The sequence below is a fragment of the Pararhizobium sp. genome (assembly GCF_965279435.1).
GTDB lineage: Bacteria > Pseudomonadota > Alphaproteobacteria > Rhizobiales > Rhizobiaceae > Pararhizobium.
This window is the reverse complement of record NZ_CBDIHY010000003.1, coordinates 2,214,423-2,329,422: the sequence shown is the minus strand read 5'-3', so window position 1 is coordinate 2,329,422 and position 115,000 is coordinate 2,214,423. Positions and strand designations below refer to the sequence as shown.

Here is a 115,000-nt window from a genome sequence, read left to right as displayed (position 1 = left end):
ATAGGTCTTGGCACGGACGACCGAGAGAACCGGGCCAAAGATCTCCTGCTTGTAGATGTCCATGTCCGGGGTGACGTTGTCGAACAGGCAGCCGCCGACGAAGTTGCCGTTTTCATAGCCCTGCAGCTTGAAATCGCGGCCATCGACGACGAGGTTTGCACCGTCTTCGACACCCTTGTTGATCAGGCCGAGGATGCGTTCCTTGGCTTCCTTGGTGACGACCGGGCCCATGTCGGCCTTCTCGTCGGTGTAAGGACCGATGCGCAGGCTTTCAATCATCGGGGTCAGCTTTGCGATCAGGCGGTCGGCGGTTTCCTTGCCGACAGGAACGGCAACCGAGATCGCCATGCAGCGTTCGCCAGCCGAGCCGTAACCGGCACCCATCAGGGCGTTGGCGGCCTGGTCGAGATCGGCGTCCGGCATGATGATCATGTGGTTCTTGGCGCCGCCGAAGCACTGGGCGCGCTTGCCGTTCGTTGCAGCCGTGCCGTAGACATAGCGGGCAATCGGGGTGGAGCCGACGAAGGAAACGGCAGAAATGTCCGGGTGCGCCAGGATCGCATCGACTGCGCCCTTGTCGCCGTTGACGACGTTGAGGATGCCGGCTGGCAGGCCAGCCTCGATCATCAGTTCGGCAAGGCGGATCGGAACGGACGGATCGCGCTCGGAAGGCTTGAGGATGAAGGCGTTGCCGCAGGCGATTGCGGGCGCAAACATCCACATCGGGATCATCGCAGGGAAGTTGAACGGTGTGATACCGGCGCCGATGCCGACAGCCTGGCGGATCGAATACATGTCGATGTTCGGACCGGCACCTTCGGTGAATTCGCTCTTGGACAGGTGCGGAATGCCGATGACGAATTCGCAGACTTCGAGGCCGCGAATAACGTCGCCCTTGGCATCGTCGATGGTCTTGCCATGCTCGCGCGACAGCATTTCAGCCAGTTCGTCCATGTTGTCGTTGAGGAGCTGAACAAACTTCATGAAGACGCGGGCGCGGCGCTGCGGGTTGGTGGCTGCCCACTTCGGCTGCGCTGCCTTGGCATTCTGTACCGCTGCATCCATTTCCGCGTCGCTGGCCAGCGCCACGGTTGCCTGAACTTCGCCGGTTGCCGGATTGAAGACATTGCTGGTGCGACCGCTGGTGCCTGCAACGCGCTTGCCGCCAATGAAATGACCGATCTCGTACATGGTGATCCTCCTGATCTTGATTATGCCGGGAGTGTCGCACTACAATATGCACAAATCAACGCGCGATATTCAGGAACCGTTGTGCGAAAATTGAAGCTCATCATCCCTGTGGAGGCTCTCTGGTGAAAACCAGTTCAGAAAAGATCGTCAGAATGGCGGAGCTGGAGATCGATCCCACCCAGCTTGAGGACTATCTCGTCCTTCTGACCGAAGAAATCGAAGCTTCCGTTGAGAAGGAACCGGGCGTGCTGATGCTGCACGCTGTCTCGCTCAAAGACGCGCCTGAAAAGATTCGTATCCTGGAAGTCTATGCCAATAGGCAGTCCTACGAAGCCCATATTCAGACGCCGCATTTCCTCAAATATAAAACGGCGACTACCGGCATGGTCCGGTCGCTCAACCTTGTCGATGCGGATCCCATCGCACTCTCAGCCAAATGAGGAACGCTCGATGAACTGGGATGATGTCCGCATGTTCCTGGCGGTCGCGCGCAGCGGCCAGATCCTGTCTGCCTCCAAGCGGCTGGGGGTCAATCATGCGACGCTCAGCCGGCGCGTCACGGCGCTGGAGGAATCCCTGAAGACCCGGCTTTTGATCCGCCGCACCAATGGCTGCGATCTGACGGCGGAAGGTGAAATCTTTCTGCATGCGGCGGAACGGATGGAAACAGAGATGCTGGCGGCGCAGGCGCAGATCGGCCGCATCGACACGGCGGTTGCCGGCACCGTTCGCGTCGGTGCGCCGGATGGGTTTGGCGTCTCGTTCCTTGCCCCGCGTCTTGGCAAGCTGACTGCTCGGTTTCCTGAACTGCGCATCCAGCTGGTACCGGTGCCGCGCTCGTTTTCACTGTCGCAGCGCGAAGCCGATATTGCCATCACGCTGGAGCGGCCGGAACAAGGGCGGCTGATATCGTCGAAACTGACCGACTATACGCTCGGGCTCTATGCCTCGCAGGACTACCTGTCGTCCTATGGGGCGCCCGAAACCGTCGATGATCTGAAAACCCATCGCCGCATCGGCTATGTCGAGGACCTGATCTTTACAGCCTCGCTGAACTTTACCGGCGAGATCATGCGCAGTTGGGACGCCTCCTTCGAGATTTCCAGCGCGACGGGCCAGACCGAAGCGGTGCGCTCAAGTGCCGGGATCGGCATCCTGCACAATTACATCGCCCGGCAATATCCCGAGCTGATCCGCATCCTGCCGGAGACGACGATCCGGCGGGGCTACTGGACCACCTACCATGAAAGCGCCCGCGAACTCGTCCGCGTCCGCACCGTCGTCGATTTCCTTCAGGAACTGGTGACCGAAGAGCACAGCATCTTCATCTGAGATGCCTATTGCGCCACGGAGGCAACAGTTGCCGGTAGCGGCACGAAGGATGGTTTCATTGCCGCCTTCAAAACGTCCTGCTGCGCGACCGCCGGCACCGTATCCGCTGCGGCTATTGCAGCCGCCTCGCCCGGCATTGGGACTTTCACAGCATTGACGACCGCTTTTTCTGCTTTTGCGGCTGGTTCGACCGCCGCCATGTCCGCCGTTGGATTTTCGGCAACGGCCGGCTGCCTTACCCGTCGCACGGGTGCCGCAACGGCGATCTCAGTTACCGGCCGGACCTCCTGTTGCGTGAACGGGACTGGCGCAAACGCGCCCGGCCCTGTCGCATAGCCCAGCGTCTGGACGTTTTGCGACGAGGCCGGATTGAGGCGCAGCCCCTGCATCAGCGCAACGATGCGGTCAGCCGCGATCGACGGACTGCAATAGCGCATGCGGATCTGCGCTGCTCCGCCTGTCGTCTGCCCGCCATCATAGGATCTTATGTTCTTTGCAAACTGCCATGCGTAAACGCAGCTGCCGCTCTTGCCGATGGAGCCGGTTGCGTAACCGAAAACGCCATAGGCGTTATCAGCAATCACCGGGCTGATCTGCATCTTGACGCCGGACAAGGCGTTGCGCATCTCGGCCTGGACCTGCGGCCGCGACGGCGCGCCGTTGCTGCGCGTGATCTTCGCGGATGGGTCGATCGTCACTTTCAGCATGTTCTCGCCAGCAAGATCGGTCGCATTGGCGTAAACGATCGTCTGCTCGATTTTTCCCTTGGCTCCCGTCTGCCGGACCGCTGTAGCCGGAAGCCCTGGAAGGGCTGCGACTGCGGATTCAGGAGAAACCGTGGTGGCGAGCGACGGCCAGTTGCCCTCGATAGCGCCTGTGCGCAGAAAGGGGTCATCGACCACCGACGTGCACGAGGCAAGCATCGAGACCAGGGCGATTGCTGGAAAAACTCTTTTCATCGGCGCGTATCCGTCTGGCTCGTGGCGACAAGGCCGCGCCTTACGCCTGCATCCGAGAGGTGATCGTTGAGACGCTGGAACACCTGTTTGGCGACCTGCTTGTTGCCGAGATGGTAATAGGCCCAGCCACGCAACTGACTAAGATCGGCAGGCTCCGCCACGAGGCTCGCGCGCGCATTCAGGGCATCGAGCGTCTTTTGATACTGCTTGCGATCGAAGCTTGCCCGCGCGCGCTGGAAGTAGATTTCCGCCCGGATTTCGCGGTCCCGTTCGGCGTTGAGCGGATAGGCCCGGATGGTCGCTTCGGCATCATCAGTCAACCGTCCGCGCAACAGGGTCAGTGCCGTCCCATAGGCCGCATCGGCCCGCACCTGTCCGCCGGCGGCAAGACCGTCCGCGAAGGCGGCGCGTGCCTCGGCGAGACGGCCAAGACCGAGGTAACACCAGCCACCGATCTGCGCCCCATCCGGCGACAACTGGCCCCTGCTGCGCAAATCGGTGAGATCGTTGATGCAGGCGGCATAGCGCTTGGCCTGGAAATTGCGGAAATAGTTGGCCTGGATCAGACCGCGCGGCTTGATGACAGAGGCGGCCACCCTGCCCTTCGGCGGCGATGCGGCACGGATCTCGTCCCAGATATCAGGATAAGCCTGGCCATATTTTTCCTGCAACGCGGCAAATTCCGGTTTTTGTGCCAGCCGCAGGTAAGACAGTGCTAAGCCCTTGACGCGGGCCGGTGCCACCTTCCAGTCGACCGCCTTCCGGAACCAGGCGGAAGACGCTTCGTACTGCTTGGAATTATAGGCGTACCAGGCAAGAATTTCGGCGTGATCGGCGTTCAGCGTCTGCAGGATCGTCGTCGAGTAGGACGCGACGATCTTTTCGTCGATGACTGCCATATCGGGTTTGGCAAAGCGCAGTGACAGCGCGTTCATCAGGAATTCCGGGTCACCGGACAGGTCCTGCAAATAGGTGGCCGCGACCTTATAAGCTTCTTCCTCGAGATTTTGTGCGGCGAGGCTGAGATAAAGTCCCTTGGCATTGGCAGCATCCGCCTGGATCGCCAGCGCCTTCGTAAACCACCCGGCGCTGACGGCCGGTTGCTTGATCTTTAAATAATACCATCCGAGCAACGCCATATCCTCGATCTTCGCGGGATTTGTTGCCTTGAGCGGGGCGAGCTGATCATCCGACAACGGCACCGTCTGTTTTTCATCGGCATTGAAATCGGCGACCGTCTTGCGCATCAGATCGAAGGCGACCGGCTGCAGGCCCGCCTGCATGGCTGGCGTCACGGCCAATTTCTGCATCACGGCCTGGACGTCCGCCGTCGGGAAATCGCGGATGGCCTTCTGCAGCGTCGTCACCAGCACCGCGTCCGGCAGCCGCTTGTCACCTTCACGCAAAAGGATACCGCGATAAACGTCGGCCAGGGGCTGCTTCATGCCGGTCTGCGCATAGGCGTCGATCAGCGTCCAAAGCAGGTCCACCTCTGTTTCGGTCGCGGGATCGATGCTGCCACCGGCCTGGATGATATCCGTCCAGTTGTTGTTCTTCGCCGCTTCCGTCATCAGCACGCGCTGCTTGCGGCGCGCCAGCTTCTCCATGAAATCGGCTGTCGGCTGCCAGTCCGGCGCATCGGTCTTGCGGCGGATGATTTCGGCGTCGATACCGGTGAAATCGCTGCGGTCATAAAGCTGCCAGAGCACGGTTTCATCGGCGCCGCGGGCCGATTGCAGCAGGTAAAGGTCCTGCGGCATTTCGAATTGCGGGAATTTCAGCCGCAAGCGCGCAGCTTCGGCGGCGACGCGCTCATCCTGTTTCTGTTCGGCATAATAATAGAGAGCGGCGATCTCGACCTCATCGGGCTGGTTTACCGCTGCCTGCGATGTCTTTGCGGACTGCGCACCACCCGCAGCCACTGCGGGTTCGATCTGTCCGGCGGCAGCCGAGGTCATCGCCTCGTCGATAATGCGGAAGGAACCGGCCGCCTGTGTCAGCAGCTTTGCCGAATCCTCCGAGAATGCCGTTGCCGGCACAAGCAGGCTCGATGCGGCCAGAAGGGCGATCCAGTGTTTCTTCATGACGATCATTGATCCGACCTCACACCCTTGCGCGGAATGGCAAGACCAAGCCATACGGCGAAGACGCCCATCAACCCGACGATGAGCAAAACGTAGAACTGGAAATTGTCCGAGAACCAGGCAGCCGCCAGGCGGCGGATGTTGCTGGGGCTCTGGTCGGTCATTCCGGCGATGAAGTGCGAACCGGCCGGCACCGTATTGACCGCAAGACTGGTGGTCTCGATCTCGGCCGACCCACCATTCAATCCCTGCCAGACGGCAGGCTCGACAAGCCGGCGAACGCCAAGCGCGATATCGGCGGGCGATCCGGCATGCAACACGGTCCAGACCGCATCGCCGGAAGGCGACGGGGCCTGCGTCAAGGTCAGGAGCGAGCGTCCCGGCTTGAGCATTGCCGTTGTGCCGGAGCCGTCCTGGTAGTTTAGCCATTTGCCGAAGCGCGCGCCCGCTCCAGAAAACCAGTCCTGCAGTTTTGACGTTACCGACAGCGTGTCCTGCGGCCGCGTCGTCGATTTGCGGAACGCATCCAGCAAGGCGGTCGAATCGTCGTCATTGTTTTGCGCCGGGCTGGCTGCGAAAACACCGCCACCGATGGTCGCTGTCCGGATCGGATCGACGTCGGCGATGGAGGCAGCCACCGGCTGACCCGAGTCGACAGGAAATGCGCTCTTGCCAGCACTGCCAAGCTCGGCAAGGGCGTTCTGCGTGGTGATCACCAGTGCATTGCGATCTCCTGACGGATTGGCGGCACCCAGGCGGATTTCGGCATTCAGCGGATTGCGAGCGGCAAGCGCCAGGCGGGACAGCATGGTGAGGGCAGCGCCAGCGGACTGCGCGTCCGGGCGCTCAATGAAGATGTCAAATGGCCTGCCATCGGCATAGGGATAGGCGGTGCCGGCCAGGGCGCCGATATCCGGAAGACGGCCGATCCGGGCAAGCGCCGGAATTTCGATCCTGGTGTCCTGCAGGAGGATGAACCGTGGTGTGGTGTCGTCGCGGGCTTCCGGCGCACAGGTTTCGTCGGCCTCAACTGGCAGCTCGGCCAAAAACTCGACCTTGTTGTTGCCCGGGCGGAATGCCCGCAGCGGCAGTTCGATCAGCTTGCCGTCAAACTGTTCGCCAGCCGAATTGCGGAAGGGGTAGCTGGTGACGACTCGGTCGTTAACCCGCACCAGAAACTGCGCCGTCCGCTTCAGGCCCGGAGACGTGGCGGCACTCAATTTCAGGCCGATCGTTGCATAGTCGGCCGGATAGAAATCCGCTGGCATGACCATGTTGAAACCAGTGCGCGACAGACGCCCGGAAAAGACACGGGTCTCATATCCGGTATCGGCCAGCGTGAAGCTCGTCGAGGCATCGGCGATGATCGTCCCGGACTGGCGGGAAAAAATGCCGCTATCGAGGCTTTCCTTAAGCGGTCCTTGTATGGCCTGAAGCAACTGGCCGCTCATATCGGCGCGGGTGGCACCCCGCAGGCTGACCGCCGCACGGCCACCATTTCCGGCGTCGCGCACGGAAAGGCCGTAAGGTGCTGCCCGTCCATTGGCGTCGCGTGCCTGCGCCCCCGTCTTGTCCGTCGAGACATAGAGATCGATGCCCGGACCTGTGCCCGGCTTTTCGCTGACCGTGACCGCCAGATCGTCCCGGTTCATAAACAGCGCCAGCGTCTGCAGAGCGGGCGCCGCATCGTTCAACATTTCAGCGGTCGCCGCCGGCGGCAGGATCAGGCGGACATCGGTGACGCTGGCATCCTTGCGGGCGACGGTCAGCAGATCGTCGAAGGAGCGGAAGCCATGATGCCTGGCGGCGACAAAACCGCTTACCGAAGGATCGAGCTCGCTCCATAGCTCGTAGGTTGCCTCCAGCGAGCAATCGACCCGATGGAACTGGCGGGCCCGCAGAACCACCTGGTTGCGGCCCGGTTTCAAAAACTCGGCACCAATCGGCAGCGCCTCGTTCTTGAAGCCGTTCGGCGAAGCAATCCGGAATGTTCCGGCCGGTTTGCCATTGACCTCGATATCCATCGCGGACGTGTCAGGTAGAACAGAGACGGCATTGCGATAAGCCAGGGCCAGCTGTCCGCCGCTTGCGGCCTGATCGGCGGCGAGATTGAAACTCAGCCGTGCAACGGCGTCTTCCCCCGACAGGTGATAGGCCGGCAGCGCCTGCTCGAACGGCACCAGGCCGTTGACCTTGGCAGCGGTGGCTTCCGCCTGAACCGGGCGGGTCGACAGGATGCTCTCGCTGTCGCCAGGCAGGATGCGGGCAGCGGACGGGGCTGCATCCAGCAGGCTCTGGGCGGACAAAGGCAGTGTCTGTGCCATGATCAGGGCCAGCGACAGGCCGGCTGCCCGTGTACGAAAAGGCTTAGCCATAGAGCTGCTCTCCCTTGAGAACCGGGGCATGTTCGACAGTTTTGACTGGCACCGGTACCTGGACGATCTTGTTGTCGTTGAGCACCATCGGCGCATCTTCGAAGGACTGGACGACGCTTTCGCGGATCAGGCCGGCACTGTAGCGGATGGCGCGCAGCGATTCCGTCAGGCTCCAGAGCGCAAAGCGGCTGGTGCCCCAGAAGAAGTTCTTCCGCGTCTGGCGGCGCTCCAGGCGATCCTGCAGCACGGACTGGTCGGAATACATCAGCTCGGCAATCGCCATCACCGTTTCCGGCGTGCGCTCGGAATAGGCAAAGCCGCAGATCGCCGTCTGGTCCAGCAAACGCCGCGAGCGATAGACAACATTGAAGTTGATCGTCTGGCCGCCACGGCGCACCTCGACCTTGGCCGTCGTCGGATTGACGAGGTCCAGCTTCGGCTCCTTGTCGACAAATTCGATCGAGACGCCGCCGCTGGAGGCATCCTGAATGATAACGTGGTGGATGATGTCGTCGATATGCATCAGCGCATGACGCTTGACCGGCAGGCGCTGGTTGCGGCGCAGCTCGCGGCGTTCGGCAATCGCACCGAGGGCCGCACCGGCGAGACCGAGATTGATCAGGTTCCACATCGCCACGATCAGCAGCAGTTCACTGGCGACCGGCTCGGTCAGCACGCGATAGCCGGAATAGAGGGCTGCGGCGAGCAGCAGGAAGAAGATGGCAAAATACGGCGTTGCAAGCGGCGACAGCTTGCTCTTGTCCAGCGTTTGGCCCTTGGCAGTGACGTTGAAGGTCGGCTTGCGCGGATTGCGCACGACGCTGACGATGCTGCCGAACAGGAACACGGCCTGGACATATTCATAGAGCTCAGAAATCCACGGCCAGCGGACGCGGCCATAGAGATAGCTCTGCATCGCGAACGAGGAGATCAGATAGGTGACCGCGTAGGAGGCGAACTCGAGAATGTTGGCCTTGTAGATTTCCAGTGAGAAGAAAATGTAGAGCAGCGGCGAGAACATGAAGGCGAGCCGCGACAGCGGAAACAGCCAGAACATGTTGATGCCGGCATAGCAGATGCGCTGCGGGATCGAGAGACCCTTGGCCAGAAACGGCCGTTTCAGGATGAGGATCTGCAGCATGCCCTGACACCAGCGGGCGCGCTGGCCGATGAAGGAAACGAACGTCTCCGGCTGCAGACCGGCAATCAGCGGCTTGTCGACATAGACCGAATGCCAGCCCTGGCAATGCAGCGACAGCGCCGTTTCGCAATCCTCGGTGATCGACTGACCGGAGAAACCATCGGTGGTCACCAGCGCCGAGCGGCGCAAGACGGCGGCCGAACCGCAGAAGAACGAGGCGTTCCATTTGTCGAGCCCGCGCTGCAGGATCGAATAGAACATCTCGTTTTCCGACGGCATACGGGCAAAGGTCTGAAGGTTCTTTTCCAGCGGATCGGGATTGAGAAAATAGTGCGGCGTCTGAACGAGGAAGAGCTTTTCATCCTCCCTGAAGAAGCCGACCGTCTCGCGCAGAAAATCGCGCACCGGGGCATGGTCGGCATCGAACACCACGACCAGTTCGCCTTTGGAAACCTTCAGGCCTTCGTTGAGATTGCCGGCCTTGGCGTGATCGTTCTGCTTGCGGGCATGGTAATGCACGCCCATCGCGGCGCAGAGCGCTTTCAGCTGCTCATGGCGGCGGATGGCGGCGACCGAGACATGCGGGTTCTTGTGGTTGCGCTTGGCATCCGTGCCGCCGTCATCGAGCAGATAGATGTTCAGCTTGTCCTTCGGATAGGCCATCGACTTGGCGGCGGCCAGCGTCACGGCCAGAAGCTCGGCATCTTCATTGTAGCTCGGGATGAACACGTCCACCGTCGGCAGGTCGGCGGCTGCACCCATGTCCGGCGTCTTCCGCTTGATCGGATCGATGACCATGAAGAAGCTGATCGCCAGCATCGCCAGACAGTACATTTCGGCGAGGTAAAGTAGGAAACCGGGGATGAAGTTCAGCGGCTCGGTGATATCCGGCAGCGTCTCGGTGGTGCGCCAGAAACCGTAGCGCAGCGCGATGATACCGGCGAAGACGAGTGTTATGACGCGGAACGTGCTGTTGTCGGGCCGAGTCATGCCAATGAACATGATGCCGAGAACAGCAAAGGAAAGCATGAGCTGCGCCTGAAGGCTCATCGGCAACAGAATCAGAGTCAAGCCGAGAGCGCCGGCCGGAATGGCCAGATATTTTCCGCACGTCATGTGCCACCAACCCCATCGTCATCTTCAGCAGCGCATCATGCGAGCCGGTTCTACATCGAACAGCCGGAACCTAATCGGCGAAGGGTCAACAGAATCCTAATTTAAGGCGCATGAACGGAAACGGCACAGGACTAGGTAAACACAAGGTTTACAGACGGCTCCCAAATCTGAGGAGGGGCGGCCTGGCAGCACATGAAGGAACATGCAGGCCATCATTGCGTTGCTGTTGCGACAACAGGAGACACACGATGACGCTTCCCGCCGATCCCATCCCCGGCCCCATTCCGCCAATCCAGCAACCGGTACCGGTCAAGGAGCCCGAGCCCGACCGGCTGCCGGACGAGGAGCCGTTGCCCAATCCCGATGAAAACCCGGAACCACCGCAGCAGGTGGAGCAACGTTGATCCAGCGCTCCGGAAAGGCGGCGGAAGGCACCGCCTTTCCCAGGCAGACCCAAAGGCTTGGCATGTAGAGCCTTAGGGGTCATCAAGCCTACGCCAACCCTCCCGCCGCCAAAGGCTTCCAGACTTGCTCCCGATCCGCATAGGCAGCCAGATCAATGCTGATCCGTGTGCCATTGCCGATCCGCCGCCGCAAAGCGCTGGCGGCGTCTGGGCCGGTTTGAAGACGACCACCATCGTGCAGAGCCTGCAGCCGGGAGCGCGAGACCTGCAGTTCGCCCGCCAGCAGGCGATCAAGCCGCATGCTGATCGCAAATGGCACGTTCAGCTGGATATCGAGCACCGTCCATCCGCATGTTTGGTTGAGCAGCTCCTTGCCAATGTCAAAGCCGGAAAACTCCTCGATGCGTTGCGATTTCCGCCGGAGCGCCTCGATGTTGAACGTTTCGGCCCTGATCCAATTCGCGTCGTTGGACTGCAGCGCCTCAAGGACGGTGGGATCGATATAGCCAACAGACTTGCGTTCGAAGATCGGCCGGTTCCAGGTCTTGTCGCAGATCAGGCATTTGTAGATCAGCCAGGCATCGAGCTTGCGTCCGTTGGCATTGAGCCGGATTTTGCCGCTGCTCTGAAATGGCCTTTGTAGTCCGCATCCGCTGCAGGCGATCCAGGGTTGGGGCGCCGTTTGCGGGGTGATGGTCCATCGGACCCGAAGTGTATTGCACATATCGTCTTGGTCTTCCGTTCGGAAGTCCACCAAGATGGTGCAGGAGAAACCCGTTGCGGGCGCGGCGTGGCGATGTTCTGGGCGGCTGAAGAGCTGAGACAGCGGAGCTGCACATGGCACATTGTAACAATGCCAGACCGGTCTCTCGCCACCACCCGATGAACACATCTGTACGCCGACGGCATTGCCATCGGACAATACGGGGTGAAACTGGATTGAGACCGGTATTACTTAGGCAAACTGCAACCTCTATGCGCCAACGCTCTTCGATGAAGAAAGTATCAAATGAACAGGCCGGTGTGGAGGCCTTTGGCGTGCAAGGAAGCGGAAAGATGTAGCATTGCGGCTATTCTGCAACTTTTGCGATGGCTGCAGACTTGACTTGGATCAATGAAGAGCCTCGTTAAAGCAGCCCTTTAAGACGCAAAAGCCCGAAAGCCGCCACTGTGGCAGCGTCTTTGATTTCGCCCCGCACAATCAACTCAATGACCGTCTCAATTGCAAAACCACGACTGATCAATCCCTGTTCTTCCGGGTCCAGGTTTGTTGAAAGTGGGCGCAGGCCGCGGGCGAGGAAAATATGGCAGCTCTGCGTCGAATACCCATATGCTTCGAAGAGTTGGCCGACATATGTCATTTCATCGGCAGCAAGACCCGTTTCCTCTCGCAGTTCGCCATGTGCCAGCTCAAGCGGATCAACACCCGCCTGCTCCTCCCAGGAGCCCTGAGGTAGCTCCCAACAGCGTTTTCCTACCGGATAACGAAACTGTTCAACCAGATAGACGGTACCGGTCGCATCGATAGGCACGATCAGAGAAAAGTCATTTTTCTCGACAACGCCGTAGACACCCCGCGAGCCATCCCGGCGCTCAACGATATCCTCCCGGACTGTCATCCAACGGTTCTGGTAAACAGTTTTGGTACTCAGCATCATGATTTCGGGCGCATCGTCAGTCATTTTCTTCCCTCACTTCGCTTGCCGATGGCGTGAATCATTCACGATTCCGAATAACCGATTTATAGAAAACTCTCGATAGAGAGAGACCTTCTGAGAACATCAAAATACAGGGGAATTCTGGGCTGCAAGCCGCAGGCATACGGACTATTGAAAATGAGGGGCACCGCCATGCGTCAAACCACGATTAGCAAAAAACGCCGTACCATCAGATATATGACTTTGGAGAGAATGGTACGGTTGGGTGGAATCGAACCACCGACCTCAGGATCCACAAACCTGCGCTCTAACCAACTGAGCTACAACCGCACAACACAGCGATGCACAGACATTATCATGTGCCGCTGAGGGGTCAAATACGGGCAGTCCGTCTTTTTTGCAAGCCATAACTTGCCCGTAGATGTGAAAAAACCGGGTAAAAAATCACCCGGTTCTGTTTGTCATGTTGCACGGTCAAAAACCGCGCCTGCAGAAATCAGTTCTTCTTGAAGCCGGAGATCGCCTTTTCGGCGGCATCCTTGCCTGGCTTCGTCACGGTTTCAGCAATCTTGCGGGTGGCTTCCTGCATCGACTTTGCCTGCTCCATGGCAAGCTCTGCCTGCTTGCGGATGAAGGCAGTCTGCAGTTCGAACAGTTCCGAAACCGACTTGACGCCGAGCAGCGCTTCCATGTGCGACAGCGAGTTTTCAGCATTGGTGCGCAGGGCATCGATCGCCTTGAGGCCGAGCTCGACGGAGCCGGACTGGGCGCTTTCGATCGTCGCTTCAACGGTCTTCGTTGCGTCTTCGGCGGCAGTCTTCATCTTGGAATAGGCTTCCTTGGACTGGGCAGCACCCTTTTCAGCGAAATCGCGAAAAGTTTCCGTGACCTTTGCCGGATCGAACGAGGCAAGCGAAAAGACGTCGTCGGTTTTCTTGGTAGCCATGATCTGCGCTCCTTGGTTTTGGGCCCTCTCATGAGGCGCCCATTGTGTGATGATGTCTATATAGGCGATTTACTTGTGCGATGCAACATATTTGTGCACTGCAGCATTCGTTAAAATCACCTGTATTAACCTTGCGCTGCGAAAGGCCGGTGCGCCATAGTCTGTAAGCTGGACCCTAGGCCGCCCGGCGTCTATTAATAGACTGTTAACAATCCCGCCCCTGTGGCGGTTGCGCAAACCAGGTCAGCCGATGCCCGCAAAATCGTATCCCTTTATCGACATCGCCGTTCATGAACGGGTGCGGGAGCATTTTGCCAAGGGCGATGCCGCCGTGCTGTTTTCCCCCGACATGAGCCAGGTGCTGTGGTCGAATGGCGAAGGCGCGTTCCTGTTCGGCTTGCCGTCGATCTACGATTTCATCGACAGCGGCGCCAACCGCAACGATGCCGCCTATCGCCAGATGGAGGCCGCCGCCCGGCAGTTGAAGCGCAGCGGCGATAGCCGGACGTTCCTGATGCGTATCGCGTCGGGTTTCCAGCGCGCGTCCGTCAGTGCCTCGGTCGAGATGATCTCCGTGCGGCCGGGTGAAACCGCCATCCTCTTTGCGGCCCCCCGCAGCGGCAAGCCGCTTGCCATTCACGACCGCGCCGCCCGGATGATCTCGGGCTTCGACGACCCCGACACGCATATGGCCGTTCTGGATGGCGACGGCGCCGTGCTTGCCGCCTCGCCCGGTTTTGCAGCACTGGCCATGACGCCGCAGACCTGCCGCTCGCTGGTAACAGCCGTTACCCGCGACAGCGACTGGCTGCTCAAGCGTCCGATCCCGACGGGCAAGGGCCATCTGCCGGCTGCCATTGGCAAGCTGTCGGAACGTCCCGCCCTGCATCTGCTGTTCGCGGTCGAAACCATTTTGGGCAACCTCGATCCCGGAACGGATTTTGAGGAAATTACAGATACCGATGAGACGCCAGCAGCGGCAGAGCCCGTTCTCAGCGAGGCCGCAGCGCCGCTTGCCTCACAGATGACCCTGCCCGCCGATGTCATCGACGAGATCAAGCAGATCGAGGAAATCGCCCCGGAAGACGATAGCTTTGTCGATCCGCATGATGACGCTGCGCCTGTGGCAGAGACCGAACAGCCTGCCGCTGAGGATTTTGTGGCTCCTGTTGAACCCGAGCCCGAAGAGGTAGCACCCCCTCGGGAATTGCCTTCCGATTCACAGTCGGAGCATATCGCCTCAGCAGTGGACGATCAGGACAAGGTTGCCGAAACCGATGCCCCCGAGGAAGCTGCCGTTCTGCCTGTAGCCGATGAAACCGTGACCGAGGAGATCGAGGTCGGCGAAACATTGGCGGCCGAGCCGGTCGAGGTGCTGCAAGAACCAGTCCAAGACAGTGTGGCGCTGGATGAAACGGCTGTGACTGACACCACCGGCGACACACCGATTGTCGAAACCACTGCGGATAGTGTGGCAGACGACGACGCCACAGTTCCAACCGATATCCCGCTTGAAGACACGCCTGCCGAACACGACGCACCAGAGCCCGTGCAGGGTTTCGTCTTCAACCCGAATAGCCGCGCGGTCCGTTTCGTCTGGAAGATCGATGCGGACGGGCGTTTCAGCGAGATTTCCGAGGAGTTTGCGACGGCGGTCGGGCCGAACTCCGCCGATATTACCGGCCAGAGTTTCAGCGATCTGGCGGACCGCTATCACCTAGACCCCGGCAATACGATCAGCGAGCTTTTGAAGCGGCGCGACACGTGGTCGGGAAAGACGATCTACTGGCCGGTCGAAGGCACCAGCCTGCAGGTTCCGGTCGATCTCGCCGCCCTTCCGACCTACTCGCGCAACCGCGAATTCGATGGCTTTCGCGGCTTCGGCATCGTGCGCGTGGCTGACACCGTCGATGACAAACAGGCCATGGGCCTGACGTTTGGCGCACAAGGTGCTGCCGAAGAGGCAGTTGCCGACCAGATTGACGACACGGCGCAGGAACTGTTGCCTGCCGATCCCGAGGTGGTGGCAGAAGACGCAGCCCCGCACGACACGACCGAAGAAGGTCCCACGGCAGCGGAGCCTATCGAAGCTTTAAGCGAACCGGCAGACAACACTGAGTCTGCAGCTGAACTTGAGACGCCTGAGCAAGGCGACGGAGAGCCGCTTGCCGAGGCCGGTGATGCGCTGACGGCGGCCGACGACCAGGAAGACCCTTTCCGTGGCGAGCGTCCGGCACTCAAACTGGTCCAGACTGCTGGGCGCCGCGCATCCGACAAGGTCGTCCAGCTCGACAATCACCGTCCGGGCACCGAACCCTTAAGCCGCAGCGAACAGGCCGCCTTTCGCGAAATCGCCCGTCAACTCGGCGAGAATTTCGGCAAGCGCCCGAATGAAAATGTGGCCGTCACAGATGTGCCTCCGGCTGCAAATCCGTCAGAAGATGATGCCGCACCGAAAATCGAGGCAATCTCCGAGGATGATCGTGCCGTCATCGCCGATGGCGCTGAGCAAACGGCCGAAAACACCGTGCCCGAGGCGCCTGCCTCGATCGTGCCTGCGCGCACCAGCGGCAACAGCAGCCTGACGCCGGAAATCCTCGACAACCTTCCGCTCGCTCTTCTGGTTCACAGCGGCGACGATCTGTTTCACGCCAATTCCGAATTTCTGGCGCTGACGGGCTATGCCGGTCTGGACGAACTGCGCGAGGAAGGCGGGATCGATGCCCTTTTCGCCGGTGACGAGGATGGCCTGTTCGACTTGCCGGATGGCACGATGATGCTGATCCGCAACGATGGCCAGCTCCTACCGGTCTCGGCGCGGCTGCAGTCAATCCGCTGGGAAGACAAGAACGCGCTGATGATGGCGCTTTCGGCAACTCAGACCGCACCAGCGCCTGTGGCTGCGGAAATCCCGCCGGCGGATGCTGTCGAAGAGCCGACTGACGCGCCGGAAATCCAGTCGCTGCGCATGGAAGCCGAAGAACTCCGTTCCATCCTCGAGACGGCAACGGACGGCGTCGTCGTCGTCGGCGGCGAGGGCGAAATCCGCTCGGTCAACCGCTCGGCGAGCGCCCTGTTCAACTATGACGACGGCGAAATCCGTGGCAAACCGTTCGCCATGCTGTTTGCCCATGAGAGCCAGAAGGCTGTTCTCGATTACCTCGCCGGTCTTTCCGGCCATGGTGTCGCCAGCGTGCTCAACGACGGCCGCGAAGTGATCGGCCGCGAAGCGTCCGGCGGTTTCATTCCGCTGTTCATGACCATGGGCCGCCTGTCCTCCTCCAACGGGTTCTGCGCCGTCATCCGTGACATTACTCAGTGGAAGCGGACGGAAGAGGAACTGCGCAACGCCAAGCGGGCCGCTGAAACGGCCAATGCCCATAAGAGCGATTTCCTTGCCCGCGTCAGCCATGAAATCCGCACGCCGCTCAACGCGATCATCGGTTTTTCCGACATGATGGCGAGCGAGCATTTCGGCCCGATCGGCAATCCGCGCTATGTCGAATATGCCGGGGATATTGGCCGCTCCGGCCGCCATGTGCTCGATATCGTCAACGACCTACTCGATATTTCGAAGATCGAAGCCGGCGAGATGGATCTCGAATTCACCGCCGTCGAGATCAACGATGCCGTGTCCGAGGCCGTCGCTCTCGTGCAACCGCAAGCCAACAGCCAGCGCGTCATTATCCGCACCTCGCTGTCCGGTTCGGTGCCAAACGTGGTTGCCGACAATCGGTCGATCAAGCAGATCGCGCTGAACATTCTGTCGAATGCCATCCGCTTCACCCCGTCTGGCGGCCAGATCGTCGTTTCGACCGCCTATGAGGCCAATGGCAGCGTCATCCTGCGCATCCGCGACACCGGCGTCGGCATGACCCGCACCGAGCTTGAACAGGCGATGAAACCGTTCCGACAGGTCACCACCGGCGCACGCAAGCGCGGCGACGGCACCGGCCTTGGCCTGCCGCTGACCAAGGCGATGGCAGAGGCAAACCGGGCCCAGTTCTCGATCAACTCGGCGCCAAACGAGGGCACACTGGTGGAGATTTCCTTCCCGTCGCAGCGGGTTCTGGCCAACTAGTCTAGCGGCCAGTCCGAACTCCCGAAAATTCGGACAAAAAAGAGGCAGCTGGAAAGCTGCCTCGATAAGTTAAATGCTAAAACAGGTGCTCGAGAGGTAATGACATCATGTCTGCGCCGGCATCTCTGCCAAAGCCACCCCACATCGGGTGGCCTCAAGTTGAGATCAACATGCGCTGCCATTCGTAAACAAAACCTTTCCAGCCGACCCGCAAATTTTAAGCATCGGCCCGTAAGACCTAAGCTTTGGTTAATTCGGCGAGCCCCAAATCGTTAACGCGGAGCGTCAGCTTCCAAGCTCGGCCAGGTTGGCATAAAGATCGAGTGCTTCCGGGTTGGCGAGCGCTTCCTTGTTTTTGACCACACGGCCATGCACGACTTCGCGCACCGCAAGCTCGACGATCTTGCCGGATTTGGTGCGTGGTATATCGGTGACGGCGATGATCTTGGCCGGGACGTGGCGCGGTGAGGCGCCGCTGCGGATCCTCGACTTGATCGCCTTCACCAGATCGTCGTTCAAGACGATGCCTGTCGCCAGCCGTACGAACAGGATGACACGAACGTCGTCATCCCAGTCCTGGCCGATGCAGATGGCCTCGGCCACCTCGTCCATCTGTTCGACCTGATTGTAGATTTCCGCCGTGCCGATGCGCACGCCGCCGGGGTTGAGCGTCGCATCCGAGCGGCCGTGAATGACGATGCCGCCATGTTCGGTCCATTCGGCAAAATCGCCATGGCACCAGATATTGTCGAAGCGCTCGAAGTAGGCCGCCTTGTATTTGGCGCCTTCCAGGTCGTTCCAGAACATCACCGGCATGGAGGGAAACGCTCTTGTGCAGACGAGTTCGCCCTTTTCCTGGCGCACCGGCTGGCCTTCGTCGTTCCAGACATCCATAGCAAGACCGAGCCCCGGCCCCTGAATTTCGCCGCGCCACACCGGCTTCAGCGGATTGCCGAGCACGAAGCAGGAGACGATATCGGTTCCACCGGAAATCGACGCCAGCTGAACATCCGGCTTGATGCCTTCATAAACGAAGGAGAAGCCTTCCGGCGACAGCGGCGAGCCGGTCGAGGTCATCAGCCGTAGTGACGAGAGGTCATGCGTCGAGACCGGGGTGAAGCCGCCCTTGCGCACGGCGTCGATATATTTTGCCGACGTGCCGAAGATGGCGAACTGCTCATCGCGGGCATAATCGAACAGGACATTGCCGTCGGGATGGAACGGCGAACCATCGAACAGGCAGAGCGTGGCGCCAAGGGCAAGCCCGGAGACCAGCCAGTTCCACATCATCCAGCCGCAGGTGGTGAAGTAGAACAGCTTTTCGCCCTCCTTCAGCCCGCAATGGAAGCGATGCTCCTTCAGGTGCTGCAGCAAAGTGCCGCCTGCTGAGTGGACAATGCACTTTGGAACGCCGGTGGTGCCGGACGAGAAGAGAATATAGAGCGGATGACCGAAAGGCAGTGCGACGAATTCAAGCGTCCTGGCAGTAAAAGGCTTGATGAAGTCGGAAAGCGTCCTACCATTTTCCAACGAGGCCGCAAGCGCTTCCGCATCGCCGGCATAGGGAATGATCAGCACCGGCACGCCGAGCTTCTGTGCGACAGCCTGCACCTTGGCGGCAACGTCCTGGCGTTTGCCGGCGTACCAGTAGCCGTCACAGGTAATGAACAGCTTGGGTTCGATCTGACCGAAACGGTCGAGCACGCCTTGTTCGCCGAAATCGGGAGAACAGGACGACCAGATGGCACCGATGGAAGCGGCGGCCAGCATCAGCGCGATGGTTTCCGGCATGTTCGGCATCATCGCCGCAACGCGGTCGCCTTTGCCGATGCCCTGCGCTTTCAAGGCCTGCTGCAGTCTTGAAACCAAAGCCCGCAGCTCATCAAAGGACATGCGCGACTGCGCCTTGTCTTCACCCCGGAAAACCAGAGCGTCGCCGCTGCCGGTATGGCGTAGAAGGTTCTCGGCGAAATTGAGCGTGGCGTCAGGGAAAAACCGTGCCTCCAGCATCACATCGCCATGGATCAGGGCACGTTCGCCGCGATTGCCGATGACGCCGCAATGATCCCAGACGCCAGTCCAGAAATCGGCGCGCTCGGTGATCGACCAGTCATGGAACGCGTCATAGTCTGCAAACGTCTTCGAGAAGCGTTGTCCGCACCAGTCGATGAACGCCTTCATCGGCGTCTGTTCGATGAATTCTGCCGACGGTGTCCAAAGGGGCCGATCTGACTGCATTTTTTCCTCCGCTTCCCAAGCCAGCCTCTATATCATGCTGCGACGCAAGATAAACAGGCCGGACAAATGATGGCTGTGGCAGTTGCGACATTTTGCGTGTCAACCGTTTGATTTCTGAGCGGTGAAAGCCTATCCAGAGGCCCTCAAACCGATTGAAAGTGCCCCGGACGCCCATGAGGCCATTCTTCACCATCGCCAGCAGAAAAATCGGATGGCAGGCATTTTTCATGTCGCGTACCGTCGCATGGCTTCTTGTCGGCGTGGTCGTGCTCACCGCTCTGTTCAAAATCGCCTTGCCGCTGTTCGTCTCGACAGCCAGTGTCAAGACGAACATGGAGGACGTGCTATCCTCGTGGACGGGCGCGCGGGCCAATATTGCCGGTGATCCACAGATCAGCTTCTGGCCGCATCCGGTCCTGACGCTGCGCAATGTCACCTTCGAAGGCGGCGATGCGGCAGCACCGGAACTTTTGGCGAAGGCCGACGCGATTGCAGCCGGTTTCGACATCCTCGCCGCCCTGCGTGGCACGCCGGTCTTTTATGATTTCCATCTGGTCAATCCGGTTTTCAATGTGGAGCGCCGGCTCGACGGAACGTTCAACTGGCGCCGCGCCGGCTGGATGGCCGATGCCATCGCCGACGCTGCTGGCAAGACACCGTCCAGCGCCCGCAACACGCCGATCGGCGATGTCGAGATCGTCAACGGTACGCTCGAATTGACCGACCGCGTGACCTCAAGCACGCATCGCATCAGCGCGATCACCGGATCCGTGCAGTGGCGGACCCCGACCACGCGGATGACAGCGGAACTTTCGGCGCTGATGAATGGTGAAAAGGTTCAAGGAACCATCACCTGCAATGAACCATTGATGCTGCTTTCAGGACAGAACAGCACGTTTCAGGCATCGTTCACCTCGCTGCCGCTGACCTTCAGTTTCGACGGCAGTGGCAATGCCTCAAGCCGTCCCTTCGCCATCGGGCAACTTCAGCTGAAAGCAAAATCGGTGGGCGCGCTTCTGGCCTGGGTCAAAGACGAGCCGCAACCGGTTGCGACAACCGGATCGGTCAGCATCGATACCAGCGTGACCATGTCGGCACAGACATTGAAGATGGACAACCTTTCGCTGTCTCTGGATGACGCCAATGCGACCGGCGTTCTCGGCATGGTGTGGTATCCGTCTCGCGGCCCACGTATCGATGGCACGCTGGCCTTTGACCGGCTGGACCTGACGCCGCTTCTTTCATCGGTTTTCCCGCTTCGTCCGGAGGCAGGCGCCGCGGATGGGCCGGAAATGGCTTTGCTCAAGCAGATCAGCCTTGATCTTCGCCTGTCGGCGCAGGAGATCAGTTATGGGCCGGCTGCCCTGACGGATGTCGCCGCCGGTATCATGGTGGAAAACGGCCGGGCATCCATCGATATTGGCGATGGCACCTTCGCCGAGGGCTCGCTCAGCGGCCGCATCGCCCTTGCCAATGACGGCGCCGACGGCGGGCAGGTGCAGCTTGCGCTGAAGAATGCCGATCTCGCGCCCGTTGCGGCAAGTCTCGGCCTCGCAGGACCGTTGCCACTTGGCCGGGGCATGCTGAGCGTTGATCTGTCAACCACCGAACCCCTGTCAAAAATGACGGTGGACGGTGTTTCCGGAAAATTTCTTTACGCAGCGAACAACGGCACCGTGGTGAATTTTGACCTGCCGGAATTCGCGCGGCTTGCCATGCTGGGCCAGGTTTTCAACGTCAGCCACGCCACCAATGGTTCGTTCGCCTTTACCAGGGCGGACATCGTTGGAACCATGCGCAAGGGCGTTGTCGAACTGACTACGGCTGATATCACCGGCGATGGAAAGACGGTGTCACTTGCCGGAACCCTTCCCTTCACGAATGGGAAACTTGCGCTTGCCGGTGCCATCCGGTCAGACGATCCCGCAACACCTGCCATGCGCTTCTTTGCCGATGGTTCCTGGCCGAACCCGGTCATTTCCCCCCTGCCCGCGCGCACCACGCAGCCATAAGCAGGTCCGATCGACTTTACCGCAGGGCGTTCTAAGATAAGCAGGCGAATCAGCTCACAGGAGATGTGTCCGTGCTGCGTTTCCTTGCCGCCCTGCTCAAGATCGCGCTGGCATCGTTGTTGACGGGTGCCGGGCTGTCGATCTTCAACATATCGTCAGCGCAAATCCTCGAGCAGGCCGGACTGACGCCAGATGTGCTGTGGGCACATCTGCTACGCTTTACCAGTTGGGCGCTGCCCAACATCATGCTGGGATCGATGATCGTGCTGCCGATCTGGCTGCTGACCTATGTCTTCCTGCCGCCGCGCGAAAGAGAACGCGAGCGCGACTAACGCGCCCGCCATGTTCGCATCAGTGCGCGAACGCTGCCTGCTCGTCCTTGACGCGCTGGATCTCCCGGCGGCGCGAGACCACAGAGGCGATCAGCACGCCGATTGCGACGATGCCGATCAGGATGGTGCAGACGGCATTGATCTCCGGCGTCACGCCCAATCGGACCTGGCTGTAGATCCGCATCGGCAGCGTTGTGGCGCCGGGGCCGGACGTGAAGCTGGAAATCACCAGATCGTCTAGCGACAGCGTGAACGCAAGCACCCAGCCGGAAAAGACCGCTGGCGCGATGACGGGCAAGGTCACCTGCAGGAAGGTAGCGACCGGCGTGGCGCCGAGGTCCATCGCGGCTTCTTCGATCGAGCGATCGAAACTCAAAAGCCGGGATTGCACGACAACGGCGACGAAGCACATGGTGAAAGTGATATGCGCCAATGTCAGCGTCCAGAAGCCGCGATCGAAACCGATGGCGACGAACAGCAGCAGCATCGACAGGCCGGTGATGACTTCCGGCATGACCAGCGGCGCGTAGATCATCCCGGAGAACAGCATGCGGCCGCGAAACCGCGTGTAGCGGGTCATGGCAAGTGCTGCCAGCGTGCCGAGAACCGTGGCGACGGTCGCCGAGATCAGACCAACGCGGATGGTCACCCACGCGGCATCGAGAAGCGCCTGGTTGTGGAACAGCTGCACATACCATTTGGTCGAGAAGCCCGCCCAGACGGTGACCAGCTTGGACTCGTTGAAGGAGAAGACCACCAGCAACACGATCGGCAGATAGAGAAAGGCAAAACCGATGACAATCGAGGCGATATTGAAACGGGACCAGCGCTGCATGACTATCTCCCCTCCGCGTCGGCTTTGGACTGCGCATGCTGGAAGAACATGATCGGCACCACGAGAATCAGCAGCAGAATGGTCGCCACGGCAGCGGACACCGGCCAGTCACGATTGGCATTGAACTCGTTCCACAAGGTCTTGCCGATCATCAGCGTCTCGGAGCCGCCGAGCAGGTCTGGGATAACGAATTCGCCGACAGCCGGGATGAAGACCAGCATGCAGCCGGCAACTACGCCGGGCAGCGACAGCGGAAATGTGACGCGCCAAAACGCCCGGATCGGTGTGCAGCCAAGATCCTGCGCCGCCTCCGTCAGGCTGTGGTCCATCTTTTCCAGCGACGAATAGATCGGCAGCACCATGAACGGCAGGTAGGAATAGACGATGCCGATATAGATCGCCCAGTTGGTGTTGAGGATGATCAGCGGCTGATCGATCACGCCGAGCGTCAGAAGCAGTTGGTTGAGCAGTCCTTCTGGCTTCAGGATGGCAATCCAGGCGTAGACGCGGATCAGAAAGCTGGTCCAGAACGGCAGGATGACCAGCATCAACAGCGTCGGGCGGATGGTGCTTGGGGCCTGCGCCATGCCATAGGCCACCGGATAGGCGATCAACAGCGTCAGGAATGTCGAGACGCCGGCGATCCAGAGGCTGGAGATATAGGCCTTGGTGTAGAGCGCGTCCTCGGTCAACCAGATATAATTGTCGATCGAGAACTGCTTGATATTGTCGATGAAGCCGCCAAAACCGGAGGCGAGGTCGAACACCGGCAGATAGGGCGGCATCGCGACCGCGGTTTCCGACAGCGAAATCCGGATGACGATGAAAAACGGTATCAGGAAGAAGAACAGCAACCAGGCATAGGGGATGACGATCACCAGCCGGTTGAACAAAGCCGATCCGAATTTTGCCATGGCTTCAATCCTTCAGCACGACGCCGGCATTTTCATCGAAGGAAATCCAGACTTCCTGATCGTAGCCCAGTGGGTCCTCGACGGCGCGCACCGCATTGAGCGACGAGGCCTTGATCACCTTGCCATCCTTCAGCTTGACGTGAAAAACCGTCATGTCGCCGAGATAGCCGATGTCCCAGATTTCACCCTGCGCGGCATTGAGCGGCGCGCAGGCGGGCCGGTCGCGGCCGACGCGGATCTTTTCCGGGCGGACGGCAAAGCCGGCCTTTGCGCCAACAGCAGGCGGTTCGGTCGAGGCGACGCGGACGGTAAAGCCGGTTTGCGTGGCAATCTCGACAGTACCGTTGCCAGCGGACGAGACCGTACCGTCGAAAATATTCACATCGCCAATGAAATCAGCGACGAAACGCGAATTGGGCGCTTCATAGATTTCCGGCGGTGTGGCGACTTGCACGACCTTGCCATGCGCCATGACGGCGATGCGGTCGGCCATGGTCATCGCTTCTTCCTGGTCGTGGGTGACGACGACAAAGGTCAGGCCAAGCTCCTGCTGCAGGTCCATCAGTTCGAATTGGGTTTCCTCGCGCAGCTTCTTGTCGAGCGCGCCAAGCGGCTCGTCCAGCAGAAGCACCTTCGGGCGCTTGGCGAGCGAACGGGCAAGCGCCACGCGCTGACGCTGACCACCGGAGAGTTGGTGCGGTTTGCGTTTGGCGAACTTGTCGAGCTTGACCAGCTTCAGCATTTGCTCGACACGCGCGGCAATATCGGCCTTCGGCATGCCGTCCTGCTTCAGGCCGAAGGCGATGTTGTTTTCGACCGTCATATGCGGAAACAGCGCATAGGACTGGAACATCATGTTGACCGGCCGCTTGTAGGGCGGGATGCCGGCAAGGCTCTGTCCGTCGAGGATGATTTCGCCCGAGGTCGGCTGTTCGAAACCGGCCAGCATGCGCAGCAGCGTTGACTTGCCGCAGCCGGACGCACCGAGCAGCGCGAAGAACTCGCGCGGATAAATGTTCAGCGACAGATCATCGACCGCAACGAAATCACCGAACTTCTTGGTGACGTTCTTGACGGCGATGAACGGTACGGAATTGGGATCTGCCCATGGAGCGAAGGACCGCCGGATACTGCCAAGTGACTTCATCATCTATCCCCGAATGACATGCACAAACGGCGCCGTCCCCAGCGCCACAAAAGAAAATTGCCCGGATTTCAGGTCCGGGCAACTCTTTTCGACTTACTGGCCGGTAACCACCTTGGTCCAGAGCCGCGTCACCAGACGCTGCGATTTGGCGTCATAGGGTGTGACCGTGAAGAGCTTGGCGAGCACCTCCGGCGTCGGATAGATCGCGGTATCGTCAAGGACTTCCTTGTCGATGAACTGCTGCGAAGCCTTATTGCCATTGGCGTAGAACACCACGTTCGATGCCTTGGCGACGACTTCCGGCTTCATCATGTAGTTCAGGAATTCATGGGCCTCGGCGACATGCGGCGCATCGGCCGGGATGGCCATGACGTCAAACCACATCTGCGCGCCGGTCGGCGGGATGACATAGTTGACCGTCACGCCGGCTTTGGCTTCGGCGGCGCGATCGCGTGCCTGGAAGACGTCGCCGGAATAGCCGACAGCAAGGCAAATATCGCCATTGGCGAGCGCGTTGATATATTCCGACGAGTGGAACTTGCGAACGTAGGGACGGATGGAGGTCAGCAACTCCTCCGCCTTCTTCAGGTCGTCCGGGGTGCGGCTATCGGGATCGAGACCCAGATAGGCGAGCGCCGAAGGCAAAACGTCGGAGGCGGAATCAAGGATGTGGATGCCACAATCCTTGAACTTGGCGGCCACTTCCGGCTTGAAGATCACGTCCCAGGTCGGCGCTTCGTCGGTACCGAGGATCTGCTTCACCTTCTCGACATTGTAGCCGATGCCGGTGGTGCCCCACATGTAGTCGACGGCGTATTCGTTGCCGGGGTCGTATTTCTGGATGCGCTCGGAAATCAGGTCCCACATGTTGGACAGGTTCGGCAGCTTCGACTTGTCGAGCTTCTGGAAGACGCCGGCGGCAATCTGGCGCTGCAGGAAGCTCGCCGTCGGCACGACGACGTCATAGCCGGTGCCGCCTGCCAGCAGCTTGGTTTCAAGGATCTCGTTGCTGTCGAAGACGTCATAGACGACCTTGATACCGGTTTCCTTGGTGAAGTCTTCGAGAATGCTGGCATCGATATAATCGGACCAGTTGTAGACATTGACCACGCGCTCCTGCGCGGTGGCAATCGTTGCGGACCCACTGAGGATCAACGCGGCAAAGGCGGTGGCAATCGTACGCGACATAGAATTCCCCTTGGTTTTATCGGGTCAGTCCAGGCACGCCGCCGTCGCCTGCCTGTCTTCCCCTCCGTATGCGCGTTTGGAAGTTAGGCATGTTTTCCAACAACCACAAGCGCTTTTACTGGTCCCGCGCGAACCATCCAGCAACATCCTGGATTTTAGCGGTCCCTGCCAAAAGCCGAATCTTTTCAGTACGCCATGGCCAACCAGTGGCCGGCGAGAGCGGGCAGCCCAAGAGAATTAACCATAAGCTTAGATCGATCCCGAACCACCGCGTTTACGATTGCTTAACCATGCCCGGGATGCGATTTTGCGCCGCAACGGTTGTGCGTTCGGAGTTGGTCATCATGAGTGTGAAGTCGCAGCGGATTGATCCACGGGAACTGAAGCGGCTGTCGGTGCTGCAATCCCATCGGACACTTCTGGCCATCGGCTTCGACTGGGCGTTGATTGCCGGCGCCATCGCCTTCAGCAAATATATGCAACATCCGCTTGCCTATTTCGCCGCTGTCTTGGTCATTGCCGGACGCATGCACGCCTTCGGCTGCCTGATGCACGAGGCGGCCCATTACCGCATCATCAAGAACCGCAAAATCAGCGACTGGATGAGTGACCTGCTTCTGGCATGGCCGATCATGGCGACCGTCGATGGCTACCGGATGAACCACCTTGCCCATCACCAGCACACCAATACCGATGACGATCCGGATTGGGCCGCCAAGCTCGGCATGACGCAATTCACCTTTCCGCAAAAGGTCTGGCGCGGCGTGGTGCAACTGCTCGGCTATCTCGTCGCGGTGAACTCCGTTCGCGACATCCTGCATATGGCAAAACGCATCGCCAAGCATGACCGCTCGACCCGGACCTACAAGCTGCTGCGGATCGGCTTCTACGCCGCTGCCGCCATTATCTTCTCGGTGTTCGGGCTCTGGACGGATGTCACGCTCTACTGGCTGGTGCCGTTCTTCACCTTCTTCTGCCTGTTCCTCTATGTCCGCAGCGTCGCCGAGCATTTCGGCAGCATGGATTATTCCGATGAACTGGGCAGCTCGCGCACGGTCTATCCCTATCTCTGGGAAAAACTGTTCTTTGCGCCCCACAACATCAACTACCATCTGGAGCACCATCTTTATCCTGGCGTGCCGTATTACAACCTGCCGGAACTGCATGGGATCCTGATGAAGAACCCGACTTACGCCGCCAAGGCGCATATCACCCGCGGCTATACGACAGGCCTTGCTTCAGAGTGTTTTGCGCCAAATGCGCCGCTGCTGCCGGCCCATCATCCGGTCAGCTACTGACCTGGCAGCTACTGAAAATCAAAGGCGCTCAAACCGGTCACCATTTCGTCCAGCCCGAGCGGCCGTGTAACCGGCGGCTCGGCCCGGGCGAGACAGCCCTGCCGCTCGCAGAGGCGACAGGCGGTGCCACCGGCAACGGTCGCAAGCGGCGCGCCGCCATAGGCGGTTTCCGGCGCATGGACAGCATCGCAGCCGATCAGGATCGCCGTGCGGCGAACGCGCTCCTGAAAATTTGCCCGCGGTCCCTCGACGGTCCGGGCAACGGTCAAAAATTCGCCGCCCCCAAAAATCTCCACCCGATCGGCCAACACCTGCCCGGCTTGCACAAATGCCGTGTGAACATTGAGCTTGGGACAGCTGCCGCCAAAGCGCGCCTGCGGAAAGCCTGACGCACCGGCCTTGCGCAGCCGGTTGCCGGCATGGTCGATCTCCATCAGGAAGAAGGGCAACCCTGCGGCACCGGGGCGCTGCAGCGTCACCAGCCGGCTGGCCGCCTGTTCGAACGAGACCTGGAACCGGGCGCTCAGCACATCGACATCGTATTTGGCCCGCTGTGCCGCGGCGAGAAACCCGGCGTATGGCATCATGATCGCATGTGCTGCGTACCGCGCCAGCTCGAAGCGCCCAATGCGCCGCGCCTCGCCCGTCGAGAATGCCAGCGACTGAAGATCGGCGGCGATGGCCTCCGGAAAGGCGATCTGCGCCGCTTCCATGGCGATTTCCCGCAGCTGATCCTGCGCCGACAACCGTTCCGACAGAAACAGCCGCATCGAATGGCGGTCGAAGCGGCGACGCAGATCCGGCATGACATGCACCGGTAGTGTCCGGACCGTCAGGCCATGCTCCCTGCGCAGCCAGCCCTTCAGCGCCCCGGCAAGATCGTCGCCGGGGGAAAGCTGCGCATGAAAGGCTTCGGCTGCCTCGTCTATACCGGCAAAATAATGCGGTCGGTTTTCGAAGATGTCGCGCACTTCGTCCATCGGCAGGCGGGCATCCGACAGCGCTGCCATATGTCCCTGATCGGACAGGAGCGCACTCAGGTCCTTCAGCCGCAGGGATTGTTCGCGGTAGGCACGATAGAGCTTAAGCACGCCCATCGCGGCATTGGGTGCAGCCTCCGCCACCTCGATCAGCTCCTGATCGCCCGGCAGCTCGCCCGAGAGCAGCGGATCGGCAAACACTTCGCGCAATTGCGTGACGCTGCCGGTCACCTCGCCCTGCAACTCGTCGAGATCAACCTTGTAGACCGAGGAAAGCTTTAACAGCAGCTGCACCGTCAACGGCCGCTGATTGCGCTCGATTAGGTTGAGATAGGAAGGCGAGATACCGAGCGCCTCGGCCATCGCCGTCTGCGTCAACGACAATCCATTGCGAATGCGCCGTACGCGGGCGCCGGCAAAAATCTTGTTCTCAGCCATTTGTCACGCCTTTTACAAATTTCCAAGCATTCAGAATATTTACACGATTTACAAAATTACAAACGCCCTTTGTAAAACACAACACATGATAACCCTTTTCAAAGCCGCGACAATCCTTTTGTTCTCGCCGTTTTGTGCAGCGAATTGTAAAACTCGTCATACCAAATTTATCGACCCGAGCGTCATTCAACCAAAGTCGAATGAAGCCTCGAAATCTGCAGGAGGATGTTTATGACTGATTTTTACAATCTCGTTCCCGGCGCGCCGCAAGGCCGCTTCGATGGCCTCGATCGCCCCTACACGGCAGAGGACGTCAAGCGGCTGCGCGGCTCTGTCCAGATCCGCCATACCTTGGCCGAGATGGGCGCCAACCGGCTGTGGCAGCTGATCCATGAGGAAGATTTCGTCAATGCGCTGGGTGCGATGACCGGTAATCAGGCAATGCAGCAGGTCCGCGCCGGTTTGAAGGCGATCTACCTGTCCGGCTGGCAGGTCGCCGCTGACAGCAACACTGCATCCTCTATGTACCCCGACCAGTCGCTCTATCCGGCCAATGCCGCACCGGAACTGGCCAAACGCATCAACAGGACATTGCAGCGCGCCGACCAGATCGAGACCTCGGAGGGCAAGGGCCTATCCGTCGATACCTGGTTCGCCCCGATCGTTGCCGATGCGGAGGCCGGTTTCGGCGGACCGCTCAACGCCTTCGAGATCATGAAAGCCTTCATCGAGGCGGGTGCTGCCGGTGTTCACTATGAGGACCAGCTGGCATCGGAAAAGAAGTGCGGTCATCTCGGTGGCAAGGTTCTGATCCCGACGGCGGCCCACATCCGCAACCTCAATGCCGCGCGGCTCGCCGCTGACGTCATGGGCACGCCGACACTGGTTATCGCCCGCACGGACGCGGAAGCCGCCAAGCTCTTGACCTCCGATATTGACGAACGTGACCAGCCCTTCGTCGATTACGATGCTGGCCGCACCACGGAAGGCTTCTACCAGGTCAAGAACGGCATCGACCCCTGCATTGCCCGTGCCATTGCCTATGCGCCCTATTGCGACCTGATCTGGATGGAGACAGGCAAGCCGGATCTCGAACAGGCCCGCAAGTTTGCCGAGGCCGTGCACAAGGTGCATCCGGGCAAGAAGCTCGCCTATAATTGCTCGCCGTCGTTCAACTGGAAGAAAAACCTCGACGACGCGACGATCGCCAAGTTCCAGCGTGAACTCGGCGCCATGGGCTACAAGTTCCAGTTCATCACGCTTGCCGGTTTCCACCAGCTGAATTTCGGCATGTTCGAACTGGCCCGCGGCTACAAGGACCGGCAGATGGCCGCATACTCTGAGCTTCAGGAGGCGGAATTCGCCGCCGAGGTCAACGGCTATACCGCCACCAAGCACCAGCGCGAAGTCGGCACCGGATATTTCGACGCCGTCTCGATGGCGATTACTGGCGGCAAGTCCTCGACCACCGCCATGCATGAATCGACCGAACACGAACAGTTCCGCCCGGCGGCAGAATAGTTACACGGATTGGCGAACGCCACCATCCTCCGTCATCCTCGCCCCTGTGGCGGGGATCCAGCGTGGCGCGTCAGCACCGCAAAAGACTCTTTCACGCGACGTGATGTCGCGTGGCTGGATCCCCGGGACAAGCCCGAGGATGACGGAGAATGAGGTAACGCAATCGCCCAAATGAACTTCGCGCAAGCGACCCGACATCAACCAGGAGGAACCACCATGACAGTCCAGACCACCATCAAGACGCACGTCAAGGAACGGGCAGAGGAACAATCCTCGGGCATGACACCGGAACAGCAGGCGATGATCCGCATGGTCGCCAATGATCTTCACAGGCTCAACCAGGCCGTCATGAAGGCCGTGGATGCAGGTGTTTCCGTCGAACTCGTTCGCTCGGCTCGCCATCATGGCGGCGAAGGCAACTGGGGCGATCTGCTGATCCCCGTCATCGTGACGCAGGGACGTGGCTGAGGCATGGTACCTGTCCACGGAGATCCCGGCGGGACTTTCCCCGCCGGGATTTCGCATTTTATGTAGCGCCTAAAGACTCCGGCTTGGCCGTTTGCCGGCGAACAGATCGGCGTGGCTTTTCAGCAGCCGGAACAACCGGTCGGAGACCGTGCGGATTTCGCGGCGGTGGCGGTCTTCGCTGTTGGTGACGATCCACTGGCCGTGACGCAGCTGTTTCAACTCCTCGCCTGCCCGCTCCAGACCCGGATCGAGATCGCCGACGAAACAGGGCAAAACCGCCTGCCCCGCCCCTGCCCTTGTCAGATCCAGCAGCGACCGCGGGCGGCTGACGATGACAGCGATCGAGGCTGCGGCCTGATCATGCGGAAAGCGCAGATAGGGCGAGATCGCATCCTCCTCCGACACGGCAAGCCAGGCGGATGAAAGTCCTTCCGGCGCATTGCGCTGGCGGTAGGCGGCATAGGCGACGTCGCCGGTATGGCGGCTCGCCAGATGTTGTTCTTCCGGCGCCACCGCGCGCACGCCGACATCGCTTTGCCGGTGCACCAGCGTCGCCCGGCGTTCGGAGACGGACATATCGAGGCGGAACCCGTCCCGATCGCTCCAGATTGCCTGGATGTTTTCGCAGACCAGCCACGTCACCCAGGTGCCGGCCATCAGCCGCACCACCGATGCGCCGTGGGCTTCCTGGCGCCAGCCATCGACCTTGCGAACAACAGCATCCATCGCCTGCAACTGTTCGAAAAGAGCCTGCCCATCGGCCGTCAACCGGTAGCCCGTCTGACTGCGAACAAACAGCTGCCGCCCGATCCCCTGCTCCAGATCAAGGATGCGGCGGCCGACCGTGGCCGGGCTCAAACCATTGGCCTGCGCAGCGCCGGTCAACCCGCCATGGCGCGCGACAGCCAGAAATATCTGATAGGCATCCCAGCTTATGTCTTTCATCAATGAAAAACATACTCCGGTTTCTTGCGTTTATAAACTGATTTTTGAAGCATAGGTTAGAGGCGTAAACGGAGCGCAGCAGAACCGCCGCCCCACCCCAAATTGAAGAAAGTTGGTTGCAGGACACCCGGTCCGGCAATGGCTTTCTGTTGCCGAAGGAGACATGAACGATGCCAGAGATGATGGGAGTGGTTTTATTGGCGGAAATGCTGGCGAAGAACGCCTACAAACCACATGAATTCCAGGACTTGATCAACCGGAACCGCCTGTCCAACAGGATGTCCACCGCGTTGCGCCTGCTTTGCCTGCGCTGGGTACGATAGGACGACAAACAAAGAGCCCGGCGATCTGATGATGCCGGGCTTTCCTTCTTCGAACGGTCCGTTTGATCAGGCGGCGCGGCCGATCTGGCGACCGGTACTGACGGGCTCCAGGCGGAACTGCTCGACCAGCATCATCAGCGTATCGGCCTGATTGGCGAGTTCGCGGCTGGCGCTGGTCGCCTGGTCGACCATGGTCGCGTTCTGCTGGGTCATCTGGTCCATCTGGTTGACGGAGCCATTGACCTCATGCAGGGCGGCGGCCTGGTCGCGGCTGGCGGTGGCGATCATTTCCACATGGCTGCTGACCGAGACGATCTGCTGGCTGATCGACGCCAGAACCGCACCGGTTTCCTGGACCAGTTGCGATCCGGAATTCACTTCATTGGCGGACTTGTTGATCAGGCCTTTGATCTCACGGGCGGCGCCCGCCGAGCGTTGGGCAAGCTCGCGGACTTCCTGCGCCACCACCGCAAACCCCTTGCCTGCATCGCCGGCGCGGGCGGCCTCGATACCGGCATTGAGCGCCAGAAGGTTGGTCTGGAAGGCGATCTCGTCGATCACATCGATGATCTGCTCGATCTGGTGCGAGGCATCCTCGATCCGCCCCATCGCCGCAATCGCGTTGCTGACGACAACTGCCGAGCTGTCGGCACTCTTCTTGGTATGCGTGACAGCGATATTGGCCTCGTGGGCGCGTTCGGCCGATGAACGGACCGTAACGGTGATCTGGTCGACGGCAGCGGCGGTTTCTTCCAGTGACGCTGCCTGCGCCTCGGTGCGCTTCGACAGTGAATCGGCCGACGCGTGCAAGTCGTTGCCGCTGCGCTGGATTGACAGGGCATTGTTGCGGATCTGCAGGAGCGTGTCCTGCAGGCGGATCAGCGAGCCGTTAAAGTCCTTGCGCAGCTGCTCGAGGCGGCCGGTGAACGGCGTATCGATCTGTTGCGACAGGTCACCCTGCGCCAAGCGGCCAAGACCGGCGGCCAGTTGGCTGACGGCAAAATCGATCTGGCTGTCGAGGGCGCGTTTTTCCGTGTCGTTGCGGCTGCGTTCGGCATCAGCCTGCGCGCGCTGCTCCTCGCTTTCGGCTTCGATGCGGACCTTCGACAGGGCATTCTCCTTGAAGATGCCAAGCGCCCGGGCCATGTCGCCGATTTCGTCGCGGCGGGCACCACCGTCGATCGAGGTATCGAGTGCGCCGTCGGCAAGGCGGCGCATGGCGGCGGTGATCTGGCCGATCGGGCCTTTCAGCGTCAGCACCAGCGCGCCGCCGGCGAGAAGCGCTATCAGGATACCGACCACCGTTGCGAAGACCGACACCTGGTTGGCCTTGTCGCGCTCAACCGAAGCCGTGGTTTTCTGGCCTTCGGCAAACGCCGTCAACTGGCCCCAGATGTCATCGATTTCGGCGGCTGCGGTGCTGAACTCTGCTTGGCGGGCGGCACTGCTATCAACGAGCGCGGCGCTGTCTGCCTGCATCTTTTCCGTCACCGGCTTCACGGCAATGACGAGATTGTTGAAGAACGGCAAATCGCCAGCCGACTGGGCCAAGCTCTGGATTTCCTGATTCATCAGGCTGAATTCGCGCATCAGTCGCTCTTTACCGGCGGCATCCGTCTTTTCCAGGAAGCTCGCGGCGGCGATACGGATCGAGTAGACGGAGTTGACGATCGAACGGGTACCGGAAAGGACGGCGTTGGCCCTCACCAGCGCCGCGTCGAGCTTGCCGAAGGTCGCCGTTGCTTCACGCATCTTCAAACCGGCTGCGGTGTTGAGCTGAATGCTCGTCTGGCGGAAGCGAGCCATAAGTCTGCCGACCGAAGCCGCCGTTTCGTCGCTCTTGTCACCGCTGTCGACCAGCGTCTTGATCTCGCCGATGGTCGTCTTGAAGGTTTCTGAAACCGCCTTCTGGTTTTGCGGCAGCCCGGAGCTCATCTTGCGCAGAACCTTGGTCATCGCACCATAGGAATCGGCCGCGACCTTGATCTTGTCTTCGGCACTGGCCGCCTTTGCGAAACTCGTGTTGAAAGCGACGAGCGTGTCACTGGACGAGGTCAGGCGTTCTGCCTCGCGCAACAGCGACTTGGCGGCCTCCTCGTCCTGACGGACGTTCTGTTCCATGGTCGTCGCTTCATCAAGGATTTTCATCTGTGCGGCGAGCAGCAGGCGAAGGCTTCCATTGATGGATTGACGCAGGGTCACTTCCTGTTCGTAGAGCGTCCACAGGCCATCGACCCGCTCACCGATCGTTGCGCTACCAGTCAAAGCCTGCTGAAGCTGATTACGGCCGTTCTCGTCATCGACCTGTTTCAGCGTCCCTTCGAGAACCGCACGCTGGGCTGTAATCTTCTCGAGCACCGCCGCGCGAGACTCTTCGGTCGTGTTCTTCAGGAAAGCGTTCATGCCGGCATAGACGTCCTTGAAGCCGCTCAGCGACTGGAGGACACTGTTGGAAATCTCCATCCGTCCCTGCAGCAATCCGGACGCATAGAACCCGGTGATGCCGACAGCACAGATGCTGATGACGAACGGCAGAATGAACAACAGCACCTTGGTCTGGATTTTGAAGCGGGCAAGAATCTTGTCGATGAACATGAACGCACCTTGGCTCGCAGCCTGCGTCCGCCCTCCTCAAGCCATGACAGGCTTCCCCGGTGCGCCAACAAGCTGGTGATTTAACTGAAAAATCATGCGGCGCATCGCCGCCAGCCTGCCAGGCATTCATTGCATGAACCGCCGCCTCCCGGGGGCTAAGATCACGGCAGGCTCCGTTGAGACACATTCTTCAACGGCAACGATTAATATTTGAATAAATGCGGTCTAAATCGTTTCAGATGGCGGCTACCCGCATATTGGCAGGTATAACGGCCGTACGGAATTTTCGCGAGATTGTGCGCCCAAGCATAGGCACACAGAGACGTCTGCTATTCCAAAGTTGAAACGGGATTGGTCTGCTTAGAAAGACCAGAAAGACGGCAGGGCCACGAGAGCAGCAAGAGCGAACACGGCGATCACTGATACGCGGATCAGCAAAGCCTTGCGCGCCGCGCTCTCGTCGGCTTTCGCAATTGCGATTGCGCGGGCTGTGGAACGACTGCGTGATTGATTCATGGCATCATTTCCTTTCGACCAAAGCAACAGTAGACCCGGATCATCCGGACCGCCAGCCCACCTGACGTTGCAACGGCTCACAAAAGAGCAAAAAATGTCACTTTTCTGAAACAATCCCTGAAAACTGCATTCTCACCACCGCGCAAAGCCGTTGAGCCAGCGTTTCAAGCAGGTTCCGTCAGATGTCTTAACAAGTGCTGAAGCGGCCTACGCTTTGTCCGCTTATGCCGCCTGTCCCGCCGAAAAACCCGAGGCCCAGGCCCACTGGAAATTGTAGCCGCCGAGCCAGCCGGTGACATCGACGCACTCGCCGATGAAATAGAGCCCGGGAACGTCACGTGCCTGCATGGTACGGGAATCGAGCACCCTGGTATCGACGCCGCCCAGCGTTACCTCGGCGGTACGATACCCTTCCGAGCCGGCTGGGGTGATGGCCCAGTCCTTGATGGTCAGGCAAAACGTATCGATGGCCTTGTCGGAGAGATCCGCAAGCGGCCGGTTGCTGAGCCCGGCTGCCTCGGCAAAGAATTGCGCCAGCCTTTTCGGTAGCGGTTCGGCCAATGCGGTCTGCAGTGCCTGACGGCCATTCTCCTTGCGCGCCGCCTTCAACACGGCGGCGATATCGACATGCGGCAACAGGTTGAGGCGGATATCGCCGCCCTCACGCCAGTAGGAGGATATCTGCAGGATGGCCGGGCCGCTTAGTCCCCGATGAGTGATCAGCAGGGCTTCCTCGAACATCGTCTTGCCGGAGCGCGCCTGGGCATCGACAGCAACGCCGGCAAGGGCACTCAGGCTCTCCAGCTGTGTTGGATCAAGCGTCAACGGCACCAGACCCGGGCGGGTCTCGACCAGCGGCAGGCCAAACTGCTCGGCAATCCTATAGGCGAAACCGGTCGCGCCCATTTTCGGGATCGACTTGCCGCCGCTCGCCATGATCAACGAAGAGCAGTCAATCGCCCCATCCCCGGTCACGACCCGGAAGCCGGAAACGGTTTTGTCAACCGTCTGGATCTGCGCACCAAGCCGCAGAACGGCGCGAACCTCCTTCATCTCCGTCAAGAGCATGCGGATGATATCCTTGGCGGTGTCATCGCAAAACAGTTGGCCAAGTGCCTTTTCATGCCAGGCAATATTGTAGCGATCGACCAGCGCAATGAAATCATGCGGCGTATAGCGCGCCAATGCCGACTTGCAGAAATGCGGATTGGCCGAGAGGAAGTTCTTCGGGCTCGCATGGATATTGGTGAAGTTGCAGCGTCCACCACCCGAGATGCGGATTTTCTCGCCCGGCGCCTTGGCATGATCGAGCACGGCGACGCGGCGGCCGCGCTTACCCGCCTCGATCGCCGCCATCATGCCGGCGGCGCCTGCGCCGATTATCACCACGTCGAACTGTTCAGCCAAGACATCCATTCCCGTTTCAGTTTTCTTTCGAAGGCGAGGGCGTCAAAGTCAATCGCTGTTGCTGCGATGAGCGCGAATACAGCCTGTACGGCGGAAAAAGTCCCGGTTTTCACCCTAGCCAATTGCCAAACTGTGGCTATGATGCCCCATCCGAACCCAAAACCGGTGATTTATGCCCGTCAGAAGAAATGCTGCCCAACCAACTGCAAGGACTGTCAAGAGCTCGAAAATACCCGCCGCACTGCAAGCTCCACGCGGAGTGAAAACCTGGAAGGAAGCCGCCGACTGGCTGAAGATCCGCGGCATCGAAGATATCGAATGCATCACACCTGATATCGCCGGCGTTCCGCGCGGCAAGATGATGCCGTCTTCGAAGTTTACCTCCAACACCTCCCTGGCGCTGCCTTCAGCGATCTATCGCCATACCATTTCCGGCGAATATCCCGAAGAGACCGGCAACTTCCGCTATGACAGCCGGGATAGCGACATCAAGCTGGTGCCCGACCTTTCGACCCTTTCGGTCGTTCCCTGGGAAAGTGACCCGACGGCGCAGGTGATCTGCGACATTGCGGGTTCGCAGGGCGAAAAGGTTCCCTATACGCCGCGCAACGTGCTGAAGCATGTGCTCGATCTTTATCACCAGAGGGGCTGGAAGCCGGTCGTCGCACCGGAAATCGAATTCTATCTGGTCGCCAAGAACGAAGACCCGGATTATCCGCTGCATCCGCCGAAAGGCCGCTCGGGACGCGCCATCCAGGGTGGACAGGGCTATTCGATCGCCGGCGTCAACGAATTCGACGAACTGATCGACGACATCTACCACTTCTCGGAAAAGCAGGGTCTCGAGATCGACACGCTGATCCACGAAGAAGGTCCGGCGCAGCTGGAAATCAACCTTCGCCATGGCGATCCGATCGAGCTTGCCGACCAGGTCTTCATGTTCAAGCGGACCATTCGCGAAGCGGCGCTGAAGCACGGCATCTACGCGACCTTCATGGCCAAGCCGATGCAGGCGCAGGCCGGCTCCGCCATGCACATCCACCAGTCCGTCATCGAGGTGAACACCGGCCGGAACCTGTTTTCCAATGCCGATGGCTCACCGTCCAAGGAGTTCTTCTCCTTCATCGGCGGCATGCAGACATTTGTTCCCAAGGCGCTGTCGATGATGGCCCCTTATGTGAACTCGTACCGGCGGCTGACGCCTGATATGTCGGCACCGGTCAACAATGCCTGGGGCTATGACAACCGGACCACGGCGTTCCGTATTCCTGTTTCGGAGCCTGTTGCGCGCCGCGTCGAAAACCGCCTGCCAAGCTCGGATGCCAATCCTTATCTGGCGCTGGCGGCTTCTCTCGGTTGCGGTTATCTCGGTATCATTCAGGGACTGGAGCCGTCGGCACCGGCGGAAGCTTCGGCAGACAAAGGCACGATCGACCTGCCGCGCGGCCTCTTGGAAGCGGTGTCGCTGCTTGAAGCAGAACCAGCCTTTGCCGAGATCTTCAGCCCGGAATTCATTGCTATCTATGGTGGCGTGAAGCGGGGCGAGTTCGAAACCTTCATGCAGGTGATCAGCCCTTGGGAGCGCGAATACCTGCTTCTCAATGTCTGATACGAAAGGCGCAGCCATGCCTTGGCAAAGCCCGATCTCGCCGGGGATTTCCTGGTATGAGTCCAACGTTGTGGAGCGGCCGGAATATCCGGCCCTCTCCGGCTCGGTCGAGACCGATGTCGCCATCGTCGGCGGCGGTTTCACAGGGCTGCAGGCGGCCTACAATCTGGCCCTGAAAGGCGTGCGTGTCACCCTGATCGACGCCTGCCGCTTCGGTGACGGCGCGTCCGGCCGCAATGGCGGACAGCTCGGCACCGGCCAGCGTTGGTCTCCCGAAGAGATGGAAGGCACGCTCGGTTTCGAGCGGTCCAAGGCTCTGTTCGATCTCGCCGAAGATGCCAAGAAACATCTTCTCGAGTTTGCATCCGCGCACGACATCGACATCGAATATGTCGAGGGCCAGCTGAACGTCTGCCACAAGCCACGCCTTGAAAAAGACTATCGCGACAGCGTCGAGATCGCTGCGTCGCGTTATGGCTATGCCCACCAGAGCTTCATGGGCCGCGACGAAACCGTAGCACGGCTCGGCTCCGAACGTTACGTGTTCGGTATCCGCGATACGGGCACCGGTCATATCCAGCCGATGAAACTGCTGGTCGGGCTGGCAAAGCAGGCAGCCTTGGCCGGCGCTTCACTGCATGAACAGACGAAGGCGCTGACGATCAACCAGGCCGGTGGGCGCGTCACCATCGAAACGGACAAGGGCACCATCCGCGCCGACCGCGCCTTGATTGCCTGCAACGGCTATATCGGCAATCTCGAACCGGTGACCGCACGGCATGTCATGCCGATCCGCTCGTTCATCGGCGCCACCAAGGTTCTCAGCGATTTTCCGGATGTGCTGCCGGGCGGCGAAGCGGTTGCCGATTCGCGCTTTGTCGTGCGTTATTTCCGCAAATCGAAGGATGGGCGGCTGCTGTTTGGCGGCCGCGAAGCCTATACGGCGGACAATCCCCGCGAGATTTCCGAGCATATCCGCCGGCAGATCAGCGAAATCTATCCGTCGCTGGCGAATATCGAGATGACCCATGCCTGGGGCGGTTCGGTCGGCATCACCCTGCCGCGCCAACCATTCGTGCGCGAGGTCATGCCCGGCGTTACCTCGATCGGCGGCTATTCCGGCCACGGCGTCATGCTGTCGAACTATTGCGGCAAGCTCTATTCCGACATGGTGACCGGCAACCGCTCGGACCTCGATCTGTTCCGGGAGCTGAACATTCCGGCATTTCCGGGCGGTACGCGGTTCCGCTCCGTGCTTTTGTTCGTCGCACTCAGCTGGTATGCCTTGCGCGACAAGTTTTAAAAGCCGCACCCGAAAGGCCGACGAAACGCATTTTGTTGCGTCGCACCCTAGCGCTTTTAAATCGATTAGATTATACACTCCTCAGACCAGAACGAGATCGAGATTTCTCATGAGCAGCCAGATCATTCCTGTGGAACCCTTTGACTATGTGGTTTTCGGAGGCACCGGCGACCTTGCCGAACGCAAATTGCTTCCTGCCCTTTATCATCGCCAGCTGGATGGCCAACTCACCGATCCGACCCGCATTATCGGTGCATCGCGCAGCGTTCTCAGCCACGAAGAATACCGCAAATTTGCAACCGATGCCCTTAAGGAACATCTGAAGCCCGGCGAGTATGACGAGGCGCAGGTGAAGACCTTCACCGACCGTCTTTTCTACGTGCCTGTCGACGCCAAGTCGGACAATGGCTGGGATCAGCTGAAGGCACTTTTGGACGAAGGCAAGGACCGCGTCCGCGCTTTCTATCTCGCCGTTGCCCCGGCGATCTTCGGCGATATCTCGGAAAAGATCCGTGACCACAAGCTGATCACCAAAATGACACGCATCGTCGTTGAAAAGCCGATCGGCCGCGACCTTGCCTCGGCGCTGGAGCTTAACGACACGATCGGCAAAGTGTTCAAGGAAGAGCAGATCTTCCGTATCGACCACTACCTCGGCAAGGAAACCGTGCAGAACCTGATGGCTCTGCGCTTTGCCAACACGCTGTACGAACCGTTGTGGAACTCGTCCTACATCGACCATATCCAAATCACCGTTGCCGAATCCGTCGGGCTGGAAAGCCGTGCCGGTTATTACGACAAGGCCGGGGCGCTGCGCGACATGGTGCAGAACCATATCCTCCAGCTTCTCTGCCTGGTCGCCATGGAGGTTCCGCCGTCGATGAATGCGGAAGCCGTGCGCGACGAAAAGCTGAAGGTGCTGCGCGCATTGAAGCCGATCAACCCAAGCAATGTCGAGAAAATGACGGTGCGTGGCCAGTACAAGGCAGGCGCTTCGGCCGGCGGTGCGGTCAAGGGCTATCTTGAAGAGCTGGAAGGCGGCGTGTCCAACACCGAGACCTTCGTTGCCATCAAGGCCGAAATCAACAACTGGCGCTGGGCTGGCGTTCCGTTCTACATCCGCACCGGCAAACGCATGGCCGGCCGCATGTCGGAAATCGTCATTACCTTCAAGCCGATCCCGCATTCGATCTTCGACGAGGCCGCAGGTCGGATCGAAGCCAACCAGCTGATCATCCGCCTGCAGCCGGACGAAGGCGTCAAGCAGTCATTGATGATCAAGGACCCGGGTCCGGGCGGCATGCGCCTGCGCAACGTCTCGCTCGACATGACCTTTGCCGAAGCCTTCAACGCCCGCAGCGCCGATGCCTATGAGCGCCTGCTGCTCGACGTGGTTCGCAACAACCAGACCCTGTTCATGCGCCGCGACGAAGTCGAAGCCGCATGGCGCTGGGTCGATCCGATCCTGAAATCCTGGGAAGCCGTCAACCAGCAGGTCCAGGCCTATACGGCCGGCACCTGGGGACCGAGCCAGGCTATCGCGCTCATCGAGCGGGACGGCCGTACCTGGCATGAAGTGATCTGAGGACGAAAGCCATGACGGCTGCGATGCATGTATTCGACAATGGTGCGGCCCTGGCGGATGGCCTTGCCGACGCCGTGGCTGCGGCTTTGTCCGCAGCCGTTGCGGCGCGCGGGCAAGCCTGCATCGCCGTCTCCGGCGGCTCGACCCCGAAGGCTTTCTTCAAGGCTTTATCCGGCAAGACGATCGACTGGACCAAGGTCACCGTGACCCTGGTCGATGAACGCTTCGTGGCGCCCGATACCGACCGATCCAACGAAAAGCTGGTCAAGGACAACCTGCTGATCAATGCAGCCGCCTCGGCACACTTCCAGCCGCTCTATTATCCGGCAGCAACGGCCGAGGAAGCAGCGGCCGCGGCCACCAGGCAGACCGCCGCTCTCGGCTGTCCGTTCGATGCTGCCATCCTCGGCATGGGTGGCGACGGACATACGGCCTCGTTCTTTCCGGGTGGCTCGCGCCTTGCAGAGGCGCTTGATCCGGCCACGCCACGCGGCGTGATGACGATGGAAGCCGACGGTGCGGGAGAACCTCGCCTGACATTCACATTCTCCAGCCTTCAGGATGCCCGACTTCTGGTGCTCCATATCGAGGGAGCGGCCAAGAAGGACGTTCTTGCCAAGGCTGAAGCGCCCGGTGACGAGGCGGAGATGCCGATCCGGGCGATATTGCGCCGGGCCGCCTCCCCGCTTCAGATCTACTGGGCCCCCTGAAGCAGGTCGCGATCTCTGGGGATCGCCTCCTGCACTTAGGACTTTGATTTTACGCATGTCGTCATCGCAGCACTGCTGCACACTTCTACGCGGCATGCTTCAAGCCCGACATCCGGGGTCCCAAGACCCGGATAACCGAAACCATGCCGACCACAGGAGTGCCGAACACTCCGGAACAGGATTGCCATGTCCGCCGACAGCCGTATTGCCGCGATTACCGCCCGCATCGTCGAACGCTCGAAACCCTACCGCGAGCCTTATCTAGCCCGCGTTCGTTCGGCGGCATCCAAGCGCGTCACCCGTTCGGTTCTCGGCTGCGGCAACCTTGCCCATGGCTTTGCCGTCTGTTCCCCCTCGGAAAAGGTGGCGCTTTCTGGCGACGAGGTGCTGAACCTCGGCATCATCACCTCCTACAACGACATGCTGTCGGCGCATCAGCCGTTCGAGACCTATCCGGCGCTGATCCGCCAGGCGGCCCATGACGTGGGCGGCGTGGCGCAGGTGGCGGGCGGTGTTCCGGCCATGTGCGACGGCGTCACGCAAGGACAGCCTGGCATGGAGCTGTCGCTGTTTTCCCGCGACCTGATCGCTATGGCCGCAGGCGTCGGCCTGTCGCACAACATGTTTGACAGTACCGTCTATCTCGGTGTCTGCGACAAGATCGTTCCCGGCCTGATGATTGCCGCCATGACCTTCGGCCATCTGCCGGCGGTGTTCATTCCGGCCGGCCCGATGACCACAGGCCTGCCGAACGACGAAAAGTCGCGCGTCCGCCAGCTGTTTGCCGAAGGCAAGGTTGGCCGCGACGAACTGCTCGAAGCGGAATCGAAGTCGTATCACGGTCCGGGCACCTGCACCTTCTACGGCACCGCCAACTCCAACCAAATGCTGATGGAGATCATGGGCTTCCACCTGCCAGGCGCCTCCTTCATCAATCCGGGCACACCGCTGCGCGACGCTCTGACGCGGGAAGCCACCAAGCGGGCCCTAGCTATCACCGCACTCGGCAACGAATACACCCCTGCCGGTGAAATGATCGACGAACGCTCGATCGTCAACGGCGTCGTCGGCCTGCATGCGACGGGTGGCTCGACCAACCACACAATGCACCTTGTCGCCATGGCCCGTTCGGCCGGTATCGCGCTGACATGGCAGGATATTTCGGAGCTTTCCGACATCATCCCGCTGCTCGCCCGCGTCTATCCGAACGGTCTTGCCGACGTGAACCATTTCCATGCAGCCGGTGGCATGGGCTACCTGATCAGCCAGCTTCTGAAGCACGGCCTGCTGCATAACGACGTCCGTACTGTTTTCGGCCAGGGGCTCGACGCCTATGCGATCGACGTCAAGCTGGGCGTGAACGGCACCGTCGCGCGCGAACCGGCGCCAGACGTCAGCCACGATCCAAAAGTGCTTTCGACCGTTGAACATCCCTTCCAGCATTCGGGCGGCCTGAAGATGCTAACCGGCAATCTCGGCAAGGCCGTCATCAAGATTTCGGCCGTCAAGCCGGAACGCCACGTCATCGAGGCACCGGCGAAGATCTTTCACGATCAATCGGAACTGCAGACGGCCTTCAAGGAGGGCAAGCTTGAGGGTGATTTCATCGCGGTCGTACGCTTCCAGGGCCCGAAAGCCAATGGCATGCCGGAACTGCACAAGCTGACCACTGTGCTCGGCATTCTGCAGGATCGCGGCCAGACGGTTGCGCTGGTGACCGACGGCCGCATGTCCGGCGCCTCCGGCAAGGTGCCGTCGGCGATCCACATGACGCCCGAAGCCAAGGACGGTGGACCGATCTCCAAGATCCGCGAGGGCGACATCATTCGGCTGGATGCCATCCACGGAACGATCAAGGTGCTGGTGGACGCTGCGGAACTCGCCGGCCGGGCTCCGGCCGAAGCCGATCTGTCAGAGAATGAATTCGGCATGGGCCGCGAACTGTTCGCCCCCTTCCGCGCGGCCACAGGTTCCGCCGATCAGGGCGCCAGCGTGTTTTTTCACTGAGAAAGGCTGCTGACGAATCCTAAAACGATTATCTGGCGAGAGCGGTATCCCACTCTCCGTCATCCTCGCCCCTGTGGCGGGGATCCAGTGACCCGACGTCCGTCGGGTCAAAAGACTCTTTCAGCCCAAGGACTTGGGCTGGCTGGATCTCTGTGACAAGCACAGAGATGACGGAAGATTTGGCAACGCATAATTTCCCAAATGGCCTGCCAAACTGTGAGGAAGTGACTTCGCGGCAGTCCGTATCCGTTGATCACAAGTCTTCACATGCCGATGCTTACGGAAGCGGCCCCGGATGCATGTCGGTGCGGCCGTCATAGCGTTCGATGTTCAGCTCGAAGATATCGATGCCCTCGATGCAGCGGGCATTCACGGATACCTTTTCACCCGGATAGCCGCTGCGCATCAGGGCTACGCCGCATGTGGCGCAAAAATGGTGGCCTTCGGTGATGCTGCGCCAGACATAGGTGGAGATGCGGCGCTTTTCGCTGACCAGCGTTATCTTGCTGACCGGAACCTTCCAATGCAGGAAACCCGAGCGGCGGCAGGTCGAGCAATTGCATTCGACCAGCTCGGAAATCTCGTCGTCGATTTCAAAGCAGATATCGCCGCAATGACAGGAAAGGCGATAGGGTCTTTTCATCGGTAATCTCTCGCTTCCGTCGCGCAATCCCTATCAATCCGCCTCTTGCGGGCGGTGTCAAGCGCGAGCGACCATCAATTGCCCCAAAAAGGTCAGCTGTAGATGTCGAGAACGCGGTTGCGATGGTTTGGATGCGTCGAATAGACAAAGATGCGATTGAGGTCGCGCTCGGACATCAATCGCAGGAAGCGCGCCTCGATGATGTTGTTGGCATGCACACGCTTGACGATGCAGCCGACCATGCCGATGCGTGCACTGGGCACATCGAGATAGAAATTCTGCGGTAGCTTGAACTGCGTGGCGATGCCCAGAACCGCGCTGCTTTTCGATATTTTCAGCAGTTCGCAGCGGCGTGAGGTAAGGTTGAGCATGCCGTTTTCGGTATATTCGATCCGGGCATCATTGCGGGTATCCTCCATCGGGAAATTGGCTTCCCGATCGTACATGAAGGATTCTTCCTTGCTGAGATATGTCGGTCTATCGGATGCCTGTCCCCGCATCTTTCTGCTCCATGCCCTTTGTTTTTTTGAAACATTAGCGTCGGAGATTTAACAGAGCGTGAGTCCGTGACCGATTTTGGCACAGCGCCAATAAAAAACCCGCCCGAAAACACCGCCCGGCCGGGTCTTGAACATTCTGCCTGGCTCTACGCCCGGTAGCTCTTTCCGTTCGCGTCGAACAGGTGCAGCTTGGCCTTGTCGGCGGTAAAGCGCACCTTCTCGCCACGCTTGATATCGAGGATACCCGGCACCTTTGCGATGATCGGCTCGTTGGCAACCAGCCCTTCGATATAGAGCAGCGTCACTTCGCCCAGCGCCTCGATGATCGCGACGGTGCCTTCGAACAGGAAGCTGTCGCCGGTCGAGACGCGCAGGTCTTCCGGCCGCACGCCAAAACTTGCCGCCTTGCCGTTTTCGGAGGCCGCCGTCGGAATATCGAGAACGTCCCGCTTGCCGCCCGGCAATTCGACCGATGTCTCGGCACCAGTTCCGACGATCTTCGCCGGAATGATGTTCATCGCCGGCGAACCGATGAAGCGGGCGACGAAGAGATTGGCCGGGCGCTCGTAGAGTTCCAGCGGCGGGCCGACCTGTTCGATGTGACCGGCCGAAAGCACGACGATGCGGTCGGCGAGTGTCATCGCCTCGACCTGATCGTGGGTGACGTAGATCATCGTCGTATCCGGCATGGATTCGTTCAGCTTGGCGATCTCGATACGGGTGGCGACACGCAGGGCTGCATCGAGATTGGACAATGGCTCGTCAAACAGGAACACTTTTGGATCGCGGCAGATCGCCCGGCCGATGGCGACACGCTGGCGCTGGCCGCCGGAAAGCGCCTTGGGCAGACGGTCGAGATATGCGGTCAGTTGCAGGATATCGGCAGCAGCGCGAACGCGGCGGTCGATCTCCTCCTTCGTTTCCTTGGCGATGCGCATGCCGAAGGCCATGTTGTCATAGACGGTCATATGCGGATAAAGCGCATAAGACTGGAAGACCATGGCGATGCCGCGTTGCGATGGCGGCACCTCGTTGACCAGCCGCTCGGCGATGTACATTTCGCCGCCGGAGATTTCCTCCAGGCCGGCGATCATCCGCAACAGCGTCGATTTTCCGCAGCCGGATGGTCCGACGAAGACGACGAACTCGCCCTGCTTGATATCCAGATCGATGCCATGGATGACATCCACCGCGCCATAGGACTTGCGGATATTCTTCAGTTGCAAACCTGCCATGTCATCCTCCCCTTCATTCTCTCGTTTTTGGCCGGCTCATTTGAGCGAACCGGTTTGATCTGGTTATTCGACCCGGGCGAAAAAGCCGCTCCAGGCCGGTAGCGTGATGGTGTCGCCGTTCAATGCCGATGCAAAGCCATGGCCTTCGAGCACATTGAGTTTTTCACTCGGCCGTTCGGCCGCCAGCGTTTCGCCGCTCATGTTGAACAGGCACAGAACAGTCTCGTTGCCGAATTTTCGCTCGAAACCGAGCAGCGGCGCCGGGTAAGGGCGGAACTCGATCTCACCCTTGGCGAACGCCGAGTGCTGCTTGCGGAAGGCGAGAAACCGGCGGTAATGGTTGAGCACCGAATTCGGGTCCGCCTGCTGTTCCGACACGGCACGGCCGAGATGTTCCTTCGGCACCGGCAGCCAGGGCTTGCCCTCACCGAAACCGCCATTGACGGCGTTCTTGTCCCAGACCATTGGCGTACGGCAGCCGTCGCGGCCCTTGAAATCCGGCCAGAACTGGATGCCGTAGGGGTCCTGCAAATCCTCGAAGGCGAGATCGGCTTCCGTCAGGCCGAGCTCTTCGCCCTGATAGATGCAGACCGAGCCACGCAGGGTCATCAGCAGGCTGGCGAGGAATTTCGCATGCGCATCCTGATCGGCAATGCCTTGGCCCCAGCGGCTGACATGGCGCACGACGTCATGATTGGAAAACGCCCAGCAGGCCCAGCCTTCGGGTGCTGCACGGGCGAAATCATGCAGCACCTGCGCGACGCCTGATGGCGTCAGCGGATCGGGCGCCAGGAATTCGAAGGCGTAGCACATGTGCATCTTATCATTACCGGACGTGTATTGCCCGGCGATCTCGAGGCCGATCTGGCTGTCGCCGACTTCACCGACGGCGGCGATTGCCGGAAACTCGTCCATGACGGCGCGAAAACGCTTGAGGAATTCGAGGTTTTCCGGGCGGTTCTTGTCGTAGAGATGTTCCTGGTAATTATACGGATTGACGGCCGGTGCCGTGTTGGCATTACGGCGTTCCGGCGCCAACGCCGGATTGTCGCGCAGTTGCAGATCGTGGAAATAGAAGTTGATCGTATCAAGCCGGAAACCATCGACGCCGCGTTCCAGCCAGAAACGTTCGACGGAGAGCAGCGCGTCCTGAACCTCGGGATTGTGCAGATTGAGGTCGGGCTGCGAAGTCAGGAAGTTGTGCATGTAATATTGCAGCCGCGTCGGATCCCATTGCCAGGCCGAGCCACCGAAGATCGACATCCAGTTGTTCGGCGGCGTGCCGTCCGGCTTGGAATCGGACCAGACGTACCAGTCCGCCTTCGGATTGAAGCGGCTCGAACGGCTTTCGACGAACCAGGGATGCTGGTCAGAGGTATGCGATAGAACCAGATCGATCATCACGCGAATGCCAAGGCGGTGGGCCTCAGCGATCAGCGCGTCGAAATCGGCAAGCAATCCGAAGATCGGATCGACGCCGGTATAATTCGACACGTCATAGCCGAAATCCTTCATCGGCGAGGTGAAGAACGGCGAAATCCAGATCGCATCGACGCCGAGCGAGGCGACATGCGGCAGGCGGGCGGTGATGCCCTTCAGATCGCCGATGCCGTCGCCGTTGCTATCCTGGTAGGAGCGCGGATAGATCTGGTAGATCACCGCGCCACGCCACCAGTCCCGGTCGGCCTGCAATGTCGAACCACTTGCCTGGGTTATGCTCGTATTCATTCCTGTAGACGTCCTTGTGTCTTAAAAAGTCTCAGCCGCCCTTGACCGATCCCGCGAGCAAACCACGCACGAGGTAGCGCTGCAGGGTGAAGAAGACGATCAGGGGCACGATGATGGTGATGAAGGCCGAGGCCGTGAGGATTTCCCAGTTGCCGCCGCGCGAGCCGAGCAGGTTGACCAGACGGCCGGTGAGCACCAGTTCGTCATTGCCGGTTCCGAGGAACACCATGGCGACCAACAGATCGTTCCAGGTCCAGAGGAACTGGAAGATCGAGAAGGATGCCAGTGCCGGGAACGACAGAGGCAGGATGATCTTGATGAAGATGTCGAAATCGCTGGCACCATCGACGCGGGCCGATTCCATGATTTCGCGCGGCAGGCCAGCCATGTAGTTGCGCAGCAGATAGATGGCGAGCGGCAGGCCGAAACCCATATGCGCCAGCCAGATACCGACATAGGTCTTGGCCGGAACGCCGAGAAACGCACCGACGCCGTTGTAGAGTTTCAACAGCGGGATCAGCGACATCTGCAACGGCACGACCAAGAGGCCGACGACAACCGCGATCAGGATTGCCCGGCCGGGAAATTTCATCCAGGCCAGTGCGTAAGCCGCAAAGGCTGCGACAAGGATCGGGATGATCGTGGCGGGAATGGCGACGGTCAGCGAGTTGATGAAGGACGAACCGATACCGGCGGCGCGCATGACTTCGCGGTAATTGTCGAAGGTAAAGCGCGGCGGGATGGCTGCGGTATAGAAGATGCGCTGGCCGCGCGTGCCTTCCATGCGGGCCGGCGAGACGATCTCGTAACTGCCGTCATCCTTGACGGTCAGTGTCTGGCCTTCGCCGATGTCGGCGAGCGCGCCAGCCTCGAATGCGGTGGGCTGCAGCGGCCGGAAACCAAAGGCCGAAACCTTTGAATCGCCGGCCTCCAGCAGATTGCCGGCAATGACGAACTTGCCGTCACGTTCGACCTGCACTTCTGGCGAGGCTGCACGTCCGGTGAGGTTCTGCGACGACGTTGAAAGCGCTGTCCACCAGCCGGAGACGGCCAGTTGGTCCTTGTCACGCAGCGACGAGATCAGCAGGCCGGCAGTTGGCAGGGTCCAGAGGACGACGAGCAGGATGACGGAAATATGGACGGCCCAGACGAGGGGCGAGCGGGAAGAAGCAATCATCTCAGTGGCCCTCCATTTCCTTGGCAGCGTTGCGGATGTTCCAGATCATGATCGGGATCACCAGAACCATGATGATAACGGCGATCGCGGCACCGCGGCCGAAGTCACCGCCACCGCGGAACATCCAGTCAAACATCAGATTGGCGAGAACCTGGCTTTGCCACTGCCCGTTGGTCATGGCGAGCACGATGTCGAAGACCTTGAGCACCAGAATTGTGATGGTGGTCCAGACGACGGCGATCGTGCCCCACATCTGCGGGATCATGATCTTGAAGAAGATCTGCAGACCGTTGGCGCCGTCGATAACGGCGGCCTCGATGGTTTCTTCCGGAATACCGCGCAGAGCGGCAGACAAGATGACCATGGCGAAGCCGGTCTGGATCCAGATGAGGATGACCATCAGGAAGAAATTGTTCCAGAACGGCAGTGTCACCCATGCTTCCGGCGTGCCACCAAAATAGACGACAACCGCGTTCAAAAGGCCGATCTGCGCGGTGCCTTCAGCGCGGTAATCGTAGATGAATTTCCAGATGACCGAAGCGCCGACGAAGGAGATCGCCATCGGCATGAAGATCAGCGTCTTGGCGATGTTGCCCCACCAGATACGGTCGGTGAGCGCTGCAATGATCAAGCCGAAGAACGTCGCTGCCGCCGGCACGACCAGCAGCCAAAGGAAGTTGTTGTAGATCGACTGGCGGAATTCGCCGTCGTTGAACATCCAGATGAAATTGTTCAGGCCGACGAAGTTTTCGCCCGCCCTGTCGTGCAGACTGAGCCAGACGGAGGCGATCACCGGATAGATCAGGTAGATGGTCAGTGACAACAGCGCCGGCCCGAGGAAGAGCCATGGCCGGATGGCATTGGTGATGCGCAGGTTGCGCGAGGCGACCGGACCCGTCAGACCCTTCGACGGAAAGAGCTTGTCGAGGATCCAGTTCGTGCCGAAGAAATAGGCGGCGCAGCCAAGAACCCCGGCAGCCATCGTGGCGATGGCGAATATCAACTGCTGCATGGCAACTTCCTCCCCCAGGAATATAAGGCCGGATACGCGGCCTGCCCGCCCTTGTTGCGCCCGCATCCCGGCTTTTCGGGAGATCAAACGCGACCAAAATAGTCACACCCTCTTTTGTGTCCCAACCGGATATGCGGCTGGCGAGTGTGTTCATTCAAAAGGGCTTCTTGTGTCAGCTTTCCCCGAGCCGCTCCGCCGCGCACGCACCGGGCGGCTTGGCAGGCAGCGTTTCAGGCCTCGCAGTCTTTTGAGTGCGGCTCCGGGGTTTTCACCCGGAGCCGCTAAGTATCAGGCGATCTTACTTGATCGAATCCCAGGCCTTCTGGATGCCGTCTGCAACATCCTTGGCCGACTTGCCGCCGACATAATCGACCATGCCGGTCCAGAATGCGCCTGCGCCGATCTTGCCGGGCATCAGGTCGGAACCGTCAAAGCGGAACGTGGTGGCGTTGAGCAGGATTTCGCCCTGCTTCTTCATCGGGCCGTTGGCATAGGCATCCTTGTTGACGCTCTTCAGCGGCGTCAGGAAGCTGGTCTGTGCCATCCAGACTTCATGCGCGATCGGCGTTTCCAGGAACTCGATGAAGGCGCGAGCCGCCGGCGTGTCCTTGGTGATCATCGCCAGCGTGCCGGCACCGAGAACCGGATTGCCGAGCTCAGGCTTGCTGGCATAAGGCGGCATATAGAAGAAGTCCGCGTCTTCGCCGACCTTGGTGCCTTCCGGGAAGAACGACGGGATGAACGATGCCTGATGGTGCAGATAGCACTTCGGCGGCGAGGCAAACAGGCCCTTCGGGCTGTCGCGGAAGTCGGCGGAGGCAACAGCTGCAGCGCCGCCATCGACATTCTTGTCATTCTTGGCAAACCAGCCGAATTCATCGATGGCGCCGACGACAGCCGGATCGTTGAACGGGATGGCGTTGGTGACCCACTTGTCATAGACGTCTGCCGGCTGCGTGCGCAGCATCATGTCTTCGACCCAGTCGGTGGCCGGCCAGCCGGTCGCACCGCCGGAACCCAGACCAATGCACCACGGCGTGCCGCCATCGGCGACGATCTTTTCGGTCAGGGCCTTCAGCTCTTCCATGGTCTTCGGAACTTCATAGCCCGAATCCTCGAAATTTTCCGGCACGTACCAGACCAGCGACTTCACGTCGATCTTGTAGGGGAATGCGTAGAGTTCCTTTTTGCCGTCCTTGCCGGCATAGGTCGACAGATCGACCCAGGACTGGCCAGCGGCGTAGTTGTCGAGAAGCCACTTCTGGGTCTTTTCGCCGAGCGGCGTCAGGTAACCCTTCGAGGCCAGATCGGCGATCAGGCCCGGCTGCGGCAGGATGGCGACATCCGGAGGGCTGCCAGCCTGGGTATCGATGACGATCTGTTGCTCGTAGTTTTCAGACGACGAGTATTTTACAGTGACGCCGGTCGCATCACGGAAATAGTCGAGCATGGATTCAGCCAGCGCTTCGTCTTCGCCGCGCCAGGGGCCGAAAATGGTCAGCGTTTGACCCTTGAGGTCATGGCTCTTCTTGAACTCTTCGAAGCTTGCCCAATTGAATTTGGAATCTTCGCCCGGCTTGAACTTCAGCTCGGCCGCATGCGTGGCTCCCGCCACCAGCGCAAGCGCCGCCACTCCCAACAAGAATGTTCTCTTCACGTCATTTCCTCCCAAGAAAGACCCGACCCATTGATGCCGGGCGAACACCGCAGCGCCGCCAAAATTCAAAGCGCTTTGAGTTTGCTAACAAACCATTGCGACAGGCACCAAGTCAAGAGCTTTCCCGTTACGGGCGAACAATGGCACCTTTCATGCAGTGCAGCGAAGTTTTGCGCTGCAATGAGGCTGATTTTTCTGGTTGCTGAGCAAAGCCGATGATACAAAATCTGTCGCGCGTGGAGATTGAAAGCAAAAACAAAATAAAAATCAAAGCGCTTTGGGAGTACGCGCTTGTCATGAATGTGAATTTGAAGCAGCTGGCGGAAATGTTGGGCCTGTCGCAAACGACAGTCAGCCGGGCGCTCAACGGCTATCCGGAAGTCAACGCTGAAACACGCCAGCGGGTCTTGAGCGCCGTCCGCGAAACCGGCTACCGGCCGAACCGCGCAGCGCAAAGACTGGCAACAGGCCGGGCTGGATCCATCGGCCTGGTCATGCCGATCGCCCAGGGCATCGATTCCGATGTGCATTTCGGTGAGTTCCTGGCCGGGCTTGGCGAGGAATCCGTCCGGCATGACTTCCATTTCGTTATCAACCCGAGCGCACCCGACGATGAGGAAGCAACATTCAAGCGGCTGGCCGCCAGCGGCAATGTCGATGCACTGTTCCTTGCCTATGTGCGCGCCAACGATCCGCGCATCGCCATGCTGAAATCCCTGTCGATCCCATTCGTCGTGCATGGCCGGGCAATCGGCCAGCCGGCCGACTATCCGTTTCTGGATATCGACAATACCGGCGCCTTCTATGATGCGACCCGCCTGCTCATTCAACTGGGGCACCGGCGGATCGCACTGATCAACGGGCCGGGAAATCTGACCTTTTCCATTCGCCGGATGAAGGGAATGCGGCGCGCGCTTGAGGAAAACGGCCTGCGGTTCGATGAAGGTCTGGTTCAGAATTCACTGATGACCGACGAATATGGCCACCGTGCCATGCAGCAGTTCCTCGAGCAGGATCAGCCTCCAACCGCCGTTCTCTGCTCCAGTACCGTGATTGCGCTCGGCGCGGTCAGGGCGATCAACCGGGCAGGTCTGCATATGGGCGAGGATATTTCGCTGATTGCCCATGATGACGTGCTGCCAATGCTGAAGCCGGAAAACTTCAGCGTGCCGCTGACCACGACACGCTCATCCCTGCGGGCTGCCGGTGCGCGCATCGCCACCCGGCTGATTTCGCGAATCCTCAAGACCGGCGAATATCCGGAACAGGAACTGTGGCGCACAGAGTTGATTGTCAGGGCCTCTACAGGCCCTGCTCCGAAATCGTAGCGCGGTCCGCTTTTATCAGAACTTCGGTGCTGTCTTGCCGGCCTTGCGATAGGCGGCGATCACCGTGTTGGCCATCAGCATGGCGATGGTCATCGGACCGACACCGCCGGGCACCGGCGTAATAACGGCGGCCACCTTGGCGCATTCCTCAAAGGCGACATCGCCGACAAGACGGGACTTGCCCTCGCCCTTTTCAGGCGCCGCGATACGGTTGATACCGACATCGATGACGGTGGCGCCGGGCTTGACCCAATCGGCCTTGACCATTTCCGGACGGCCGACAGCGGCGACCAGGATATCGGCATTGCGGCAGACTGCGGCCAGGTCCTTGGTGCGCGAATGGGCGATGGTGACGGTCGCATTGGCGGCCAGCAGCAGTTGCGCCATCGGCTTGCCGAACAGGTTGGAGCGGCCGATGACAACGGCGTTGAGGCCTGACAGGTCCTCGCCGTGCGTGCGCTTGACGAAGACCATGGCGCCGGCAGGCGTGCAGGACACGAGGCCGCCATCGAGATCGCCGGTCGCCAGCTTGCCGGCATTGACGACATGCAGACCATCGACGTCCTTTTCCGGCAGGATGGACTGGATGATCGCTTCCGAATTGAAGTGTTTAGGTAGCGGCAGCTGGACGAGAATGCCGTGAAGCGTTTCGTCCTTGTTGAGTGCCTGGACCAGAGCGGCCAGCTCTTCCTGCGTGGTTTCCTCCGCCAGCGTGTGCTGAACCGAGGTGAAGCCGCATTCCTTGGCCATCTTGCTCTTGGAAGAAACATAAGCGTGGCTTGCCGGGTCGTTTCCAACGATGACGACGGCGAGACCGGTCTTGACGCCGGTCTGTTCAGTCAATGCGTGCGATGCGGTTTTCACGGCATCGATCACCGACGCTGCAACTTGCTTGCCATCAATCACTGTCGTCACGGTGTTCTCCCAGATTATCGTTTGTTCTGTTCACTCTAGTTTCAGCAAAAAATAGCGGTGGCCTCAATGCGTCCTATGCTGTTCAGTTCGAATAAATTCAAGGCTGATCCGCGAAACCTCCGGCAAACGCCGCCGATGCCCGCATTTTCCATCATTGCTGAGGGGATCGTCTGTGGAGACAGGATGTTATTACCGCCGGCCGGCCGTCCGCAGCTTCGCGTAGTGCTCGACACGAGACCGCAGGGCACGCAGGTTTTCCTGGACTTCCGCCATATCCCGATCGCCCGTGGCATTATCCTGCATCTGGCGCAGATAATCCTGCAGACTTGCCGGTGCAGCATCGGGGCGCTGAGGGAAGGCATTCAGCGCTGCGGCAGATGCTGCCGCGTGATGCGCCGATGGCATCCGTGTCCGATATTCGACGGGCGCAGGCAATAGTTCTTCGATATTCTGTGGCGTTCCCGGGCCATCGGGATGATGATCGTCCCTGCCCGGCGGATCACGCTGCGGAACGATGGCAACCGGCCGGCTCGAGCGTTGCAGCAAGTCCTTCATGCTACGATAGACGCCGAGCGCGATACCCAACCCGACCCCGCCCATGAAGCCGGCCATCATGCCGCCGATGGCAATCAGCTTGCGTGACGGACCGGTCGCCTGCAGCGGCGGCTGCGCCGAGGCGATCACCCGGATATTCTTCGAGGTCAGTTTTTCTTCCTGGCCGGTTTCGCTCGCCCGCTTGAGGAAGGATTCGTAGATTGTCCGTGTCGCGTTGGCCTTGCGCTCCAGTTCACGCAGCTCGATAAAGCCGGTGGACGAATTCATCTGCTGCGCCTTCTGGACCGCCAGCTGCTGGACGAGATCTTTTTCGGTGCGGATCGCACGATCCAACTCGGTCTGCGCCGTCGCCTCGATGCGGCGGATTTCATTGCCGATTTCCGAACGTGCAACCTCAAGTGACTGGACGGCGGCCAGCCGTTGTGGATGACGCGGGCCAAGGCTGGCATCCAGCGCCCCCAACTGCGCGCGAGCCTCGGAATACTGCTTGCGCAGCTCCTGCAGCGTCACCGAACTGACCTCTTCAGGAAATGCGCCGCTGAGCACGTCGTTCAACTGGATCTTGGTGGCGATATCGACCTTTGCCCGGGCATCGGCGATGCGATTGCGGACGGCGCCAACCTGATCGTTGAGAGCCAGCAATTGTTTGTCGAAAATCAGCTCGCCGGCAGCCCCGACGATGTCATGCTCGGCCTTGTATTTCTCGACGGCGTTTTCCGCTGCATCCAGCTCCGTGCGCAACTCGGTCAACCGGCTGTCGAGCGCCAGCGTCGTCCGCTGGAAGAATCCGGATTGGGCTGCCTGCTCCTCGTTGAGAAAGGTGGCGACGAGACGATTGGTAATCAGCGCCGATTTGGCCGGATCCCGGCTCTTGACCTCGATGGTGACGATAAACGTCTTCGGATCACGCGACACGGTGACCGCGTCGCTCAGTTTTTCCAGCGTGCGTGGGTTAACTCCAGAGGCCGGCGCCGGTTGCGCCTTACCGGGTGAAACGATATCGCGGATGACACCGATGCCATCCAGAATCCCACCTTTTCCAGAGGTAACACCGCCGAATTCCGGGTCGCGATCAAGCCCCAGATCGACGGCGACCTTTTCCAGAACAGTCCGCGACCGCAGCACTTCGAGCTGACTGTCGACCAGCGCCAGGATCGCCTCGGTCGCCAGGCTTTCCTTGGACAGATCGGAATCCGTCAACCGCACTTCGCGCGGATCGACGTAGAGCTTGCTTTGCGAAACATAGACACTCGGGGTGGCGATGGCGAGCAACACGCCACCAATCGCGCCGACGGCCGTCAGCACAACGATGGTCTTTCGGAGCTGCCAGACAGATGTCATGATCGTGGCGATGTCGATCAGCGGCCGATCCTGATGCTCTCCATAATAGGCGTCCCGATTGTTAATCGGCAGAGGCACGGCAGCACTGGCCTGTGATGGGCTGCCTTGCTTCGCCGCTTTCTTGTCGCTCTTGAACCAGCGGGACAATCGACCGGCCGCCTTTTCCGGCGCCGCTATGGCTGGCTCCCCGGTGGACTGCTGCTGATTGGCGGACGGTTTCGGCTTGACGGCGGGGCTGCCGAGACGGTCGAGCAACTCGCTGGCAGTGCGCGCAACCGGCGCTCCGGCACGTGCCTGCGCATGGGAACGCGAAGACACCGTCCCATCCGGCCCAAGGCCGATGGGAGAGCGGCGCGCCGCAGTCCGTTTGTTGTCTTCCGGATCGAACATCAATGCCTGCAAACGCCCGCAATCGGGCAAATTGACGAAGTGTGAACGAAGCTTAAGTTTTTGTGGCAAACAAACCGTTAACAGACCGCCAGTTAAGCCCCCGAAAGGCCACGAAAACGCGATATCAAACCGCTCATTAAGCTTTCCCGGCTAGAAACAGGACAGTACATCCGGACGCCGCTCGTGATCGATTTCGCAAAGACCCTCTATGCACGCCATAAAAGCGTCATTCACGCCTATATCTCGATGACAAGCGGGTCGGCGGGCAGACTTGTGCTGTCGCTGGTCTATTTCATCTGCATTGCAAATGGGCTTTCGATTGCTGAGTTCGGGCTGTTTGCCACCGCATCGGCCGCCGGCATCATGATCTCACGTGTACTTGCCTTCGGTTTCATGTCGCCGCTCTACCGGGTGGCAACGGTCAAACCGTTGCTGGTGGGCACCTATAGCGCAGGCTTCGCCGCCGGAGCGCTGCTGTCTCTACCCCTGATCGCGGTCCTCTGCCTGGCGGTCTATTACGCTGTTTTCGCAGGCGATATTGCACTTGTGGCTTTCCTCGCCTTAATGGCCGCTGAAATCATCTGTTGGCGGGGGCTTGAGGTCGCCGTCATCGTCCTCAACGGTCTCGGACGCTTTGGCCGCGCCGCCCTTCTGGTGGTGATCGGCACGGGCATCCGTACCGCCGCCGCACTGGCCTTTTCGCTGTCGCAATCGACCGACCTCGGCACCTGGTCGTTTTTCTATCTTGGCGCCAACTTGGCTGCCCTCGTGATCGCGCTCGTCTGGTTCTTTCCGAAAGTCCGGTTTCGCTGGCACCCGGCCTTGTATATCCGCCGTTGGGCGGATTCGGTAACGGTCGCCGGAGCCGAGGTACTGTTCTACATCCAGTCGGAATTCGACAAGATCGCGGTTCTGGCGATTGGCGGACCGGAGGTTTCAGGCATATACGCGATCATCATGCGGCTTGCAGACCTGACGGCGCTGCCGGTACGTTCGTTCAATACGCTTCTGGTCCAGAAGATCATGCGGACGCCGGGAACGATCTCATCCTGGCGGACCCGGCTGACGATCGAGACATTGGTGGCAGCCATATCCTTCCTGGCGATCGCCGCCATGGCGGGATATCTCTGGATCTTCCCGCGCGGTCTGGGAAACAATGTCGCGCAGGCAGCACCCTATATGATGGCGGTGCTGCTGGTGCCATCCTTCCGAAATCTTGTCGAATACCACTCCGAATTGCTCTATGCGACCGGCCGCACGGTGCGCCGGATGGTCAATCTGGTGCTTGCGGGGATCGTCAAGGTGTCCTTGCTCGCCGTCGTCTTCAAGACCAGCACGGATGTTGCCTATTGGGCGCCGCTGCTCAACGGCGTCTATCTGGCGCTCTACGCCGCATCCTTCACCCTCACCTATTCCGCCCTTCGCCGCGAAACCGGGCGGGTCATCTGACGGATCAGACTGCGCGTTCGATAACGACGTTGCGGATGTCGGTCAGATTGTGGCCGACGAAAGACTGGACGCCGATGCCGATCTGATGCGGTCCCATCTCGCGCATGAAATGCCTGAGCCCGCTGATGTCGCGCGTGTAGCTGTCATCGAACCAGAGCACGTGGCAAAGCCCTTCTGCAGACGCGACATGCCCCTGTCCCATCAGCACTTCATCGACGAAACGGCCATAGATCAAGCATTCCGAAAATTGCCGCGAGCGAAGGATGGCGCGTATCCAGTTGCGGCCGTGAAGGGCTTCGATATGATCGAGCAGAGCCCGGCAGGTGTCGGTGCGCCAGGCAATCAGCGTATTGATGTAATCATTGGCAGGCAGGCTGAAGGGACCGATCCCCAGCAGCCGGTCGGAATGGGCAAGCCATTCGAGATGGTTGGAGCGCATGCGCTCACCGATCGCCCCATCCTTGCGATAGAGCGTCAGGCGGTCGCCTTGCCAGAGATCAGCCGGATCGAAATCACGCAACAGCACCACGTCGGAATCGACGGCGAACATCGTTGCCTCGCCGATATGCCCCGCTAGTGCCAGACGGCGCAGTTGCTGCGCATGCCAGCCGCGCAGCGGTAGGCTGTAAGGGTTGATCCAGAGCTTGCGCCGGCCGGCCGAAAGCGGATCGGGAATGGCACGCAGCCACCATGGCAAAAGATCGCTCTCGCTGACGACCTGCCGCCGCGAACCTTCCAATTGCCGGAACAGTGCGACGTCGAAGGGCGCCACGAGTAGGTAATGGACCCAATCGCCCTTTAGCCGCATGTCCATGCTTTCGCACAGCAACCGGCAGCGCTCGAAATCATTGGCGTAGGAGGCCGTAACGACAGCTGTGCGCATGATGGTTTCCGTCAGAACGATCGCGACCCGGCGCGCTGACCACCGACTTTTGGCGGCGGCTCGCGCCCGCTCAGCTTATGGCGGAGAATATAATATATGAACAACGGGTTTCCGAGCAGATAACGCCGCCACAGACGTCGTGGCTCCTGGACCAGCCGGTGCAGCCATTCCAGGCGCAGGCGCCGGACGGTCGGCGACGCGCGCGGTACCTCTTCGGCCATGAAATCAAACAGCGCGCCAACGCTGATCACCAGCCGCGCATGTCCGGGGCCGACGTGACGGTCGATCCATTTTTCCTGCTTCGGGCTGCCCATGGCAATCAGCAGAATATCCGGCTTCACAGCACGCACCTTGGCCATGATCTCATCGGATTGCGCCGGATCGAAGAAGCCATCGGAAACGGCGATGAACTCGTGCCATGGCGCGTGTTTCTGAAAATTCTCGGCAGCGCGCTTGAGCACGTCCGGACGCGCGCCGACCATGGCGATGCGCCTCGGTGTCGTCATATAGGTCATCAGCGCCGGGACGAAATCGGTGCCATTCAGGTTGGCCGGGAAAGTCTTTCCATGAAACAGCCAGGATGCGAGATCGACGCCGTGCCCATCGGGCAGGACGATGTGCCGGTTGAGCACGGCCCGGTATTCCGGATCATGCATCATCAGGTTGGCATTGTGGGCGTTGAGAAACGATATCACCGTCTGCCCGATCGGCAGCGAGGCGATTTCGTCTGCAAAGGCAAAGGCGTCGGCCCAGCCGAAATCACAGACCGGTATGTCGAGGATCATGCGCTGCGAGGCAACGATCGATGTACCCGGGAAAACGTTCATCGGGATTGTCCCCCCTCATGCACGGCAAGGCCGTAAGATGCGCTGACCGCAGTTGCCCGCTGCCGCGTGTCGTCTCTCGTCAAAACCAGGTCCGAGGCAACGCCGGGCTTGCCGAACCGGGACAGGCCCTCATCCAGCGTCTCAAGCAGCTTGGTTTTCTGCGCCTGATGAAAAATCGATCCCGATAGGCGCTGACGATCACCCGCCCGCACCTGTGCGACCTTCTCGATCAGCAGTTTTGCAAATTCGGCGGGATCGTCGGCAACTGCGCAATTGCCGGGAAGCGCGTCGATGCCGCGCAAGGATGCGCGCGTCGCGACACAGGGCATGCCGAGTTCGAAGGTCTCGATGGTCTTCAGCTGCACGCCCGTGCCGCCTCGGCTGATCAGCGGCAGAACGGCGCCGGATTCGACGAAGGCGCGTGCATCGGGCACCCGGCCAAGCAGGCGCACGCCGGGATGGGAAATGGCGGGCGCGTCCGGCAGTTGGCCGGCAATGCCGATCGACATATCCGCCGGTAGCAGCGGCACGACCTTTGAGAGAAACCAGTCGAGGCCGATCCGGTTTGGCTGCCAGCTCCAGGTCCCGATCAAAGCCAGATCGTATTCCGGCTGTTTTTCCGGGCCGCTCTCGGCAAGGTCCCATCGGGTTACCAGCGGCAGAACGGTTGCCCGGCTGGATACCGCATGGCCAAAGCCGAGACGATCCGCCTCCGCAAAGGTCCAGACCGCCGAGGCGCCCCGCGTCAATGTCCGTTCAAGCTGGTCGAGGTAATGCGCTTCGCGCTTGAACAGCCACCGCTCCAACAGACCGGAGGCGGTGGCGGCGTTTTCACGCGCCGAACCAGCTTCGACATTGTGCGCGATGTAGATCGTCTTGTGTTTCTGGAATGAAGCGGCAAACGCGCCGGGCAATTGCACGGAGTTCAGAACGATGCCGTCAAACGGCTGCAGGCGCTGCAGCAAGGCTTCCATGTGCGCCCGGCTAACCTCGAGCATCTTTGCCGATGACAGCGTGGTACGATGGAGACAGGCCTTTGCCAGCCAGCGCAGCTTGGTAGCAGTGCCGACCTTGGCATTGGTGACTTCCAGCTGGCCCAGCAGATGCACGTCCTTGTCGCAGGCAGCGGTCTGCCCCGGCTGCAGATAGCCGATCACGCTGACCTTGTGGCCAAGGGCGCGAAGACCATCGAAGACGGCCCGGTTGGCGATGTCGAACCCTGACGAAGAGTTTTCCACCGGTACCAGTGAGGAAACGAAAACGAGATGCATGCTGTCACGCGAGCCTAGAGAACAATTGCCCGGACTCTAGCAACACGGCGTGAAGCGAGCTTTAAGCCATTCATTCAAAAGAGAATTCGGAAATTCAGCATCTGTTTAGGAACATTTGCTTTAGTGCTTGCCAGTTTCCCGCCTTCAACAGGTACCCGCCATGCCCCCGCCCGCCCAGGATGTGACCGAATTTTACCGGACGGCGGTCGATAGCCATGAGAGCATCGAGCTCGTCGTGACGCTGCCGACATTCCGGCGGCCGGAGCATCTGCTTAAAACCCTGAGAACCGTTCTTTCACAGGCGCCCGGCAGTCCATTCGCCATCGTGGTGATGGAGAATGACGCGGACGGGCTGGAAGGGGCAAACGCTGCAAAAATGTTCTTTGCCGACCACCGGGTCAACGCTCTGGTGGTGATCGCGCATCAGCGCGGCAATTGCCACGCATACAATGCCGGTTGGTCGATGGCGCTTGCCAATTATCCCAACCTGCAGGCCATCGCCGTCATCGACGACGACGAGCTGGCAGCCCCCGATTGGCTCGACAGTCTCGTTTCGATACATCGTCGGACGCGGGCGGATCTCATTGGAGGGCCGCAACTTCCCGATTTCGAGGACAAGACCCGCAATGACCGCAAGCGGCATCCGGTGTTCATGCCCCACTATGACACGACAGGCCCTGTGCCGATCCTGTACTCTTCAGGCAATGTGCTGATCACGCGCCATGTGCTTGACGCCATGCCGCGACCATTCCTCGATCCACTGTTCAATTTCATCGGTGGGGGCGACAGCGATTTCTATCGCCGGTGCAAGGAAAACGGCTTTTCCTTTGCCTGGGCAGCGGAAGCCTGGGTAGCCGAGACCATTCCGGCGCGGCGGACAGAGCTGTCGTGGATCAGATCGCGCAGTCTGCGAAACGGGGCGATTTCCGCCTTGCTCGAACACCGCGCAGCCCCCGGCTTCGCCGGGCGGGTGAGGACGATCGCCAAGTCTTTGGCCCTTTTGGCGGTCTCACCGTTTCGCGGCATTTCGCTTTGGAGATCATCCGGCCTGCCATCGGCAGGACTCTACCACTTCTATGTGGCGTGCGGACGTTTGATGATGGAGTTCGGCTTCGTCAACGAGCAATATCGCAATCCGGAAAAGAACTAAGCAGCCTCCGGTGGCTCATTTTCCAGCCGCTGCAGCCCGCTTTTCGCTCTCGGGCATCTGATCGTGCGCGGTTTCGCCGTTCTTGTCGACGATCGGCACAGGCTTGCGCTGTTTTTCGTTCGCCGAATTGGCAAGCCGGGCCACATCGGTCTTCGACAGATACTCGAGCTGCTCGACCAAGACTTGAAAAATTACCTCGTCACCCAGCTGTTTGTTGAGCTGGTCCTTGACGATCGTCTTGAAGCTAGCAAGGTCGAAATTGCTGGTATCGGCGACGTTGATCAATTTCTGACCGACCAGAATGTCGAACAGGGCGTTCGTGACCGATTCCTTGAACGGCACTTCCATGTTCTTGGCCTTGGCCTTGTCGACCGAGAACGACAGCTTGGTGAGGAAATAACCCTGCACCGCACCATCGGTGATCACCGGTACGGTGATCAACTCGCCCGGCAGATATTCCTGCAATGCGCGGCGTTCAGCCTCCGCACTCGATTCCACCGGTGCCGACGCATGCTGGATCGAAAAATAGACGGATCCGAGCGATACGGCGCAAATCCACACACCGGTGAAAACAATCTTCAACATCAGAAATCGCCGTAGCGGAACTGCTGTTCAGTGTAGATGCCATCCGCGTCGGCGTCCTGGACGGCAGCCTTCAGCAGGTCGACCACCGAGCGGCAGGCCTCCATATGAGCATTGACCTTCTGCGAATTGGTCATCAGCTTGGTCTGGATGTGGCGCGTCTGCGATACGAATGCCGGCGAGATTTCGTCCGGCGAAGCGTCGCGGTGAAGCATCGTCAGTTCATAGAGGCAACGGCTCTTGCGGGCGTTCGACGTTTTCAGGTCAAAACTCGGATCGACGCCGATCCGGGTATTCTCGTTGTCGAGGATCATTTCGAGACGGCCCAGCACGTTCTGGATACGCACGTCACTCGATGCTGCAACTTCCATTATTTGGCTCCCATTGGCGCTGGCGGCACGCGGGGCCAAGCCCCTGGCGTGATGTATGCGCGAAACTTCTGTGTAGGTCAGTCCGGCCGATGACCGGTCCTGCCTCAGGCTTGATCGTTATTGTCTTGCGTGCCCGTGAAATTGGCGACCGCCTTGCGCTCGTATTCCTGCACCATGCTCAGCGCGACATTGCTGCTGTTGCCGTCGAGCGATGCGCTGACCCGGTTGGGACCTTCGCCGACGATGCGGTCCGTGACCATGCGCTCGGCAATGCCGACACCATCGCCCTGCGCCATGACGTTGCCGATCTGCTCGGCCATCATGCTCTTCCACATATCGCCAGACGTACCCTTGCCGTAAACCTCTTCGCTTTCCGACGGCAGCATCGACTTGACGAAGTTCTGCAGCACCATGGCCTCGAACTTGCGATAGCTTTCCGGGATCTTCTTGGCCTCGGCCCGATTGGTGATATCGCCAAGGCTGTTCGTTGGGCTGTCCTGATTGAGAACGGCGACCGTATTGGCAAAGCCGTTGCCGTTTTCAGCAAGGCTCGTCGCCTGGAATGCGGCGCGATTGGCCTTCAGCCGCGCCTGCGCTTCCTGCACTTGAGCCGGATCTGCAGCGCGCACGACATCCAGCACCAGGTCGCTTGGAGGAGAAATGGCCATGCGGTGTCCTCTCGGTCACGGAGCTTGCTGCGGGCGCCTCTGCAAGAGCCAGCGATCACTCCATAAAATCAGCATTTTAGCGAACGGTTCAGCCCCAATATGCGACCGCTCCTGACCCGTACTATGACCGGCCAACCTTACCGGAAGCTGGTGATGCGCTCATCACTTGCTGATCGACGAGATCGTAGATGGCATCGTCCGCCTCGGTCCGGTCTTCCAGAACGCGGGCTTCCTTCATGTTTTCCTCAAGCCGGTCGCCTTTTGCCCGCTCCTTCAGAACCCGGGCCTCGTGCCCCTGTTGGATATCCAGAAGCATCTGGTCCTTCATGGCAAGGCGGCCAAGCTGCGAGGCATAATGCCCGGAAAACATCGCGTGCAACGGGCTTGCCGACCCCATGGCGTCCACGACCACATCAATGGTTTCACCCAGCTCGCGGCGCTGCCTGGCGGTTTCGGCCAGTTCGTTTTCCGCCATCTGCTCCAGATGCCGCTGGACGACGACGAGGCGCTTGAGCTTTTCGGACCGGCTTTTCATCAGGCTAAATCCCCTGCATCATCGGACCGAAGCCATCGGCAAACAGTTTCAGCATCGCAGCGATGCCGAGATAGAGCAGGAACATGCCGCCCATGATCAGATAGGGCAGCGAGATGAAATAGAGCGGCATCTGCGGCGCCAGCTTGTTGACCATGCCGATCGCGACATTGAACAGCAGGCCGTAGATGATGAAGGGGCTCGCCAGACGCAGCATGATGTAGAAGGTCGTCTCGAGTGCATTGGTGAGCGTGATCAGTACACCCTGCGGATCGAAGCCAACGCCAAGCGGCATCACCTTGTAGGAATCGACGATGCTCGCCAGGATGACATGGTGGAAATCCAGCATGAACAGAACCATCAGACCGGCGAAACTGATCATGTTGGTCAACTGGTTTTCGGCGGTATCTTCCAACACGTCGTTGGCCGGCGGGGCGTTGAAGCCGATCATCATCGTGATCACCGTGCCGGTGAACTGCAGCCCAAGCACGTAGTAACGGGCGATCAGGCCGATGACGCCGCCGATGACAGTTTCAGTGGCGACGATGTAGATATAGGTGTGCCCCTTGCCGGAAATCTGCGGATAGATCTCGTTCCACATGATCGGCAAGATTGCCATCGAGACCGCCACCGCGACGAACAGGCGGATCTGCACCGACACACGTGCGGTGGAAAATCCGGGCATGACCATGATGCAGGCGCCGATCCGGCAGAATGCGGCGAAAAGCGCCAGCACTGTGCCTTCAGGGTCGGTGATCATGAAATCGAGCCAATGATCTTTATCTCGAGGCCCTTGGCGAGCTCGACATGCGAGAGAACCGGCAATGTTGCAAAAAGACGCTCGATGATCATGCGCACATAAGAGCGGGATTCGGGCGAACTTACCAGTACGAACGGCATGCCACGGTCAAGATGTTCACGGATAACCTTGGTCGCCTGTTCGCTAAACTCCTCCAGATGACGCGGGTCGATGTCGAATTCGACGATATCTCCCTTCGCGTCGCGCTTCAGCGCCTGGTGGAAGACCATGTCCCATTTGCTGCCGAGACGCAGGACGCGCAGCGTGCCGTTGTCGGCGAGGTCGCCGCAAAGCTGCTGCGACATGCGCACGCGGACATGCTCGACGATCTGCTCTGTCTTCCTGACGTGCGGCGCAAGTTCGGCGACCGCTTCGAGGATCAGATGCAGGTTGCGAATCGACACGCGCTCGGCGAGCAACAGCTTCAGCACCGCCTGCAGGCCCGAATAGGACATGTGCGACGTGCAGATTTCGTCAGCCAGCTTGCGGTATTCCGGGTCCAGCCGTTCGATCAGGATCTTGACGTCCTTGTAGGACAGAAGCTGAGGCAGGTTGTTGCGGATCACTTCCGACAGATGTGTCAGCACCACCGAAACGTTGTCGATCGGGTGGAAGCCTTCACGCTTCAGGTCTTCGGTAAAGGTTTCGAGGATCGACACGGCCGGCATGCCGAATGCGGGTTCACGGATATCGTCGCCTGGAACGCTCGGCTTGCGGCCACCGCCGGTGACGACGATGACTTCGCCGACGCGCACGGTATTCGAGGCGATCGTCGTGCCGTGGATACGGACATGGTAGGCCTTGTCCGGAATGCTGATATCGTCCGACACCTTGATTTCCGGAACAATGAGACCGTACTGGCCGGCGAACTTGCGGCGCATCTTGCCGACGCGGAAGGCCAGTTCCTGATGGGCTCCCAGAAGGCGCGTGGAGACCTGCTTGCCGAGCAGAAGCTCGATCTCAGCCGTCTTCAGTACCGACTTGACCGAATCCTTTTCACTATCTGTCTTCATCTGGGCCGTCTGCTGGTCCTGATCGCGCTTGAGCTTGTTGGCCGCTTCCAGCTGGCGGGGGATCACCCAGCCAAGGAAAGCCATGCCACCGCCAAGAACAGCGAACGGAAAGAACGGCAGGCCAGGCATGAAGGCAAGCATGATGATCAGGCCCGATGCCACCATCAGCGCGCGGGGATAACCACCGAGCTGATTGATGACGGCCTGATCGGTGGAGCCGGACGTGCCGCCACGCGACACGAGCAAGCCGGCGGCCAGCGATACGATCAAAGCCGGGATCTGGGAAACCAGACCGTCACCGACCGACAGCTTGACGAAGACGTCGGCCGCTTCGCCGATCGACATATCATGGCGGACATAGCCGATGATGATACCGCCGAAGACGTTGATGGCGGTGATGAGAAGGCCGGCGATCGCGTCGCCGCGCACGAATTTCGACGCACCGTCCATCGAACCGTAGAAGGAGCTTTCCTCTTCCAGTTCGCGCCGGCGGCGTTGAGCTTCCTTCTCGTCGATTAGACCGGCCGAAAGGTCGGCGTCGATCGACATCTGCTTGCCGGGAATGGCGTCGAGGGTGAAGCGCGCGCCGACTTCGGCGATACGCGTCGCACCCTTGGTGATGACGATGAAGTTCACCGTGATCAGGATCAGGAAGACGATCAGGCCGATGACGAAATCGCCCCCCATGACCAGCTCGGCAAACCCGGCGATGACACCACCGGCGGCATCATGACCTTCGTGACCATGCGAAAGAATGACGCGCGTCGTCGCAATATTGAGCGCCAGCCGGGTCATGGTGGAGATCAAGAGGATGACTGGAAAGGACGAGAAATCCAGTGGCTTCTGTATCCAGAGCGATACCATCAGGATGAGCACGGAAAACGCGATGGAGAAAGCCAGCCCGATGTCGATCAGAAACGGCGGTATCGGCAGGAAAAGGATCGACAGGATCGCGACGATGCCGAGGGCAAAGCCGACATCGCGGCCTTTCGGCGCGACTTTCGGGATGATCAGAGCAGGAGGTTGTGCCATCGGAAATTCCGTCTCGTCATGAGAGGCGGACAGCATTCATACCTGCTGCCCATACTAAGCAGCAGGCCTAACGCACCAAACTTGCGCGAAGGTGGCATCGATGTCGAAAGGAAGAGGGCGGCGCGCTTTTCTCTGCGCGCCCATGTCAATTTCGCCGGAAAGTCAGAAGCCGGTTTGAATGCGGGAAAAGACAACATCGGTGAAAATGGAGATCTGCGCGCCGACAAACGAGGCGGAAAGCGCGATAGTGATAAGCACGGCAAGGATTTTCGGAACGAAGGTCAGGGTCATTTCCTGAACCTGGGTCAGCGCCTGGATGAAAGCGATGACAACGCCGACAACCATGGCGGCGACGACGGCTGGCCCCGAAGCGACGACCACTGTCCAGATCGCCGCCTGCACGATATCGAGGGCATCCGCCTCATTCATGATCTATCACTTTATGGTAACGCCGGGTCCGATAACCAGTTCTGCCTTGTTATCGAGCACCGCGATGATTCCATCCGAGTATAGCTTCACTTCCTTGACGACACCAGTTGTCTTGCCGTCGGCACTGGTCACCGTCTTGCCGATCACGGCATTGGCTTCGCTGAGTGACGTGCGCTGCAGCAGGCTTTCCAGATTGGTGTTGGTCTTGATCGTCTGCTCGACCTGCGAGAAGGTCGCCAGCTGGGCGATCTGCTGGGTCGAATCCATCGGCTGGGTCGGATCCTGGTTCTTCATCTGGGCCACGAGCAGCTTCAGGAAGCTGTCATAGTTCAGGTTTGCCTTGGCCTTGTCCCCACCAGAATCAACGCCTGACGCTGTGGGCACGTAACTGTTATTAACGCCACTTACCGCCATGGTGCGATCTCCTTGCGAATCTGTTCGATCGTTGCAGGGGTGATTTCCTGGTTGTTCAGGATCTTGTCTTCGAGGGCATAAAGACCGCGGATGGCCTTCAAGGCGTCGAAGGCGCGGCCCTGCGTCACCATTCCGTCGACTTTCTTCAGCTCGGAAACGATCTCGTCGTTCTTGAAGCAATTCAGAAGCATGACGACCGACTTGCGGAACATGTTCGTCGATTGCTCGGCGCCTTCCGGATTGATCAGGATCATCTGAGCGATGAAATAGAGCTGCTTCAGCGGGGTGGTCGCGTCTTCCGGCTGCAGAACATGGTTCTCAAGCAGGAATGTCACGTCATTCAGGAATTCGACGGCGACCTTACGGTCGACACGCAGCACTGCCCCGTTGACAAAAATCCGTTCGCCAGACTTGAGCGAAATACGCAGTGTGCTTTTCATTTGAGTCCATCCCTGATGATGGTTGTGATATCGATAATGCCCTGGAAGTTCGAGGATTCGCGTTTGCGGATCTTCTCTGTCTCACCGAGAATCCAGATGGCTATGGAAATGAGATTGGCGCGCAGTTCGTCGTTCAGCTGATTGTCTGAAGCGCGAAGATCCTCGATGAACCGGATCCAGACCCGCCGTGTGTAGTAGATCGCCTCGATCGCCTCCCGAGAGTAGCCCTTCTGCCGCTTTGCAGCTGCGAGCAGCGCAATGGATCGATCGAGCACCTGCCGTTCGCGATCCTTGGAGTCGGCAACGCCATCCTCCATGATCTCGGCGTATGAAAACTGATACATTCAGACATCCTTCATGTTTGTCCTGGTCCTCACCGCATCAGAGGAAATTAATCAAACTCAACTGCTGAAGCCGCGATGTCAGCGTGTAGGAGGTCTGCAATTGGAGCTCCAAAGACTTCAGCATGGATCCTGCCTGAATGGGATCAATCCCCTCTAGGTCCAGCTGGTGTGCCTTGACGATCTTGGTTTGCGCCTCGAGCGACGTATTGGCTTTCTTGACGCGCTCCTCCGACAGGCCGAGATTGCTCTGCATACTGATCAGTCCGGTAATGGATTCACCCATGTATAGGATGGTTTTGTCGGTGACCGTGCCGCGAACCTCATCGCTCAAATCGGCGCTGAGAAGCTCCTTGGAAATCACACTTGCAAGAGCAAATTTCCGGGAACCCTCCGTGTTGGTGTTTGTCGAACTTTGAATGACTTCGTTGACGCTGATGCGGCTCGTCATGTTCTGGCTGGATGCGCTCGACCAATCCGTCCATTTCGACCCGGCGACGGAAGGGTCAGCGTACATCGGCTCCAAGGTGTTTTCGATGAAATCGGTCATCTGTGCCTTGGTGAACTGGCTGACCGACGTCAGCGGCGGCACCTGAACCGGCTGCGCGCCGATAAACGTCGTCAAAGCCGCATCGTAGGATGCCTTAGCTGCTGACGTATCCGTATAGCCAGTGATAGGCTTGACATCGGTATTGATACCCGAAAACAGATATTCCCCATTCAGGGACGTATTGGCGGCCGATGTGTAGGTCGCCATCGCGGCCGTGTTCTGGTCCTGCGCGATTTTCAAAAGGTTATCGGTTTTGCTGTCCCGGAAAGCCATCAACGACGACAGCGACTTCTGGGCAGCATCCAGCGTTGTCTTCAACGCTTCCTGAGAACCGGAAAGCCTTTGAGTGACGATGGAGTTGGTGCTTTTCAGCGTCGCCAGCCGATCAATCTGAGAGGAAATATTGACTGATCGCGACGTCGAGCCTCCAAGCGCCAGACCATAATCTGAGTGAACCCCGCTCGTTACTTCATTATTCAGCTTTATCATTTCCGACTGACCTCTTTGAATGGTCAGACGCAAGGCATTTTGAACGGCCAGGTTGGAAACGAAAGACGTTTTCATGATTTTATCCTACAGCTTGCAGAAGGGCTGCCATCATGGCATCCACCGTACTGACCAATTTTGCCGATGCCTTATAAGACTGCTCGAGGTCGAGCAATTGTGACAACTCCTCATCGAGACTGACGCCCGTGGCGTTGCTCAAAGCATCTTGCGTGCGCGACAGCATCGCTGACTTGTTGTCATTGGCGGTCGATGCAGTCTTTCGCAGGTCCTCCAGCCAGCCGATCGAGGAAGCCGAAAAATCCAGGATACTGCTTGAACCGTCGAGCCCTGTTGCCGGATCGAACGGTATGTCCGTGCTGAGCGATGTAACAAATTTATCCAGAAGTGCTGTGTAGCCCGAACTTCCCGCCGTATTCGACTTATAGGTCGGGCCATTAAAACCACCATCGCGGACCAGCGTCGGATTGCTTGTCGCCAACGGATTGATTGTCAGAGATGCTGCCATCCCGGGCACAGTCACACCGGGCGCCGGAACTGTGCCGCCTGCCCAGGTGAACAATCCGGGTTTAGGCGTGGTTGCGGGTGTCGTATTTTCCTGAAAGAGCGACACCAAGCCGCGTGCGATTTCATCGAGCTGCGACTGAAACTTTGGTGCTGTTTCGTCGCGCAGTTGAAGCAGGCTGGAAAGCTTGCCTTCACCGGACGTATCGGCACCTTTGCCGGCCTTTAGCGCCACACCATCGACGTAGATCGCGTTGCCGGTCGTGGTCGCGCCGAAACCGGGCGTTGCCTGAAACGTCACCGCTCGTGGGCTGTTTTCAAACAGGACCGTGCCATCGGACGTAAAGATGACCGTATCATTGTTGGCGCGTGTGACCGTCGAGATACCGACGATCTCGGAAATTTGGCGAAGCAGCGTGTCGCGCTGGTCAAGCGCATCGCTTCCGTCCGTGCCGCTGGCTGTCGCGCCCTGTACTGCGTTGTTAGCCGTTTCGAATTCGGCTAGCAGCTTGTTCAACTTTTTAACCGAAGAATCTATTTCCTTATCGGCATCGTAGCGAACGGCCTGGACGGAGGCGGACGTCTTGCTCAACGACTTGGCGAGATCCGAGGCGCTCGACACAGTTGTCGCCGCGATGGATGTATTGCCGGGGGCAGCCGCCAAGGTTTGCAGGCTGTCGCGGAACGATTTGAGATAGTTCGACGGCGAGGTTTCGTACCCATTGCCGCCCAGCGCCGCCTTTACAGCTTCCAAGCCTGTCAGAAGTGCGTCTTGGGCAGAAGCTTGGGAAATGCTGATGGAGTGCTGCTTCATCAGCGCGTCGTTCTGGGCGCGCTGAATGGATACGATCTGCGCGCCGTTGCCACTCGTGCCCAACATTGCCATGCGGCGCGAGTAATCCGCATTGTTCACATTCTGGATATTCTTCGAAACGAGCGCCGTTTGAGCCGCCGTGTTGTTGAATATCGTCTGTGCGGTGTTGATGGCTGATGACAACGACATGACGCAGACCGTACCTTTTCAATTATCGCTTCAGGTTCACAAGAACGTCCAACAGGTCTGCACCTGTCTGGAAGACCTTCGAGTTTGCCGTGTAGCTACGCTGGGACTCGATCATCGCCGTCAGTTCGTTGGCGATATCGACGTTGGAGCCTTCAAGGGCTCCGGACTGGATGCTGCCGAAATCGCCGGAGCCGGCGAACCCGGTGATGATGACACCCGAATCCACGCCCTGCGAATAGACATTGCCTGATTGCGGAACCAGATTGTCAGGGCTCTGAACGCTGGCAAGAGCCACGCGGTAGCGCGGGTCGAGCGTGCCATTCGCGTACTCAACGTACACGACACCGGCCTTGTCAATCTGATAGCCTTTGACCTTGCTCGGCGCACTGCCGTCGATCTTTCCACCATCGCCCTGGAAGGCGGCGCCCAGTTGCTTGGTATTGCTGAGATCGATCGTTAGAGCGCTAAGATTAGCGCCAGTGCCAGGAAGCCCATTTTTCGCAGTCGTGGTGACCGAGGCCGTAGCAGGTGTCAAATTTCCACTGGCGTCGAAATTCAGTGTCTGCGTCCCGAGGAGCCCCACAACCGGTGGGCCGGCGCCGTAGGTGGTGCGGTCACGAACCTCAACCATCCAGGCATTCGGCCCGGTCTTTTCGTAGACGAAGTCGAGGAGCCGCGAATTGCCTTGGCTATCGAAAACGCTGAGCGACGTCGTGGATTCTTTGCCGACGGGATCAGCCGAGTTAAGTGTTGCACCCATGCTGCCTTTGGTGGAGCCTTTTGCCACCAGACCGTCAGAAGCAAGATTGACTTTCGTCAAACCGTCAAAGCCGTTGACGACAACCGTCGGGTCAACACCCTCCTGATACTCATAACCCATCAAGCTGTAACCGGCCGCGTTGACCAAGTTACCATCGCCGTCCGGCGTGAAAGCGCCAGCGCGGGTGAGAAAATTAGAGCCGTCGGCGCCTGAAACGATGAAGAAACCGCCGCCACTGATGGCCATATCGGTTTTGTTCGTGGTGTAGGTCGTCGGGCCTTGTTCCGAAATGCTGTAACGCACCTTGGTTTCGACACCGCCTGAATTGTACGAGCCATTGCTCGTCGGCAGGATCAGCGAGGCGAATTCCGTCGATGCCCGCTTGTAGCCAGTGGTGCTGGAGTTGGCGATGTTTTCAGCGACCGTGCCCAGGCGGTTTGCCTGAGCATTCATGCCGGAACCACCGGTTCTCATCATTCCGTAAAGACTCATGTCCGATCCTCGTTTTCGTCGTTATGAAGAGACTATGGGGTGGGCCTTGCGTGAACCTGTCTTGGGGTGCCGGATGCCGTACATGCGACCCCCATCGTCGATCAGCTCCAGTCGATGCAATAGCCAAGGAAACGCTTGGAATCGATCGGGTCGAAACCGAGCCGCTTGCGCAGCTTCTTGCGAAGCTTGCTAATATGGCTTTCAACGACGTTTTCTTCGACGTCCTCATCGAAAATGCCGTAAATCGCGTTGAAAATCTGAGACTTGGAGACACGGCGTCCGCGATTAGAGACCAGGTATTCAAGAATGCGGCGCTCGCGGCGCGGCAAGGCGAAAACTTCGCCCTGGACTTCCGGATCCCGGCCGTCCGAGAACACCCGGATCGGGCCGATGTCGGTAAAATTCACCAAAGCCTTCAGGCGGCGGCGGATCGCTGCCGCCCGCGCCAGGATTTCGCGGGGGTGAACCGGCTTGCGCACAACGTCATCGACGCCACAGTCGAAAAACGCCAGTGTCGTTTCGAGTGACGGGCTGTCGCTGATGGCAATGACCGGGGCCGTCGAACGGTCCCGGATGGCGCGGGGAAGGCTCATCGCCTTTTCGCCCTGGCCGATCAGGAACGCCTCGACAGCGTCGATATCGCTATCGGCCGCCTTTGAAACCCAATCGCCGAACTCGCTGGGATCGAACCCCTGGGAGGGCACGCCCTCGCGTCCGAACAGTGAAGTATATCCGTCTTTCACGAGCTCACGCTCATCAACCACTACGATCATTCGTCCGCCTCCGAATCAGTATCGCGCATCTATGGTTAAGAGGTACGAATCGAGGGATTCATGAACAACTATGGAATGTTAGTGGCTGAAATTAATAGTAGATTAAGATTTGTGTGCCGATTTGAACTAGATGTAGTGGGCCCATCCAGATATGGCACTAAATTTCATGTGGAAACGTTAACGGCATATTAAGAAATCGCTTGTGGTCATTTTTCTAACTCAATCTTGACGCAATCGTTCGAGGCAATAAAAGCACCCTATAATTCATCTTACGGTTGAGTTATTGACAGAAATTCGAGGCGTTTGCCGTCCATTTTCCATAGCCCGTCGCCACCAGATTGGCGATGACCCGGCAGACATATTTCTTTTGCGCCGGATCATTGTTCGGTCCGGCATGATAGCGGGCCACGGCCATCGTCCAGGTTTCATGCCGAGCGTGAAGCTTGGAGAGAAACTGGGCCGCATATTCGACATTCTTTCGCGGGTCGAGCATCTCGTCCGGCGAGCTGAAATTCTCGCCATGGAAATAGTAATTGATCTGCATGCAACCGAGATCGATCAGCTTGGCACCCTGCGCCCGCGCCGCAGCAAAACGTTGCAAAACCTCACCGGCGCTGTTCTCAAAGTAAGCCTTGCCCTCGATATTCATCGCAAACGGCTGAAGCGATCCTTTCCGGCCGGTCTCCGTCAGACCGACGGAATAGAGGATACCGGCTGGTATCTGATACTTTGCCGCCGCCGCCGTGATCTCGCTTTCGCACACGCCGGCGCTTGCCTGCGCATTACATGTAGACATCACCAGCGCGATTAAGCTCAGCCCCAGAAGACGCATCGCCCGTACCTTCATTGCCCGTCCACCTTTCGCGGCCCTGGTTCTGACCGCCATTTTCATTGCGCTGCCCCCTGGCGCCGTCTCCGGCCGCCTCGCGGCCCTGCTGGCCTGTCTGAGCCTGTGCCTGCTGCTGCGCGTTGTTGTTGCCGGAGGAGTCGGAAGCATTGAAGACGATGTTGACCTGATCAACGGCAAAGCCCTGCGCACGCAAGGCCTTGACCATGGCGCTCTGGTCATCGCTCAGCTGCCGGAAGGCATCGCCGGTCTCTACCTTGATTTCGACCTGCAGCTCGTCGTCCTTGAGCCGCAGCGTCGCCGTGACCATGCCGAGATCGATCGGGTGCATCTGTATCTTCAAGGTATTGAGAACCTTGCCGGTAGATGCCTGTGTCAACGGTGCCTGATCTCCGGCGGTGCCCGGTTGAAGCGCACGCGCCCATTCCGGATTGCTGGCGATCTGACTGGTCACGGCCGCCGCATTGCTGGAAGGCGCCAAGCCGAGATAACGACGCGCCTCTACCACGGTAACGGTTTCGGCCTTGGCTGTGGCTGTGGCTGCGGACGCCTCGTTCTTGGCGACAGCCTTGTCTCCATCCGAAGCCACGCTCATGGATACCGCCTGGCCCTTGCCATCGGCGCGGGCGAAACGGAACACCTGGTCAGCTCCAGCATCAGTTCCGGCCTTGGTGGCATTCTTGACCGCGTTTGCATCGCCAGCCGCCTGCCCTTCGGTCCTCGCCGTATCCTTCGCACCGGGCTTCGCCTTGCCAGCCCGCTCGGCAAGCGCCTGGAACTCGGACATGCCCGGGGTCGTTTCTGCTCCGGTGGGCTGGCTTGCCGCAACCGGTTTCTGTGTTGCATCCAGAAGGCTCAATAATTGACTGACATCACCAGCTGCTACACCCACCGCTTCGTCCTGCGGCTTAGCCGCCGACGCGTCATCAGGCTTTCCGGTTTTGTCGCCACTCTTGGCGGCGCTTGCCTGGGTATTCTTTATCAGTTCGGCAATTTTCTCGCCGGTAGGCCCATCGACGGTTTTGCCCGTATCTTCACCGACCCCGGCGAGGTTGGCCTGCATCAGCGAGAATTTTTCCAAATGGTCGCCTTTTGTAGCGGCCTGCGAACCTTGCAATGATATTGACTTGCCCGTGACGTGAGGGTCTGCGGTGGAGGAGGAACTGAGTGAAGGTTTCATGAAGCTGTCGTTTTCCTTGGCACCATCCTGCAGGGGCGAGAGATCGTTCGCTTCGGTGTCCGGAACCAAGGGACCGATATCGCTCTCCTTGGATGATGCGGTAAGAACCTCGGCCGCAGAGGGTTTGAGGCTCGGTATGACACTGTTCTCAACAGCCGGTTTTCCAGTGATCGAGACCACTGGCTGCTTCTTTTTGCCGGCATCGGCAAAGGCATTTTCGAATGCCGACTTCTGATTGGCGGCGTCCATATCATGCGACTTGCCCGCCGATTTGGCGCCTGATTTGCCTGACCTTACGGGATTTGCTCCCAAGAGGTTGTCGTCTACGAATGTCATTGTTGGTTTTCCCCCTTCAGGAGAGAATCGATCTCATCGAGCTTCGAGCGGCCTGTGCTCAGAAACGCATCGAGAACCGGGTCAGCCGGGCCTTGTCCGGATGAGGCCGCCTGCGGCACCGCGCTGGGTTGCGCCGCCTTCAAAGCCGCGTCCGATGCCGGGGTTGCAAATGGGCTTTCACCGCTGCCGGAGGCAGCTGCGCCTTCCTCCATAGTCACGTCGGATTTGACATTAGAAACAGTTGCTTGTGTCAGGCTTTCCGGATTGGGCGCACGCAGCACCTCCTCCGCGACGACGGTCGCCGCCTGGCGCAACGCGCGGTCGCGGGGCGATAGCTCGGCTTCCGGAATGGCGCTGATATCCTTGACCGCTTCCAGAATACCTTTGGAAGGAATACCGACCAGGCCGGAGTAGAGGCTGGCCAAAGCTTTGGGACCTGCATCCGCAACGTCGGAAAGATCCTGAGCCCGCGCTGACGCCAGCGTTGCCAGCTCCTGCATGCCGCCGATCGCAGCGCGGCGGGCAATGCGCAAATAGACCTCCCGCTGCCGTGGCTTGTCCATGAAGCCGAGAATTTCCTGGATCTTTGGTTCCGTTCTCTCGCTGTAATTGACCACGGCCAATTCGACGAAAACATCGGCAAACTGACTGGCATAAGGAGACGTCAGGAAGCGCCGGGCATAGGAGAGCGAATAGGCAAAGCCCTTCTCCGGCATGGCGCCACGGGTCGCTAGCGATATCGATCGGCGCAGGGCGGCTTCCTCGATGTTGGTTCCCGGCGCCGTCAGCCGCGCCCAATCGTAATATGCTATCGATTTCGCCGGGCTCTGCTGAGCCGTCGCATTGCCGAGGACCAGATAAAGATAAGGTCCGACCCTGGAATTCCGGTATTCCGGAACGGCCTTCGCCAGATTTTCCACCATCAACCCACCCTTGCCGGCCAGATAATGGCTGAGCGCGTCGACGACACGAGTATCGAAATTGCCTTCGATATCCTGATTGGCGAGATAGGACAGGGTCTCCGGGTTGCCGCCGCTCATCGCATAGATGAACGCAGCATCGACATTGCGCGGGTCATCAAAGACGGCGGTATCGGATTCCCGCAGCCGCTTGTCGATCGCCGCCAGCATGAAACGCTGCATTTCGGCAGCCGAATGGTCGCCAAGCACGATGCCGTCCTGGATAGCCTGTAGCGAACGCAGCAATTTGTAGGGCGGCAGATCTTCCGGCCCTTGCGCATACGCTGCCGTCGCCGGGATTGCCCCGGCCGCACATGCACAGAGAAGGAGGGTACGGATCGCCTTCAACATCACCGTCAGCCCTGGTTGGTCTGCAGCAGGATTTCGATGCGCCGGTTGGCCGGAGCCAATGGGTCCTTCGTATCCTGGAGACGCTTGTCGGCGAAGCCGCTGATCTGGCTGACGCGGCTTTCGGCGAGACCGCCACGAATAAGCATGTAATAGGCGCTCTGGGCGCGATCGGACGACAGCCGCCAATTGTCATATGCGCCCTTCTTGAAAGGCCGCCCGTCCGTATGGCCGCGAATAGCGATCGCACCGCTGCGGGCCGAGAGAAGCTTGCCGATTTTTTCCATGGCAATCACCATATCCTTTTCAGGTACGGCCGAGCCGAGCCCGAACATCGGCGTATCCCCCTGCTCGCTGATCGTCACCAGAAGGCCGCCCTCGGTTGGTGTGACCAGCAATCCTTCGGCGAGTTTACCGGCAGAGCCGCCGATTTCCTTTTCGATCTCGGCCTTCAGGGCCTTGGCGGCATCCTCGCCGGATTTGGCCGGTGTAGTGGTATCGGCAGGCTTCTGCATCGCGGTTTCGGCCTGGTCCTTGCCGGCCTCGGTCTTGGCCTTCGTCTCGTCCACCGGGCCGTTGCCAGCCTTGGCTTCGAGGCTGTCGCCGCCCTTTTCCGCGTTCTGCAACTCGACCTGCTTCGTCCAGAAGTCCGGATCGAACGGATCGCGATAAGCTTCGCCGCCATCAGCGCCGGTCGCAGGTCCGGACGTCGATGCGCCGCCATCGCCCTTGGCACTGATATTGGCGTTGCGGCCGACTTCATTGACGATTTCGGACATGACCGAATAGGGGTTCTCGAAGAAGTCGGCGTCGGAATACTGGGTTTCCTCGCCTGACGTCGCGGTCATGTCGTCGCCGTTTTTCGCCGATCCGCCGGTCTTGGTCTCGTTGCCGTCGACCTTCGACTTCATCTGGTCCTCTTCACCCTTGGCATCTTTTGCCGGCTGCTTGACGCCCTTTTCGGACGGCTTGGCATCGGTGAGCTGCACGGGGTTGAAATAGGAGGCGAGCGCTGCCTTGGTCTGCGGATTGGCCGCATTGATCAGCCACATGACGAGAAAGAATGCCATCATCGCCGTCATGAAGTCGGCATAGGCAATCTTCCAGGCGCCACCATGATGTCCATCGTGACCGCCACTGTGACGTTTGATGATGATGATTTCGTTCTTGCCGTGGTGGTGGCCGTCATTCTCGCTCATGCCAGCACCTTGCCAACGGTATCGGCCCAGGCGGCCATGCGCGTCACCAGAATGGAATCGCCGAACTCGACCGAAAGATCGATGTCGCCGGATTCCTGATGGCGGAAGATGAGAGTTTCATCATTAAGATGCCGTTTCAGCGCCTCGAACAACGCTATCGGGCCCTTAACGACAATCTTGGCGCCTTCGCCGGAGCCGATCGACAGGGTAATCATCCGGGCGAGATCGGCGATGGATTTCTGTAACAGCACGCCGTCCATGACCGGTGCGAGTACCCGTGCGGTCTGATCCGAAAGCATGGTCACAAGCTGCGAGCCCATATCCGAAAATCGATCGTAGATCATCGCGGAAATTTCGTTTTCGCAGCGCACGCGCATGGCTTCAAGTTCAGCTGCGTGGCGCGCGTTCAATGCGCTGATTTCGGTTTCGTGAAGTGCAAGCTGTTCACTTTCCGCTTCACGGCGTCCTTGAGCGAACGCATCGCGGCGCGCGGCGTCGATATCGATTTGAGGTTGGGCCTGCGGCTTCATCGCAAAACCACCGTTGGCCGGAAAATCGTCGTCCAGGTCCGGAAAATACCGTGGTGGAACCAGAGACAGATCGACCTCCGGCGCACTGAAATCCTTAAGATAGCGGGAAATGGACGCGCTCATCGGCGGCCTCCCCTCAACCGGGCCACGGTCAAGCCGGCCGCCCGTTCGGTTGCGGGCGGCATTGGGCTAACAAGCCTGAAAACATACGACTGTGACACTTCCGGAATGTCTCCTTCAGGACCTTGCGGAGCGGGAGTGCCGCACGGCCCGAACATTTTCAATCCGTACCAGCCCGATGCCGGGAACCGGCTTGCAGGCAGCATACAACGGCAGCACGACAATCATGTCGGCTGGCAACCCGGATGAGGATGGCTGCGGTTGGAGACTATCCGGTCAAACTTGTGCGAAAATGTAGGTCACAGATATATCCGGTCCCGGTGGGAAGTCTTCTGCTGGGGAGACCAGTAAGAGGTGTTGGACCGCGCTTGGGCAATGAGCGCGGTCCAACCGTTTCCACCTGCCGATGACCGCGGCTTGGCGGAAAAGAGTTCGCAGCCCCGATTAATGGGAGGGCGGCGACAAGGATGCCAGAACCGGTTTCATGCCCGCCGGTCCGGCGCGTGTACGCTTACTGCTGGAACAGGCGCAGGATATTTTCGGAATTGGTATTGGCGATCGACAGCGCCTGGATACCAAGCTGCTGCTGCGTCTGCAGCGCCTTCAACCGGGTCGATTCCTCGTTCATGTCAGCGTCCACCAGGCGGCCGACGCCCTTGTCAATCACATCCATCAGATTGGCGACGAAGTTTTCCTGCATGTCGATACGGCTGGTGATGGCACCCAGTGTCGAGGCAGAATCGGTCAGGTTGCTGAAAATAGCATCGACGGCTTTGATCATGCCTTCGATATCATCATAGCTGGTGCTGGCCGTCAGTTGGATGAGGGTACCTGCAGCCGCAGTACCGCCGGTAAACGCAAGCAGCTTATAGGTTGCGGTCGCGGTCGTCGTGCCATTCGGCTGGGTGACCGTAACGCCCTTGGTCAATTGGCCGAGCGAGGCATTCTTGGTATCGATCAGGATCGACGCGGCCGTGTTGTAGTCCAATGTCGATACCGACACGGTGCCGTTGGTCGACCGGTTGAAGGACGCCACGATGGACTTGGTACCCGCCGGCGTCGTGCTGTCATTGTACAGCCAGTTTTCCCCCGAAAACGAAGCGGATTCGGCTGCGGATGCCAACTGGTTCTTGAGTTCGGTCAGTTCCTTGTTGATCTTGGTTTTGTCCACACCCGGTTCGCGCGCGGCGACCAGTTTGGCCTTGATCTCGGATACGACGTCGATGGCCGAGCTCATACCGGCGTAGGATGTGTCTACCTTCGCCGCGCCCAGCCCGAGCGCGTCCTGAACGGTCGAGAGAGCCGCGTTGTCCGAACGCATGGTGGTCGCAATCGACCAGTACGCAGCGTTGTCGGCTGCGGTTTCGACGCGGTAGCCGGACGAAATGCGGTTCTGCACTTCTTCCATGTTCGAATTGATCGAACGCAATGTCTGGAGAGCCGCCATAGCGGCGGAATTGGTCAAAATGCTGGTCATGGTCATTGCCCCAGTTCGAAATTAAACGGAACATTCCGGATCGATAACCGGTAGCGACGGGACCAGCGTCATGCAAACTGCCCTATGTTTAGCCCAAGGACAGCCTATCGCTCTTAACGAACACTTAACAATCATATGGTTAACAAATCATTAAGCGCGTTAGCAAGTCGGTAATCAAAATGAACGAAAATAAATCTCAATTGCTGGTTCGTTAACGGCGGCATCGCCAAACACGAAAAAGCCGCGCCCTTTACGGGACGCGGCTTGTGGAATATCCGGCGGATCGATGATGAATTTGACCCGCCGGCGCTATCGTCTTGCCTGTTCCGATTAGCGGAAGAGCGAGAGGATGTTTTCCGAGTTGGAGTTGGCGATCGAGAGAGCCTGGATGCCGAGCTGCTGCTGTGTCTGCAGAGCCTTGAGGCGGGTCGACTCTTCGTTCATGTCGGCATCGACGAGGCGGCCGACACCCTTGTCGATCACGTCCATCAGGTCGGCCATGAAGTCGTCCTGCATCGAGATGCGCTTGTTGGTCGCACCGAGTGTTGCAGCAGCGTCCGTGAGGTTCGTCAGCATCTTGTCGACGGCACTGATCATGCCTTCGATGCTGTCATCGCTGGTCGACGCCGTCAGTGCGATTTGCGTACCCGTCGCGCCGCTCGAGCCAGCCGTGGCGATCAAGCGGTAGGTGGCAGTGGTCGTCGTTGCACCGCTCGGCTGGGTGACAGTGATATCCTTGGTCAGCTGGCCGTTCGAGGCAGTCTTGGTGTCGATCAGAACAGAGGTGGCGGCGTCGAATTTCAGGACGCCGACCGCAACGTTGCCGGAAGAGTCACGTGTGAACGAACCGACCATCTCCTTGGTGCCAAGGGCAGTGGCCGAGTCGTTGTAGAGCCAGTTTTCGCCGGAGAAGGAAGCGGACTGCGCTGTCGAAACCAGCTGGTTCTTGAGTTCAGTCAGTTCCTTATCGATCTTCAGCTTGTCAACACCCGGTTCGCGGGAAGCAACCAGCTTGGCCTTGATTTCGGAAACGACGTCGATGGCTGCGTTCAAACCGGTATAGGCAGTGTCTGTCTTGGCAGCGCCGAGACCGAGAGCGTCCTGAACCGTGGAGAGAGCCTTGTTGTCCGACTTCATGGTCGTGGCGATCGACCAGTAAGCGGCGTTATCCGCGGCGGTTTCGACGCGCAGGCCCGAGGAGACGCGGCCTTGCGTCGTTTCCATGCCGGAATTGATCGAACGCAGGGTCGAGAGTGCTGCCATTGCAGCCGAATTGGTGAGAATGCTTGTCATGGTATTACTGCCCCTTTTGAACAGGTGAAATGGAAGGGACATTCCGGTCAGTACCGGGAAACAGCGGCCAGCTTCATGCCTGTTAACGCGTTAATTTTCTTGGTTAACCCGCTGTTTCGATGGCCATAGAAAACACCAACATGGTTAAAGAAAACCTAAAGGCAGAAAACTTTTTTCGCCCGGCAAAGAAAAAACCGCACCTCTTGCGAGATGCGGTTTTCGATAGGTCGCGGAACTGGCCGTTGGGGGGGATGGCCGCCCCGCGCCGTTTTTTTCGATTAACGGAACAGCGACAGGATGTTCTGCGAGTCCGAGTTGGCGATCGAGAGAGCCTGGATGCCGAGCTGCTGCTGTGTCTGCAGAGCCTTGAGGCGGGTCGACTCTTCGTTCATGTCGGCATCGACGAGGCGGCCGACACCCTTGTCGATCACGTCCATCAGGTCGGCCATGAAGTCGTCCTGCATCGAGATGCGCTTGTTGGTCGCACCGAGTGTTGCAGCCGAGTCCGTGAGGTTCGTCAGCATCTTGTCGACGGCACTGATCATGCCTTCGATGCTGTCATCGCTGGTCGACGCCGTCAGTGCGATTTGCGTACCCGTCGCGCCGCTCGAGCCAGCCGTGGCGATCAAGCGGTAGGTGGCAGTGGTCGTCGTTGCACCGCTCGGCTGGGTGACAGTGACGTCCTTGGTCAGCTGGCCGTTCGAGGCAGTCTTGGTGTCGATCAGAACAGAGGTGGCGGCGTCGAATTTCAGGACGCCGACCGCAACGTTGCCAGAAGCGTCACGTGTGAACGAACCGACCATCTCCTTGGTGCCGACCGCAGTCGCCGTATCGTTATAGAGCCAGTTTTCACCGGAGAAGGAAGCCGACTGCGCTGTCGAAACCAGCTGGTTCTTGAGTTCCGTCAGTTCCTTGTCGATCTTCAGCTTGTCAACACCCGGTTCGCGAGCGGCAACCAGCTTGGCCTTGATTTCGGAAACGACGTCGATGGCTGCGTTCAAACCGGTATAGGCAGTGTCTGTCTTGGCAGCGCCGAGACCGAGAGCGTCCTGAACCGTGGAGAGAGCCTTGTTGTCCGACTTCATGGTCGTGGCGATCGACCAGTAAGCAGCGTTGTCGGATGCGCTACCAACCTTGAGACCGGAAGAAATACGACCCTGGGTCGTTTCCATGTCCGAGCTGATGGAGCGCAGAGTTGCGAGCGCTGTCATTGCAGAAGAGTTTGTCAGGATGCTTGTCATTAGGGTTGTCCCTCTAGATACAAAATACAAGATTGGGGACATACCGGACTAAATACTTACCGGTGATAACGGCTCGGCATCATGCCACTCGGCTCCTGTTCGTCAGGAAGTCCAAATCCGTTATGTGAGGGTAATGTCGCAGGCAAACATTTCGATATGTTTAAATGCCCTGCAAACAGGCACGCGTCAGAGCCCGCCCGCACAGGCGGCCGAAATCGCGGCGACTCACGAATTATTATTTAAATTCAATTAGTTGTGGATTTTTTTCCGAGACAGCGTCGCCTCGAAAAGAGACGGAACGTTAACCACGATGGTGGGATCAGTTGAAGGATCGCACCAGACTGCCGACCAGGAGGTTCCAGCCGTCGATGAGAACGAAGAAGAGGATCTTGAACGGCAGCGAAATGGATGTGGGCGGCAGCATCATCATGCCCATTGCCATGGTAATGGTGGCGACGATCAGGTCGATTACCAGGAACGGCAGCATGATCAGGAAGCCGATCTCGAAGCCGCGCCTGATTTCGGAAATCATGAAGGCTGGCACGACAGCACGCAGATCGACCCTGTCGCCGACGACGACGGTCTGGCCCTTTTCCTTCGCGATGTCGATGAACAGCTGTAAATCCTTGTCGCGGGTATTCGCGAGCATGAACTCCCGGAATGGTTCGGCAATGCGCGTCATCGCCTCCGTTTCGTTGATCTGGTTCTGCAGGAGCGGATTGACGCCGTTCTGCCAAGCACGATCGAAGGTCGGCGCCATGACGTAAAAGGTCATGAACAGCGCAAGGCTGACCATGATCATATTGGACGGCGTCGTGGCGAGCCCCATACCGGTTCGCAGGATCGCGAAAGCGATAACGAAGCGCGGAAAGCTCGTCACCATGATGAGAATGCCGGGGGCGACCGACAGGACGGTCAGAAGGCCGAATGTGCGGATGATCCAGGAAGCGACCGAGCCGTCGATAGGCGTGTTGAGTATATCGGCGGGAAAGCCTTGCGCTCCCGCGATACCCGACATCGCCAGCATGGCGGCTATGAATGTGATAGTCCGGATCATGAGCGAATCATTGAATAACAAATGTCCTGAAGATGACATTGGTTACGCGCCCTTCGGAGCGCAGGTCAACCCGTTCCTCGATGTCATCCTTGAGATACTGAAATCCGCGTGGTCCCTGGATCTGTTGCAATGACACCGTTTTGAGGTAGGCAGCGATATCCTGATGGATTTGTTCTGCCATCGCCACATCGGGCGCGCCCTTGAAAAGCAGGGCAACTTCAAGCCGGATCCAGTTTTCAGTGGGATAGGCGAGGTTGGTGGTGATTGCATCAAGCTGCACGACGCCGTTGGCTTCGGTCGCGACTTTTGGCAACCCCTCGTCCTTCTTGCCGGCTTCGCCCTCGGGTTTCTGGCCGGCATTTTTCAAAGCGACTGCGGCCTTGGCGTCCTCGACGATCTTGGCCTCCTCGGTACTGAGTGGTTTGGGCGCGAGCATGCCACCAACCAGCCAGCCGCCACCGCCTGCGATCAATGTCAGGACCGCAAGCGCCGCGATCATGACGACCGGCGATGATTTCTTCGGGCCACCATTGGCGAGATCGGCATCTTCCATCTTCAAAATCCATCAAGAGTGGGCCGCTACAGCGCCGCGCGTCATTCACGACGCGCAAAGGTCGCTTTAGCACTTCTAATTCGCAGCGCTGTCAGTCGTTAGATTGGCGAAACGATGTCCATGATCTGCTGCCCCCATGGCGGCTGCTGGACTTCCGTCAACCGGCCGCGACCGCCGTAGGAGATGCGTGCTTCGGCGATCTTTTCGTAGGAGATCATGTTCTTCGCATCGACGTCGTAAGGCCTGACGATACCAGCGACATTGAGAATGCGGATTTCATGGTTGACCCGGACTTCCTGGGATCCGCTGATCAGCAGGTTGCCGTTTTCAAGCACACCGGTGACGACGGCTGCAACGAGCAGGACAAGCTTTTCGGAGCGCTCCGTCGTGCCCTCGCCCTTGGACTTGGTATTCGAACCATAGTCGAGCCCACCATTCCAGCCAAAGTCGCTCGTCTGGGATTTGCCGTTGGCTCCGATTTTGAAACCACTGCCATTGGTACGGCTGCGATCCGTCTTGTTGTCGAACGATGCCTTGTCGTCGATACGGATATCGACAGTCAGGATATCGCCGACCTTGAGTGCGCGGGCATCCTTGAACAGGGCCGACTGATTGTCGCTCCAGAGCGAATAGCCGTTCATGACCTGGCGCGGCTCCTTCGGATACATCGCCATCTGCGGGGTCTGGGCATATTGCAGCCCGCTGCCGATCGGACTCATGGATGGAGCCCTGCCGATCTCGCTTAGGGCCTGGTTCTGGCATCCCGATAGCAGGCTGGCGGCGAGAAGAACCGAAATCGGATATCTCATGACGGTTCCTTCGATGTGTCCGGGTCTGTGGCGCTGGAGATGACATTGGTGACGACCGCTGCCTTCTCATTGCTCATTTCACTAAGAATCAGGCTCGACTGGCGCGGCGGCAGCTGCATCAGGATCGCCGCTGCGACACCGGGATTGACGAGCTCCAGCTTGGCCGCCGCCGCATCCGCCTTCATCGTCTTATAGATTCCGACCAGGCCGATCTGGGCCTGCTTGAGAAAATCATTACGGCGCTTCAGCCAGTCCTCGTATTCGGAGCGGCGCTTCTCGAGCGTTGCGATGCGTTCGTCAATGTCGAACTGCAGCTTCTCTAGGTCTTTCTTCTGCAGCAGATAACGCTGGTCGCGCGCCGCATCGGCAATATTGGTGCAGAACTGCTGGATTTCGTTGCCATTGGCCGGAATGCCCGCAGCCGGTGCGGCAACCTCCTGTGCAAAAGCGCCGGGTATGGCCAGCATGGTGCAGCCGGTGGCGATCAACATCAGACGGCGGCGCAGGCCGTTGGAAGCGCTGGAAAGACGATGTGTCATCATTGCAAGACGAGCTCCGCCTGGAGGGCACCGGCTGTCTTGATGCCCTGGAGAATGGAAATGATACCGTCAGGTTTCACCCCGATACTATTGAGGCCGGCGACAAGCGAGCGCAGGTTGGAACCATTGAGGATCGCAACCGTACCGCCCTCTTCGGACGCCTGGATTGTCGTATTCGGCTCAATTTCGGTACGGCCGCGCGAAAACGGTTCCGGCTGCACGACGGTCGGCGTTTCGGTGACCTGAACCGTCAATGTGCCATAGCTGACAGCGACCTGATTGATCCGCACATCCTGGCCGATGACAATAGTGCCGGTTCGCTCGTTGATGACAACGCGCGCAGGCACGTCGGTCTCGACGACGAGGTTTTCGATATCGGCCATCAGGCGGGAAAGATCGGCCATCTTCGGCTTGTCGATGACAACGGCCTGGGAATCACGAGCCTCGGCAATACTGCCGCCGAACTGGGCCTTGCCATAGCGGTTGATGGCCGCAGCCATGCCGACCGCAGTCGAAAAGTCCGGGTTTCTCAATTGCAGAACGAGATTGAACCCATCCTTGAACTTGGCCGGCAGTTCACGCTCGATGATAGCACCGTTCGGAACGCGGCCGGATGTGGTGATCCCCTGCGTTATGGAGGCCGCGTCACCCTGCGCACTGAAACCGGTGACGACGACCGATCCCTGCGCGACCGCATAGATCTGACCGTCGGCGCCGGAAAGCGAGGTCATGACCAGCGTGCCGCCACGAAGCGAAGTGGAATCGCCAAGCGACCCGACAGTCACGTCGATACGGCTGCCGGGGCTGGCGAAAGGCGGCAGGTTGGCGGTCACCAGAACCGCTGCAATGTTCTTCGATCGGGATTCGTTGTCCTGCGTTGAAATGCCGAGGTTCTGCAGCATGGCGCGCAGCGATTGCGCGGTAAACGGGGCAGAGCGCAGGCTATCGCCGGTGCCCTGAAGCCCGACCACCAGACCATAACCGATCAGCTGATTTTCGCGGCCCGACTGCAGTGAAGCGATGTCCTTGATGCGCGACGCTGCCTGCGCCGGCGCGATCGTCATCGAAAGAACAGCAGCGATTGCCAGGCACCATTTGCCGAAACGAAAAATCATTTTGCCACCACGTGAATTGTACCGTCATCCATCACCGTTCCGGAGACAATGATGCCGGAATCGGTGTTGCGCACCCGGATCAGATCGCCGACTGCGGCATTCTCCAGCGGCGCGCCGCCGGCTGTGATCGTCAGAGGTCCGTTGGTAAAGACGATGCGAACCGCTTTGCCGCGCTCGACCGTATAGGGTTCGCGCAAGGCCGAGACGAGAATGACGCGTCCCTGAAGCAGGGTCCGGCTGGTCACCTTGCCGGTCACCTGTTCGGTAGAGATGGCATAGTCACCCGTCAAAGCTGGATTGGTCACCTCAACCTCTTCCAGACGATGAGCATCGATGACTTCGCCCGGATAGATTGTCTGGGTCGGAATAACCGCCATGCGCTTTTCAGCCAGAGCAGGGTGCGAGGACAGCAGTCCAGCGCACATCACGCCTGTGACGGCCAGCGCCCGCAGAAGGAAACCCCCGCGGATAGTGGCAGCGTTCACGAGCGGCACATTGGCAGTCCGGCGAAACGTCATGTTTGCCTATCCCTCTTTTATCTCAGGTTCTTGCTGACCGTCGCAGCCATTTCGTCGGCGGCCTGGATGATCTTGGAGTTCATTTCATAGGCGCGCTGGGCAGAGATCAGATCGGTGATTTCCTTGACCGGATCGACGTTCGACGCTTCAAGGTATTTCTGCTTGATCTGTGCGTAGCCCGGATCGGCCGGTGTGCCGAGCACGGCTTCGCCCGACGCTGGCGTCTGCTTGAAAAGGTTGTCGCCCTGCGGCTCAAGGCCTGCCTCGTTGACAAAGTTTGCAATCGTCAGCTGGCCAAGAACGGTCGGGATCGTGTCATTGCCGACACGGACCGAGACTTCTCCCGACGTGCTGACGGTGATCTCGCTGGCATTCGCCGGCACGGTGATCTCAGGCACGACCGTATAACCATCGATGGTCACGAGCTGGCCATCGGCATTGGTGTTGAAGGCACCGGCCCGCGTATAGGCCGTCTCGCCATCCGGCGTCTCGATCTGGAACCAGCCGCGCCCAACCAGCGCCATATCCAGATTGTTGCCGGTGCTGATCAGGCTACCTTGCAGATGCAGGTTACGGACAGCGGAGGTCTGAACGCCGAGACCGATGAGGGCACCTTCAGGAACGATCGCCTGATTGGCGCGGTTCGGTACGCCCTGGGCGCGTTCCGTCTGGTAGAGAAGATCGGAGAACTCCGCCCGCGCGCGCTTGTAGCCGGTGGTATTGATGTTCGCGATATTGTTCGCGATCACTTCCAGGTTCAGCTGCTGGGCGTTCATGCCTGTCGCGGCGATCGAAAGAGCCTTCATTACATTTTTCCTTTAGATCGGCATGCGTGCGATTTCGAGATAGGCACTGACGACCTTGTCCCGGATGGCGATGGCGGTTTGCAGCGACTGCTCGGCATTCATGACGGAATCGATGACTTCGCGGGTATTGGCTTCGCCGCGAATACCCTGGATCGAGTTGACTTCCGACTGTCTCAGGCCGTTGGTCATTTCCGTTGCCATGTTGCCCATGACTTCGGCAAAGCTCTGCGACTTTCCGGCCGTGGCTGCGCCACCGAGAATGCTCTGGGCCGACGATGCGGATGAGGTGGAGCTGACATCCTTGACGGTCGAAATTGCCGCGCTGATTGTTTTGATTGCGTCGATCATTATTGCGATGCCCTGAGAAGGTCGATTGTTGCGGAGATCAGGTCACGTGCCTGCTTCGTGGTCTGGAGATTGGCCTCGTAGGAGCGGTTTGCTTCCCGCATGTCGGCCATCTCGATCAGCACGTTGACATTCGGCATCTTGACCATGCCCTTGTCGTCGGCCGCCGGATTGCCCGGATCGAACTCGACAGAGAAGTCGGAATCGTCCGTTCCAAGCCGCTGAACCTCGACCGTCGATGCGCCGCTGGCGCGGTCGATTTCCGCTGCGAAGCTGACCGTCTTACGGCGATAGGGGTCGGTTCCCGGCGCATCGCCACTGGAGCGTGCGTTGGCAATATTTTCCGAAACGATGCGCAGGCGCGTCGATTCCGCTTCGAGACCGGAGGCCGAAACCTTGAGAGCTGAAACCAGAGGATCCATGGCCGTTATTTCCGTACCGTCATGAGCATCATCCGGTGAAACGCCTTTACCAGCCCGGCATTGAGCTCGTAGTCGCGCTTGATTTCACCGGTCTTCATCAATTCCTTTTCCAGCCGGACGCTGTTGCCCGACTGCTGGACCTCGACGCCGTCCAGTATGCTGGTTTCCGTCACCTGCGCGGCACTGCTGCCATCGGTAAAGTGCGCTGGGTTGGTCGACGCCATCTGGAAGCCGGTTTGCTGCATCACGCTTTCGAACGGCTTGACGTCCTTGGCTGCGTAATGCGGCGTGTTGGCGTTGGCGATGTTCCCGGCGACGACGTTCTGGCGAACTGCCAGCCATTGCGCCTGCCGGGACGCGAGATCGAAAAGCTGTATAGGTTGCATCATGCGACTCCATGCTTGTTGCTGGAGAACCTAGGCAAGCAATCTTGCGTGGGACTGAAGTGGATGGCGTATCGGAAACCCAGCAGATGCGGCCATTGCGAAGTGATGCTTTTGAGCAATGCCATTGGCCTGCGCGGCCGGAAAAGCTGGGTGCAGCGGAGCCATCCGTGAGGACGGGTTTGCCCATTTCCGGCCGGAAGTCCGAAAAACACGGATTATGCCCGACGGTCTAAGACCGCCGGATCAGTCAGCCTGATAGATGTCGCCCTTGGAGGTGATCATCACCCAGCGCCCGTCGCGCTGCTCCAGTGTCGCAAGCCGGCTGTTGTCGGGAAGTGCGGAGCCGATCCGGACGATATACATGCCGCTGCTGTCTTCGATCAGCGCACGGCCGTTGGCGACATGCATCAGCTTGAAGCCGCCGGCGGCGGGAAACGGCTGTTCCAGATCATCCTGAACGCCGGGCTTTCTGGCGCCCTCGGAATTCGGGACCGTGGCGGTCGTCAGCTGGTCGATGGCCGACTGCGTCGCCGCATCGCGCTCCATCATGGCCGTTGGAGATGCGGAACCGCCGGGCCCTTCGCGGCCAGGCATGTCGCGCGTATTGCCCTGCCAAAGCGTCGGCATCGAGAATTTGTCCTGATGCAGGAAGGCATACCAGGGAAAGAATGTGGCAGCTGCGGCGAGCGCAACGCCCGTCACGCCCAACGCCTTGTCGATCAGCGGCGTGCGTTCGCTACGCTTGCGCTGCGGCACGATTTCATCGGCATCGTAATCGATCATGGCTTATCCCCTCCGTATGTTTCCGGCCTGACCAGCGTTGGCTGCCGCCTTCAGCGCATTGGCCAGGTCGGTGAACGCATCGAAGGCCGGGCGTTCGCCGGGTGTCTGTTTCAAAATCTCGTAGATGACGGGAACCTGCTTGATCGCCATGTCCAGATCCGGATCGCTGCCCGGCCGGTAACCGCCGATCAGGCGAAGATCGCGGGTTTCCTCGAACCGGTGGATCAGCGATTTCAGGCGCCCGACAAGCTTCTCCTGATCCGGCGTCCAGGCTTTTCGGGCCAGACGCGAGACGGAAGCCAGCGGATTGACCGGCGGATAGCGGCCTTCTTCGGCAAGGCTACGGTCCATGACGATATGGCCGTCGAGAATACCACGCGTCGAGTCGGCGATCGGATCGTTGTGATTGTCACCATCGACGAGGATGGAGATGATCGCGGTGATCGTCCCTGCCCCTTCGGCACCTGGACCTGCGCGCTCCAGAAGACGTGGCAGTTCGGTAAAGACGGAGGCCGGATAGCCGCGCGCGATCGGCGGCTCGCCCGATGCGGTGGCGACTTCACGGATGGCATGGGCGAAACGGGTGACGCTATCGACGATCAGAAGCACGTTGTCGCCCTGGTCGCGGTAGTGCTCGGCAATGGTCACGGCCGTCAGCGGCGCCATCTTGCGCAGCATCGGGCTTTCATCGCTGGTCGCCACCACGGCAACCGACTTGGACAGGTTTTCGCCGAGCGTATCCTCAATGAATTCGCGCACTTCACGGCCACGTTCGCCAACCAGCGCGATGACAACCTTGTCGAAGGCATCGGCACGCGCCAGCATCGACAGCAATGTCGACTTGCCGACGCCGGAGCCGGCGAAGACGCCGAGACGCTGACCAAGGCAGAGCGGAGAAAAGATATCGATCGCCCGCACACCGGTGCGGAATCCGTGTTCGACCCGTTTGCGGGTCATCGACGGTGGTGCCGTGTTGGAGATCGGCCGGCGGATATCGCCCTGCAGCAGGGGGCCGCGTCCATCGATGGGTTCGCCCAGCGAATTGATCGTGCGGCCGCACCAGCTTTCCGTCGGTGCAATGCGGAAGGCACCTTTGCGGATGACGGTGTCATGAATGCCGATCGGATCACCCGGTTCGATCGGGCAGACCACCACGATTTCCTGCTCGACCTTGACGACTTCGCCAAGGTGAACGCCAGTCGCACTTTTATGCGCCACAAAATCGCCAAGACGGACATGCCGGGAAAGACCGGTCACGGTATAGTATCCTGCCGAAATCGACTGGACGTGACCACCGGGTGCTATCGAGAATTCCGGATTGGAATAGCGCCCGACGAGGCCCCCGAGTGCTGCAAGCGACGTCGATGAGTTGCTGATCTGAAGTTTGTCGTTCTGCATGCCGGTTCCTGCCGTCTGCCCGCAATGCCGGAAAAAACACCGGGGGCGTGGCTTTAGTCCTGTCGAAAATCAAAAGTGCTATTTGCTGCCGCCGAGCGTCTTGATCGCTTCACCCAACGACGTTTCGCTATCGCGCATCAGAGCCGAAATGTTCTCGAAGGCGCGCGACACCATGATCAGCTGCGACATTTCCTGAACCGGATTGACGTTGGATTCCTCGACATACCCCTGCATCACGCCGACATCGAAACGATCGACGACCGGTTCCGGAGCGGAGTTGGGGATGACAGCGCTGTTATCGTGGCGTGAAAAACCGTTGGCGAAATTAGCTTCGTAGAGCCCAAGTGCGGCAACCTGCGTCCCATCCTGGTGGATAGAGCCATCGGCTCCGACCTTGATTTCACTGGCTTGCGAATTGAGCTGGATCGGCGCACCACCAGCGTCGAGAACCGGGTACCCACGCAGCGTGACCAAATCGCCCGTTTCCGTCATGGTAAAGCGGCCGTCACGCGTCAGCGCCTGGCCGCCGCCTGGCGTCTCGATCTGGAACCAGGCATCGCCCTTGATGGCGAAATCCAGCTGGTTGCCGGTCTGGGTCAAACCGCCATTGTTGGTGTTGAGAAATTCCTTGCCCTCGGAAACGAACGAGACCTTTGTCGGCCGCGTGTCACCGAGTATCTGATTGAACTTCACCTCCGTCGCGCGAAAGCCGACGGTGCTGGAATTGGCGACATTGTCAGCCAGCGTGTTCATGCGTTTTTCAAGCGCCATCTGTGAGGAGACGGCGACATAGAGACCGGTCTGCATTTCAGCGTCCCCCGAGTTTCAGTGTGTTGATGGAAAGGAGGAGATCGGAAGAAATGCCATAGCCGCTGGATGAGCCGAACACGGCGAGCGGATCATAAGGATCCGAAGAATTGTTGAGTTCCCAAAGAGCGGTAAACCGTTCGAGCAGTTTCGACAGCTTGGCCGGATCTTTAAAGTCTTTGATGTCGATCACTTTTTCGATCGCCGCCGCCTGCTTGTCGATATCGGCAGCGGCAAACTCGTCCGGCATTTGCAGCAGAGTGCGGGTGACCTGTGCCAAGGCATCGTCGGCCAGCAATCCGAAAGCGTTGGTGATGGTCGGCGCCGTGCGCTCGAAATACAGCGCCAGGCGGACGCCGGCATTGTCCTCGCCTGCCGTCTGCTCCAGCGTCTGGCGCATATACTTATCGGCAACGCCCTTCTGGGCCTTGTCGAACGACGTTGCCGCCGTGCCGTTGCGGGCAAAATTCAACGATTCCACCAGGCTCGAATAGCGGCTGTCGGTCAGCTGCTTGGCAAACGCATCGTCCTTGTCGATGCCCTCGGTCAAAACCTTGCGCATGAACGCCTTGGCATAGCCCATGTCCTCGAGGCCGTGGGCCTTGATCGCGTAATTATAAAGCCGCGTATCGGCAAAGAAGTCGTCGACCGTTTTGACGTTGCCGATATTGGCGAGGTAATATTCGGTTTCGCGCGCCACATCCGGCTGTTCGGACACCCGCTCCAGCGACTTGCTGAGATTGCCTGCTATCATCTGGTAGCTGGTGTAAGTCGTCGTCACGACGTTTCCCCGTTCATCCATTAGAAATGACGCATCGCGCGCCGATTGAACGGAAATCTGACGGCTGTTGCTTGCGCGAACCTGTTTCCCCGCAATGCCTCCAAATGTGGCCGACAGCCAGCCTCACGCAAGGCTGGCGGCCTAACGATACCGTCGAAAATCCACCATTGCGGCAGGTATCGAAATGAACATCATCATCGGGCTCCTTTTGACAATGGGCTGTATCCTCGGCGGCTTTATTGCCATGGGCGGCCATATGGAGGTCCTCAACCAGCCCTTCGAGCTTGTCATCATCGGCGGCGCCGGCATCGGCGGCTACATCATGGCTAACTCGATGAAAGTGTTGAAAGATACCGGCAAGGCACTCGGCGAGGCCTTCACCCACAAGGTTCCGAAGGAGCGCAATTATCTCGACACGCTGGGCGTTCTCTACAGCCTGATGCGCGACCTGCGCACCAAGTCGCGCAACGAGATCGAAAGCCACATCGACAACCCGGATGAATCCTCGATCTTCCAGTCGGCCCCGACGGTGCTGAAGAACAAGGAACTGACGGCCTTCATCTGTGACTACGTCCGCCTCATCATCATCGGCAACGCCCGCTCCCACGAGATCGAGGCGCTGATGGACGAAGAAATCAACACGATCACCCACGACAAGATGAAGCCCTATCACGCACTGACGACCATGAGCGACGCCTTCCCGGCCATCGGCATCGTCGCCGCCGTTCTCGGCGTCATCAAGGCGATGGGCGCCATCTCCGAATCTCCGGAAGTGCTTGGTGGCAAGATTGCCGCGGCCCTCGTCGGCACCATGCTCGGCATCTTCCTGTCCTACTGTATCGCCAGCCCTGTCATCGCCAACATCAAGGCCGTCCGCGACAAGCAGAACCGGCTCTACATCATCGTCAAGCAGACGCTGCTTGCCTACATGAACGGCTCGGTTCCCCAGGTTGCGCTCGAATATGGCCGCAAGACCATTTCGGCCTACGAGCGTCCGTCGATCGACGCCGTCGAGCAGGAAATGATGAACCCCGGTGGTGGCAGCGAAAGCAAGGCGGCCTGATCCGATGACCTCACTGACCCCAAACAACGTCTACACCTTCGACCGCAAGCTGCTCGCCCGGATGACCGGCGCGCTCGGCGATACCAAGACGATCAGCAAGCTTTGCAGCGATCTCGGCCATGTCTTTGCCGAGTTCCTGCCCGACATTTTCCAGAACGAGACCGGTCTCGACATCGAGATCGGTTATGCCGGCTTCGATACCGGCCTGAAAAGCGAACTGATCGCCAATCTTGGCAACGGCGTTGCGCTCAGCGATACATCGCTGCGCAACTGGTGCCCGGATTTCGTCATCAGCTGCGACAGCCCGGTGATCATCACGCTGATGGAAATCCTGCTCGGCGCGCCTGCAAACGGCATCGAAGAACCCAAGCCACGGTCGCTCTCCAACATCGAGCTCGATGTTGCGACGATGATCTTCGAAAAGGTCGCCGACGTGCTGAAATCGGCAGTCAGCGTTGCCGGAAGCTTCGAGCCGGTGGTTGGACGCCCGTATAATGCAAGTCAACGGCCGCCGGCTGATCCAGAGGTCGCTGATGTCTACGCCGCCTGTATCAACGTGACGATGGGCCTTGGCCCCGTTCTTTCGACCTTCTCGATCATCGTGCCGCAGCAGACCCTTTTGAAAACGGCTGTCGTTTTCCCCAAAGGCATCGGCCAGGGCCGCAAGGCCAAGGGCGCCTGGGGCGAACAGCTCGAACAGCAGGTCCGCCGTTCGACGGTGAGCCTGGAAGCGCGCATCAAGCTTCAGAGCCTGACGCTGGACAGCATCAGCCGCCTTCAACCCGGCGATGTCATTCCGTTCCAGGACGCCAAGGATGTGCGCGTCGAGATCAACGCCAACGGCCGCGATCTCTATATCTGCGAATTCGGGCGATCCGGCACGAAATACACGGTGCGGATCAAGGATACCCACGGTTCGGAGAGTGACATTCTCCACCACCTGATGAGTTAAAAAACCCCTCCCTTACCCGGCAACATGGTTGGGGCAAGTTTCAACTGGAATAGTTTGCACATGGCACCGAAGAAAGCACCACTAGAAGACCAGGCGATCCAGAGCGGCGGCGATGCCGAGCTCGATCAGGCCATCGACGATCTGCGTGGCGTCCTGCAAAGCGATGCCACCGGGACCGGGCTGGACAACGATTTCGGCATCGATTTTGCGGCTGCACCCGCCACTGGCGAAACATCCGATTTCGGCAGCACATTCTCAGCCGAAACCGATCTCGGCAGCTTCGGCGGCGATTTCGGCGCTAGCAACAGCTTCGCCGATCTGACGCAGGCTTCGGCTGCACCAGCCTTCGACGCCGGTTCGTTCGGTGGAAAAGCATTCGGTGGCGACACGTTCGAAGACCAGCCAGCCAGCGAACCCGGCAGTGGCATGACGGCCAATCTCGACCTGATCATGGATATCCCGATCGACGTCCAGATTGTTCTTGGCACCAGCCGCATGCAGGTCTCCGGCCTGATGAACCTGACGGAAGGTGCGACGATCGCGCTCGACCGCAGGATCGGCGAACCGGTGGAAATCGTCGTCAATGGCCGGGTTATCGGCCGCGGCGAAATCACCGTCCTCGACGAAGACGAAACGCGTTTCGGTGTAAAACTCATCGAAATCAAGGGTACCAGTAAAGTTTGAACCCGGTTAGGGTCATGAGGATCAATCCATGATGGATTTCGACAATTTCGAGGCTTCGGCGCCCACAAGGCCACTCACCCAAATGGACAAGGCCGCTGCGGTTCTCCTTGCAATGGGCAAGCCTATTGCCGGCAAGTTGTTGAAATTCTTCACGCAGAGCGAATTGCAGGGCATCATCGCTTCCGCGCAGTCGCTCCGCTCGATCCCGCCCCACGAACTGGAAATTCTGGTGAACGAGTTCGAGGACCTGTTCACCGAAGGTGCCGGCCTGATGGACAATGCCAAGGCCATCGAAGGCATTCTCGAAGAAGGCCTGACGCCGGATGAAGTTGACGGCCTGCTCGGCCGCCGCACCGCCTTTGCCGCCTATGAAGCCAATATCTGGGATCGCCTGCAGGATTCCGACCCGGCTTTCGTCGCCCAGAGCCTAGGCAAGGAACATCCGCAGACGATCGCTTATGTGTTGTCGATGATGCCGTCGACCTTCGGTGCGAAGGTCCTGCTGCAGCTGCCGGAAAGCAGCCGCGCCGACATTATCAACCGCGCCGTCAACATGAAGACCGTCAGCCCCAAGGCCGCCCAGATCATCGAGGCCCGCGTGGTCGAAATGATGCGCGAGATGGACGCTGAAAAGAACTCGATCGGGTCGATCAAGATTGCCGAAGTGATGAACGAGCTGGAGAAGAGCCAGGTCGATACCTTGCTGGCATCGCTAGAAACCCTCAGCACCGAATCGGTCAAGAAGGTTCGCCCGAAGATCTTCCTCTTCGACGACGTCCTCTACATGCCGCAGCGCAGCCGCGTTCAGCTGTTCAACGACGTATCGGGCGACATCATCACCATGGCACTGCGCGGATCCGGTATGGAACTGCGCGAATCGGTCCTCGCCTCGATCGGCGCGCGCCAGCGCCGCATGATCGAATCGGATCTTGCAGCCGGCGACGTCGGCATCAATCCGCGCGATATCGCCATTGCCCGCCGCTCGATCACGCAGGAAGCCATTCGCTTGGCTGCCAGCGGCCAGATCGAGCTGAAGGAAAAGGAAGCCGTCGCTGCCTGACCGGGCACTCACACAGCTTTAGCCCTGCCCTGATACCAGAAGCCCTTCCACCGATCCGGTTGGAGGGCTTTTTACTGGGTGCTTGCCTGCGGCCGTCTACTTTCTGTGAAGCGTTGGTTTCCCGCGCATATCTTCCTTGCATGCCCTCCTGCCCCGGCTCACAACGGGTTTGACAGCAATCACTGCTGCAGCAACATGCAAGAGGTCTTCATCCGATGTCGGACGATCAGGACAAAGACAGTAAAACAGAATCGCCGACCGAGAAAAAAATCACTGACGCCATGGAGAAGGGCAACACACCCTTCTCGCGCGAAGTCACGATGTTCGCCTCGGTTGTCGCCATCTATATCTTTGTCGTTTTCTTCCTGCCGGAGGGCTTCGCCACTGTGGCGGAATCGCTGAAGGATATTTTCGAGCAGCCGGAGGCTTGGCGTCTCAATACATCGAACGATGTGGTGGCGCTGATCATGCATCTCTTCGCGAAAGCCGGCACGCTGCTCATTCCCTTTTTCGTGCTTTTGATCGTGTTCGGGATCGGCTCCTCCATTCTGCAGAACCTGCCGAGCCCGGTGCTTGATCGTGTCGCACCGAAGATGAACCGGATTTCGCCCATCGGCGGGTTCAAGAGGATCTACGGAATTCAGGGCATCGTCGAATTCGCCAAGGCCTTTGCCAAGGTGGCAGTCGTCTCGCTGATTATCGTGCTCGTACTCTGGAACGACTATTACGCCACGCTCGATTCGATGTTCTCGGATCCGTTGACAATCTTTTCGACGATGTCGAAGGATTTCAACAAGATCATGATTGTCATCCTGATCTCGACCGCCGTCATCGCCATCGCCGATTTCTTCTGGACACGGCACCACTGGTACACCGAACTGATGATGACAAAGCAGGAGGTCAAGGAAGAACTCAAACAATCCCAGGGCGACCCGATCATCCGCGCGCGGCTGCGCTCGATTGCCCGCGATAGGGCCCGCAGGCGTATGATTACCTCGGTTCCGCGCGCCACGCTGGTGATCGCAAACCCGACGCACTATGCCGTTGCGCTGCGTTATGTCCGCGAGGAAGGCGATGCGCCGGTCGTCGTTGCCAAGGGGCAAGACCTTGTCGCGCTGAAGATTCGCGAGATCGCCGAGCAAAACGGCATACCTGTTTTCGAAGACCCGCCGCTTGCACGCTCAATGTTTGCGCAAGTCTCGGTGGATAGTGTGATTCCACCGGTGTTTTATAAGGCAGTCGCTGAACTGATTCACCGGATCTATGCAACGCAGCCGAAACGGATGACGTGATCCCAATGAAAAAATGCGAATATTCGGAACAACGCGAGAAAATAGTAGCCGACGCGATCCGTCCTGTTGCGACGGAATTGCGCTTGATCGATGCCGCCGACTTTATCGCGATGCTGCGTTTTGAATCGCATGGGAGCCTGTCGGACCTGGTGTCATCGGCCGCAGAACTCTATTTTCTTCCCGGTACCGTCAATTTCGGTATCGGCGGCAACTATTCCCTGGATTGGGGCACGGAGCCGGAGATCACCCTTGATCTCGAATTGAAGCCGGATGGCGTCACTGTCTATGCGCAGCTGGCTCTGGGCAAGAACTCTGCCGGTCTCGAGATCAACCATATCGCGTTTCAAAGCCCGTCCAGCGATCCGGACGAGAATACGGCGTTCCTGGCGCAAAGCCTGAACGCGGCGAAATTCGTCAAATCCTATCCGACCGCTCTGGCGAGCTGAGTTCCGGATATCGGATACGAGGCCATGACGGCCTGAAAATCACAATCAGCTGATGTAACCGAGACGAATGGCCTTGGCGATCGCCTGGATTCTGTTGACCGAATCCAGCTTGGTGGTCGCAGCGCCAAGATACGCGTTGACGGTATGCACTGACAGTCCCATCTTCTCGGCGATTTCTTCGCTGATGTAACCGTCACCAGCCATCTGCAGGCAGCCGATCTCGCGGTCGCTCAGCGATTCCGAGGGAAGCATGCGCCGTTCGTCGGCGGCCAGAAGATCGGTCATGATCTGGCAGCTGCGTCCGTGCAGATCGATGATCACCTCGCTCGACAGGTCGATATAGCTGCCCATGAAGAGAACATAGCCGTTGCCCTGCGCGCCGAGCCTGACCGGCAGGGCAATCCCGGAATAGGGCAGGACGCGGGCGAGAAGGCGCTGAGTGAAACGGGCAAAATCCGGCGTCTCCGCCGCCTGATGCTCGCCCATGCCATTCCACAGCAATGGCAGCAGCGACGCATCCAGATGGGCCAGCATCTCGATGCCATAGGCGGACACCAATTCGTGCGCCATCGCTTCGCTCTCAACGCCCCAATTGTCGAGGACGCAGCTCAGCTTGCGGGTTGCCGGAAGGCCGTTTCCGTTCAGCCGCAGAACGGCGAAATTCTTGGCGTTGATTTGCTTCTGCATCGCCTGCAGCCGCGCCACGAGCGTTGCCGCCTTGGACGCCCGCGCCTGTAACCTGCCGGCCTTGGCGTCATCGCCTGCCCGCGCATGTGGGAGGAAATAGGTCATGACCGTCCTCCTAGACGAGATTGTTGCGAACGGCGTAGGCGATGGCCTCGGAGCGGGTCTTCGTTGCCGTCTTGCGCATCACGCTGGTGATGTAATTGTTGATCGTGTTGCGCGAGATGCCGAGGATGACCGCGATCTCGTCGCTGGTCTTGCCTTCCGCAATCCAGAACAGGCATTCAAGTTCGCGTTCCGTCAGTTCGAAATCACGGTCGGTGCGAACACCGCGCTCGGTGGTGAAGCTGGCGAAATAACCGGTCAGCAGACCGACATCTCTCAAACTTTCCTGCGAGAGAATGACGTCCTGCGGGAAGAGCAGCATCAGCGACAACCGGGCGCGCCCGACATTGAAGGTGATGGCGCAGTATTCCCGGCTGATGCCGCGGCTAATGTCGATGTCATCGGGCAGGCTCATGAACACCGGCTGCATGACCGAAAGGCATTTCTCCATCTCGTTGGTCTTGGAATGGAGTTGCGACATCACCTTGCCGAGGCGCTTGACGACATCGAACGGCCAGTCCGAACATACGACAAAATCCAGCCCCTCATCCTGGGACAAATCATAGCGCGCGAGGAGATAGTGGGTTGCTCCCACATAGTCCGTCAGGGCCGCAAGCCCCTTGTTCAGATTGCCGCGCTCGGCAAATTCGCCAAGCCTGCGAATGAGCTGCTCTTTGGAAGGAACCCGTCCAACACCGCGCGCGACCGACCCTGGCAATGGCCAGGCCGCAACTTCTGTTTGTAGAGCATCCATGACATTACCCCCGTGATGGATTCGTCCGTGCTCACTCAAGCGCTTTCGCCGCCGCCGGCTACCGTATCGAAGCGTCCGCATTCTTCGACACACGCGAATCAGTACGCGAATCACTACATAAAATGTACATCGCCTCTTGCGAAAAACTACTGCCCTCATATCGGGATTTACTTTTTCAGGAATTCGTGAATCGATTCGCGCGCTCGCGGCGGAAAAATCAGAGATCTACCGCGGTGCGTAAAGATATGGCATTTTAGTATATTGTAATTATTGTGTTTTCCTGGAAATCACTGACGGCAAAACCATCCTCACTTATCAACAGGGCGGCGATGGACGTTCAATAAGATGCTAAAACGAGAAAACAAATCAGCGGCGATTGAATCGCCAGATTTTGTCAAGTTTTCATTTTTTTATTTGTTTCAACCGCTGTTGCGAAAATACACCATTGAAACTCACCGTCTAAATTCTAGAACGAACCATAAACCATAGTAATGATGGGCACAAACTGATGGTAATATTTTGTTCAAACTGAATTTTTACTGACTCTGGGAATCAATACCCGCGCTGCCCCAAACGTTGCGGCAGACAAACCCGGTTTTCCCCAGAGAAAAATTAACGGTTTGTTAAATATAACGAATCTCGGAGCGTCCGATTACATCATTCGGGCAACCCCCGATTCTTGCAAACCTTCCCGTGGCGGGAAGGCAATACAGAAAACGGCAGCGCTTATCGCTTTTCAGACAGGCATCCTATTGCAGGCCCCAGACGGGACGGCCGGATGGCCCGCGCGATAATCGGTGCATATCTCGAAGAAACTTCCAGCGCAATCTGGCACCTGACGTTGAGCCGACGATCATCTACATGAAAAAACCCGCCGGTGAGGGCGGGTTTTCGCAGGATTTGGTGTGAGACGGAGAAGGCGTCTGATCTCAGGCTGCTTTTTCGGCAACCCATTTGCGCAGGATCTTGGCAGCGCGCTCTTCGCTGATTTCGACCATGCGAGCGAGCCTGCGTTCCGGGCCTTCCTTGACGCGCCGGTTGAAGCCGCCTTCGCTGTCGTCGCCGAGGCTCAGCAGGTCGTCGGTGCTGTCGAAGCCGAAGTCGGAACCAAAGCCTTCCATCAGCGCGCCGCCTCCACCGCCGTTTGCGGCAGGCGAGAAGTCGGGCAATTCCAAACCGACCGGCTCGTTATCGTTGAGTGCAACACCCGGACCACCCAGCCCCATCGAGCGGGCCAGAGGACGCATGCCCATCCACACAACCACGACGGCCACTGCGACGAAGGCGAGAGCGTTGATGATACCGCCGAGATTGCGGGTCAGGGTTTCCATAATGCCGGGGCCAGCGACCGCTTCATCGAGCAGCTGCGTGTTGACGAAATCCATTGCCGTCAGCGTGATCATGTCACCGCGTGCCGGGTCGAGGCCAACGGCGGATGCGACGATTTTCTGCATGTCCTGGATATAGGCATCGATCTTTGCCTGGTCGGCACCTTCGCCGATCATGGCGGCGACCCGGCCACGATTGACCACGACGGCGACCGAGAGCTTTTCCAGCGTATAGCTGCTCTTCACGGTGGCGACGGTCTTCGAGTTGATCTCGTAGTTGGTCTGCTCTTCCTTTTTCTCGGTCTGGTCGTTCGACTGAGGTCCAGCAGCGCCGCCTGTGGGTGCAGCCTGCGGAACGTTCTGTTGAACGGTCGCGGCATTGTCGGCCTGCTGCTGGCTGGACTTCTGCTCTTCCTTGGTCACCCGGGTCGACCGCTCGACGCGCGATTCCGGATCGAAAACCGTTTCCTGGATCTGCTGGGTATCGGTGTTCAGCTTGGCGGTAACACTGGCCCGAAAGTTGTCCATGCCCAGGAAAGGCGTCAGAGCCTTGTCGATATTGTTTTCGACTTCGCGCTGAACGTTCTGGACGATGCCCAGCGACTGGTTCATGGCGCTATTGGCAGGATCGTCACCGGAAGCCAGAAGCTGGCCGGTGGAATCGAGGATGGTGACGTCGTCGATGCCGAGGCCCGGAACAGACGAAGCCACCAGATGGCGGATCGAGGCTGCAGCATTGCGGCCGATATTGGCGCTGGCGCGGATCATCACCGAGGCCGTTGGGTTCTGCTCGGCTTTTCTAAAGCTGCCGCGGTCGGCCATGACGATGTGGACACGGGCGGCGGAGATTCCGGAAATCTGCTGGATGGTGCGGGCGATTTCACCTTCAAGGGCGCGGACGCGGGTGACTTCCTGCATGAAGGAGGTGAGGCCAAGCGAGCCGACATTGTCGAAGAGCTCGTAGCCGGCATTGGCGCTGTTGGGCAGTCCGCGTTCGGCGAGGTACAGGCGGGCCTTGCCCGTCATACCGACCGGAACCTGAATGCTCTTTCCGTCGGATCCGACCTCGAAATTGATGTTGGCTTCGGCAAGGGCAACGCTGACCTGGTTGAGGTCATTGCTTTCCAGCCCGACATACAGCGTTTCATAGGAGGGCTTGTTGACGTAGAGCCCGGCCGCGAGAACGATCGCCACCGCGACGACACCGGCTGAAATCAGCGCAATGAGCTTTCCCTGCCCGAGACTGGCCAGGTTTTTCGAGACCTTCGAAAGTTGATCCAACAGATTCATTCTGTTTCCGCACCCAGTGGCGCATGTACCGTTCAGACAACATCGCCTGGGGAGTGAACATGCGCAGATCCAAACATTCGGGTTGCTGATGGATATGACGCATGTGGCTTCGTCAAATCGCGCACAAATCTACCAGTCCCGATTGGCACACTAGAAAACGAAACTTGCGCGAACTTGTCTTGGCCCATCTGAACGGCCGGAACGGGATAAATGCTTTATCGGCACAGTTCATGCAGAACGGGGCCGTCTGTCGACGGCCCCGGTGCAGATATCGATATTCGCTGACAACAATGTCGGATTACAAAACGCGGCCGGGATAACGGGCGCGGTCTGCATCGATTTCAGCCTGGGTATAAGGCTTTGACGTGTCGTCAAAACCCTTCCAGCCCTGGCCTTCGTAGGCAGTCCGGCGGGCGGGCAGATCAACCCAGTTCGAGCGCTTCAGGATGGCTTCGGCCTCCGAGGCGCGAGCATCATCGACCTTCGCCGTTACCAGCGTGCCGCCACGGCGGACACCTTCAGCGTAGACATGCGCATCGCGCTCATCGACACCCGAGTCCGTCAGTGCGCCGATAATACCGCCGGCAGCTCCGCCGACCACGGCACCAGCGACGGCACCGGCCGCTGTTGCAGCAAGCCAACCGGCAGCAACGACGGGACCAACGCCCGGGATTGCCATGATGCCGAGGCCTGTCAGTAGGCCGCCGACACCACCGACGGCAGCACCGATACCGGCGCCTGTGCCTGCGTCTTCGGCAACATCGTTCTTGTCACCCTTGTGGCGGCCATCGGCATTGTTGGAAACGATGCTGATGTCATTGTCGGAAATACCGGCGGCCTTCAGCTGGTCAACAGCGGCGGTCGCGTCAGCATATTGGTCGAACAGTCCTGTTACGGTCTTTGTCATGGTGTTTCTCCGTGCTGTTATTTTTGGGTTGTTATTTTTGGCTGTTATTTTTAAAGGCGCTTACTTGGCAACGATGTTGCCCTGATAATCCAGGGACACCGCTACCGGCTTACCGTCCTTGGTGGCCTTCGCCTGCCAGACACCCTTGTCGTCAAGCTTCAGCTCGGTCACGTCGGCGTATCCGGCTTCGACGATGCGGTCGGTGGCCTGACCTTCGGTGAAGCTGTTTGCGCCCTCAACCGGTGCAGTGGTGTTCTGCTCCGAAGGTGTCGCCACGGCCGGCGTGTCACCGTTTGGGTTGGCAGAAGGCGTTGCTGCCTGTGCGAAGACGGACGATGCGGACAGGGCGACGATCGCCGATGCGATGATGAATTTGTTCACTGGGCTCTCCTTGGGATACGGAAGTGATCCTCGGCGACACAACCCTCCAGTGGCCGTTAAGTTCCACCGCTTCTTTACGATCCAGAGAAAAACCGTAACGATTCCGATATATTAGTAGTTACTGGCGCGGATTTCGCCTTTGACCGATTCGTCTGTCCGTTGACCAAAAGCCGGAGCGAAAAGGCGGTTGCATCGGCCGCCGCATCTCTTTGTGCAATGCAGCAAGACTTGAAAGATTGTGCATTGAGAATGTGCCGTCCAACACCAAGCCCCGGCTCAAAACATCCACGATCTGAGACCGGCTTAAAAACAAAACCACCGCTCACGACGATTGTCGAGGCGGCGGTAAAAAGAAGGAGGGAGAGGTTAGTATCGGCTAAAAGGCCTCGAAATCTCCGGCAGCCTCGGTCAGCGGCTGTGAATGGCCGTGACGCAGCATGCCGTTGCCGAGCGACTTCTGCATATCGGCAAGCTTGACGAGATTGAGCGCCGTTGTGACGTCCACCAGCCAGGACTGCGGAATGGCCGACGTGACTGTATCGATGAATTCGGCCAAGCCGCGTGTCTTCTGAACGGCGAGATCGATGCCCTGCAGGACCTTTATCCGGTCCGCCGATGCCAGCACCGCCTCGCCATGAATATCGCTGAGCATCGGTTCGATCCGCTCGATGAGATAAGCCACGTCATAGAGCTCCGAGACGATGCGCATCATCACATCGGGGAGCGCCTCATCGACGTGAGGCATATGGCTCTTCATTTCAGTCAGCATTTCACGCCCTCACGCTGGCAACAAATGCCGTTCGGGACTACCCCCACCGAACGGCTACGCTAAACACCTTGCCAAAGCACATCCCGGGACGGTCCCGGGATCCCACCCAAGCGCTAGAAAAACTCGATCGCATTGTCGACCGGCTTCGGCACCGGCCTTGGACGCTGCTCCTGAGCCACGGCCTTCTGTGCCTCCACGCCCGTTAGCGCATATTGCCGGGCACGGCCGCTCAGCGGCCAGTATTCAAGCTTACGTCCATGATCGCCACCGGTGCTCTCACCGACCACCTGAATGCCTTCGTCCATCAGGAACTGGCGCGCAAACAGCGCGTTCTGCTCGCCGACATTGGAGAAGCGCGCGATCGTCTTGGCACCACCAAAGATCTTCGCCTCCAGCCGCTCGCGGCGGGCTCCTTTCTTCAGGAGCCCGTTGATCAGCAATTCCATCAGATGCACGCCGTAACGTGTTGCATCGCCACCCGACGAAATTGCATCCGCCGAACCCGGCAGAAGGAAATGGTTCATGCCACCGACACCCGCGACCGGATCGCGCATGCACGCCGCCACGCAGGAACCGAGGATGGTCGACAGTACGACGTCTGGATCGTTGACCACCTTCCATTCGCCCTGGATGACATGCACACGCCTGGTCGCAGCCTCAATGATCATTTCAATGCCCCAAATACGGCTTCGATTGCAGCTTTCATCTTTTCAATGGTGAAAGGCTTGGCGAGCACGTTGTTGGCTCCAAGTGCCGCGGCCTTGGTCACCAGTGCACGGTCGCCCTGGGCCGTCAGCATGATGAAGGCGGCCTTTTTCGTAGCCGGATTGTTGCGCACGGCAGCAAGCAGGCCAAGACCATCCATCTTCGGCATGTTGAAATCGGAAATCACCAGGTGATGCGGCTGTGCTGCCATGATCTTGGCACCCTGCTCGCCATCGCCGGCAACCGTGATCTGCTTGAAACCAAGCTGTTGCAGGGCATCCCCCAACAACAGGCGGCTGGTGACCTGATCGTCAACGATCAGAACTTTGATTTTTTCCGCTAGGGACATTATTCGCTTCCTTCTCTTCGGGCGGCAGTACTTTTCAGGACTTCTTCCCCGATTGAGCCGAGGGGGAGTTGTGTTTCGACGGCGCCCAATTCGTAGGCAACCCTCGGCATTCCATAGACGACGCAGGTTTTTTCATTCTGACCGAATGTGCGGGCACCTGCGTGGCGCATTTTCAAGAGACCGGACGCGCCATCGCGGCCCATCCCGGTCAGGATTACACCGACTGCATTGCGGCCGGCGAGTTCCGCAACGGAATCAAACAGCACATCGACGGACGGGCGATGACCATTGACCGGTTCGCGGTCCAGAAGACGGCAGCTGGGTGATGTCGGATTGACGACCTGCAGGTGACGTTCGCCGCCCGGGGCCAGATAGACCTTGCCGATCTCCAGCCGGGCGCCGTCCGTCGCTTCCGCCACCGTTGGCGCGCAGATGCGGTTGAGACGCTCGGCAAAGCTCTTGGTGAAGGTGTGCGGCATATGCTGCGTGATCAATGTCGGCGGGCAATTGGCCGGGAATTTCTGCAGAACCGCAATCAGGGCCTCGACGCCACCGGTTGACGACCCGATCGCAACGATCTTGCGGCCCACCCGGTAATCGGACGCCGCATTGGCGTTGGCGGCGCTTGGGGCTGCGACCTTATTGCCGGAAATGATAAACTTGCGCTGCGACCGGGCTGCGGCCTTCACCTTTTCAGCGAGATCGCGGAACGGATGCGGGTCGCCCGGCAAAGGCTTGCCGACACAATCGAAGGCGCCGATTTCCAGCGCAGCCAAGGATGCTTCCGCACCCTTGTGCGTCAGGGTCGAGACCATGATCACCGGCATAGGGCGCAGGCGCATGATCTTTTCGAGGAATTCCAGCCCGTTCATATTGGGCATCTCGATGTCGAGCGTGATGACGTCGGGATCAAGATCCTTGATCGCCTGGCGCGCCTGCATCGCATCGGCGGCCTGACCGATGACCTGGACTTCGGGATCGCTGCTCAAGATAGCGGTGATCAGCCCGCGCATGGTGGCTGAATCGTCAACGACAAGAACGCGCGCAACACTCATGAGCGGCCTCCCTGCGGTTTGCCGGCATAGCGATAGGTGGTGATGCCGATATTATCGAAGACCGACTTCGCATCGCCGGAGACCCGTTCGGAATGGCCGATATAGAGATGCCCCTTCTGATTGAGCATGCCGCCAAAGCGAGACCAGATCTTCATCTGGGTCGGCTCGTCGAAATAGATCACGACGTTACGGCAGAAGATCACGTCGAACTGGCCCTTGAATGGCCACTGCGCCATCAGGTTCAGTTCGTTAAATGTGATGAGCTTCTTCACCCGATCATCGACCTGCCATTTCTGGCGGCCGTTGACTGAGGTTTCGGTGAACCACTGCTTGCGCATGGCCGGGCTGACTGTCTCAAGGGCGGTGGCGTCATAGCTGCCGGCCCGGGCCAGCGCCAGGATCTTCGGGTCGATATCGGTTGCGAGAATGCGGAAATCGTAGTCCGCCGCATTCGGCAGCATCGACAGGACTGTCAGCGCAATCGAATAGGGCTCCTGCCCGTCCGAGCAGGCCGCTGACCAGATGCGCACCCGCCCGCCGTTCTTCGCACGCGCGATCAGCTCCGGCAGCACGTCGGTCTTCAGATGCTCGAAATGATGGTTCTCGCGGAAGAAGCGGGTAAAATTCGTCGTCAGATGCGAAAGCATATCGCGGCGCTCGGCGGCACCGGCAGGCGATGACACCAGCTGGCAATAGTCGCGAAAACCCTTCAGGCCGATATTGCGGATATGCTTGGAAAGCCGCGAGTAAACGAGCGAAGCCTTCGATTCATTGAGATAGATGCCAGCGTCGGCATATATCATGGCAGCAATTTCGGCGAGGTCGCGGCGGGTCAGCGGATATTCTCCGCTGGCTAGGCACTCGTCCGGGGGTAGCTTGCTGTCAAAGGCGGCTGGCATGCTCATGCAGCTTCACTTTCGTAATGAGGAAATACGGCCTCAAGCTCGATCAGGCAGATCATCCGCCCTTCGATCGCCAGCATGCCGCGGGCAAATGTCCGCTCGAAGTCGGACGACATATCCGGCGTCGGCTGGATATCCTCGTCCTTGATCGTCAGGATGTCGGAGACTGCCTCGACAAGCAGACCGACAACCTTGTTCTTGACCTGCGTCACGATGATGACGTGGCGCACTGTCGGCTCGGCCTGTTTCATGCCCAACCGGGCGGACAGGTCTATGATCGGCAGGACCGCACCACGCAGGTTGATGACGCCAAGCACATATTGCGGTGCATGCGGCATCGGCGTTGCGGGCGCCCAGCCGCGGATTTCCCGCACGGACATGACGTTGACGCAGAATTCCTGATCGCCGATTCGAAAGGCGATGAACTCGCGCCCCCCATTCGTCAGATTTTTTGCGAGAAGCGTCATAGTCCTTACCCTGCGGCGGCGAGCGATGTTTCGGTGTGGAGGGACTGGCCGCGCGATGCCGAAACGACGGCATCGACGTCCAGGATGAGCGCAACGCGGCCATCACCAAGAATGGTGGCGGCAGCAATGCCGGGCACGTGCGTATAGTTGGCCTCAAGGCTCTTGATGACGACCTGGCGCTGCCCCTGGATGGCATCGACCATCAGAGCGCGCTGGCCGCCGCCTTCGGATTCCACCAGAAGGGCGACACCTTCGACCGGATTGGCCTGGGTTGCACGGAAGTTGAGGATACGGCCGACATCGACCAGCGGGCAGAACGAGTTGCGGATCGAGATCAGCCGCTGCGTCGCACCGAAGGAATGGATCGCTGCCGCATCCGGCTGCAGGGTTTCGACAATCGCCGTCAGCGGCACGACCAGCGTCTGGCCGGCAACCGTGACGACCATGCCGTCGAGAACGGCGAGCGTCAGCGGCAGGCTCATGGTGAAGACCGAGCCCTGGCCGGGCTTCGACGAGATATTAATACGGCCGCCGAGCGCTTGGATCGAGCGCTTGACCACATCCATGCCGACACCGCGTCCGGAAAGGTCGGAGACCTTGTCGGCGGTGGAGAAGCCGGCGTGGAAGATCAGGTTGTCGATTTCTTCGTCCGATAGGTTGGCATCGGCGGCGATCAGGTCGTTGTCGATTGCCTTCTGGCGAACCTTCTCGCGATTGATGCCGGCGCCGTCGTCGGAGAGTTCGATGACGATGCGGCCCGAGCGATGCTTGGCGGTCAGCTTGACCGTGCCTTCGGCATTCTTGCCAGCGGCAATACGCTTTTCCGGCATTTCGAGGCCGTGATCGACCGCGTTGCGGATCATGTGGGTCAAAGGCTCAGCGAGCTTGTCGATGACCGTCTTGTCGACTTCGGTGTTTTCACCTTCGGTGACGAGGCGAACCGACTTGCCGGTGATATCGGCGATTTCGCGGACGGTGCGGGCCATACGCTGGAACACCGGCTTCACCGGCTGCGCGCGGATCGCCATGACCGAATCCTGGATCTCGCGGGTCAGCTGCTGCAGCTCTTCGAGGCCCATGTTGATCGAGGACACGCCATTCGAGTCATTCTCGATGACGCTCTGCGACAGCATGGCCTGGTTGATAACCAGTTCGCCGACGAGGTTGATCAGCCGATCGACACGATCGAGATCGACGCGGATGGTCGGTGCGGCAGCAGATGCCTGCTGGGCATTGTTCTGGGCTGCAGCAGCGGCTGCACCCTTGTCAGCGGCAGCAGTGCGCGATGCACTGGCGGCCATCTGGACAACATTGGATGCTGCTTCGGCAGCAGCGACTGCCTGCTGCACGGCCGCGATCTGCTCTTCTTCCTCGACCACGCCCAGCGGCGCATCGGGTTCATCATCAAGCGCGGACAGATCAAACGGTACCGGCTGCATCGGCAGGTCGTCACCGGCTACTTCTGCAACGTCACTGGTTTCGAGCGCCGTCACTTCGAGGTCGCAATCCCACTCGGCAAATTCGAACACCGAACGTACGGCATCCTCGCCCTTGTCGGTCTTGATCGACACTTTCCAGGAGAAGTAGGCCGCTTCCGGATCCATCTGGTCGAGCGAAGGCAGGCTGTCCATGTTGCAATGGATGCTCATTTCACCCAGACGCGAGAGATCGCGCAGGAGCAGCGTTGCTTCATTGCCCTTGGTGTAGAGTTCCGACTTCGGCTTGAAGACGACGTCATAGGATGGAAGATCGGCGGACAGATCATCGTCGCCAAAATCGTCAAAGGAGAAGGCGACCGGGACAAAGCCATCGTCGCTGACGACAGGTGCCGGTGCGGCAGCAGCCGGAGCTGCCTTGGGTGCTGCGGCGACCGGAGCTGCGGCAGCCGGAGGTGCCTCGCCCTTGGCCAGCGCCTCGAGTTCGCGAATCAGCTGAGCGGAACGGGCCTGATCGACACTACCGCCGTCACGCGCGACATTGGTCAGGTCGGCCAGGACGTCGGCCGATTTCAGCATGACCTTCAGGACATCCTGGTTGGGTTCCAGCTTGTTGGAACGAACGCAATCAAGCGTGGTCTCGAACACGTGTGCGAAAGAGACCAGATCATCCAGCCCGAACGCTCCGGCGCCACCCTTGATGGAGTGGACCGCACGGAAAACCGCATTCACCGTTTCCGGATCGCGGTCGCCGTCATTGAGCCTCAGGAGACCGGATTCCAGTTCGGCGAGTTGCTCCTCGCATTCCTGGAAGAAAATCTCTTTGATTTCGTTCATATCCATGGGGTGAATCCTGGCGTTAGGCGGTTACGCGCTCGATTGCATCGATCAGCTTGGTCGGATCGAACGGCTTGACGATCCAGCCGGTCGCGCCTGCCTGGCGGGCACGGTTCTTCTTTTCCGCGTCGCTTTCGGTCGTCAGGACCAGGATCGGGATTGCCCGGAATTTTTCGTTCTTGCGCACGCCCTCGATGAAGCCGAAGCCATCGAGACGCGGCATGTTGATATCGGTAACGATGACGTCCGGATTGGCATCCTCGAGAATTTCGAGCCCCTCGATGCCATCTTCTGCCTGGATCGTTTCGAACCCGGCATTGTTCAGCGTAACGAGCAGCATGTTCCGGATGGTTCGGGAATCATCGACTGTAAGAACTTTCTTTTTCATGTCTCAAATCTCCTTTGCCATCAGGTGGTCGATATTGACCCCGATGAGCTGTGTCGTTTTCGTAAATGCGTCCGACACCTTGGCGAAGGTGAAAGACTGATTATCCTCTTCCCAGCTTTTTGCCCCGGCCATCAGGACCTGGACGCAGAGCGCGCCGACACGCTCGACCGCGGATGCGTCGATCGCGAGCGGATTGCCGCGCAGAGCCATCAGCTTGCCGTGCAGCGCGTTGGCCTCGTTGAGGTCGAGAACCGGCGCGAGGCTCAAACTTTTCCGAGCGGCTTTCTTGGCTGCCATCTCTACTTTCCTTGTCTGGCTGGGAGTAATTTACAGGGATGGTTGAACCGGCTTCCGGCACGCCCATGCGAGCGCACGTTCTGGCCCTCGGAAATAGCGGATCTTGGCAGGATGTGTTTGTGACGGCTCTGCATCAGCGCCCCCATCCGGCAAGGCGACCCTGCAAGCCGAAGCCCTCATCAAAGCCGTCATTGCTCTCACCGGTAATTTCACCCGGCCGTGTGGCTGGCGCCACAATCGCCGGGGTCGAATAGGATGGTGCGAAAGTCGTTTTCGGCGCCTGGCGCTGGACATGGAACTGGCGGATCGTCTGGCCAAGCTCGAGAATAACTGTGTGCAGGTCGTCGCAGCTTTCCTTGGCGCCGGCCGCCTGCTGTGCACCCGCGCCAATTTCAGCGCCGATACGGCTCAGGTCAGATGTCGCGGACTGAAGGCTTGTGACCTGTTCGGCCGTTTCGTCGGCAATGCCGGCGATGGCATCATTGATGCCGCGTACCTGCTCAACGATATTGCTGATGGCGTCCTGCGTACGGCCGACGCGTTCGACGCCCGCCTCGACCTGCGACTTCGTGCTCGATACCAGCTGCTTGATTTCGCGCGCCGCATCGCCCGAGCGTTGCGCCAGGGCGCGAACTTCCTGGGCGACGACGGCAAAGCCACGGCCGCTTTCGCCCGCACGCGCAGCCTCGATACCGGCATTTAGCGCCAGGAGATTGGTCTGGAAGGCGATCTCGTCGATGACGCCGATGATCTGGCCGATCTTCTCGGCCGACGCTTCGATATCGGCCATGGCGGAAATCGCCTGACCGGCGATCTCGCCACTATGTTCGGCCGACTGGCGGGTGACTGCGACGCTCTTTTCGGCAGCCCGTGTCTGGCCGGCATTGTGCTTGACGCGATCGACGATGGCGCCGAGCGACCTGACGGTCTCGCCAAGTGCTTCGGACTGTTCGCGCGCACGATCAGCAATTTGTCCGGTCTGACCGGCAAGTTCGCGCGACGATGTTTCCATGGTAACGGCGCGATCGGCAAGACCGATGAATTCGTTCTGCATGGCATCAAGGGCGCCATTCAGTTCATAGGCCAATGGCTGATACGCGGCCGCCACGTCATTCGGCGTGCGGACAGACAGATCGCCGCAGCCAAGCGCCTGGGTAACGCCGCCAAACAAAGCCAGAGCCTCGGCTTCACCGGCCTTGCGCTGCTCGGCGAGTTGGCGCTGGTGGCTGTGGCGCTGCTCGTTGAAGCGCAGGGAAACGGAAATTTCGGTATCAACAAAGACGGTGCGGACCAGAGCGGCGACGAGGTCGGCCAACTCCTTCCTGTTCGCCTTGCCAAGCGACAGCATCGATTTCGGCCAGAACTGCTCGATCATCGAACAGATTAGGCGTTCGAGCACCACCGAATGACCGGCGATCTGCCAGCGCGGATCGAGACCCATCTTGCTTTCGGTATCCGAGAGCACCTTGACGCGCTCGGCATAGAGACTGTCGAAACGGGCGTCGGTCAGTACGCTCCAGTGCGAAGACTGGAGGTCGTGCAGCCGGTCGATCTGGCGGTCGCTGGTAAAGTGGCGCGCGGCATCCGGAAAGGTCTGGAGGCGCTGGAACAGGTCGCGCAACGCGAGTTCAACCTCTGCCCCGATGGACTGGCGATGCTTGCGCAGGACATCTGTCTGGTCTTCATCAAGCCCGGCAAAACGCAAGCGCTCTAGCAGGCTGCCTGCCTGAGCTTTCCTGGTCTGATCTGGCGATGTTTCCTGCCTCACACTATTCCCCGGTCCGGTCTCTCATCTCTGCAAACCGAGCGGTTTTCAGAGGTATCCTGTAGAAAATCAAACTCTTGCAGCATGTTTCACGCCTTGAACGGCGCATGGTGCATTCACTCATCAACGGATGTTTCAAAGGGGCGTTGCCCAAGCGTGCCGTCTTGCAAGACGCCAAGTGGCGACGGCGCAATGCCGGCTGGCCACGGCGATCGGCCGCTTCGTTCCCAAGAGATATCCGGTGAAAGTGCATACCGGATCAGAACCGGTTCGTCGGTACGGCATCATGCCTTGCGGGGAAGTAGATTTTCCCACTCCAACGTGTACGACCATGTTTATGGTTAATTCCTTGCTTGAAGGTTAACGGTTGATCGTCCGTATCTTCTTTCACTAAAATTGGCCGCATATTGCCCTCACCCGGCGCAACCGCCTGTGAAACGGGGGTTTGCGCCTGCTGCAGAAACAACAGGTTTTCAATGGTAAAACTTGAGAGTTGATCTTGAGAGACCCCGCCATTAACTACTGCCTATTCTGACCGGCGCAAGCCATGCGCAAGCATAGCCGGACAAAGTGAAGCGGCATCATGATGATGACGTAGAAGGAACGGGCAATGATTGTTCTGGGACTAAGCGCTACGCTTATCGCCACCCTTACACTGGCAGCAGTCTCCATCCTCCTGAATATCGAGGATGATCGTAAGTCATTGAATGCCCGGATTTTCTAGGAAATAGTTCAACGGCACTTTGGCCCGTAAGCATTTGCGTGCAGCAGAACGCAATACATCGCGGAATTTTCTGAGATATCAGGAGCTCCCTGCCGTTAACGGCTGCAGCCCTCAAATAACCATTCTGTTTTACCGCACTTGATTGCACGCCGGAACAGCCGGTGGGTGAGACCCGCCCCGGAAGGCGGGCCACAGGTTCATTCGGCGGGAGCGTAATTCACACCCGCTGGCACCTGCACCCGGCGCGGCAGGGTGAGAGCGACGATTAGCCCCAGAACGGTTCCCACAGCAGCCAGATAGACGGCAAACCGTGTGCCTTCGATCAGACCGATTGTCGCCGTCTGGCCGATCGATTCTCCGAGACCATTGGCGACGGCGACCAGTATGGCGAGGCCGACGGCCAGCCCAACCTGCAGGCTGGTGGATGCCATGCCCGACGCCACGCCCTGCTCTTCCTGGGCAACCCCTGTCGCCGACACGATCCACATGGCCGTCCACACCATGCCCTGGCCAACACCGAGCACTGCCATGCCCGGAACCAGGCCCATATAGCCCCATTCCGGCGAAATCCCGTAGGCGAACGCCACCATGCCGGCAACGCTGAGAACCTGGCCGGTCACCAGGCTGGTGCGAACGCCGGAGCCGGTCGCCATGCGTTCACCGAGCTGCGTGCCGATGAAGATGGCGACGGCCGGAACGAGGAACGCCAACCCGGTCCACAGTGCATCGAAGCCGAGCATGCCCTGGAACAGTACGGTTTCGAAGTAAGGCAACGCACCCAGCGTGGCGCCGAAGAATAGCGTCAGCAGCATGCCCGCCAGCGCATAACGGTTGGAAAACAGGCGCAGCGGCATCAGCGGATCATCGCTGCGGGCTTCGATGACGAAGAAGGCAGCGAGCAGGATGAGACCAGCCACCAGCGCCAGCAGGATCGATGGCGATGCCCAGCCAGATTCCGGCCCCTGGACGAGGACGTAAACCAGCAGGGTGATGCCGATTGTCGCAGTCAGCGCACCCGGAAGATCGAAGCTGCGATGCGAGCCTTGGTTGACGTCACGCGGCATGACGATCAGTGCACCAACGATGATGATGACGACCAGCGGCACGTTGACGAAGAAGACGGCGGGCCAACCATAGGCGCTGGTGAGGATACCGCCGAGCAGAGCGCCGACGGTCAGGCCGGAGGCACCGGCGCCGCCCCAGACAGCGAGGGCGCGGTTGCGCTCGCGACCTTCGGCAAACAACGTGGTCACCAGCGACAGCGTTGCCGGAAACAGCAGTGCGCCGCCAACACCCTGGATCGCGCGAGCGATGATGATGGCGCTCGGGCTTGTCGCCAGACCGCCGACCAGCGACGATACGCCGTAAAGTGCCAAGGCGAAGATGAAGATCCGGCGGCGGCCGAGAAGATCGGCGGCGCGACCACCCAGAAGCAGGAAGCCACCGAAGGCGACACCATAGGCACTGACGACCCATTGCAGCGTCTGGCGCGAGAAGCCAAGTTGCGCGCCGATGTCAGGCAGTGCAACGAAGACAATATTGTAATCGACGGCGATGACCAGTTGAGCGAAAGCGAGCAGGAACA

At 59.3% G+C, this 115,000-nt stretch carries 106 protein-coding genes and 1 tRNA gene (2 of these 107 only partly in view); 24 read left to right on the top strand and 83 right to left on the bottom strand.

What is annotated here, in order from left to right; all coding sequences use genetic code 11:
• On the bottom strand, window positions 1-1,191 hold the 5' portion of the coding sequence (locus tag ACQY8Q_RS16825) for a CoA-acylating methylmalonate-semialdehyde dehydrogenase (RefSeq protein WP_428427613.1). Its footprint begins 306 nt before the window's first position; the window shows 1,191 of its 1,497 coding nt (coding positions 1-1,191); it begins with the start codon at window positions 1,189-1,191; its stop codon lies beyond the left edge, outside the window.
• Window positions 1,192-1,343: 152 nt separating this feature from the next.
• On the opposite strand from ACQY8Q_RS16825, the gene ACQY8Q_RS16820 reads away from it, so the two are divergent.
• Together ACQY8Q_RS16820 and ACQY8Q_RS16815 are read left to right on the top strand one after the other, a co-directional pair.
• Complete coding sequence (locus ACQY8Q_RS16820; protein WP_428429807.1) at window positions 1,344-1,631, top strand: putative quinol monooxygenase; 288 nt, start codon at window positions 1,344-1,346, stop codon at window positions 1,629-1,631.
• Window positions 1,632-1,641: 10 nt separating this feature from the next.
• Complete coding sequence (locus tag ACQY8Q_RS16815; protein WP_428427612.1) at window positions 1,642-2,523, top strand: LysR family transcriptional regulator; 882 nt, start codon at window positions 1,642-1,644, stop codon at window positions 2,521-2,523.
• Between the two features lie 5 nt (window positions 2,524-2,528).
• Here ACQY8Q_RS16815 and bcsN read toward each other — a convergent pair whose 3' ends face one another.
• From bcsN to bcsA, 4 genes are read right to left on the bottom strand one after another with little or no spacing between them, the layout of a single operon-like run.
• Window positions 2,529-3,482: a cellulose biosynthesis protein BcsN gene (bcsN, locus tag ACQY8Q_RS16810; RefSeq protein WP_428427611.1), complete on the bottom strand. Its 954-nt coding sequence runs from the start codon at window positions 3,480-3,482 to the stop codon at window positions 2,529-2,531.
• Entirely contained in the window at window positions 3,479-5,575 is a 2,097-nt protein-coding gene (locus tag ACQY8Q_RS16805) for a bacterial transcriptional activator domain-containing protein (RefSeq protein WP_428427610.1), read from the bottom strand. The genes bcsN and ACQY8Q_RS16805 overlap by 4 nt, the downstream gene beginning before the upstream one ends.
• On the bottom strand, window positions 5,572-7,941 hold the full coding sequence (locus ACQY8Q_RS16800; protein ID WP_428427609.1) for a cellulose biosynthesis cyclic di-GMP-binding regulatory protein BcsB: 2,370 nt from the start codon (window positions 7,939-7,941) through the stop codon (window positions 5,572-5,574). The genes ACQY8Q_RS16805 and ACQY8Q_RS16800 overlap by 4 nt, the downstream gene beginning before the upstream one ends.
• Complete coding sequence (bcsA, locus tag ACQY8Q_RS16795) at window positions 7,934-10,198, bottom strand: UDP-forming cellulose synthase catalytic subunit (protein ID WP_428427608.1); 2,265 nt, start codon at window positions 10,196-10,198, stop codon at window positions 7,934-7,936. Before bcsA ends, ACQY8Q_RS16800 begins: the two co-directional genes overlap by 8 nt.
• Before the next feature lie 248 nt (window positions 10,199-10,446).
• On the opposite strand from bcsA, the gene ACQY8Q_RS16790 reads away from it, so the two are divergent.
• Window positions 10,447-10,602 carry a hypothetical protein gene (locus ACQY8Q_RS16790; protein ID WP_428427607.1) on the top strand — a complete coding sequence of 52 codons (156 nt, stop codon included), beginning with the start codon at window positions 10,447-10,449 and terminating at the stop codon, window positions 10,600-10,602.
• 88 nt (window positions 10,603-10,690) lie between these two features.
• On the opposite strand, the gene ACQY8Q_RS16785 is transcribed toward ACQY8Q_RS16790, so the two are convergent.
• The 4 genes from ACQY8Q_RS16785 to ACQY8Q_RS16770 all read right to left on the bottom strand — a co-directional run bounded on the left by ACQY8Q_RS16785 (window position 10,691) and on the right by ACQY8Q_RS16770 (window position 13,206).
• Window positions 10,691-11,326 carry a DUF1062 domain-containing protein gene (locus ACQY8Q_RS16785; protein ID WP_428429806.1) on the bottom strand — a complete coding sequence of 212 codons (636 nt, stop codon included), beginning with the start codon at window positions 11,324-11,326 and terminating at the stop codon, window positions 10,691-10,693.
• Between the two features lie 403 nt (window positions 11,327-11,729).
• Window positions 11,730-12,284, bottom strand: coding sequence for an NUDIX domain-containing protein (locus ACQY8Q_RS16780; RefSeq protein ID WP_428427606.1), 555 nt, complete (start codon window positions 12,282-12,284; stop codon window positions 11,730-11,732).
• A gap of 229 nt (window positions 12,285-12,513) precedes the next feature.
• Window positions 12,514-12,590 (bottom strand) — tRNA-His (locus ACQY8Q_RS16775).
• Between the two features lie 166 nt (window positions 12,591-12,756).
• Window positions 12,757-13,206, bottom strand: a complete 450-nt coding sequence (locus ACQY8Q_RS16770; RefSeq protein ID WP_113314172.1) for a phasin — start codon at window positions 13,204-13,206, stop codon at window positions 12,757-12,759.
• Between the two features lie 250 nt (window positions 13,207-13,456).
• Between ACQY8Q_RS16770 and ACQY8Q_RS16765 the strand changes: the two genes are divergently transcribed.
• Complete coding sequence (locus ACQY8Q_RS16765; RefSeq protein ID WP_428427605.1) at window positions 13,457-17,287, top strand: ATP-binding protein; 3,831 nt, start codon at window positions 13,457-13,459, stop codon at window positions 17,285-17,287.
• Between the two features lie 285 nt (window positions 17,288-17,572).
• Here ACQY8Q_RS16765 and ACQY8Q_RS16760 read toward each other — a convergent pair whose 3' ends face one another.
• A complete protein-coding gene (locus ACQY8Q_RS16760; protein WP_428427604.1) occupies window positions 17,573-19,525 on the bottom strand; it encodes an acetoacetate--CoA ligase in 1,953 nt (650 codons plus the stop codon).
• Between the two features lie 227 nt (window positions 19,526-19,752).
• Between ACQY8Q_RS16760 and ACQY8Q_RS16755 the strand changes: the two genes are divergently transcribed.
• The gene (locus ACQY8Q_RS16755) at window positions 19,753-21,537 is read left to right on the top strand and encodes an AsmA family protein (RefSeq protein WP_428427603.1); all 1,785 of its coding nucleotides are present in this window, start codon (window positions 19,753-19,755) and stop codon (window positions 21,535-21,537) included.
• A 71-nt stretch (window positions 21,538-21,608) separates the two neighbouring features.
• The gene (locus ACQY8Q_RS16750) at window positions 21,609-21,869 is read left to right on the top strand and encodes a DUF6460 domain-containing protein (protein ID WP_428427602.1); all 261 of its coding nucleotides are present in this window, start codon (window positions 21,609-21,611) and stop codon (window positions 21,867-21,869) included.
• A gap of 19 nt (window positions 21,870-21,888) precedes the next feature.
• Here ACQY8Q_RS16750 and ACQY8Q_RS16745 read toward each other — a convergent pair whose 3' ends face one another.
• The 4 genes from ACQY8Q_RS16745 to ACQY8Q_RS16730 all read right to left on the bottom strand — a co-directional run bounded on the left by ACQY8Q_RS16745 (window position 21,889) and on the right by ACQY8Q_RS16730 (window position 25,953).
• Complete coding sequence (locus ACQY8Q_RS16745; RefSeq protein WP_428427601.1) at window positions 21,889-22,704, bottom strand: ABC transporter permease; 816 nt, start codon at window positions 22,702-22,704, stop codon at window positions 21,889-21,891.
• Window positions 22,705-22,706: 2 nt separating this feature from the next.
• Window positions 22,707-23,618, bottom strand: coding sequence for an ABC transporter permease subunit (locus ACQY8Q_RS16740; protein ID WP_428427600.1), 912 nt, complete (start codon window positions 23,616-23,618; stop codon window positions 22,707-22,709).
• Between the two features lie 4 nt (window positions 23,619-23,622).
• Complete coding sequence (locus ACQY8Q_RS16735; protein ID WP_428429805.1) at window positions 23,623-24,765, bottom strand: ABC transporter ATP-binding protein; 1,143 nt, start codon at window positions 24,763-24,765, stop codon at window positions 23,623-23,625.
• A 93-nt stretch (window positions 24,766-24,858) separates the two neighbouring features.
• Window positions 24,859-25,953, bottom strand: a complete 1,095-nt coding sequence (locus ACQY8Q_RS16730; protein WP_428427599.1) for a polyamine ABC transporter substrate-binding protein — start codon at window positions 25,951-25,953, stop codon at window positions 24,859-24,861.
• A gap of 344 nt (window positions 25,954-26,297) precedes the next feature.
• Here ACQY8Q_RS16730 and ACQY8Q_RS16725 point away from each other — a divergent pair, with 344 nt between their 5' ends.
• On the top strand, window positions 26,298-27,251 hold the full coding sequence (locus tag ACQY8Q_RS16725) for a fatty acid desaturase family protein (RefSeq protein ID WP_428427598.1): 954 nt from the start codon (window positions 26,298-26,300) through the stop codon (window positions 27,249-27,251).
• Window positions 27,252-27,259: 8 nt separating this feature from the next.
• Here the strand turns inward: ACQY8Q_RS16725 and ACQY8Q_RS16720 are convergent, their stop codons facing one another.
• Window positions 27,260-28,669: a helix-turn-helix domain-containing protein gene (locus tag ACQY8Q_RS16720; RefSeq protein WP_428427597.1), complete on the bottom strand. Its 1,410-nt coding sequence runs from the start codon at window positions 28,667-28,669 to the stop codon at window positions 27,260-27,262.
• 231 nt (window positions 28,670-28,900) lie between these two features.
• Between ACQY8Q_RS16720 and aceA the strand changes: the two genes are divergently transcribed.
• Entirely contained in the window at window positions 28,901-30,190 is a 1,290-nt protein-coding gene (gene aceA / locus ACQY8Q_RS16715; RefSeq protein ID WP_428427596.1) for an isocitrate lyase, read from the top strand.
• Between the two features lie 216 nt (window positions 30,191-30,406).
• Entirely contained in the window at window positions 30,407-30,658 is a 252-nt protein-coding gene (locus ACQY8Q_RS16710; protein WP_428427595.1) for a hypothetical protein, read from the top strand.
• Window positions 30,659-30,727: 69 nt separating this feature from the next.
• Here the strand turns inward: ACQY8Q_RS16710 and ACQY8Q_RS16705 are convergent, their stop codons facing one another.
• Window positions 30,728-31,603: a LysR family transcriptional regulator gene (locus tag ACQY8Q_RS16705; protein ID WP_428427594.1), complete on the bottom strand. Its 876-nt coding sequence runs from the start codon at window positions 31,601-31,603 to the stop codon at window positions 30,728-30,730.
• Between the two features lie 170 nt (window positions 31,604-31,773).
• Between ACQY8Q_RS16705 and ACQY8Q_RS16700 the strand changes: the two genes are divergently transcribed.
• Window positions 31,774-31,926 carry a hypothetical protein gene (locus ACQY8Q_RS16700; protein WP_428427593.1) on the top strand — a complete coding sequence of 51 codons (153 nt, stop codon included), beginning with the start codon at window positions 31,774-31,776 and terminating at the stop codon, window positions 31,924-31,926.
• A 66-nt stretch (window positions 31,927-31,992) separates the two neighbouring features.
• Here the strand turns inward: ACQY8Q_RS16700 and ACQY8Q_RS16695 are convergent, their stop codons facing one another.
• The 3 genes from ACQY8Q_RS16695 to ACQY8Q_RS16685 all read right to left on the bottom strand — a co-directional run bounded on the left by ACQY8Q_RS16695 (window position 31,993) and on the right by ACQY8Q_RS16685 (window position 36,444).
• The gene (locus ACQY8Q_RS16695) at window positions 31,993-34,521 is read right to left on the bottom strand and encodes a methyl-accepting chemotaxis protein (RefSeq protein ID WP_428427592.1); all 2,529 of its coding nucleotides are present in this window, start codon (window positions 34,519-34,521) and stop codon (window positions 31,993-31,995) included.
• A gap of 360 nt (window positions 34,522-34,881) precedes the next feature.
• Complete coding sequence (locus ACQY8Q_RS16690; RefSeq protein WP_426123703.1) at window positions 34,882-35,037, bottom strand: hypothetical protein; 156 nt, start codon at window positions 35,035-35,037, stop codon at window positions 34,882-34,884.
• 222 nt (window positions 35,038-35,259) lie between these two features.
• Window positions 35,260-36,444, bottom strand: coding sequence for an NAD(P)/FAD-dependent oxidoreductase (locus ACQY8Q_RS16685; RefSeq protein ID WP_428429804.1), 1,185 nt, complete (start codon window positions 36,442-36,444; stop codon window positions 35,260-35,262).
• 172 nt (window positions 36,445-36,616) lie between these two features.
• On the opposite strand from ACQY8Q_RS16685, the gene ACQY8Q_RS16680 reads away from it, so the two are divergent.
• From ACQY8Q_RS16680 to edd, 5 genes are all read left to right on the top strand, one after another.
• Entirely contained in the window at window positions 36,617-38,053 is a 1,437-nt protein-coding gene (locus tag ACQY8Q_RS16680; RefSeq protein WP_428427591.1) for a glutamine synthetase family protein, read from the top strand.
• Entirely contained in the window at window positions 38,046-39,356 is a 1,311-nt protein-coding gene (locus tag ACQY8Q_RS16675; protein ID WP_428427590.1) for an NAD(P)/FAD-dependent oxidoreductase, read from the top strand. The genes ACQY8Q_RS16680 and ACQY8Q_RS16675 overlap by 8 nt, the downstream gene beginning before the upstream one ends.
• A gap of 109 nt (window positions 39,357-39,465) precedes the next feature.
• Complete coding sequence (gene zwf, locus ACQY8Q_RS16670; RefSeq protein WP_428427589.1) at window positions 39,466-40,941, top strand: glucose-6-phosphate dehydrogenase; 1,476 nt, start codon at window positions 39,466-39,468, stop codon at window positions 40,939-40,941.
• An 11-nt stretch (window positions 40,942-40,952) separates the two neighbouring features.
• Window positions 40,953-41,651: a 6-phosphogluconolactonase gene (pgl, locus tag ACQY8Q_RS16665; RefSeq protein ID WP_428427588.1), complete on the top strand. Its 699-nt coding sequence runs from the start codon at window positions 40,953-40,955 to the stop codon at window positions 41,649-41,651.
• Between the two features lie 186 nt (window positions 41,652-41,837).
• Window positions 41,838-43,658: a phosphogluconate dehydratase gene (edd, locus tag ACQY8Q_RS16660; RefSeq protein WP_428427587.1), complete on the top strand. Its 1,821-nt coding sequence runs from the start codon at window positions 41,838-41,840 to the stop codon at window positions 43,656-43,658.
• A gap of 277 nt (window positions 43,659-43,935) precedes the next feature.
• Here the strand turns inward: edd and ACQY8Q_RS16655 are convergent, their stop codons facing one another.
• The 7 genes from ACQY8Q_RS16655 to ACQY8Q_RS16625 all read right to left on the bottom strand — a co-directional run bounded on the left by ACQY8Q_RS16655 (window position 43,936) and on the right by ACQY8Q_RS16625 (window position 51,610).
• Complete coding sequence (locus ACQY8Q_RS16655; RefSeq protein WP_428427586.1) at window positions 43,936-44,301, bottom strand: GFA family protein; 366 nt, start codon at window positions 44,299-44,301, stop codon at window positions 43,936-43,938.
• A gap of 92 nt (window positions 44,302-44,393) precedes the next feature.
• Entirely contained in the window at window positions 44,394-44,801 is a 408-nt protein-coding gene (locus ACQY8Q_RS16650) for a hypothetical protein (RefSeq protein WP_113247616.1), read from the bottom strand.
• Window positions 44,802-44,947: 146 nt separating this feature from the next.
• Window positions 44,948-46,036, bottom strand: coding sequence for an ABC transporter ATP-binding protein (locus ACQY8Q_RS16645; protein ID WP_428427585.1), 1,089 nt, complete (start codon window positions 46,034-46,036; stop codon window positions 44,948-44,950).
• A gap of 63 nt (window positions 46,037-46,099) precedes the next feature.
• The gene (locus ACQY8Q_RS16640; protein ID WP_428427584.1) at window positions 46,100-47,764 is read right to left on the bottom strand and encodes an alpha-glucosidase; all 1,665 of its coding nucleotides are present in this window, start codon (window positions 47,762-47,764) and stop codon (window positions 46,100-46,102) included.
• A 31-nt stretch (window positions 47,765-47,795) separates the two neighbouring features.
• A complete protein-coding gene (locus ACQY8Q_RS16635; protein WP_428427583.1) occupies window positions 47,796-48,941 on the bottom strand; it encodes a carbohydrate ABC transporter permease in 1,146 nt (381 codons plus the stop codon).
• 1 nt (window position 48,942) lies between these two features.
• The gene (locus ACQY8Q_RS16630) at window positions 48,943-49,953 is read right to left on the bottom strand and encodes a carbohydrate ABC transporter permease (protein WP_060504665.1); all 1,011 of its coding nucleotides are present in this window, start codon (window positions 49,951-49,953) and stop codon (window positions 48,943-48,945) included.
• 298 nt (window positions 49,954-50,251) lie between these two features.
• Window positions 50,252-51,610, bottom strand: coding sequence for an ABC transporter substrate-binding protein (locus ACQY8Q_RS16625; protein WP_428427582.1), 1,359 nt, complete (start codon window positions 51,608-51,610; stop codon window positions 50,252-50,254).
• A 296-nt stretch (window positions 51,611-51,906) separates the two neighbouring features.
• On the opposite strand from ACQY8Q_RS16625, the gene ACQY8Q_RS16620 reads away from it, so the two are divergent.
• On the top strand, window positions 51,907-52,938 hold the full coding sequence (locus ACQY8Q_RS16620) for a LacI family DNA-binding transcriptional regulator (RefSeq protein WP_428427581.1): 1,032 nt from the start codon (window positions 51,907-51,909) through the stop codon (window positions 52,936-52,938).
• A 15-nt stretch (window positions 52,939-52,953) separates the two neighbouring features.
• Here ACQY8Q_RS16620 and folD read toward each other — a convergent pair whose 3' ends face one another.
• Complete coding sequence (gene folD / locus ACQY8Q_RS16615; RefSeq protein ID WP_428427580.1) at window positions 52,954-53,853, bottom strand: bifunctional methylenetetrahydrofolate dehydrogenase/methenyltetrahydrofolate cyclohydrolase FolD; 900 nt, start codon at window positions 53,851-53,853, stop codon at window positions 52,954-52,956.
• Window positions 53,854-54,042: 189 nt separating this feature from the next.
• The gene (locus ACQY8Q_RS16610) at window positions 54,043-56,139 is read right to left on the bottom strand and encodes a GumC family protein (RefSeq protein ID WP_428427579.1); all 2,097 of its coding nucleotides are present in this window, start codon (window positions 56,137-56,139) and stop codon (window positions 54,043-54,045) included.
• 183 nt (window positions 56,140-56,322) lie between these two features.
• On the opposite strand from ACQY8Q_RS16610, the gene ACQY8Q_RS16605 reads away from it, so the two are divergent.
• Window positions 56,323-57,588 (top strand): lipopolysaccharide biosynthesis protein, encoded by a 1,266-nt coding sequence (locus tag ACQY8Q_RS16605; protein WP_428427578.1) that lies wholly within the window; start codon window positions 56,323-56,325, stop codon window positions 57,586-57,588.
• Between the two features lie 4 nt (window positions 57,589-57,592).
• On the opposite strand, the gene ACQY8Q_RS16600 is transcribed toward ACQY8Q_RS16605, so the two are convergent.
• Genes ACQY8Q_RS16600 through ACQY8Q_RS16590 form a run of 3 tightly spaced genes read right to left on the bottom strand, consistent with a single transcriptional unit; the run spans window position 57,593 to window position 60,569 of the window.
• Window positions 57,593-58,471, bottom strand: coding sequence for a DUF6492 family protein (locus ACQY8Q_RS16600; RefSeq protein WP_428427577.1), 879 nt, complete (start codon window positions 58,469-58,471; stop codon window positions 57,593-57,595).
• Window positions 58,472-58,482: 11 nt separating this feature from the next.
• Window positions 58,483-59,298 (bottom strand): WecB/TagA/CpsF family glycosyltransferase, encoded by an 816-nt coding sequence (locus ACQY8Q_RS16595; RefSeq protein WP_428427576.1) that lies wholly within the window; start codon window positions 59,296-59,298, stop codon window positions 58,483-58,485.
• Window positions 59,295-60,569, bottom strand: coding sequence for a glycosyltransferase family 4 protein (locus ACQY8Q_RS16590; protein WP_428427575.1), 1,275 nt, complete (start codon window positions 60,567-60,569; stop codon window positions 59,295-59,297). The genes ACQY8Q_RS16595 and ACQY8Q_RS16590 overlap by 4 nt, the downstream gene beginning before the upstream one ends.
• Window positions 60,570-60,729: 160 nt before the next feature.
• Here ACQY8Q_RS16590 and ACQY8Q_RS16585 point away from each other — a divergent pair, with 160 nt between their 5' ends.
• On the top strand, window positions 60,730-61,719 hold the full coding sequence (locus ACQY8Q_RS16585) for a glycosyltransferase family 2 protein (protein ID WP_428427574.1): 990 nt from the start codon (window positions 60,730-60,732) through the stop codon (window positions 61,717-61,719).
• Between the two features lie 15 nt (window positions 61,720-61,734).
• Here ACQY8Q_RS16585 and ACQY8Q_RS16580 read toward each other — a convergent pair whose 3' ends face one another.
• The 36 genes from ACQY8Q_RS16580 to ACQY8Q_RS16405 form a co-directional block, all read right to left on the bottom strand.
• Complete coding sequence (locus ACQY8Q_RS16580) at window positions 61,735-62,304, bottom strand: hypothetical protein (RefSeq protein WP_428427573.1); 570 nt, start codon at window positions 62,302-62,304, stop codon at window positions 61,735-61,737.
• Complete coding sequence (locus tag ACQY8Q_RS16575) at window positions 62,304-62,672, bottom strand: hypothetical protein (protein ID WP_426229067.1); 369 nt, start codon at window positions 62,670-62,672, stop codon at window positions 62,304-62,306. The genes ACQY8Q_RS16580 and ACQY8Q_RS16575 overlap by 1 nt, the downstream gene beginning before the upstream one ends.
• A gap of 104 nt (window positions 62,673-62,776) precedes the next feature.
• Window positions 62,777-63,340 (bottom strand): rod-binding protein, encoded by a 564-nt coding sequence (locus ACQY8Q_RS16570; protein ID WP_113247893.1) that lies wholly within the window; start codon window positions 63,338-63,340, stop codon window positions 62,777-62,779.
• Window positions 63,341-63,461: 121 nt separating this feature from the next.
• Window positions 63,462-63,875: a hypothetical protein gene (locus ACQY8Q_RS16565; protein ID WP_428427572.1), complete on the bottom strand. Its 414-nt coding sequence runs from the start codon at window positions 63,873-63,875 to the stop codon at window positions 63,462-63,464.
• 4 nt (window positions 63,876-63,879) lie between these two features.
• Window positions 63,880-64,632 carry a flagellar biosynthetic protein FliR gene (fliR, locus tag ACQY8Q_RS16560; protein WP_428427571.1) on the bottom strand — a complete coding sequence of 251 codons (753 nt, stop codon included), beginning with the start codon at window positions 64,630-64,632 and terminating at the stop codon, window positions 63,880-63,882.
• Window positions 64,629-66,716 (bottom strand): flagellar biosynthesis protein FlhA, encoded by a 2,088-nt coding sequence (gene flhA / locus ACQY8Q_RS16555; protein WP_428427570.1) that lies wholly within the window; start codon window positions 66,714-66,716, stop codon window positions 64,629-64,631. Before flhA ends, fliR begins: the two co-directional genes overlap by 4 nt.
• Before the next feature lie 162 nt (window positions 66,717-66,878).
• Window positions 66,879-67,145, bottom strand: a complete 267-nt coding sequence (gene fliQ / locus ACQY8Q_RS16550; RefSeq protein ID WP_113247896.1) for a flagellar biosynthesis protein FliQ — start codon at window positions 67,143-67,145, stop codon at window positions 66,879-66,881.
• Window positions 67,146-67,151: 6 nt separating this feature from the next.
• Window positions 67,152-67,559 carry a flagellar hook assembly protein FlgD gene (gene flgD, locus ACQY8Q_RS16545; RefSeq protein WP_428427569.1) on the bottom strand — a complete coding sequence of 136 codons (408 nt, stop codon included), beginning with the start codon at window positions 67,557-67,559 and terminating at the stop codon, window positions 67,152-67,154.
• A complete protein-coding gene (gene flbT, locus ACQY8Q_RS16540; RefSeq protein ID WP_428427568.1) occupies window positions 67,550-67,999 on the bottom strand; it encodes a flagellar biosynthesis repressor FlbT in 450 nt (149 codons plus the stop codon). Before flbT ends, flgD begins: the two co-directional genes overlap by 10 nt.
• A complete protein-coding gene (gene flaF, locus ACQY8Q_RS16535) occupies window positions 67,996-68,343 on the bottom strand; it encodes a flagellar biosynthesis regulator FlaF (RefSeq protein ID WP_428427567.1) in 348 nt (115 codons plus the stop codon). The genes flbT and flaF overlap by 4 nt, the downstream gene beginning before the upstream one ends.
• A 37-nt stretch (window positions 68,344-68,380) precedes the next feature.
• Window positions 68,381-69,454, bottom strand: a complete 1,074-nt coding sequence (locus ACQY8Q_RS16530; protein WP_428427566.1) for a flagellar hook-associated family protein — start codon at window positions 69,452-69,454, stop codon at window positions 68,381-68,383.
• A gap of 4 nt (window positions 69,455-69,458) precedes the next feature.
• Window positions 69,459-70,901 (bottom strand): flagellar hook-associated protein FlgK, encoded by a 1,443-nt coding sequence (flgK, locus tag ACQY8Q_RS16525; RefSeq protein WP_428427565.1) that lies wholly within the window; start codon window positions 70,899-70,901, stop codon window positions 69,459-69,461.
• A gap of 22 nt (window positions 70,902-70,923) precedes the next feature.
• On the bottom strand, window positions 70,924-72,153 hold the full coding sequence (locus ACQY8Q_RS16520) for a flagellar hook protein FlgE (protein WP_428427564.1): 1,230 nt from the start codon (window positions 72,151-72,153) through the stop codon (window positions 70,924-70,926).
• 101 nt (window positions 72,154-72,254) lie between these two features.
• Window positions 72,255-72,926 (bottom strand): transcriptional activator Rem, encoded by a 672-nt coding sequence (gene rem / locus ACQY8Q_RS16515; RefSeq protein WP_060636008.1) that lies wholly within the window; start codon window positions 72,924-72,926, stop codon window positions 72,255-72,257.
• Window positions 72,927-73,206: 280 nt separating this feature from the next.
• Complete coding sequence (locus ACQY8Q_RS16510) at window positions 73,207-73,758, bottom strand: transglycosylase SLT domain-containing protein (protein ID WP_428427563.1); 552 nt, start codon at window positions 73,756-73,758, stop codon at window positions 73,207-73,209.
• A complete protein-coding gene (locus ACQY8Q_RS16505; RefSeq protein ID WP_428427562.1) occupies window positions 73,709-75,289 on the bottom strand; it encodes a flagellar hook-length control protein FliK in 1,581 nt (526 codons plus the stop codon). Before ACQY8Q_RS16505 ends, ACQY8Q_RS16510 begins: the two co-directional genes overlap by 50 nt.
• Window positions 75,286-76,599: a chemotaxis protein MotC gene (motC, locus tag ACQY8Q_RS16500; RefSeq protein WP_428427561.1), complete on the bottom strand. Its 1,314-nt coding sequence runs from the start codon at window positions 76,597-76,599 to the stop codon at window positions 75,286-75,288. The genes ACQY8Q_RS16505 and motC overlap by 4 nt, the downstream gene beginning before the upstream one ends.
• Before the next feature lie 5 nt (window positions 76,600-76,604).
• Window positions 76,605-77,795: a flagellar motor protein MotB gene (locus ACQY8Q_RS16495; protein WP_428427560.1), complete on the bottom strand. Its 1,191-nt coding sequence runs from the start codon at window positions 77,793-77,795 to the stop codon at window positions 76,605-76,607.
• Window positions 77,792-78,448, bottom strand: coding sequence for a hypothetical protein (locus tag ACQY8Q_RS16490; protein ID WP_428427559.1), 657 nt, complete (start codon window positions 78,446-78,448; stop codon window positions 77,792-77,794). Before ACQY8Q_RS16490 ends, ACQY8Q_RS16495 begins: the two co-directional genes overlap by 4 nt.
• Before the next feature lie 508 nt (window positions 78,449-78,956).
• Window positions 78,957-79,922 (bottom strand): flagellin, encoded by a 966-nt coding sequence (locus tag ACQY8Q_RS16485; protein WP_428427558.1) that lies wholly within the window; start codon window positions 79,920-79,922, stop codon window positions 78,957-78,959.
• A gap of 330 nt (window positions 79,923-80,252) precedes the next feature.
• Window positions 80,253-81,215 carry a flagellin gene (locus ACQY8Q_RS16480; RefSeq protein WP_428427557.1) on the bottom strand — a complete coding sequence of 321 codons (963 nt, stop codon included), beginning with the start codon at window positions 81,213-81,215 and terminating at the stop codon, window positions 80,253-80,255.
• Between the two features lie 278 nt (window positions 81,216-81,493).
• Window positions 81,494-82,456: a flagellin gene (locus ACQY8Q_RS16475; protein ID WP_428427556.1), complete on the bottom strand. Its 963-nt coding sequence runs from the start codon at window positions 82,454-82,456 to the stop codon at window positions 81,494-81,496.
• Window positions 82,457-82,775: 319 nt separating this feature from the next.
• On the bottom strand, window positions 82,776-83,513 hold the full coding sequence (fliP, locus tag ACQY8Q_RS16470; protein WP_428427555.1) for a flagellar type III secretion system pore protein FliP: 738 nt from the start codon (window positions 83,511-83,513) through the stop codon (window positions 82,776-82,778).
• 7 nt (window positions 83,514-83,520) lie between these two features.
• Window positions 83,521-84,066, bottom strand: a complete 546-nt coding sequence (locus ACQY8Q_RS16465; protein ID WP_428427554.1) for a flagellar basal body-associated FliL family protein — start codon at window positions 84,064-84,066, stop codon at window positions 83,521-83,523.
• 98 nt (window positions 84,067-84,164) lie between these two features.
• Entirely contained in the window at window positions 84,165-84,875 is a 711-nt protein-coding gene (gene flgH, locus ACQY8Q_RS16460; RefSeq protein WP_428427553.1) for a flagellar basal body L-ring protein FlgH, read from the bottom strand.
• Entirely contained in the window at window positions 84,872-85,414 is a 543-nt protein-coding gene (locus tag ACQY8Q_RS16455) for a MotE family protein (protein ID WP_428429803.1), read from the bottom strand. The genes flgH and ACQY8Q_RS16455 overlap by 4 nt, the downstream gene beginning before the upstream one ends.
• The gene (locus tag ACQY8Q_RS16450; protein ID WP_113245435.1) at window positions 85,414-86,529 is read right to left on the bottom strand and encodes a flagellar basal body P-ring protein FlgI; all 1,116 of its coding nucleotides are present in this window, start codon (window positions 86,527-86,529) and stop codon (window positions 85,414-85,416) included. Before ACQY8Q_RS16450 ends, ACQY8Q_RS16455 begins: the two co-directional genes overlap by 1 nt.
• Window positions 86,526-86,954 carry a flagellar basal body P-ring formation chaperone FlgA gene (gene flgA / locus ACQY8Q_RS16445; protein WP_428429802.1) on the bottom strand — a complete coding sequence of 143 codons (429 nt, stop codon included), beginning with the start codon at window positions 86,952-86,954 and terminating at the stop codon, window positions 86,526-86,528. Before flgA ends, ACQY8Q_RS16450 begins: the two co-directional genes overlap by 4 nt.
• A 110-nt stretch (window positions 86,955-87,064) precedes the next feature.
• Window positions 87,065-87,853 (bottom strand): flagellar basal-body rod protein FlgG, encoded by a 789-nt coding sequence (gene flgG, locus ACQY8Q_RS16440; protein ID WP_428427552.1) that lies wholly within the window; start codon window positions 87,851-87,853, stop codon window positions 87,065-87,067.
• Window positions 87,854-87,865: 12 nt separating this feature from the next.
• Window positions 87,866-88,201, bottom strand: a complete 336-nt coding sequence (locus ACQY8Q_RS16435) for a flagellar hook-basal body complex protein FliE (protein WP_113245432.1) — start codon at window positions 88,199-88,201, stop codon at window positions 87,866-87,868.
• The gene (gene flgC, locus ACQY8Q_RS16430; RefSeq protein ID WP_060500199.1) at window positions 88,201-88,620 is read right to left on the bottom strand and encodes a flagellar basal body rod protein FlgC; all 420 of its coding nucleotides are present in this window, start codon (window positions 88,618-88,620) and stop codon (window positions 88,201-88,203) included. Before flgC ends, ACQY8Q_RS16435 begins: the two co-directional genes overlap by 1 nt.
• Before the next feature lie 5 nt (window positions 88,621-88,625).
• Entirely contained in the window at window positions 88,626-89,006 is a 381-nt protein-coding gene (gene flgB / locus ACQY8Q_RS16425; RefSeq protein WP_428427551.1) for a flagellar basal body rod protein FlgB, read from the bottom strand.
• 243 nt (window positions 89,007-89,249) lie between these two features.
• On the bottom strand, window positions 89,250-89,789 hold the full coding sequence (locus ACQY8Q_RS16420) for a flagellar protein (protein ID WP_428427550.1): 540 nt from the start codon (window positions 89,787-89,789) through the stop codon (window positions 89,250-89,252).
• Between the two features lie 3 nt (window positions 89,790-89,792).
• Window positions 89,793-91,187, bottom strand: coding sequence for a flagellar protein export ATPase FliI (gene fliI / locus ACQY8Q_RS16415; protein ID WP_428427549.1), 1,395 nt, complete (start codon window positions 91,185-91,187; stop codon window positions 89,793-89,795).
• A gap of 78 nt (window positions 91,188-91,265) precedes the next feature.
• Complete coding sequence (gene flgF / locus ACQY8Q_RS16410; RefSeq protein WP_428427548.1) at window positions 91,266-91,994, bottom strand: flagellar basal-body rod protein FlgF; 729 nt, start codon at window positions 91,992-91,994, stop codon at window positions 91,266-91,268.
• Window position 91,995: 1 nt separating this feature from the next.
• Window positions 91,996-92,775 (bottom strand): DUF1217 domain-containing protein, encoded by a 780-nt coding sequence (locus tag ACQY8Q_RS16405; protein ID WP_428427547.1) that lies wholly within the window; start codon window positions 92,773-92,775, stop codon window positions 91,996-91,998.
• A gap of 184 nt (window positions 92,776-92,959) precedes the next feature.
• Between ACQY8Q_RS16405 and motA the strand changes: the two genes are divergently transcribed.
• The 6 genes from motA to ACQY8Q_RS16375 all read left to right on the top strand — a co-directional run bounded on the left by motA (window position 92,960) and on the right by ACQY8Q_RS16375 (window position 98,272).
• The gene (gene motA / locus ACQY8Q_RS16400; RefSeq protein WP_428427546.1) at window positions 92,960-93,838 is read left to right on the top strand and encodes a flagellar motor stator protein MotA; all 879 of its coding nucleotides are present in this window, start codon (window positions 92,960-92,962) and stop codon (window positions 93,836-93,838) included.
• A gap of 4 nt (window positions 93,839-93,842) precedes the next feature.
• Entirely contained in the window at window positions 93,843-94,790 is a 948-nt protein-coding gene (locus ACQY8Q_RS16395) for a FliM/FliN family flagellar motor switch protein (RefSeq protein WP_428427545.1), read from the top strand.
• Between the two features lie 60 nt (window positions 94,791-94,850).
• Window positions 94,851-95,474 carry a flagellar motor switch protein FliN gene (fliN, locus tag ACQY8Q_RS16390; protein ID WP_428427544.1) on the top strand — a complete coding sequence of 208 codons (624 nt, stop codon included), beginning with the start codon at window positions 94,851-94,853 and terminating at the stop codon, window positions 95,472-95,474.
• A 28-nt stretch (window positions 95,475-95,502) separates the two neighbouring features.
• Entirely contained in the window at window positions 95,503-96,534 is a 1,032-nt protein-coding gene (gene fliG, locus ACQY8Q_RS16385; protein WP_426229100.1) for a flagellar motor switch protein FliG, read from the top strand.
• A 215-nt stretch (window positions 96,535-96,749) separates the two neighbouring features.
• A complete protein-coding gene (gene flhB, locus ACQY8Q_RS16380) occupies window positions 96,750-97,826 on the top strand; it encodes a flagellar biosynthesis protein FlhB (RefSeq protein WP_428427543.1) in 1,077 nt (358 codons plus the stop codon).
• A gap of 5 nt (window positions 97,827-97,831) precedes the next feature.
• Entirely contained in the window at window positions 97,832-98,272 is a 441-nt protein-coding gene (locus ACQY8Q_RS16375; RefSeq protein WP_428427542.1) for a hypothetical protein, read from the top strand.
• A 45-nt stretch (window positions 98,273-98,317) separates the two neighbouring features.
• Here ACQY8Q_RS16375 and visR read toward each other — a convergent pair whose 3' ends face one another.
• From visR to ACQY8Q_RS16295, 16 genes are all read right to left on the bottom strand, one after another.
• The gene (gene visR, locus ACQY8Q_RS16370) at window positions 98,318-99,064 is read right to left on the bottom strand and encodes a transcriptional regulator VisR (RefSeq protein ID WP_428427541.1); all 747 of its coding nucleotides are present in this window, start codon (window positions 99,062-99,064) and stop codon (window positions 98,318-98,320) included.
• Window positions 99,065-99,074: 10 nt separating this feature from the next.
• Window positions 99,075-99,815, bottom strand: coding sequence for a transcriptional regulator VisN (visN, locus tag ACQY8Q_RS16365; RefSeq protein WP_428427540.1), 741 nt, complete (start codon window positions 99,813-99,815; stop codon window positions 99,075-99,077).
• Between the two features lie 929 nt (window positions 99,816-100,744).
• Window positions 100,745-102,433, bottom strand: a complete 1,689-nt coding sequence (gene fliF / locus ACQY8Q_RS16360) for a flagellar basal-body MS-ring/collar protein FliF (RefSeq protein ID WP_428427539.1) — start codon at window positions 102,431-102,433, stop codon at window positions 100,745-100,747.
• Window positions 102,434-102,731: 298 nt separating this feature from the next.
• On the bottom strand, window positions 102,732-103,340 hold the full coding sequence (locus ACQY8Q_RS16355; RefSeq protein ID WP_428427538.1) for a general stress protein: 609 nt from the start codon (window positions 103,338-103,340) through the stop codon (window positions 102,732-102,734).
• A 60-nt stretch (window positions 103,341-103,400) separates the two neighbouring features.
• A complete protein-coding gene (locus ACQY8Q_RS16350) occupies window positions 103,401-103,721 on the bottom strand; it encodes a PepSY domain-containing protein (RefSeq protein ID WP_428427537.1) in 321 nt (106 codons plus the stop codon).
• Between the two features lie 376 nt (window positions 103,722-104,097).
• On the bottom strand, window positions 104,098-104,490 hold the full coding sequence (gene cheT, locus ACQY8Q_RS16345) for a chemotaxis protein CheT (protein ID WP_428427536.1): 393 nt from the start codon (window positions 104,488-104,490) through the stop codon (window positions 104,098-104,100).
• A gap of 113 nt (window positions 104,491-104,603) precedes the next feature.
• Window positions 104,604-105,158, bottom strand: a complete 555-nt coding sequence (cheD, locus tag ACQY8Q_RS16340; protein WP_428427535.1) for a chemoreceptor glutamine deamidase CheD — start codon at window positions 105,156-105,158, stop codon at window positions 104,604-104,606.
• Window positions 105,155-105,544, bottom strand: a complete 390-nt coding sequence (locus ACQY8Q_RS16335; protein WP_037105534.1) for a response regulator — start codon at window positions 105,542-105,544, stop codon at window positions 105,155-105,157. Before ACQY8Q_RS16335 ends, cheD begins: the two co-directional genes overlap by 4 nt.
• Complete coding sequence (locus ACQY8Q_RS16330; protein WP_428427534.1) at window positions 105,544-106,599, bottom strand: protein-glutamate methylesterase/protein-glutamine glutaminase; 1,056 nt, start codon at window positions 106,597-106,599, stop codon at window positions 105,544-105,546. Before ACQY8Q_RS16330 ends, ACQY8Q_RS16335 begins: the two co-directional genes overlap by 1 nt.
• Window positions 106,596-107,504: a protein-glutamate O-methyltransferase CheR gene (cheR, locus tag ACQY8Q_RS16325; protein ID WP_428427533.1), complete on the bottom strand. Its 909-nt coding sequence runs from the start codon at window positions 107,502-107,504 to the stop codon at window positions 106,596-106,598. The genes ACQY8Q_RS16330 and cheR overlap by 4 nt, the downstream gene beginning before the upstream one ends.
• The gene (locus ACQY8Q_RS16320; protein ID WP_428427532.1) at window positions 107,501-107,968 is read right to left on the bottom strand and encodes a chemotaxis protein CheW; all 468 of its coding nucleotides are present in this window, start codon (window positions 107,966-107,968) and stop codon (window positions 107,501-107,503) included. Before ACQY8Q_RS16320 ends, cheR begins: the two co-directional genes overlap by 4 nt.
• A 5-nt stretch (window positions 107,969-107,973) precedes the next feature.
• On the bottom strand, window positions 107,974-110,247 hold the full coding sequence (locus tag ACQY8Q_RS16315) for a chemotaxis protein CheA (protein WP_428427531.1): 2,274 nt from the start codon (window positions 110,245-110,247) through the stop codon (window positions 107,974-107,976).
• Between the two features lie 16 nt (window positions 110,248-110,263).
• Window positions 110,264-110,629, bottom strand: a complete 366-nt coding sequence (gene cheY1, locus ACQY8Q_RS16310; protein ID WP_068951143.1) for a chemotaxis response regulator CheY1 — start codon at window positions 110,627-110,629, stop codon at window positions 110,264-110,266.
• 3 nt (window positions 110,630-110,632) lie between these two features.
• Complete coding sequence (locus ACQY8Q_RS16305) at window positions 110,633-110,926, bottom strand: STAS domain-containing protein (protein WP_037105515.1); 294 nt, start codon at window positions 110,924-110,926, stop codon at window positions 110,633-110,635.
• A 133-nt stretch (window positions 110,927-111,059) separates the two neighbouring features.
• Window positions 111,060-112,694, bottom strand: coding sequence for a globin-coupled sensor protein (locus ACQY8Q_RS16300; RefSeq protein ID WP_428427530.1), 1,635 nt, complete (start codon window positions 112,692-112,694; stop codon window positions 111,060-111,062).
• A 918-nt stretch (window positions 112,695-113,612) separates the two neighbouring features.
• Window positions 113,613-115,000, bottom strand: partial view of an MFS transporter gene (locus ACQY8Q_RS16295; RefSeq protein WP_428427529.1) — the 3' portion only. The gene runs 49 nt beyond the window's last position; 1,388 of the gene's 1,437 nt are visible here — the last part of the coding sequence; its start codon lies off the right edge, out of view; the stop codon is at window positions 113,613-113,615.

Bases quoted from the DNA above. Each gene is read 5' to 3' on its own strand.
- bcsA (WP_428427608.1), bottom strand. From the start codon at position 10,198: ATGACGTGCGGAAAATATCTGGCCATTCCGGCCGGCGCTCTCGGCTTG.
- ACQY8Q_RS16580 (WP_428427573.1), bottom strand. From the start codon at position 62,304: ATGTTGAAGATTGTTTTCACCGGTGTGTGGATTTGCGCCGTATCGCTC.
- ACQY8Q_RS16435 (WP_113245432.1), bottom strand. From the start codon at position 88,201: ATGATCGACGCAATCAAAACAATCAGCGCGGCAATTTCGACCGTCAAG.
- flgA (WP_428429802.1), bottom strand. From the start codon at position 86,954: ATGTGCGCTGGACTGCTGTCCTCGCACCCTGCTCTGGCTGAAAAGCGC.
- ACQY8Q_RS16575 (WP_426229067.1), bottom strand. From the start codon at position 62,672: ATGGAAGTTGCAGCATCGAGTGACGTGCGTATCCAGAACGTGCTGGGC.
- ACQY8Q_RS16375 (WP_428427542.1), top strand. From the start codon at position 97,832: ATGAAAAAATGCGAATATTCGGAACAACGCGAGAAAATAGTAGCCGAC.
- ACQY8Q_RS16645 (WP_428427585.1), bottom strand. From the start codon at position 46,036: ATGGCAGGTTTGCAACTGAAGAATATCCGCAAGTCCTATGGCGCGGTG.
- ACQY8Q_RS16465 (WP_428427554.1), bottom strand. From the start codon at position 84,066: ATGGAAGATGCCGATCTCGCCAATGGTGGCCCGAAGAAATCATCGCCG.
- ACQY8Q_RS16510 (WP_428427563.1), bottom strand. From the start codon at position 73,758: ATGCGTCTTCTGGGGCTGAGCTTAATCGCGCTGGTGATGTCTACATGT.
- ACQY8Q_RS16450 (WP_113245435.1), bottom strand. From the start codon at position 86,529: ATGATTTTTCGTTTCGGCAAATGGTGCCTGGCAATCGCTGCTGTTCTT.
- aceA (WP_428427596.1), top strand. From the start codon at position 28,901: ATGACTGATTTTTACAATCTCGTTCCCGGCGCGCCGCAAGGCCGCTTC.
- ACQY8Q_RS16695 (WP_428427592.1), bottom strand. From the start codon at position 34,521: ATGTTCATCGACAAGATTCTTGCCCGCTTCAAAATCCAGACCAAGGTG.
- fliN (WP_428427544.1), top strand. From the start codon at position 94,851: ATGGCACCGAAGAAAGCACCACTAGAAGACCAGGCGATCCAGAGCGGC.
- ACQY8Q_RS16760 (WP_428427604.1), bottom strand. From the start codon at position 19,525: ATGCAGTCAGATCGGCCCCTTTGGACACCGTCGGCAGAATTCATCGAA.
- ACQY8Q_RS16770 (WP_113314172.1), bottom strand. From the start codon at position 13,206: ATGGCTACCAAGAAAACCGACGACGTCTTTTCGCTTGCCTCGTTCGAT.
- ACQY8Q_RS16595 (WP_428427576.1), bottom strand. From the start codon at position 59,298: ATGAACGTTTTCCCGGGTACATCGATCGTTGCCTCGCAGCGCATGATC.
- ACQY8Q_RS16315 (WP_428427531.1), bottom strand. From the start codon at position 110,247: ATGGATATGAACGAAATCAAAGAGATTTTCTTCCAGGAATGCGAGGAG.
- ACQY8Q_RS16330 (WP_428427534.1), bottom strand. From the start codon at position 106,599: ATGAGTGTTGCGCGCGTTCTTGTCGTTGACGATTCAGCCACCATGCGC.
- ACQY8Q_RS16335 (WP_037105534.1), bottom strand. From the start codon at position 105,544: ATGTCCCTAGCGGAAAAAATCAAAGTTCTGATCGTTGACGATCAGGTC.
- ACQY8Q_RS16570 (WP_113247893.1), bottom strand. From the start codon at position 63,340: ATGGCCATTTCTCCTCCAAGCGACCTGGTGCTGGATGTCGTGCGCGCT.
- fliG (WP_426229100.1), top strand. From the start codon at position 95,503: ATGATGGATTTCGACAATTTCGAGGCTTCGGCGCCCACAAGGCCACTC.
- ACQY8Q_RS16730 (WP_428427599.1), bottom strand. From the start codon at position 25,953: ATGTCGCGTACGATTGCCACCGCCTTTGCCGCGTTGATCCTCAGTGGG.
- ACQY8Q_RS16790 (WP_428427607.1), top strand. From the start codon at position 10,447: ATGACGCTTCCCGCCGATCCCATCCCCGGCCCCATTCCGCCAATCCAG.
- ACQY8Q_RS16475 (WP_428427556.1), bottom strand. From the start codon at position 82,456: ATGACAAGCATCCTGACAAACTCTTCTGCAATGACAGCGCTCGCAACT.
- ACQY8Q_RS16635 (WP_428427583.1), bottom strand. From the start codon at position 48,941: ATGATTGCTTCTTCCCGCTCGCCCCTCGTCTGGGCCGTCCATATTTCC.
- ACQY8Q_RS16805 (WP_428427610.1), bottom strand. From the start codon at position 5,575: ATGATCGTCATGAAGAAACACTGGATCGCCCTTCTGGCCGCATCGAGC.
- ACQY8Q_RS16650 (WP_113247616.1), bottom strand. From the start codon at position 44,801: ATGCGGGGACAGGCATCCGATAGACCGACATATCTCAGCAAGGAAGAA.
- pgl (WP_428427588.1), top strand. From the start codon at position 40,953: ATGACGGCTGCGATGCATGTATTCGACAATGGTGCGGCCCTGGCGGAT.
- fliF (WP_428427539.1), bottom strand. From the start codon at position 102,433: ATGAATCTGTTGGATCAACTTTCGAAGGTCTCGAAAAACCTGGCCAGT.
- fliP (WP_428427555.1), bottom strand. From the start codon at position 83,513: ATGATCCGGACTATCACATTCATAGCCGCCATGCTGGCGATGTCGGGT.
- fliR (WP_428427571.1), bottom strand. From the start codon at position 64,632: ATGATCACCGACCCTGAAGGCACAGTGCTGGCGCTTTTCGCCGCATTC.
- ACQY8Q_RS16420 (WP_428427550.1), bottom strand. From the start codon at position 89,789: ATGATCGATTACGATGCCGATGAAATCGTGCCGCAGCGCAAGCGTAGC.
- bcsN (WP_428427611.1), bottom strand. From the start codon at position 3,482: ATGAAAAGAGTTTTTCCAGCAATCGCCCTGGTCTCGATGCTTGCCTCG.
- ACQY8Q_RS16530 (WP_428427566.1), bottom strand. From the start codon at position 69,454: ATGAAAACGTCTTTCGTTTCCAACCTGGCCGTTCAAAATGCCTTGCGT.
- ACQY8Q_RS16305 (WP_037105515.1), bottom strand. From the start codon at position 110,926: ATGGCAGCCAAGAAAGCCGCTCGGAAAAGTTTGAGCCTCGCGCCGGTT.
- cheR (WP_428427533.1), bottom strand. From the start codon at position 107,504: ATGAGCATGCCAGCCGCCTTTGACAGCAAGCTACCCCCGGACGAGTGC.
- ACQY8Q_RS16505 (WP_428427562.1), bottom strand. From the start codon at position 75,289: ATGACATTCGTAGACGACAACCTCTTGGGAGCAAATCCCGTAAGGTCA.
- ACQY8Q_RS16395 (WP_428427545.1), top strand. From the start codon at position 93,843: ATGACCTCACTGACCCCAAACAACGTCTACACCTTCGACCGCAAGCTG.
- flgC (WP_060500199.1), bottom strand. From the start codon at position 88,620: ATGGATCCTCTGGTTTCAGCTCTCAAGGTTTCGGCCTCCGGTCTCGAA.
- ACQY8Q_RS16640 (WP_428427584.1), bottom strand. From the start codon at position 47,764: ATGAATACGAGCATAACCCAGGCAAGTGGTTCGACATTGCAGGCCGAC.
- flgF (WP_428427548.1), bottom strand. From the start codon at position 91,994: ATGCAGACCGGTCTCTATGTCGCCGTCTCCTCACAGATGGCGCTTGAA.
- flhA (WP_428427570.1), bottom strand. From the start codon at position 66,716: ATGGCACAACCTCCTGCTCTGATCATCCCGAAAGTCGCGCCGAAAGGC.
- rem (WP_060636008.1), bottom strand. From the start codon at position 72,926: ATGATCGTAGTGGTTGATGAGCGTGAGCTCGTGAAAGACGGATATACT.
- visN (WP_428427540.1), bottom strand. From the start codon at position 99,815: ATGGATGCTCTACAAACAGAAGTTGCGGCCTGGCCATTGCCAGGGTCG.
- ACQY8Q_RS16490 (WP_428427559.1), bottom strand. From the start codon at position 78,448: ATGAGCGCGTCCATTTCCCGCTATCTTAAGGATTTCAGTGCGCCGGAG.
- ACQY8Q_RS16495 (WP_428427560.1), bottom strand. From the start codon at position 77,795: ATGAGCGAGAATGACGGCCACCACCACGGCAAGAACGAAATCATCATC.
- ACQY8Q_RS16455 (WP_428429803.1), bottom strand. From the start codon at position 85,414: ATGACACATCGTCTTTCCAGCGCTTCCAACGGCCTGCGCCGCCGTCTG.
- ACQY8Q_RS16320 (WP_428427532.1), bottom strand. From the start codon at position 107,968: ATGACGCTTCTCGCAAAAAATCTGACGAATGGGGGGCGCGAGTTCATC.
- edd (WP_428427587.1), top strand. From the start codon at position 41,838: ATGTCCGCCGACAGCCGTATTGCCGCGATTACCGCCCGCATCGTCGAA.
- ACQY8Q_RS16565 (WP_428427572.1), bottom strand. From the start codon at position 63,875: ATGAAAAGCCGGTCCGAAAAGCTCAAGCGCCTCGTCGTCGTCCAGCGG.
- flgK (WP_428427565.1), bottom strand. From the start codon at position 70,901: ATGTCGTTGTCATCAGCCATCAACACCGCACAGACGATATTCAACAAC.
- ACQY8Q_RS16585 (WP_428427574.1), top strand. From the start codon at position 60,730: ATGCCCCCGCCCGCCCAGGATGTGACCGAATTTTACCGGACGGCGGTC.
- motC (WP_428427561.1), bottom strand. From the start codon at position 76,599: ATGTTGAAGGCGATCCGTACCCTCCTTCTCTGTGCATGTGCGGCCGGG.
- flgD (WP_428427569.1), bottom strand. From the start codon at position 67,559: ATGGCGGTAAGTGGCGTTAATAACAGTTACGTGCCCACAGCGTCAGGC.
- ACQY8Q_RS16785 (WP_428429806.1), bottom strand. From the start codon at position 11,326: ATGTGCAATACACTTCGGGTCCGATGGACCATCACCCCGCAAACGGCG.
- cheY1 (WP_068951143.1), bottom strand. From the start codon at position 110,629: ATGAAAAAGAAAGTTCTTACAGTCGATGATTCCCGAACCATCCGGAAC.
- ACQY8Q_RS16820 (WP_428429807.1), top strand. From the start codon at position 1,344: ATGGCGGAGCTGGAGATCGATCCCACCCAGCTTGAGGACTATCTCGTC.
- ACQY8Q_RS16690 (WP_426123703.1), bottom strand. From the start codon at position 35,037: ATGAATCAATCACGCAGTCGTTCCACAGCCCGCGCAATCGCAATTGCG.
- fliQ (WP_113247896.1), bottom strand. From the start codon at position 67,145: ATGAATGAGGCGGATGCCCTCGATATCGTGCAGGCGGCGATCTGGACA.
- ACQY8Q_RS16610 (WP_428427579.1), bottom strand. From the start codon at position 56,139: ATGTTCGATCCGGAAGACAACAAACGGACTGCGGCGCGCCGCTCTCCC.
- ACQY8Q_RS16740 (WP_428427600.1), bottom strand. From the start codon at position 23,618: ATGGCAAAATTCGGATCGGCTTTGTTCAACCGGCTGGTGATCGTCATC.
- ACQY8Q_RS16655 (WP_428427586.1), bottom strand. From the start codon at position 44,301: ATGAAAAGACCCTATCGCCTTTCCTGTCATTGCGGCGATATCTGCTTT.
- ACQY8Q_RS16745 (WP_428427601.1), bottom strand. From the start codon at position 22,704: ATGCAGCGCTGGTCCCGTTTCAATATCGCCTCGATTGTCATCGGTTTT.
- fliI (WP_428427549.1), bottom strand. From the start codon at position 91,187: ATGCAGAACGACAAACTTCAGATCAGCAACTCATCGACGTCGCTTGCA.
- ACQY8Q_RS16675 (WP_428427590.1), top strand. From the start codon at position 38,046: ATGTCTGATACGAAAGGCGCAGCCATGCCTTGGCAAAGCCCGATCTCG.
- flaF (WP_428427567.1), bottom strand. From the start codon at position 68,343: ATGTATCAGTTTTCATACGCCGAGATCATGGAGGATGGCGTTGCCGAC.
- ACQY8Q_RS16590 (WP_428427575.1), bottom strand. From the start codon at position 60,569: ATGCATCTCGTTTTCGTTTCCTCACTGGTACCGGTGGAAAACTCTTCG.
- flgH (WP_428427553.1), bottom strand. From the start codon at position 84,875: ATGAGATATCCGATTTCGGTTCTTCTCGCCGCCAGCCTGCTATCGGGA.
- ACQY8Q_RS16630 (WP_060504665.1), bottom strand. From the start codon at position 49,953: ATGCAGCAGTTGATATTCGCCATCGCCACGATGGCTGCCGGGGTTCTT.
- ACQY8Q_RS16815 (WP_428427612.1), top strand. From the start codon at position 1,642: ATGAACTGGGATGATGTCCGCATGTTCCTGGCGGTCGCGCGCAGCGGC.
- ACQY8Q_RS16800 (WP_428427609.1), bottom strand. From the start codon at position 7,941: ATGGCTAAGCCTTTTCGTACACGGGCAGCCGGCCTGTCGCTGGCCCTG.
- cheT (WP_428427536.1), bottom strand. From the start codon at position 104,490: ATGCTGACTGAAATGAAGAGCCATATGCCTCACGTCGATGAGGCGCTC.
- motA (WP_428427546.1), top strand. From the start codon at position 92,960: ATGAACATCATCATCGGGCTCCTTTTGACAATGGGCTGTATCCTCGGC.
- ACQY8Q_RS16780 (WP_428427606.1), bottom strand. From the start codon at position 12,284: ATGACTGACGATGCGCCCGAAATCATGATGCTGAGTACCAAAACTGTT.
- ACQY8Q_RS16705 (WP_428427594.1), bottom strand. From the start codon at position 31,603: ATGAAAGACATAAGCTGGGATGCCTATCAGATATTTCTGGCTGTCGCG.
- flgG (WP_428427552.1), bottom strand. From the start codon at position 87,853: ATGAAGGCTCTTTCGATCGCCGCGACAGGCATGAACGCCCAGCAGCTG.
- ACQY8Q_RS16710 (WP_428427595.1), top strand. From the start codon at position 30,407: ATGACAGTCCAGACCACCATCAAGACGCACGTCAAGGAACGGGCAGAG.
- ACQY8Q_RS16735 (WP_428429805.1), bottom strand. From the start codon at position 24,765: ATGAAGTCACTTGGCAGTATCCGGCGGTCCTTCGCTCCATGGGCAGAT.
- ACQY8Q_RS16680 (WP_428427591.1), top strand. From the start codon at position 36,617: ATGCCCGTCAGAAGAAATGCTGCCCAACCAACTGCAAGGACTGTCAAG.
- ACQY8Q_RS16700 (WP_428427593.1), top strand. From the start codon at position 31,774: ATGCCAGAGATGATGGGAGTGGTTTTATTGGCGGAAATGCTGGCGAAG.
- ACQY8Q_RS16720 (WP_428427597.1), bottom strand. From the start codon at position 28,669: ATGGCTGAGAACAAGATTTTTGCCGGCGCCCGCGTACGGCGCATTCGC.
- zwf (WP_428427589.1), top strand. From the start codon at position 39,466: ATGAGCAGCCAGATCATTCCTGTGGAACCCTTTGACTATGTGGTTTTC.
- ACQY8Q_RS16355 (WP_428427538.1), bottom strand. From the start codon at position 103,340: ATGACAAAGACCGTAACAGGACTGTTCGACCAATATGCTGACGCGACC.
- visR (WP_428427541.1), bottom strand. From the start codon at position 99,064: ATGACCTATTTCCTCCCACATGCGCGGGCAGGCGATGACGCCAAGGCC.
- ACQY8Q_RS16755 (WP_428427603.1), top strand. From the start codon at position 19,753: ATGTCGCGTACCGTCGCATGGCTTCTTGTCGGCGTGGTCGTGCTCACC.
- flbT (WP_428427568.1), bottom strand. From the start codon at position 67,999: ATGAAAAGCACACTGCGTATTTCGCTCAAGTCTGGCGAACGGATTTTT.
- cheD (WP_428427535.1), bottom strand. From the start codon at position 105,158: ATGATCATTGAGGCTGCGACCAGGCGTGTGCATGTCATCCAGGGCGAA.
- ACQY8Q_RS16520 (WP_428427564.1), bottom strand. From the start codon at position 72,153: ATGAGTCTTTACGGAATGATGAGAACCGGTGGTTCCGGCATGAATGCT.
- ACQY8Q_RS16725 (WP_428427598.1), top strand. From the start codon at position 26,298: ATGAGTGTGAAGTCGCAGCGGATTGATCCACGGGAACTGAAGCGGCTG.
- flhB (WP_428427543.1), top strand. From the start codon at position 96,750: ATGTCGGACGATCAGGACAAAGACAGTAAAACAGAATCGCCGACCGAG.
- ACQY8Q_RS16485 (WP_428427558.1), bottom strand. From the start codon at position 79,922: ATGACCAGCATTTTGACCAATTCCGCCGCTATGGCGGCTCTCCAGACA.
- ACQY8Q_RS16765 (WP_428427605.1), top strand. From the start codon at position 13,457: ATGCCCGCAAAATCGTATCCCTTTATCGACATCGCCGTTCATGAACGG.
- ACQY8Q_RS16620 (WP_428427581.1), top strand. From the start codon at position 51,907: ATGAATGTGAATTTGAAGCAGCTGGCGGAAATGTTGGGCCTGTCGCAA.
- ACQY8Q_RS16600 (WP_428427577.1), bottom strand. From the start codon at position 58,471: ATGCGCACAGCTGTCGTTACGGCCTCCTACGCCAATGATTTCGAGCGC.
- ACQY8Q_RS16480 (WP_428427557.1), bottom strand. From the start codon at position 81,215: ATGACAAGCATTCTCACCAATTCGGCTGCAATGGCAGCACTCTCGACC.
- flgB (WP_428427551.1), bottom strand. From the start codon at position 89,006: ATGCAACCTATACAGCTTTTCGATCTCGCGTCCCGGCAGGCGCAATGG.